Raw genomic sequence first — 110,533 nt, 5'->3', positions numbered from 1 at the left:
AGTCCCAGCAGAGTGGTGGCTGCCAAGGCGACGCCAACGCCGGGCTTGAGAATGAAACGGGCCATGATTTTCCCCTTGGAAGTGTCGGATGCAATGGTTGTCGCAGCAACTATCCGGCAGCGAAATAGCCGGGTCAAAAGGTTCTGAAACCAAGGGAGACACGGAGTAACGGCGGTTAATCCTGCGTCTGCAGGCGTCATATCCCCTGTCCGGCCGGCAGCAACCGCGTCTAGTCTCGAACTATGAACAATCACTTCACGGACGAACGGGACAGTTACGGCCGGCTCCTGGTTGACAGGGAAGTGTGGCGGCAGGCAACCACGCTGGCCGCCGCCGGGGAGCTGACCGCACGATGGCTGGAAGGCAAGAGCGAATACCAGGCGGGAACGCTTGCCCCGGACTTTGATGACGAAACGCGGCCCATCGCCGGGCAACTGGCCGAGATCAACCGCAGCGGGCTCTTCACGAAGGAGTCCCAGCCGGGACTTGCCGCGGACGCCAGCCATGCGCAGCGGGAGTACGTCACGGGTTTCTGCTCCACGGAGTCGGCCCGGCGCCTCCTGCAGCTTTCCACGCAAACGGAATTTGTTGCCATCGCCCATGCCCCGGGCGAGATGAGCCGCGCGTCCATTCCCGTGACGCTCGACGGCGAGGACGTAGCCACCGTCCTGGGGACCAGCGAGAGCCCCATCGAGGCGGAGCAGATCCGGGACTGGGCGGAGGAGAGCAACGAAACGCTCGCCCTCGTCCTGGCGGATTCCTGGTACGTCGAACTGCTCGATCCGGTATGGGGACGGAACCAGCGCCTCCTGCCTGCGGTCCTGGAGACGCTGAGGTCTGCGCCGGAGGATTTTTAACGGTTTACGACCTCCCGTGAACGTCCGCGACCTCCGGTGAATCCCTGCTACGGCGGCCATTGTGGGCGGGTTGAGGCTCTACGTAATCTCAGTCCAACACCCCCCAACAAACCCCCGAAGGAACACCATGTCGACGTCAAAGGACAATCCGGGGTCCACCCGGATCGCCGCGGGAGAGACCCGCCCCAATCGCCCCCGCCGGCTCAAAATAGGCATCGCCGTTGGCCTGCTGGCCGTCCTCGGCGCAGGCGCCGCAGTGGCCGCCAGCTCGATCCGCAACACTGACACCGCAGCCGCAAACACCGCTGTCACCTCCAGTCCCGCTACGGAACTGAAGCTGGGTTACTTCGGCAATGTCACGCACGCCGCGGCCCTGGTGGGCGTCAATCAGGGCTTTATCAAGGACAACCTGGGCAGCACCAAGCTCTCCACGCAGGTGTTCAACGCCGGCCCGGCGGCCATCGAGGCGCTCAACGCCGGGGCCATCGACGCGACCTACATCGGCCCGAACCCGGCCATCAACTCGTTCGTCAAGAGCAAGGGCGAATCCATCAGCATCATCGCCGGGGCAGCCTCCGGCGGCGCSCAGCTGGTGGTCAAGCCCGGGATTAAGACGCCGGCTGACCTGAARGGMAAGRCGCTGGCATCGCCGCAGCTGGGCGGCACCCAGGACGTGGCGCTGCGCGCCTGGCTGGGCAAGCAGGGTTTCAAGACCAACACCGACGGCGGCGGGGACGTCRMAATCAATCCCACCGAGAACGCCCAGACGCTGAAGCTGTTCCAGGACGGAAAGCTCGACGGCGCGTGGCTGCCGGAGCCGTGGGCCTCCCGCCTGGTGCTCCAGGCCGGCGCGAAGGTCCTGGTCGATGAGAAGGACCTGTGGGACGGGTCGCTGACGGGCAAGCCGGGCGAGTTCCCCACCACCATCCTGATCGTAAACAAAAAGTTCGCCGCCGAGCACCCGCAGACCGTCGAAGGGCTGCTGAAGGGCCACGCCGAAGCGGTCAAGTGGCTCAACGACACTCCCGCCGCGGAAAAGGCCGCCAAGGTCAACGCGGCCCTGAAGGAGGCGGCCGGCAAGGCGCTCCCGCAGGACGTCATCGACCGGTCCCTGAAGAACATCGTGTTCACCGTTGACCCGCTGGCCGGAGCCTTCAACAAGCTGCTGCAGGACGGCGTGGACGCCGGCACCACCAAACAGGCCGACCTCAACGGCATCTTCGACCTCACCACGCTGAACGGCGTCACCGGGCAAAAGACCTCCGCGGCCGGACTCGGCAAGGACTGACCCTCAGGCCAGACCGGCAGTTCCAGTTCAATACAATCCAGTTCAATACAAAGAGGAGATCCGGCGGGAACATTCCCGCCGGATCTCCTCGCTGTTTGTGCTGCACCAGGGGTGAACCAGTCCGCCTGCTGTTCTGAATTCTGCGCCTACAGCGCGCCCTGAAGTTCGTCGAGGACGTAGGACGCCTCGTGGGCCTTCAGCAGATAATGGAAGACAATCGCCGCGGGCGCCGCCTGACTGCCGGTGTATTCCGCCGCCGTCCACGGTCCCCCGGCCACAGCCCCCGCCCAGGCATGGGCCTCGTCCCAGTGGACACCGGCCGGACCGCGCTCGGAAACAAGACGCAGGGCCACCGAAAATCCCACCTCAGCAGGGCCGCCCGAAGCCTGCCGCTGGGCAAAGCCCACGATGTCCACTGACACACCCGGCGTGGTCAAGGACGGCCGGGGCGCCATGGCCGTGGCGGCGCCGTCCAGGCCGCCGGTACCGATGTCCTGACAGGTCAAGGCACACACCTGGTCGCGGAACACAGTCAGTTCCTCGCTGCACTGTGCGCGGATCCTGCGAGCCAAAGCGGTGATCATCGGGACTCCGTTCTTGTCTGTACTTGTGGACCAAACCAACCACTCGGACGGTTAGTCCACAATGCACAAGGACACGGACGGACTCAGGACGCAACACGGCTTAACGAACGGCAGTATGGCGTAAAGAAACGCAGGGCGCAGGCCACCGGCGCAGGCAGCCGGCGGCCGGGATCTAGAGGCGCATTCGTGCCACGAAGCGGAACCTGTCGCCCCGGAAAACCGACCGGGTCCACTCAACAGGACTGCCCTCCGGGTTGAAGCCGAGCCGGTGCACCAGCAGCATCGGGGCCCCCATTTCGACATCCAGCAGCCGGACCTCATCGGGGCCGGCGAGCTTGGTCTCCACCGTGTCCTCCACTTCAATGATGCGGATTCCGTAGTCCTCGCTTAAGGCGGAATACAGCGATCCCCGGGTCTCCACGTTGTGCGCAAGGTCCGGCAGCGCTCCGGCGAGGAAGGCTGTTTCGTGGGCGAGCGGTTCGCCGTTGACCAGCCTGATGCGCTCGACGCGATGGACATCGGTCCCGGGATCCACTCCCAGTCTCCGGGCGGTGACGGGATCGGCGGCCACCGTGCTCATATCCAGGATTTTGGCCGACGCCGTGAGCCCCTGACTCGCCGCGTCGTCGGAAAACGAGGTGAGCTGGCGGACATGCGTGACTTTCGGCGGCGCGACAAAGGTGCCCCGCCCCTGTGTTCGGTCGAGGCGGCCCTCGGCCACGAGTTCCCCGATCGCCTGGCGGACCGTGGTGCGGGACGTCGAGTACTGCTCGGCCAACGCCCGCTCCGTGGGAATCAAGGTGCCCGGGGCTGCGTCCTCGATGAGCGCGAGGATCTGCTCCTTGAGCACGTAGTACTTGGGCAGCGCAGCGGCGTGGGTCTCCATGACTGCGATATTACCTATTGACAGGAAAATTGGTCTACGCCAAAATGGAGAAAATTGGTTTATACCAATTCAGGCACTCGCTTAATGAGAACCCAAACCCCTCCCCTAGGCAGACAAGGACCCAAAGATGTCGTTCCTGCAAGACCTTCGCCAGACGCCCCGTCTGGGCCTCCTGGTCGGCGGCACCGCCGCCACCATCGGGATCATTTACGGCTACGATCTTTCAAATATCGCCGGCGCCCTGCTCTTCATCACCAAGGAATTCCAGCTCTCCACGAGCCAGCAGGAACTGGTGACCACCGCCGTCGTCGTCGGTGAAGTCCTCGGCGCTGTACTGGGCGGCTGGCTCGCCAACCTCTTTGGCCGCAAGGCGTGCATGGTGGGAGTCGCCGGCGCCTATGCCGCCTTCGCCATCCTGAGCGCATTGTCTGCGGACGTCCCCATGCTGCTCATTGCCCGGCTCCTGCTGGGCCTGACGATCGGCATTTCCGTGGTGGTGGTGCCCGTGTTCGTGGCCGAATCCGCGCCCCCGAAGGTCCGGGGCGCCCTGCTCGTCGCCTACCAGGTGGCCACCGTCATCGGCATCATCGTCGGATACCTGGCGGCCTATGCCTTGTCCGCCACCGAAAACTGGCGCCTGATGCTGGGCCTGGCGGCCGTCCCTGCGGCAGCGGTCCTCGCCGTCACGCTCCGGCTCCCTGACACCGCCCGCTGGTACATGATGCGCGGACGCACCGAGGATGCCCGCCGCACACTGTCCTCCATCGAACCGCACACCGACGTGGACGCCGAACTGGCCGACATGCAGCGCGCCATCGGCGACGAACGCGGCGGAGGCCTGCGGGAAATGCTGCGCTCCCCGTACCTCAAGGCCACAGTCTTCGTGGTCGGGCTGGGCTTCTTCATCCAGATCACCGGCATCAACGCCGTGGTCTACTACAGCCCGCGGATCTTCGAAGCGATGGGCTTCACGGGCAACGCCGCCCTGCTTTTGCTCCCTGCCCTGGTCCAGGCCGCCTCGCTGGTTGCCGTCTTCGTGTCGCTGTCCCTGGTGGACAAGGTGGGGCGGCGGCCCATTCTCCTCGGCGGCATCGCGATGATGATCGTCGCCAACATCATTCTCGTTGCCGTCTTCATGGCGGGCCGCGACTTCGGCGGAGCCCTGACCGTCATCGGATTCCTGGGCGTCCTCCTGTTCACCGTCGGCTTTACGTTCGGATTCGGCGCGCTGGTCTGGGTCTACGCCGGGGAATCGTTCCCGGCACGCCTGCGGTCCCTGGGCGCCAGCGCCATGCTGACCTCCGACCTCGTGGCCAACGTCATCGTCGCAGCGTTCTTCCTCACGATGCTGCAGCGCCTGGGCGGAGCCGGGACCTTCGCCGTGTTCGGCGCCCTCGCCGTCGCCGGGTTCATCTTCGTGCACCGCCTCGCACCGGAAACCAAGGGCCGAAACCTCGAAGAAATCCGGCACTACTGGGAAAACGGCGCCCGCTGGCCGGAGCAGACCGGCAGCAAGCCGGCGGCCAAGTAATGCCCCGCGTCCTCGGCCTGGATATCGGGGGCTCTAAGACCCACGCCATCCTGGCGGGCAACGCTGTCAATGACAACGCCGACGACGGCGGGCAGGCTGTCGTCGAGTGCACCGGCGGCAGCGCGAACATCACCTCAGTCGGAGAGCCGGCGGCTTCCGCCGCACTGGACGGCCTCGCCCGCCGGCTCGGCGCCGGAAACCCTGACGGCCACGGAATCCACACCGTCTGCGCCGGCGCTGCCGGGGCAGACACTCCCGAGAGCCGGGACCGGCTCGCGGCCATGCTCTCGCGAAGGTTCCCGGAAGCCCGGATCCAGGTGGTCCACGACACCCGCATCATCCTCGCAGCGGAAAGCCTGGACGCCGGCACGGTCCTGATCTCCGGCACCGGTTCCGCCGCCTGGGCACAGAGCGCGGACGGCCGCGAAGCCAGGGCGGGCGGCTGGGGGTACCTGCTGGGCGACGAAGGAAGCGGCTACGCCGTCACCCGCAGCGCCGTTCGCAACGTACTCACTGAACACGACGCGGGCAAGCCTCCCGGGCCGCTGTCGGTGCGCATCCTGAAACGGACCGGCGCCGCCGAACCCCTGGCGCTGCTGGACCTCTTCTACCGCAACCCGGAACGCCGGTATTGGGCCGGCCTTGCCGGCACAGTGTTCGACGTGGCTGCCATGGGGGACGTGGCCGCCAACGCCATCGCCGAGGACGCCGCCCGGCAACTGGCAGCCTTGGCCGTCGCCGTCAACGAGCGGCTGGGCGGCCTTCCGGGATCCGATGGTCACGGGTCCGGCGCTCCCGGATCAGCAGGTCCACCCGTCCTCCTGGCCGGCGGGATGCTGGTCAACCAGCCGCTCCTGGCCGGCCGTGTCCGGGCGTTTCTGGAAGGACGCGGGCTGACCGACGTCAGGGTCCTGGACCGCGCCCCCGCCTGGGGCGCCGTGAAGCTGGCCCAGGAACTGGCCAACTCCACCGGCGCCGGCATGCCCCACCGTTCGAACCATTCCATCCACTCTCCGGCCTAAAACCATCGCTTCACCATCCATTCGATCAACAGGAGATCCCATGACACCGCCGAACATCACTTTGCCCGCAGCCGGTTCCACCCTTCAGGCGCCGGGGGCGCTGATGGCAGCTGAAATCCTCGAGCAGCCCGACGCCCTCACCCGCCAGCTCGACGTCGGCCGCGCCGACATCCGGCGTCTTGCCGCCACACTTCGCGCCTCAGACGTCCGTTACGTCCTGCTGGCCGCCCGGGGCACGAGCGATCACGCGGCCCTGTACGCGAAGTACCTCATCGAAACGGTGCTGGGGCTGCCCGCCGGGCTGGCCTCGCCGTCGAGCCTCACCGTGTACGGCGCTGAACCGAAGATGAACGGCGTCCTCTGGCTGGCGGTCAGCCAGTCGGGCGGGTCCCCCGACCTGGTGGACTCCACCGCCGCCGCGGCGCGCGGCGGCGCCGTCACCGTGGCCGTGACCAACGCGCCGTCGTCGCCACTGGCGGGTGCCGCCCAGCACCATGTGGACATTCTGGCAGGGCCGGAACGTGCCGTGGCCGCCACCAAGAGCTACACGTCCCAGCTGCTGGCGCTCTGGCTGCTCATCGATGCCTGGGCCGGCGGGGAAGGGGCCGACGCGTCGGTCCTGCCCGGCCACGCCGCCGACGTCCTCGCCGGACCGGAGATACTTGAGGTGGCAGACCGCTACCGGTTCGTCAATCACATCATCACCACGGGGCGCGGTTTCTCCTATCCCACGGCACGAGAGGCGGCGTTGAAACTCATGGAGACGTCCTACCTGGCAGCCCATGCCTTCTCCGGAGCGGACCTCCTGCACGGGCCGTTCGCGATGATTGACGAGGACCGCCCCGTCATCGCCATCGCTTCGCCCGGCGCCGGCGGCCGTGCCCTGCAGCCGGTGCTGGAACGGCTGGCTGAGCGCGGGGCAGACGTCTGCGTTGTCGGCGACCCCGCCGCAGCCCGGCCACTGAACCATCTGGTGCCCCTGCCGGCGGTGCACGAGCAGCTTGCTCCAATCCTTGAAATCCTGCCATTGCAGCGCCTGGCCCACGCCATGGCCGCTGCCCGCCACCGCGACCCCGACGCACCCCGGGGGCTGCGTAAAATCACGGAAACCTGGTGAGTACCACGCTCATTTCCGCAGCCCGTGTCATCGCACCCGGCGCGGTCCTCGAGCCTGGCTGGGTGGAAACCCGGTCCGGCCAGATCAGCGCGGTAGGTGCCGGGTCCCCTCCCCGCGAACCCGACGCAAGCTTTCCGGAAGGGACTGTGGCACCGGGCTTCATTGACGCCCACATTCACGGCGGCGGCGGCTTCAGCTTCAACGATCCGGACCCCGCCGCAGCAGCCGTCAAGATCGCCGCAGTACACCTGGAGCACGGCACCACCACGCTGATGGCAAGTCTCGTCACTGCGCCTTTGGCAGAGCTTAAGACGGCTGTTGCCGCCCTGGCGGGCCTGGTGGAGGATGGCGTGCTGGCCGGAATCCACCTCGAAGGACCCTGGCTCAGCCCCTCCCACCGCGGCGCGCACACCAAAGACCTGCTGCAGTTGCCGGACCCGGCCAGCATCGACCGGCTGATGCTGGCCGGCCGGGGCACGGTACGGATGGTAACGGTGGCACCCGAGCTTGAAGGGGGTCTGGCGGCGATCCGGCAGATCACCGGCCACGGCGCAGTCGCAGCAATCGGCCACACCGGTGCCGGCTATGACCTTGCCCGCCAGGCGATCGCCGCAGGGGCCACAGTGGGGACCCATGTGTTCAACGCCATGCGGCCCTTGCACCACCGTGAACCCGGGCCGGCACTGGCACTGCTGGAAGACCCGAACGTCTTTGCAGAGGTGATTGCGGACGGCGTGCACCTGCACCCGTCGCTGGTCCGCTTCATCTCGGGAAGCCCTGCCCGGGCAGTCTTCGTCACCGATGCGATGGCGGCGGCCTGTGCTTCTGAGGGGACGTACCAGCTTGGCGGGCTTGAAGTCCATGTCGCCAACGGCGAGGCGCGGCTGGCCAGCAACGGCGCCATCGCCGGCAGCGTGCTGACGCTGGACGCCGCCATCCGGCACGCGGTAAACCATGCCGGCCTCCCGCTCGCCGACGCGGTCCGCGCGGCAACCCAGAATCCGGCGGACATGCTGGGGCTCTCCGACGTCGGCCGTCTTGAACCGGGCAGGCGCGCGGACCTGGTGGTGCTCGATGAGGGCCTCAAGGTTGCCGCGACCATGAAGTCCGGCACCTGGTGCCGGCCCGCCGCTCCCGTCAGGCGCCGCCGTTCCGGACGTGCTGGATGAGCGCGTCGAGGATCGGCACCTGGCCTTTTACCAGCTTGGTGCGGGCGTCGGGCTCTGTGGCCCATTTGGCGTCGTCGATCTCCGGGAAGCTGCGGACTGTGCCGGATCCCTTCGGCCATTCCAGCGAAAAGGTGTTGCTCACGATTTCCCCGGGCGCGAAGTCGGACTCGGCTGTAAAGACGGTGACGACCTTGCCCGAGGGTTGCCGGAAGGAGCCCAGCTGGATGTAATCGGCGGAGGGTGGAGGCGCGCCCATCTCCTCGGCGAACTCACGCTTCGCCGCCACCATCGGGTCCTCGTCCTCGAGGTACTCGCCCTTGGGAATTGACCAGGCGTGCGCATCCTTATGGGCCCAGAACGGGCCGCCCATGTGGGCTATCCAGAACTCTAATTCGGATCTGGCCGTCCGCCGGTACAGCAGAATGCCTGCGCTCCAGACCGTCATTGGCTAACCGCGGTCAGTCGTTCTCAGCTCCCTGGTTCAGGACCTGGAAGTCCGGGCCGAGGTTCACTTCGACTTCCGAACCGCTGTTCAGCTGGATCTCCACTTCATAGGCAGAGCCGGGGTCGCCGCCGCCCTCCACGTCGGTAACCGTGCCCGGCCCCACCTTGGCCAGGGCGGCCTGGATCGCCTTGTCGCGGTCGGTCTGGCTCAGCGGGCTCTGGGTGCCTCCGGTCGTGGCCTTGTCATCGTCGAAGGGGTTCCCGGCCGCCGCTGCAACCGTTGCTCCTCCAAGGGCTGCTGCAGCCAGCGCCCCGCCGACAATCCACGCTGTTCTTTTGCGCATGGCAAAGACTCCTCTCACGCTTTTTTCCAGTGTGCGCCCGATCCACGGCATGCACAACGACGGCTTTGTTGCTCAACGGCTGTAGACGCCGGTGATCGTCGCCGAACCGAGCAGGTGTTTCGCCAACTCAGTTCCCAGGCTCGCCGGCCGCGCACCCGCCCGGGTGTCGAGGTCCTCCACACCCAGCGCATAGACCGTGACAATGTAACGGTGCGGGCCGTGCCCGGGCGGCGGCGCGGCACCAAGGTAGCCCCGGAATCCGGCGTCATTCTTCAACTGCACCACGCCGTCCGGAAGCTGCTGTCCGCCCTCGGCCCCTGCCCCCTCCCGCAGCGAGGTGACGTCCGCCGGAAGGTTAAGAACGGCCCAGTGCCAGAACCCGCCGGCACCCGGTGCGTCCGGATCGAACACGGTAACGGCGTAGCTTCTGGTCCCTTCGGGCGCCCCGCTCCAGCTCAGCTGCGGCGATTCATCCTGCCCGCCGGCGTGCATCCTGCCGCTGCGTTGGGCGGGCGGCAGTGTTTCACCGTTCCGGAATGATTCGCTGCTGAGCCCGAACGACGGTACGTCCGGCAGGTCTGAAAATGGACCGGAGGATGTCATGGCTGCCTTTCAGATGGTGGGAACTTCTGCTTCCTCTGCTGCTTCTTCGATGCGGTTGAGTTCCGCCCTGGTGGGCGGGTTGGCGCCGGCACGGGACACCGTTACGGCGGCGGCGCGGCTCGCGTGGGCCAGGAGCGCAGCGAGGCCCTCGGCCGGCAAAGCCCGCAGGTCCGCCCGGTTCTGGGCGCCGTCCAGTCCGCGGTCCACCACCCCGGAGAGCAGCGCCGCCATGAAGGAGTCACCTGCCCCGACGGTGTCCGCCACTTCCACCTTGGGCGCAGCGAACTCAGTTTCACCTGCCGCCGTGATGCCCCACGGTCCGGCCGCACCGCGCGTCACCACCACCATGGCCGGCCCTTCCGAGCCGCCCAGCGACAGCCAGCGGCGGGCGGAATCAAGCACGTCCGCACCAGGGTACAGCCACGCGAGATCCTCGTCGGACGCCTTGACGATGTCTGAGAGGGTCACGAATTTCTCCGCCTGGCGGCGGGCGTAGTCTGCGTCGGTGATGATGCTGGGCCGGCAGTTGGGGTCGAAGCTGATGGTCGCCGCCGGGTGGGAATGTTCGACGGCGGCCAGTACGTCAGCGGCGCCCGGCGCCAGCATGGTGGCAATGGAGCCGGTGTGCAGCAGGGTGGTGCCCTGCAGCATGAAGGGCAGGCGCTCCGCGAGGCCGGGAAGCTCCCAGGCGAGGTCGAACGTGTAGGTGGCCGCGCCGTCGTCGTCCACTAAGGCGGTGGCCACGCTGGTGGGCAGGGAATCCGGGGTCTGCGGGAGCATGACGGAGCTGGCCTTCAGGTGCGCAGCGACGGATTCGCCGTAGGCGTCGCGGCCGTAGCGGCCGACGAACTGCACGGGATGGCCCAGGCGGGCGAGCCCCACGGCGACGTTGAGCGGGCTGCCGCCCACGTGGGCTTCGATTCCGGAGGTGCGCTGGACCACGTCAACGAGGCCCTCGCCTATAACTGTGAGCATGGTCATACTCTGCCAGAGAACGCCGCCCGGCGCTCTGTCCGTCCGGGCACAAACAGCGCGGCGGACTGTTGGGCCCGCCGCGCTGTTGCGGTCACTGGCTGTCTAGGACTTCTTCTTTCCCGGCAGCGCGAGTTTGAAGACCTTGGCCCACGAGGAACCCACCTGCTTGAGCAGCGGTCCCGTGGTGTACGGCAGGCCGTAGCGCTTGCAGATTTCCTGCACCTTCGGGGCAACCTCGCCGTACCGGTTGGACGGCAGGTCCGGGAAAAGGTGGTGCTCGATCTGGTGGGACAGGTTTCCGGTCATGAGGTGCATGAACTTGGAGCCGGAGATGTTGGCCGAGCCGATCATCTGCCGGACGTACCAGTCGCCGCGGGTCTCGCCTTCCACCATTTCCTCGGTGAACGTGTCCGCCCCTTCGGGGAAGTGGCCGCAGAAGATCACCGCATGGGCCCAAACATTGCGGACGGCATTGGCGGTCAGCGTGCCGTAGAGCGCCTGCTTGCCCGAGCCGGTCAGCATGGCGACGGCCGGAGTGGCGGCGTAGTCCTTGGTGAACTGTGTGACTACCTTGCGGCCCAGGGCCTTGAGGTCACGCTGCATGGCCTCCTTGGTCTTCTTGCCCTCCTGGTAGTCCACCAGCTCGAGGTCGTAGATGGCGATTCCCCATTCGAAGATGGGAGCCAGGATGGCGTTGTACAGGGGGTTGCCGAGGTTGTGCGGCTTCCACGGCTGGTCGGCGTCCATGCGCAGGAGGTTGTATCCGACGTCGTTGTCCCTGCCCACCACGTTGGTCCAGCGGTGGTGGAGGTCGTTGTGGGTGTGCTGCCACGAACGGGCCGGGGTCACGAAGTCCCACTCCCAGGTGGTGGAGTGGATGTCGGGATCGCGCATCCAGTCCCACTGTCCGTGCAGGATGTTGTGGCCGATCTCCATATTTTCCAGGATCTTGGCGACGCTCAACAGCGTGGTGCCAGTGATCCAGGCGGCCTTGTTGCGGCCCATCAGGAGGGCTGCCCGGCCGGAGATTTCCAGGCCCCGCTGGACCTTGATAACGCGCCGGATGTAGGCGGCGTCGGACGCACCGCGCTTGGCGAGGACCTCATCCTTGATGGCGTCCAGCTCGCGGCCGAGCTCGGCCACCTGCTCGTCGGTAAGGTGAGCGGCCGCGGGCGGTCGCACGAGCGGGCTCCCCGACGTGGCCAGGGCTCCGGGACGGGGTTTGGCCGTCGGCCCGTTGATCGACGTCGATTCTGCGGCTGTGCGGTCAGATATTGCTGTCATGCTTTGTTGCTCCTCAGATCTCGAGGTTAACGGGCCCGGCGGCTGCCGAGACACACGTCTGGATTAGTTGGCCCGGCTCACCATGGACCTCGCCGGTGCGAAGGTCGCGGACGTGGCCGGCGCGCAGCGGCGTGAGGCAGCTGTGGCAGATGCCCATGCGGCAGCCGCTGGGCATGAGGACGCCGGCGTCTTCGCCCACATCCAGCAGCGGGGTGTTCCCGTCCGCCTCCACTTCGCGGTCGGAGGCTTCAAAGGTGACCAGTCCGCCGTCGTGCCCGGCCCCGCCCAGCAGGCTGGTGTTGAAGCGTTCGATGATCAGGTTGATAGGGTCTGCCGCAAACGGTCCCGGCGCCGCCTCCACGTGGGCGGCCGCTTCGGCGGACCACAGCGCCTCGGCGTCGTCCAGGAAGCCCTCGGGGCCGCACGCATAGGCGGCGCGCTGGCGCCAGTCCGGGCAGAGGTCCTCCAGCTGGGCGGGGGATCCGAAGTCCATGCGGCCGCGTTCGCCGGTGTACCAGTGGGTGACGCGGAAGTTGGGGAACTGGTCCGCGAGTTCGGAGAGCTCCTCATGGAAGATGCTGTCCTGCGGGGTCCGGGCCGAGTGGATAAGCACGACGTCGGCATCCGGGCGGTGCGGCACCAAGGTGCGGATCATGGACATGACGGGGGTGATACCGCTCCCCGCGGTGAGCATCAGCAGCGGCCGCGGGTGCTCCGGCAGGACAAAGTCGCCCTGCGGCGGCGCCAGGAACAGCACATCTCCGGGACGCGTGGTCCGGACCAGGACGCCGGACACCGCGCCCACGTCACTCACGGTGATGGCAGGGTCCTGCCCGGCGGGAGCGCTGAGCGAGTAGGAGCGCCAGTGGCGCACGCCGTCGAGTTCCACGCCGATCCGGGCCCACTGGCCGGCCTTATGGGCCTTCCAGCCGCGCCCGGGACGGAAGTGGATGGTGGCAGAGTCCGCCGTTTCCGGCACAACTTTGGTGACGACGCCGCGCAGCTGGCGGGCCGAAAAGACTGGATTAAAAAGCGCGAGAATATCCTCCGGCGCCAACGGGGTGGTCAAAACAGACGCGGCGCGCGCCAATTTACGGAGCCGAATCATGCTGTCCACCACCTGTTGGATTCACCCATTTGTATCTCCTAGTGAAACCGGTGATCGTAATATACAAAACTACCTCAACCCCCGCTATAAGAGTCCCGCAAGCCGGTGCCACTAGCAACCGGGCCGCCGGAACGTGAAAATTTACCCATCAGACATAAATAGTAAGTGTACTTACCGCGCGACGCTCAAGGCCCAGCAGAACCTATTGGCAGGGCTGGTACGCCGCCTCCAGAGTGCTGCTTTGCGATCTACCCCCTGGCTCTGCAACGAACAGACATCGGCGGAGTTCCCGCTCTCTGTCGGATGACCCTCTGCGCGTCATGGCGAAGCCCGGCCGCCGGGATGCGTTGCGCATCAGGTACCGGGGGCCGGGCTTCTGCCTGGACGTGCGTTGAGTCAGTCCTTTTGGACGGTCCGCGTCCGGACTGTCCGTGTCCGGACCAGGGCCGTCGCGCCCGCACCCAGCCCGAGTGCTCCCGCTGTGAGGCCAAGGATGCCGAAGGTGTTGTCCGGAGCGGGCGTGACCGGCGCGGTTGCGGATGCGGCGGTGGTGTCGACGACGGCCTCTGCCGGGGCATGCTCGTCGGCTGCCGCGGTGGTGACGAAGGAGGGAACGGGATGGTTGGGTTCGGCCTGGCCGGGAGTTTCGGCCTCGTTCCAGTTGACGACGGTCCCGTCGGAGTACGCCTGTGCTACCGGCAGCGACACGGTGGTGCCCGCAGAGGGGAGCCGGCCAACGGAGATGGAGAAGGTCTGGTATTCGTGCTGCCCGAGCTGATGGGCGGCGTCCGCGGTCCAGGTGACAGTGGAGGCGGCCTTGGTGATCGTGGCCCCTTCCACGGTGACGGGTGCGGGGAGCTTCGCTTCGGCAACTTTGGCCGACCAGCCGTCCAGGGGCTTGACCGAAACCGACGTGAAGGGCGTGCCCGTGGGGAGGGTGACGGTGAGTTTGGTGGTCTTGGCCGTCTCGGATTCGTTGGGAACCTTGAAGGTCAGCTGGGAGAATCCGCCGGCGGAGGTGGACTCCGGATCGACGTGGACGTGGGCGGAGGCGGCACCGACGCCCAAGGCCATGAGGCCGGCTGCGGCGGCGAGGACGGTGACGGTTTTCAGGGCGCGCGGGGTTGCGGTGTTCATGACAAAGCCTTTCGGGGGTGCTGCCGCTCTCGGACGGAGGACAGCGCGGTGATGGGTGAAGGGAGTCTGCGTCCCGTGCACCCAGCCCCCGTTTTCGAAAGGTCAGGGCAGAGCGCACGGGGCGGCCGCGGGCGGCCCCCGGAGGCTGTTGGTCCGCAGGTTCCGCCAAGGCGCGGGCACGAAGGGCCGGCCTGCGGCCAGGGTCCGTTGGCGGACGGGAATGACCACCGAGGGTTGGGGCAGCTGCACGAGGGGGCGGAGCCAGGCCAGGAGTAACCAGAGTGCCACCTCGCCCCGGCGCAGCAGCCAGGCGGTCACCAGCAGTGCGAAGACGTGGCAGGCGAGCATGGGCGGCGAGTCGGAACCAATGCCGAGGTGAAGCGGCATGGAAGCCGGCCCGGCGGCAGGGCACCCCATGACCATGGCCTGTCCGTGATGTGACATTTGGCCAGCGAGCGACGGCAGGCAAACCGCCGGGGCTGAAAAGGAGGTGAAGGCGTCGTGGAGCAGCAGTTGCCCGGCTCCCAGCACGCCCAGCAGGGTCAGGAAAGAAAGCTCCCGCGCCGCAAGCCACGCCACAGGTATCAGCAGGAGCGCGGCCAGAACGGCAACGGTCCCGGGAGCGGGAAGCGCGCCGCCGCCGAGGACATGCCCCGCGGCGGCCACGGACATCGTCGCGGCCGTGATGAGGACCGCACGGAAGAGGCGCAGTGAATGACGTAGTTCCATCCGCGTCTCCTCCCCTGGGTCCACAACGGTATGACAAGGCTGACGGTAGGCAGGTCAGCGTGGAAAAACCTTGGACGGCTGATGGCCATTCGTTCCGGTGACCGCCCCGGATTGGTGGTTCGCAAAACTTGTGCGGGCCGTACACTGGGGCGGAAATACTCCCTGATGACAGAGGATGGTGCGCCATGGGTTTCCAGCATTGGAGGAAGCGGGTGCGCGTCCCTGTTGGCGGCCTCGTCCTTGCGGCGCTGGTGGCGCTCCTGTCGTTGGCCCCGCTGACGCCGGCTGCCGCGCACGATGTGATCGAGGCGGCGGAGCCCGCTGACGGATCCGTTGTTGCGGCGGTCCCGGCGGCGGTCCGGCTGACGCTCAACAATCCGCCGATCGCGCTGGGTTCAGAGATCCTGGTCAAGGACGAAAGCGGGACGAGCCAATCCGACGGCCCGGTGGTCATCGTGGACAACCACGTCGACCAGGCGGTGAAGCCCGGCGCGCCGGCTGGCCGGTACACGGTCGTGTGGCGTGTGGTGTCCTCGGATTCACATCCGATCGAGGGACGTTTCAGTTTCACGGCAGGACGCACGAACAGCACCGCGCAGCCCGGAACCGCGGAACTGTCCTCACCCTCCGCCGCTGCCCGGAAACCCGGCGAGGCAACAGGCTTTCCGTGGATCCCGGCCGCGGGGGGAACGGTGCTCGCCGCCGGGCTGCTCGTCACAGGCTTGTACGTGCGTCGTCGCCTGACCGGCAACGACACCGCTGAAGAGCCGTAGGCCCCCGGAGCGGTGCAGCGTCATGATTGCCGTCCGGCGCGGCCCCTGAAACGGGTCTGGCAGTAGAATTTGTGCCACCGCTGCTGTGACCGTTGATCTTCCGGAAAGGACCGCCGATGATGCCCCGTGCCTCGTTCCGGCTTTTCCGCACCGGGCTGATCGGGTCAATCGTCCTAGGTTTCGCGGCCGGTGGGCACCTGGGCGGCGGCGGCCTGCTTCCGCAACCGGCCATCCTGGCGGCTTTGTGTGCCGTGACCATGGTCCCGGTGGCTGCGCTGACCCGATTCCGGCTGTCGTTTCCGGTACTGACCGGCCTCCTCGGCGCCGGACAGCTCTGGCTTCACTGGGCCTTCAACACCCTGTCCGCCGCGTCGCCCCCGGCCGGGGTTCCACAGGCTCTTCTTGCCGGCCACGCCGCTCACCCGGGGACATCCCTGGTCCACGAGACGTTGATGGCCACGCCGATCCATTCGTCCGCGCCCGACGGCTTCATGTTTGCCGTCCACACTGTGGCGACGCTGGGCGCCGCGCTTCTCCTGGCCCGCGGCGAACAGGGCCTCGGGATCCTGGCCTCCTGGCTGCGCCCGTTGCTGCGGCCGCCCGAACCTGCCGCCATCGTTCCGGCCAGGATTCCCGGGCCCTGCACGGTGACCGCCATCCTTCGCCCGGCTCGCCTTGGGCTGCGGCTGCCCACCCGGCGGGGTCCTCCCGTGTTCGCGCCCGCCGCCTAGAGCCAGCCCCTTTCATCCACGGACAGGGGCCGACGGCGGCGCTTCGCCGCTGTCCCGGGCCGCCGCACCGGCCGCCCGTTCCTGATCCGTTTTTACTTGTGAAAGGCACTCCCGCCATGAAGACCTCCGTTCGCCGTACCCTCAAGACTGCTGCCGCCACCACCATGGCCGCAGGACTCCTGGCCGCCAGCGCCGCCGCCGCCACAGCGCACGTCACCGTCGATCCGTCCGCGACCGCCGAGGGCGGATTCACCAAGCTGACCTTCAGCGTCCCGAACGAGTCCCCCACCGCCAAGACCAACCGGCTCGAGGTCAAGCTCCCCACAGATACGCCGCTGACCTCGGTGTCGGTCAAGCCCATGGACGGCTGGAAGGCCCAGGTCATCACCGCCAGCCTGCCCAAACCGGTGAAGGTGGACGGGGCCACCATAACCAAGGCACCCTCAAGCGTCGTCTGGACTGCCGACACTGCACACCAGATCGGGCAGAACGAATTCCAGACCTTCACCCTTTCCGTGGGCAGGCTTCCCGGCGCCGGAACCACCGTGACCTTGCCTGCCGTGCAGGGCTACACCGACGGGACCACCGTCAACTGGTCCGACAAGGCAGAGGCCGCACACGATCACACCGCGACGGCCTCCTCAACGCCGGCGACAGAGGAGCAAGAGTCCCACCCGGCGCCGTCCTTTGTCACGACAGCAGGCGAAACGGCTGAGACGGCACATTCAGCCACCGAGGCCTCGTCAACGACTCCTGCCGCGGCAACATCGTCCAACGGCGGCGACGTCGCCGGCTGGGTCGGACTCGCCGCCGGACTGATCGGCCTCGCCGCCGGCGGGACCGCCCTGGCCCGCACGCGGACTGCCAGGACCAGCTGACCCGCTGACCCGCGCCGGCGCTGCCCGCCGGCAATCGCTTCAACGAAACCGCCGCTGGCCTCGCCGGCGGCGGTTTCGCTTCCAGAAAGCGGTTCACCGCTGCACCTAAAGTCCGAGCAGCTCCTGCACGAGTTCCCGGCATTTCCGGTAGGACGAGGCCTTCGGGTCGATCAGCGCGAAGTGGTCGCCCGGGACTTTCACCACCTGGACCGGTGCCCCCGCGGCTCGGGCCGCCGCGGCATAGGCTTCGGACTGGCTCATCGGAACGGTGTCGTCGTCAAGGCCATGGACCGCGTAGACCGGCACGTCCAGCGGAACCGCGCTCATGGGGTCCGCATATTTGTGGCGCTTGGGATACTTTCCGGCCGAGCCGCCCATCAGGTTGGTCACAGCCCCGTTGCTGAGATCAAGCCAGTCGGCCTGGGCGAGGTTGAGCAGCCCGGACTGGCTGACCACTCCCGTCAGATGCACGGCCTCGCCATTGAGGTTCCGCAGGACCTGCCGGTCAGCGTCCGGGGTGCCAAGTCCTGCCAGCCGGTCCCGGCCGGCGGCCCAGACGGCGAGGTGGCCGCCGGCGGAGTGCCCCAGCGCCACCACGCGGCCAAGGTCAAGTCCGTGCTCGTCCGCGATTCCGCGGAGTTTGTCGATCCCCGCCAGCACGTCCTCGAAGGTGTGGGGCCAGCCGCCGCCGTTGCCTGCCCGGCGGTATTCCAGGTTCCAGGCCGCCATCCCGTGGGCCGCAAGGTCCTTGGCCAGTGGCTCGCCCAGCTCGGCACCGTACTGCGAGCGCCAGTAGCCGCCATGGATGACCACCACCACGCCGCGGAATGCCGGACGCCTGGGGTTCCGGGACGAGGACGGCGGCGGCGTTTCCGGCAGGAAGAGCTCGCCCCATTGGCTGGGGTGGTCACCGTACTGGTACTTCTGCCGCTTCACTGCATCCTCCTTGGGTCCCGGTGGGCAGGAGGCGACCAGCGCCTCCGGCGTCACCACTGCCGCGGTGCCCGGCAGTCCATGGGAAAGCGGGGTCCGACGGCGCACATCAGCCATGTGCCGAGCCTACAGTGACGCCGCTCCCGGCGCGCGGAAGGGTGAGCCGCCCGGCCGTCCGCGCGTTGAAGACCGCCGACAACCTGACCGACGACGGCAGCAGCGGGTGGTGTCACACCTGCGACTGTCGCACGCCCTTGATAGTTTGGGAGCATGGCAAGCAACTGGGATCGCCTGGACGTCAGTCAGCGCGACTCCGTGCAGGAAAACGTGGAACTCTATGAGCGCGTCCGGCCTGCCCTGAAGCTTGTCACCCGCGAGGTCCTGCTGACTCTCCGGACCATGCTTAAGGACACCGAGGTCACGCCGCTGTTCGTCACCGGCCGCACCAAGACCGTGGAGTCCTTCCGGGAAAAAATCTCGCGGACTGAGGAGTCCCTGGAGCCGGATGGCCCGAGGGTGCTGAAGTTCCCCGATCCGTTCCGCACGCTCAATGACATGGTGGGCGTCCGCGTCATCACCAAGCTGCCCACGGAAAACGCCGTGGTGGCCAACCTCATCAAACGGCAGCGCCAGCTGTTCGACTGCCGCGGCGACCGCGAGAAGGACATCGGCTCCATTGAGTCCGGGACCTACGGCTACTCCAGCCGCCACCTGATCCTGCGGACCATCCAGAACGAGGCCGTCAAGGAGTACCAGCACGTCTTAAACTCCGAAGCACAGCCCAACGGCAGCTACTTCTTCGAATGCCAGATCCGCACGGTGTTTGCGCACGCGTGGAGCGAGATCGAGCATGACATCCGCTTCAAGGCCGAGGACCCCCGGGCATGGACTCCGCATTTCGACCGCCAGTTCACGGCCACGGCCGCCATGCTGGAAACCGTCGAGAGCGCCTTCGCGGACCTGCATGAACGCTACGAGGAGGTCCGCGGCTACTGGGATCTGGAGGGTGAGGGCGCGGCGCAGCTCACGCCCAACCGCATCCGCGACGTCTGGCGTACGCTGCTGCCGCACGTAGACCGAAAAGTGGATGACGACTGGGGCTGGGCCGCCGAACTCATGGCAGCCCACGGCCTGAACCAGACGGTCCAGCTCGCCGGCCTCCTCAGCGCCAACCGCATCACTGAGGTCCGCAAGGCCCTGGACCACCGCTACTCCCCCGGCCCGGACCGGCTGCTGGATGACCTCCTCCTCTGGCAGTACGGCACCAAACACATTGACCTCACTGCAGAGGCGCCCGACGCCGTTCCACACCCGCGGCGCGACAGCCTCCTGCGGCGGCTGAAACAGATCGAGCGCTACCGCCAGACCAAGAAGTAGGGACCCATGAAACCCGAACAGCTCCAGTCCGTCCGGGCAACACTCCGCTCCCCGCGCCGCCTCAAAACCGAGGCGCTGGCAGGCCTCGTGGTGGCCCTCGCCCTGATCCCTGAGGCCATCGCCTTCTCGGTGATCGCCGGGGTGGATCCCCGGATCGGCCTGTTCGCCTCCTTCACCATGGCCGTGACCATCTCCTTCGTGGGCGGCCGGCCCGCCATGATCTCGGCAGCCACGGGTGCCGTGGCCCTGGTGATCGCCCCGCTGATGCGAAGCCACGGGCTGGACTACCTGATTTCCGCAGTGATCCTGGCCGGCGTGTTCCAGATCCTGCTGGCTGCCCTCGGCGTCACACGGCTCATGCGCTTCATCCCCCGCTCCGTGATGGTGGGGTTCGTCAACGCGCTGGCCATCCTCGTATTCATGGCCCAGCTGCCTGAACTCATCGGTGTCCCGTGGCTCGTTTATCCGCTGGTGGCAGCGGGGCTTCTGATCGTCGTCGGCCTTCCCCGAATCACGACGGCGGTGCCGTCGCCGCTGGTGGCGATCGTGCTGCTCACCGTCGTCACCGTCCTTACCGGCATCGAAGTCCCCGCCGTCCAGGACAAGGGGCAGCTGCCGGAAAGCCTCCCCTCGGTATTCATCCCCAACGTTCCCCTGACCTGGGAGACGCTCCAGGTGGTCGCGCCCTTTGCACTGTCCATGGCGCTCGTGGGACTGCTGGAATCACTCATGACAGCCAAGTTCGTGGATGACATCACGGACACTCGCTCCAACAAGACCCGTGAATCCTGGGGGCAGGGCGTGGCTAACATCCTCACCGGTTTCCTGGGCGGCATGGGCGGCTGTGCCGTGATCGGCCAGACCATGATCAACGTGAAGAGCTCCGGTGCGCGGAGCCGGATCTCCACCTTCCTGGCCGGCGTCTTCCTGCTGGTGCTGGTGGTGGTGTTGGGCGACGTCGTGGGGCTGATCCCCATGGCCGCCCTGGTGGCCGTCATGATTTTCGTTTCGGCTATCACCTTCGACTGGCACTCGGTGGCTCCGAAGACCCTGAAGCGCATGCCGAGGTCCGAGACCGCTGTCATGGTGATTACCGTGGCCACCGTGGTGGCGACGCACAACCTGGCGATCGGCGTCGGCGTCGGGGTGCTCGCGGCGATGGCCATGTTCGCCCGGCGCGTGGCCCACTTCGCCACCGTTGAACGGACCGAGGTGGAGCTGAACGGCAGGACCGTGGCCACGTACACCGTAGACGGCGAACTGTTCTTCGCCTCCTCCAACGACCTCTACACGCAGTTCGACTACGCCCAGGACGCCGAGCCGCGCATCTCCGGAGTGGTCATCGACCTGCACGCCTCGCACCTCTGGGACGCCTCCACCGTCGCCGTACTGGACGCGGTGACGGAGAAGTACCGGCGCCACGGCCGGGAGGTTGAGCTGATCGGCCTGAACTCTGCCAGCATCCAGATGCGCGAAAGGCTGGCCGGTAAACTCAACGCCGGGCACTAATGCATACAGCCCAAAAATCCCGCACATAACAGCGTGTCGTTACCTTAATGTGACTTTCGGCGTTCGCTCGCGTACCGTTGAAACCGTGCCTTCCTCACCGAGGAGGGCGCTCCCGCGCTGATTGCCTAACTCTGCCGCAGCCCGGGATCCTCTCGAAGACCATGTCCGGCAGAGACGGGGAAACCAATTTTCGGCCTGTTTCTACGGGCCTTGGGGTGAAGCCGCACAGTTCCTGATTCCGTTCAGGCGCGCGGCCGGGTGTCTCCCATCCGAATCCGACAGCTCACCTCGCAGGCATCGGGAGAGGCTCCTTCATGTCGTCACGCACTACCCCTGCCCGCCGCACAGCGGCCAGCCGTTCAAACCGCTTCGCTTCCGTCTCCCGCGCTGTCACGGCCAACGCCGGAGGACTGGGACGCCAGGCCGCCGTCATCCTCGCAGCATCGGGACTTGCCTTCACCGGCAGCATGGCAGCGAACGCCGCCAGCGCCCCGGCCCAGAAGAACGCGGCCCCGGCCGCGGCCCCCGAAGCCGTCAGCCACGTACAAGCGCCGCTGAGCGCGGACGCCAGCGTCAAGATCGACTTCGAGCGCCCCGCCGTGAAGTCCACCCCGGCACCCGTGGTGGAAGCGCCCGTGATTGAAGCACCGGCCCCCGCAACCCCCGCTGCTGCCCCGGCACCTGCTGCCGCTCCGATTGCTGCACCTGTTGCCGCTCCGGCACCGAAAATCGCGCCGGCTCCGAAGATCACCGTCCAGGCCGCCCCGGCCCCCGCAAAGGCTCCTGCTCACGCAGCAGCAGCCGGCAGCGTGAACGCCTCGATGGTCTCGGCGGCCTACGCACAGCTGGGGATCACCCAGGACTGCACCGCGATGGTGGAGAAGGCCCTGGGCGCTTCCGGCATTCCGGTGGGCGACCTCGCTCCGATGCAGTTCATGAACTACGGATCCGTCGTCTCCACCCCCCAGCCCGGAGACATGGTTGTGCAGTCCGGCCACGTGGGAATCTTCGTCGGCGGAGGCAAGGTCCTCAGCGGCGGCATGAACGGTGTCAACGAGACCGTGGTGCACCCGCTGTCCTGGCTGACAGCCACGGGTCCGGTCACCTTCGTGCGAGCCCACGCCTAACAGCCCGCATTCGCTGTGCGCATCACCGCGCACTCCAGCCGCGCGCTGCAACGAGCCGCGCGCTGGAACGAGCCGCGCGCTGGAACGAGCCGCGCGCTGGAACGAGCCGGTGTTCCGCTGCCTTGGGGGCAGCGGTGCACCGGCTCTTTCGTGCTCGGCGGGCCCGCCCCACTTAGCCCTGCACGCTGCGGTTGCGCCCCCGGGACTTTGCCTCGTACAGCGCGGCATCGGCGGCGGCGATCGGCTGGTCCAGGCTTGCCGTTCCGGCTTCGATCAGCGCGATGCCGTAACTGACCGTGGGCATCCTGGGCACATCGGGCAGGGCGCCGTCGGCGAGCCGACGGCTGATCTCCGCCGTGATGGTCTCGGCGCGGTAGGGGCTTGCCCCCGGTACCACCAGGATGAACTCCTCGCCGCCATACCTGCCCACGATGTCAGTTGAGCGGACGGTCGCGCGGCAGGCGTCGGCGAAGGCCCGAAGCGCCAGATCGCCGGCCGCGTGGCCGTAGGTGTCATTGATGGATTTGAAGTGATCAAGGTCCGCCAGGATCAGCGATCCAAAGCTCTCGGTCAGCGGGCTGCGGCGCAACTGCTTGGCTGCTCTGTCCAGGAACGCAGAACGGTTGAGAAGGCCCGTGAGGCCGTCCTGGGTGGCGACGGTTCGCAGCGCCCGCGTCTGCTGTTCGGTACTGAGCCCGGCCATGCTGAACGAAACCACCGCCAGGAGCACCATGGTGACAAGCGTGGTTATGGCGGACCCGAAGTAGGCGACAAACGTTGGGCTGTTCGGGCCCTCGGCGATAAACACGACCAGCCGGCCCAGGTAGAACGCCGACACGCCCGCAGCCACGATGGCCATGGGTATACGGACCCTTGAATAGCCCGGCTCCAAGCGCCACAGTTCGCGTGCCGTGAGGCCGATCATCAGGGACATCGACGCCAGGAAAACGGCGCCGCCGGACCAGATGTTCGAACCGGGGTGATCAACAGCGGAAGCTATTCCCGCGGAGACGGGCACGGCGGTGAGGAGCCAGAAGTTGTATCCCGGCGTTCGCAGCGAACGCGCGCCTGCCCAGGCACTGGACGCACCGGCAACGAGCAGGATATTCCCCAACGTATTGGCCCACCACTGCTGGGGCGTGCCGTTGAGGAGAAAGCAGGCGGAACCCGAGAGAAACAGCAGCAAGGCGAGGCACCACCACCCGCTGTACGGGGAGCGCGTACTGCGGAAAGCCGAGAAGTAAAACAAGAGACCCAGGGCCAGAGCCATCACGGCAAAGGCAACCCGCAGTGTTGCCGTGTCGAGCACCATGCCGCATCTCCCCCGAATCCCCATTCATTGCTGACCCAGTATCGCACCGCTGAAGGCTCAACTATCAGGACGCTTACCAAAATTTTTGTAAGCGCCGACACATTTGTCTGACATCTGTTCACGAATTTCCCCGACGCGCAATTCAGTGTCAGCATTATTGGATGCTTGAGGCAACAACAAAACCCGAAACCGCTCCGCTCGCCGCTCCGCTCGCCGCTGACGCCGCCGTCGAGCCCCTGAACCCGGCGCTGGCCGCGGAGGCGAAGATTGCCCGCGTCGCCGTGACCGTTTTCCCCCTGCTGGTGCTCGCCGCCGGCGTGGCGGGCTTCCTTCTCCCCGGTGCGTTCAAACCGCTTGGCCCCGGCGTTCCTTACCTGCTGGGCATCATCATGTTCTGCATGGGCCTGACGCTCACGCCGCCGGATTTCGCGGCGGTGGCCAAGCGGCCTTGGGCGGTGGTGCTCGGCATCGTTGCCCACTACGTGATCATGCCCGGAGCGGGCTGGCTGATCGCACAGCTGCTTCACTTGGAGCCCGCGCTTGCCGTGGGCCTGATCCTGGTGGGTTGCGCACCCTCCGGCACGGCTTCCAACGTGATGGCGTTCCTGGCCAAGGGCGATGTTGCGCTCTCAGTGGCCGTCGCCAGCGTTTCGACGCTCATCGCCCCGATCGTCACTCCGGTGCTGGTGCTCTTCCTCGCCGGATCGTTCCTGAGCATCGACGCCGGGGGCATGGTTCTCGACATCGTCAAGACGGTTTTGTTGCCGGTCATCGCCGGGCTGCTGGCGCGGCTGTTCCTCAAGAACCTGGTCGCAAAGGCACTGCCGGCACTTCCGTGGGCGTCCGCCGTCGTAATTTCCCTGATTGTGGCAGTGGTAGTGGCTGGCAGCGCCAGCAAGATCGTGGCCGCCGGGGGCATTGTGTTCCTCGCCGTGGTTCTGCATAACGGCTTCGGGCTGGGGCTGGGACACCTCGCCGGGAAGCTGGGGCGCCTGGACGACAAGGCCCGCAGGGCGCTGGCTTTCGAGGTGGGCATGCAGAACTCGGGCCTGGCTGCAACGCTCGCCACCGCTCACTTCAGCCCGCTGGCGGCGCTGCCGTCGGCCGTCTTCTCGCTGTGGCACAACATCTCCGGTGCGATCGTGGCCGCGTGGCTCGCCCGGAAGCCGCTGCGCGATTCCTAGAGGCGAAACGGACGCTTAAGCAGACGCCGCCAAGTGCGGACGGTTCCCGGGATCCGCGGCGGGTTTGCGAAGCGCCTTCAGCGCCCCTGCCCAGGCGACCACCTGGCCGAAAAGCCTTTCCAGGTTCTTTTCCGCCATCTCCGAGGGCGTGAAGGTCCGGTAGTTCTCAAATTCCGTGGCCAGCGGCAGCGCTACCTGGGCGCGGACGTCGGCCATCTGGAGTTCAGCAGCCACGCCCCGCAGGTGCTCCACGGCGCGGATTCCACCCGCGCTGCCGTAGCTGACGAAGCCGGCCGCCTTGTTGTTCCATTCCTCGTAGACGTAGTCCAGGGCGTTCTTGAGCGCACCGGGAATCGAGTGGTTGTATTCGCCGGTCACGAAGATGTAGCCGTCAAACCGGGTCACTGCGTCTGCCCACGCTTTGGTGTGCTCCTGGTCGTGGTGGCCCAGGGACGGCGGGAGCGGTTCGTCGAGCAGCGGGAGGTCGTAGTCGGCCACGTCAAGGAGTTCGAACCGGGCGTCAGTGCGTTTGGCGGCGCGCGCCATGACCCAGTCCGCCACCGGCTTTCCCAGCCGGCCCGGCCGGGTGCTTCCAAGAACGATCGCGATCCTTGTCATGGCAGGTCTCCCCTCCGGAACTGTTTGCTTGCCACATTGACTAAACAAATGGCCGGGGGCGGTTCTTCCCGGGGCTTCCTCCCGACGCTGGGCAGCGCGGTGACCTCCGGGGATATTGACGTCCGCGGACGGCGCTGGCAACGTCGTTACCACCGGCCACGGGGAAGCGGCCGGTTTCGTAGAGGCGGTCGGTCCTGGGGAGGCGGTGCAATACAGATGACCGATGGGGCGGATGCGGGAATCCGGGTGGTGCCCGCCAATGAAACGCCTTGGGATGACCTTCAGGCGGTCATGGGCCAACGCGGCGAGGCCTCCAGATGCCAATGCCAGTGGTTCAAAATCCGGGACAAGGACTGGCGCTCAGTTCCCGTCGAGGAACGCTCCCGGCGGCTCCGCGCGCAGACCGGCTGCGGAAGTCCAGAGAAACTTGCCACGACCGGGCTCGTCGCCTACCTCGGCGGCGAACCCGCCGGCTGGTGCGCGGTGGAGCCCCGCCCGGCATATGTGCGCCTGCTCCGGATGCGCGTCCCGTGGGCAGACCGGACCGAAGACAAAAACGACGACGCCGTCTGGGCCGTGACCTGCTTCGTCACCCGCACCGGCTTCCGGCGCCGCGGCATCAGCCGCGCACTGGCGAATGCCGCCGTCGACTTCGCCCGCGAGCGCGGCGCCCGTGCGATCGAAGGCTATCCGATGATCACCCAGCCGGGGCAGGAGTTCAGCTGGGGCGAGCTCTACGTCGGCAGCCGAAGCATCTTCGCCGAGGCCGGATTCACCGAGGTCAGCAGGCCCACCCCCCCGGCGGGTAGTGATGCGGATCGACTTCTAGCTTTCCGGCTGGTGCCCGCCGGCGTAGGCTTCGCCTTCGGCCCCCCGGTCAAGTAAGGCGAAGCCCATGCCCGGAAGCACCAATAGCTAGACGTAGCTCGGCTGCTCCAGGCTCCGGAACTCAGAGCCTTGGAAGACCAGCGGATCGCCGCTGTTGTCCCGGACCGATGTTCCGTGGACGCGAAGCAGGACAACCGAGTGGTCGCCGGCCGGGACTTCGCTTTCCACCGAGCAGTCGAGCCAGAGCCCGGCGTCGTTCAGGAATACTGCCCCCGGCCCGGTGGTGGTGATGTCGACGCCGGCGAAGCGCTCCGCCGATTTCGACGCAATCTGGCGGCAGACGTCGCGCTGGGAGGCAGCGAGCACCGAGACTCCGATCCGTCCGCCTGCCCGGACAAGCGGCCAGGTGCGGGAGCTGTTCTGCACGGCAAACATCACCAGCGGCGGGTCCAATGACACGCCCACGGTGAAGGTCGACGCCACAATTCCCTGCGGAGCCCCGTCCACGAGGGTGCACAACGCCGCTACGGCTGACGGGACGTGGCCGAAGGCTTCGCGCAGCGAGGACGGGTCCAGATCACGCTTCAAAGGCTCACGGTTCAAGGGCTCACGATTCAGAAACAAGGAGTTCTCTTCCCGTCAGTTCGGATAGGTCAACGGCTTCCGCGAAGGTGTTCGCCGGCCGGGCCAGCCCGTAGTGTTCACGGAGCGTGCGCCCGGTGTACTTGCGCCGGAACAGCCCGCGTGCGCGCAGGATGGGGATGACGTGGTCCACGAAGGCGTCCAGCCCGGAGGGAAGCACCGGCGGCATGATGTTGAACCCGTCCGCCGCGCCCTTCTCGAACCATTCCTGGATCGCGTCGGCCACCTGCTCCGGCGTGCCGGAGAACGTGCGGTGGCCGCGGCCGCCGCCAAGCCTCCCAATGAGCTGGCGGACGGTCAGCCGCTCCCGCCGCGCAAGCTCCACGATCAGCGTGTACCGGCTCTTGGCCCCCTCGATCTCATCCTCCGAGGGGAGGTCTTCCGGCAGCTGGGCGTCCAGCGGGAGGGACTCCGGAGAAACCCTCAGGACGCCTGCCAGCTGCTTCCGCGCGTGCTCGGGGTGGATGAGCTCGTCGAGCTGGCGTTCCAGCCGTCGTGCTTCCTGCTCGGTGGAGCCGATGATGGGGACGATGCCCGGCAGGATCTTGATCGTCTCCGGGTCCCTTCCCACGGCGGCGGTCTTCCTTTTCAGGTCCGCATAGAACCGCTGGGCTTCCGCCAGCGTCTGCTGCGCTGTGAAGACTGCCTCGGCGTAGCGGGCCGCGAAGTCCTTTCCGTCCTCTGAGGAACCGGCCTGGACGATCAGCGGATGGCCCTGCGGCGGACGGGGCGCGTCCAGCGGTCCCTGGATCCGGAAGTACCGGCCGGTATGGTTCACGGCATGGACACGGTAGCTGTCCGCCCAGACGCCGGCTGCCTTGTCCCCTACCGGCGCCTCGTCCTCCCAGCTGTCCCAGAGCTTCCGCGCAACGTCCAGGAATTCGGCCGCCCTCTCGTAGCGTCGCCAGTGCGCCGGCTGGTCTTCCAGCGAGAAGTTCCGCGCGGCGGCCTCGCCGGCTGTGGTCACCACGTTCCAGCCGGCCCGGCCGCCGCTGATGTGGTCCAGTGAGGCAAATCGCCGGGCCAGGTTGTAAGGATCGTTGTAGGTGGTGGAGGCGGTGGCGATCAGCCCGATCCGGTCCGTGACGGCCGCGATGGCGCTGAGCAGCAGCGTGGGCTCGAGCGTGCCGTAGGGTCGCTGGCCAACATCACCATGGAGCACCGGCGAATCGGCGAAGAAGATTGAATCGAACGTTCCGCGCTCGGCAGTCCGGGCCAGCTGCTGGAAGTGCGCCACCTGCGTGCCCGCGAAGCTGTCGCTTTCCGGGAGCCGCCACGATGCCTCGTGGTGTCCGGTGCTCATGAGGAACGCGTTCAGGTGCAGCTGGCGTCCGCCGTCGGCGTCGCGCTTGGATGGTTTTGTCATGGCTTGGTTCCTTTTCGAAGAGTCTGACGCCGCTCAGGCGGCCTGGGATCCGACGGCGGTGCGCCAGCGGGAAAAATGACGTTCGACGGCGACCAGCAGGTAGTTGACCAGCAGGCCGAGCAGCGAAACGGTCAGGATCCCCGCATACATGTCCGGGATGAGGAAGCTCATCTGCGAATTCACGATCAGGTAGCCCAGGCCGGCCTTGGCACCCACCATTTCGGCCGCGATGAGCACCAGGATGGAGGATGTCCCGGCCATCCGGATGCCCGTGAAGATGGTGGGCACGGCAGAGGGCAGGATGACCTTCTGGAAGAGCTGGAAGTTGGACAGCCCGAGGGACCGGGCGGCGCGGATGAGCAGCGGATCCACGGTCCGCACGCCGGCGATGGTGTTCAGCAGCACCGGGAAGAATGCGGCGTAGGCCACGATGCTGATCTTTGATATTTCCCCGATCCCCAGGAGCAGTGTGAAGACCGGCAGCAGCGCCAGCGCGGCCGTGTTCCGGAAGACTTCCAGCAGGGGATTCAGAAACTGGTCCAGCGACCGGTACCAGGCGACCAGCAGGCCAAGGGCCACGGCTGCCACCACGGCGATGCCGAAGCCGCTGGCCGAGCGGGTGAGGCTCGCTGCCAGGTGGTTCTGCAGCTGTCCGTTCTCGACGAGGCGGGCCAGGGCCTGAAGCACCACATGCAGCGGCGGAAGGAATACGCGTGTCGAGGCGGGCGCCAGGTAGATGGGGCCAAGTTCCCAGAGCAGCAGGAACAGGATGATGGCGCCGGAGCCCCAGATGCCCCGGCCAGCGCGTCTGGCACCTGAGCGGAACCGGGCTGCGCCGGTATTCGGAGCCCAGGAACGCGGCTTGATTCCCCGTCTTTTGGTCGCCGGGGACGGGGCCGGCGCGGCAAGGGTGTTTGGATCTTTTGTCAGTGTCGGAGTGCTCATCATGCTGCCTTTCCGGTGGAGACGTTCCTTGCTTCGTCCGGCGCTGAGCCGTCCGGCTGGATCTTGGCGTGCCCGGCTTCCTGTGCCCGCCGGACTTCGTCGTGAAGCAGCGACCAGACCTTGTGCCGGTGCTCAACGAACGCTGCGTTGGAGCGGACATCCTCATCTCCGGACCGGTCTCCGACGTCGATGTCAACGATCTGCTTGAGCCGGCCAGGCCGGGAACTGAGCACCGCCACGCGTTGTCCCAGGTAAACGGCTTCGTCAATGCCATGGGTGATGAAAATGATGGTCTTGCCGGTGGTGGCCCAGATGCGCAGCAGTTCCGTCTGAAGCTGCTCGCGCGTCTGTGCGTCCAGTGCCGCGAACGGCTCGTCCATGAGCAGGACGTCCGGCTCATAGGCCAGGCTGCGTGCGATGGCCACCCGCTGTTTCATCCCGCCGGAGAGCTCATGGGGGTACCGGTCCTCAAAACCACCCAGGCCTACGAGGTCCAGATATTCGCGGGCCTTTTCTGCACGCTCCTTGCGGCTGTAGCGCTTGCCGTCGCTGCCCGTTCCTTCAAGCCCGAAGGATACATTCGCTGCCGCCGTGCGCCACGGGAAGAGTGCGTACTGCTGGAAGACGACGGCGCGGTCCCGGCCCGGTCCCGTGACTTCCCTGCCGTCCACGAGGACTCTGCCGGTGTCCGGTTTGGTCAGGCCGGCAAGGAGGTCAAGGAGTGTGGTTTTGCCGGAGCCGCTCGGGCCTACGAGGGTAATGAATTCGCCGGCGGACACGTCCAGGGAGATTCCGTCGAGTGCCGTCAGGACGGACCCCTCGGGGTTCTCCTTGGTCGGCCGGACAGTGAATTTCTTGGTGATGTTCTCGAGGCTTATTTTCGGTGGGGGGCCGGTACCGGAGGTCATGTCGGGGGTTCCCTTCAGCAGGTCGTCTGAGATTCGTGATGGTGCCGGTGGTTGGCTTCTGTCCACCATCAGAACAGAGATGAATGCGCGCCTGAAGGGCCTGTTCACGCGGGGAAACCGGGCGTAATGCGCTTCCGCCCGGAGCCGTCCGGGCGGTCACGGGCCGGGGCGGACACACAGGGCAACAGTCCGTAAGAAGGGCGACGCGCAGCGACTTCTGAGCCGCTGAGTTCGGGCGCTCCGGCCCGCCAAGGGGCCATTGTGACGCCGGGACTAAGTACCGCTACGGCATGTGACAGGAGCCGTCGTAAAACGCGCCACCCCGGGGCTGGCTGGGCAAGGGAGGCGCCCAACGTTGATTGTTACGCGGCAGCGTCGAGGCACAGCGTCAGCTTGAGCGCGGACGAACACTTGAGGCCCCGTTCGCGCCTAGGTGCGGGCGATCCGGGAGGAGAAGGCGTCGACGGCGGACGGAACCGCACGGTAAACGTCCAGTGAGGTGCCGCGCAGCGTCAGCCGTCGCGGTGCTGCGACACGGACGCCGTCGGGCGGTGCGTTCCCCACCAACCGGTCCACGAGCATGGCGACGGCCCGTTCGGGAATCGATTCCGAACCCGCGGCGGATGACGCCTGCTGGGCAGCGCCGGGAACCAGAACATCAAAACCGGCCGGCTGCATTGCCGTCGAAATGACGACTTGCGCGACTCCTCGCCTGGCCAACTCCGTGACGGTGCCGTCCTCACGGGCGTCCCGCGGCAGGCCCGCCACAATGATCCCGTCCGCGCAGCCCGCGAGCATGAACTGCCGCCACGCCTCGCCGAGCATGATGACCGACTGGTAACCGTGCTTCGGGAGGATGGCCGAGGCAGCCGTGGCCAGCGCACGGTCCGGAGGCCATTCCAGGTCACCGACGGCAATGGCGATCACGTCGGTCCGGCCCAGCCGCATCCCGCGGGCCGCTTTGTTGGCCACGTAGCCCAGGCCGGCTGCGGCGGCGAGTACACGGTCCTGGGTTGGTTGGCTGATCCTGGTGGTGCCGCCGTGTCTTCCGGACAGCACGTAGGACACAGTGGTCAGGGAAACCCCGGCCTTGTTGGCAACGTCGCGGATAGTGGGGTTCGATCCAAGCTTCATTTTGCGGCCGTCATTTGTGCGGGTGGTCGGTAATGGGTGCGAGCTGTTCCGGATCCCACTCCGGCTCGATGGCCATGTCCACACCGGTTCCCGTCGTGGACCTCGGGCCCACTGTAACGGTGGACGCCGCCGCGTGGGCCGGCCGTGCGATGCCGGTACGGACACTTTGGACGATTTCATCGCCCAGGAGCGGTCCCGTGTAGCTGATGCTGAGCTGTCCGTCCTTAATGGCGGTGTCATAGTTCCCCAGCGCGTCGGAGACGATTCCCTCCCTGTCCACGGCCGCCGACAATGCCGTGGGGTTGGCGGAGCCCACGCTGAACCGGAGGTCGTGGACCAGGGCCGGGAGGACGAAGAAGTTGTTGACGCCAAGTTTCCCGGTGCCCTCTTGGGTGGCGCGGTTCACGATCGCGCGGCCGTCGTCGAGCGTGGCTGTGGCGGGGAGTGCCACGATGACTTCGGGCACCACCTGCTGGAGCACCGCGGGCTCGAGCACGTCCGGGGAGATGTTGGAAAGCTTGGTGTTCCCCGCGGCCGCTTCCAGCTTCTTGCGGATGCCCGCGACGTCGGCGTCCAGCTCTGAGTGGACGGCGATCACCACGCGGCGGCGCACCATCAGCCCGTCATTGCTGACCACCGGCCGGCCGTTGCCCAGGTCCTGCCCCTCCTCCGCCTGGGCCAGCACCTGGTCTGCTGCGGCGGCCGCAGACGAAGAGGCGGCTGGGGCCGGGGTGGCTGAGGGGCTGGACTGGACCCCGCCGGTGCAACCGCTGAGCGAGAGGGACAGCAGCACTGCCGGGGCGATGAGGAGAATTCGGTTCATGTCACGTTCCTGCCGGGTAGGCGGCCTTGTACTTTGATGCGTAGGACCCTTCGGGCTTCGTTTCCCAGACGGGCTTGTCGGCGTTGATGGGGTCGTTGTTCCTGAGGTCTCCGACCGCGAACTGGACCATCATGTCGTGGTCCTCGTGGACCAGGTTGTGGCAGTGGACCATGTAGCGGCCGCCCAGGTGTTTGCCGGTGTCGAACTGCATCAGCACGGTGACCGATTCGTTCTCGCCCGCATAGAACACGTCCTTGGGACCGCCTTCCCAGGCGAACGGCTTGCCGCCGTTCGTGTTCCGGCCGATGATCTTTCCGTCGATCAGGTGGATGTGGACCGGGTGGAACCAGCCGCCTGATTCGTTGACGATGGTCCACTGCTCCACCTGCATGCGCTGTGGGTTCGCGAAACAGCGGGTGAAGTTGGACTTCTCCACGGTGTCCCACGTTTCGCCGTTGATGGTCCACTCTCCGCCCTTGCGCTGAACCCGCAGGATTCTCTTGGCCACGGCCATGTCGGGGGTCAGTGCCATGGTTTCGATCCCGCCCGCGGCCTTTGTGGGGTGTGCGCCGATGTCCAGCGTCGAGGGGATGGCGCTGATGCTCCTGGATCCTGCCGGGGAAGGGGAGTTGGCCACGACCTGGAACTTCATCACCTTGCCGGTGTTGGCGAAGTTCACGTTGTTCTTGTTGCTCAGGTTCCGCAGCTCCACGGTCTGCCCGGGCTTGTACTTCCGGAAGTCGATGAGCACCTCGTACCGCTCGGCAGTGCCCTGCCGCCACGACGGAACCGCCTGGACCTTCGGCGTCATCCCGGCGTCGGTGCCCACCACGTAGAACGGATCACCGGTGGACAGGGCGAACCGGTAGGACCGGGTGATCGAGCCTACCAGGAAGCGGAAGCGATAGATCCTGGGCTTGACCTTCATGGTGGGCCACGGCACGCCGTTGACCGTGATGATGTCGCCCCACAGCCCGGCATGGCCGTTGTCGTTGTAGCCGAGGGAACCGTCCGCGTTCAGCATCACGTCAGAGACCAGGATCGGCACGTCGAACTCGCCCTGCGGCAGCTGCGCCTGCTCATATTTGTCCGACAGGGCGTAGATGGCCGCGATGCCGGAGTACACACCCTGCGCGGTGAGCATGTGGTTGTGATCGTGGTACCAGAGCGTCCGGGCAGCCTGCCAGTTCGGGTAGTGGTAGTTCTTCACCTTGCCCGGAGCCGTGCGGTCATTGGCATACCCGTCATACTGCGGCAGCGAGGCCGAGCCATGGAGGTGGGTGACGGTGTTGAACGGCTCCGTGTACAGCAGGCCTTGCGCCGGCAGGCGGTTGCTGATCCGCACCTCGGTCCGGGTGCCCTGAGGAACGCGGATCGTCGGGCCTGGAAACGTCCCGTTATAGCCGGCAATCGTGGTGGAGAGTCCCGGGGCTATCTGGGCCTTGCCCAGCTTTTGCGACAGGGAATACTTCGCGAAGAGCTGGCCGCTGGGGTCCCTGCCGGTCGAGTAGGGGAGCAACTCGGGAGGCCGGCGGAACGTTGCAGTGTACGGAACCGGCGTGTTGCTCGCCGAGAGCCTGCTGGGAGTGGTGATCGGCGTCGATCCCGCATCGTCCGCGCCGCCCTTTGCCGGCACACCGGCCAGGGCGGCGCCGCCGTTGGTCCCGGTGAGGGCAACAGCGCCGCCAAGCATGCTCAGTTTCAGCACGTCTCTCCGTGTTGCCATGACTTCCTCCAAGAATTGTGCGGTGTTCGAAGGAACACCGGCCGCGAGTTTCCTGCACAACTGCCTGTGGTGTGGAACACAGCCATCGTGCGCCAACGGACTTCTGAAAACCTTGGGGGAGGAATTCGGTGTGCAGGCGTGCCCACCCGAATTGGTGGTTTAGATTGGGGACATCCGCTGGCGCGGACAAAGCCGTGCGGCAATGCCGCGCATTTATTTGGGGGATTAATTGACGCTTTTTCCATCGCACCGGGCTCCGTCACGCCGCGCTCCGTCGCACCGGGCGCGGCGGCTGGCCACTTTCATCGCTGCCGCCGTGGTCACCATCCTGGCGGCGGCCAACGTTCCCGCCGCCCAGTCCGCTACGGTCCCCGCGGCCCAGGTATACGCAGCCCAGGTTTACAACGCCTGCTCCCGGCTCACCGCAGGGCAGGTGCAGTTCAACACGTACGGCGCCCCGCGTGTCACGTTTGCCACCGCCACGGACCGGAACCGCACCCAGGTGGCGATTACCAGCTGCGTGAAAACAGCATCCGGGTACAGCACTGAATGGCAAACCACAGGATTCGCAGGCATCAACGGCTTTTCCGCACCTGGAAAGGCGTGGGAAGACACCAACCGCTCACCCACAGGGTCCTTTACCGTCACCGAGGCCCTGGGACGGCGGAATCCGGGCACGGCTTTGAGGTACCGCACCATCAAACCGTCCTCGCGCTGGGGCGGCGAGCGCGGGAGTACTTACAACCAGTATTTTGAAGGCGCCGGCGGGCCGGCCGACGAAAACCTGTGGACCTTCATGAACCAGGGCTACTACGAGCAGGCCGCGGTGATTAATTACAACCGCCTTCCCGATGCCTCCACCATCCAGGGAGCCTCGTACGCCATCTTCTTCCACGCCGGCAACGTTCCGTCGGCTGGCTGTATCTCCACCACCCTCTCCACCGTGACCCGTCTCCTCCGGACCAGCCGGCCCGGGGACCGAATCGTCATGGGCGCGGTGGGCGACGTTTTCCGTTCCGCGTCAAGGACAGGGCCCTCGGACACTGCCGGCAAGTCGCTTGCCTCTATCCACAGCAGCTCCGATGTTCTGGCCGTGGCATCGGATGGAACCTTGTGGAACTACCCCGCCCTGGGCAATGGCGGCCTCGGCCAGCGCGCGGCCATCGGCAAAGGGTGGGGATCCGCGCGCTCCGTCTCAAAGATTGACTGGAACCGTGACGGCACCCTGGACCTGCTGGCGCAGTGGCCCAACGGAACGCTGACCGTTTACCCCGGCCGGCCGGCTGGCGGTTTCGGCGCCGCGTTTACCGCCGGGGCCGGCGGGTGGCAGCAGCTGACCATCACGGCCGGGACCTGGGACACCTCACGAAGGTATCCGGGTGTTCTGGCGCGCGACGTCGCGGGCAAGCTGTGGCTATACGACAACCCCGCAGGCCGCGGGCTTGGCACCCGGCGCCTGGTAGGCAGCGGATGGGGCAACGTTTCCAACTTCACCATCGCGGACTGGGACAACAACGGCCGCCCGGATCTGCTGGCCTCCGGCCGGGACGGGATTCTCCGCCTCTACCGCCAGGACGGGAGGGGCAACTTCCTGAGCGAAGCCCGCCCGCAAATCGGCACCGGCTGGAGCGCCCGCAGCATCACCGCCAATTACAGTTTTCAGGGAGCCGGCACCCGCGGCCTGACCGTTTTGTTCCACGACGGCGCGCTGCGCTACTACCCGCTGGGCCAGGGCCGGTGGGGAGCACCGGGCACCATCGGGACAGGCTGGGGCGGCATCCGCACGCTCGTCCGCTGATGCGTGCGGCTACCCGATCATTGCCAGCACCGCTCCCGCGGTGACCACCCCGCCCGCTTCGGCACGGATGCCGGTCACCGTTCCGTCGCGGTGCGCCGCGATCCGGGTTTCCATCTTCATCGCTTCAAGAACGACGACGGCGTCCCCCGCCGAAACTTCGTCGCCCGGCTCTACGAGCCACTTCACCACGGTCCCGGCCATGTCGGCGCGCAGCTCCCCAGGGTCGGCGGCATCCGTGCCCGAACGGTCAGCACCGCCGCCGGACCCCGAACCAATCGAAACCCCGGCCGGAAGCGCCCCACCGGACAGTGCCCCACCGGACAGTGTCCGGGCAGAAAGTGCCCAGCCGTCCAACAAATCCGCCGGCAGGCCCACCGCCATGCGGCGGCCGTCCACCTCCACGGTGATGGTGCGGCGTTCGCCGTCGGGCGCTGTGGTGCTGTAGCCCGGATCGGCCGGGATCCGGTCCGCGAAGTCGGTCTCTATCCAGCGGGTATGAATGCCCAGGCCGGTTTCGGAGGTGAAGTCCGGGGACTCGAGGACCGCCCGGTGGAACGGCAGCACGGTGGACACGCCGGTGATGCGGATTTCCGCGAGAGCGCGGCGGGCCCGGCGCAGCGCCTGCTGGCGGTCCGCGCCCGTGACGATCAGCTTGGCCAGCAGGGAGTCGAACTGCGGCGCGACGAACGAGCCGGAGCGGACGCCGGTGTCCAGGCGGATGCCCGGACCGGTGGGACCGGAGAACTCGGCAATGGTTCCGGGTGACGGCAGGAAGCCGCGGCCCACATCCTCGGCGTTGAGCCGGAACTCAAAGGAATGGCCGCGCGGTGCCGGGTCCTCGGAGTAACGCAGGCGTTCTCCCGCCGCGATCCGGAACTGCTCCTGGACCAGGTCGATCCCGGTAGTTTCCTCGGTGATCGGATGCTCCACCTGCAGGCGGGTGTTGACTTCGAGGAACGCCACGGTGCCGTCCGTGGCCACGAGGAATTCCACTGTCCCGGCGCCGGAATAGCCGGCTTCCCGGCAGACTGCCTTGGCGGCGTCGTAAATCTGCTTCCGCTGGTCACCGCTGAGGAACGGCGCAGGGGCCTCCTCTACCAGCTTCTGGTGCCGCCGCTGGAGGGAGCAGTCGCGGGTTCCTACGACGACCACGTTGCCGTGGGTATCCGCCAGGACCTGCGCCTCGACGTGGCGGGGACGGTCCAGGTAGCGCTCCACGAAGCATTCACCCCGACCGAACGCGGCGACGGCTTCCCGGACCGCAGAGTCGAAGGCTTCCTCCACTTCGTCCAGGGCGCGGACCACCTTCATGCCGCGCCCTCCGCCGCCGAAGGCTGCCTTGATGGCGATCGGCAGGCCGTGTTCTTCGGCAAAGGCGCGCGCTTCCGCGGCCGAGTCCACCGGACCGTCGCTGCCGGCCACGAGCGGCGCACCGGCGCGGACGGCCGTCTCCCGGGCGGTGATCTTGTTGCCAAGCAGCAAGATGGCCTCCGGCGTCGGGCCGATCCACGTCAGTCCGGCATCCAGGACTGCCTGGGCGAAGTCGGCGTTCTCAGAGAGGAAGCCGTAGCCGGGATGGATGGCGTCCGCGCCGGACTGGGCGGCAGCGGCGAGCAGCTTGGGGATGTTCAGGTAAGTGTCCGCGGGCGAGTTCCCGCCCAAGGCGTACGCCTCGTCCGCGGCGGCGACGTGCACTGCGTCAGCGTCGACGTCCGCGTAGACGGCGACGGAGCCCAGTTGGGCGTCGTCGCAGGCCCGGGCAATCCGGACGGCGATTTCTCCGCGGTTGGCGATCAGGACCTTGCGCATCAGTTACTCGCTTTTCGTTCGGAAGTGGTTTCTGGGGCCGCTGCGGCGGCTGGGATCTCGGCGGAAGGGGAAACGCGGGCTGGAACGTCTTTAGCAGGAGCCCAGCGGAAGCGGATCTTGCCGCCAATCGGGATCTGGGCTGCGATGTCGAGCTGGTGATCCACCACGACGGCGATCACCGGGTAGCCGCCGGTGATTGGATGGTCGGCGAGGAAGAGTACGGGCAGGCCCTCCGGCGGGACCTGAAGGGCTCCGGCAACGGTGCCCTCACTGGGGAGTTCGCCTGCGCGGCTGCGCTGCAGCGGCGTGCCGTTCAGGCGCATGCCCACCCGGTTGGACTGCGGCTTCACCTCCCACTCCTGGCCGGCAAAAGACGCCAGCGCCTCCTGATCGAACCAGTCGGCGCGCGGTCCGGGGACGACGTCGAGCACGGTCACCCCGGTGCCCGGGAACTCCGGCTGCAGCTCGGGGGTCCCGACGACGCCGGATTCGGTCTCGCCACCGGCGGCAAGGACCTGGCCGGCGGCAAGCGGCGCCGGGCCGATGCCGGACATGGTGTCGGTGGAACGGCTGCCCAGCACGGGCGCTACGTCCACTCCTCCGCGGACGGCGAGGTAGCTGCGGAAACCACTCTCCGGCGCGCCGATGGTCAGGGTCTCGCCGTCGAGCAAGGCGAAGGGGGTGGCTACCGGAACCGAGCGCCGGACGGTCCCGGAATCCTCGTCTGAAGCAGAGTCGTCCGAAGCAGAGTCAACGGTCAGTTCCGACGGCGCGCCGGCGACGGCGAGGACCTGGTCCCCGACGGCCGTCACCGTGAGTCCGCCGGCGACAGTCTCAACGGCAGCGGCCGACGGCGCGTTCCCCACGAGGCGGTTGGCCCGCCGCAGCGAGGCCCGGTCCAGCGCTCCGGCGGCGGAAACCCCCAGTGCGGAGTGGCCGTAGCGGCCGAGATCCTGGATCAGGCTGTAAAGTCCCGGAGAAACGATCTGCAGGCCGGATGGAACGTCCTGCGGCTCCGCCGCGGCAACGGTAACGGCTTCATCAGCCAGTGTTACTGCGTCCCGGACGGCACGGAACTGCACCCGGTGGCCGGGGCTCGCCAGCGCGGGCTGTTCACGGTCCAGGTCCCACATTTTCGCGCCGGTGCGGCCGATGAGCTGCCAGCCGCCCGGGGACCGGCGCGGGTACACGGCGGAGTAGTTGCCGGCCAGGGCCACCGAGCCGGCGGGAACGGCGGTGCGCGGTGAGCTGCGGCGGGGCACTTCGAGGACCTGGTTCTCCCCCACCATGTAGCCGAAGCCAGGGGCGAAGCCGGCGAAGGCCACAGTCCAGATCTGCCCGGTGTGAGCGGCTATCACGCCGTCCGCTCCGAGGCCGGTCAGCTCCCCCACTTCGGTGAGGTCTTCGCCGTCGTACACAGTGTCAATGACCACCAGGTCGCCGTCCCGCTGGGGCGGCGCGGTGAGGTCGAGTTGCAGCAGCAGCGCGGCGATGCGTCGTGCAGCTGCCGGCGAATCCGCCGTCAGCAGGACCGTCTCGGCCGCGGCCAGAACGTCCTGCTGGCCCGGCAGCGGGTTCTCCAGAAGCAGTGCCTGCAGGGCGAGGACGTCCCGGGTGCCGGAGAGTTCGGCGAGCACCGCCCGGGTCCCCACCGCACGCACGGACCTGACCTTCTGAACGGCCGCCTTTTGTGCTGCCACTGTTTCCATAGCCGCTTCCATCGTTGCCGGTGCCGTGAATGGGATCTGAGCCACTTAGGCGCGCGATTCCTGCAGCAGCCGTTCTTCCTCGGCCGTCTGCGGGTTCCGGCCGAGCGCCAGGCCGATGACGGTGACCACGGACGCCACCAGCAGGTACACCGCGATCAGTAGCCAGTCGCCGGACGCTGCGTAGAGGGCGGTGAAGATCAACGGTGCCACGGCGCCGCCGATCACTCCGGCCAGCGTGTAGGCCAGCGAGCTGCCGGCGTAGCGCAGCCGGGCCGGGAACTGCTCGGTGATGTACGCCGCCTGCGGGCCGTACATGAACGCGTGGAAGGCCAGGCCGATCACGACGCCGAAGGTGAGCATCAGGACGGACCTGCCCTGGATCATCAGGAAGAACAGCGGGGTGTAAGCAGCGGTTCCGACTGCGGCAATTCCGTAGACGAGGCGGCGGTTGAAGCGGTCCGTGAGGGCCCCGGCTGCGGGAATAAGTACCAGCTGGAAGGCGGAACCGATCAGGATGGCGCCGAGGACATTGCCGGTGGTCATGCCCAGTTCCTTGGTGGCGTAGACCGCCACGAAGACGGTGAAGAGGGCGTAGAGAACATCGGGGCAGACCCGGGACAGGGCGGCCGCGACCAGGGCACGCGGTTCCTTGGTGAAGACCTCCTTGATGGGGGCCTTGGGCTGTTCACCGTGGGCAAGGATGGCCTTGAAGACCGGGGTTTCCTCGAGCTTGAGCCTGATGAGCAGGCCGAAGACCACGAGGAGTGCGGAGGCCAGGAAGGCGACGCGCCAGCCCCAGGAAAGGAAGGCCTCGTTGCTGAGGGTCGCTGCCAGCACGGCCAGGACTCCGTTGGCCATCAGGTTGCCGGCCGGCGGGCCGATCTGCGCGGCCGAAGACCAGAAGCCGCGCTTGTGGGCATCGCCGAACTCGCTGGAGAGCAGGACGGCTCCGCCCCATTCGCCGCCGACGCCGATGCCCTGGGCCAGTCGCAGCAGCACCAGGATGACAGGGGCGGCGACGCCGATGACCGAGTAGTCAGGCAGCGCACCGATCAGCACCGTGGCTGCGCCGATCAGCATGAGGGTAACTACCAGGACTTGCTTGCGGCCGATCTTGTCGCCGAGCCTGCCGAAGATCACACCGCCGATGGGGCGGGCGAGGTAGCCGACGGCGAACGCCGAGAAGGAAAGGAGCAGCCCGACGAACTCGTCATTGCCGGGGAAGAAGATCTTGGGGAAGACGAGGGCGGAAGCCACCGAATAGATGGCGAAGTCGTAGTACTCAAGGGACGTGCCGGTGAGGCTGGCGACGTAGGCCTTGAGTGCTCCGGGCGGCATCCTCTTGGTTTGCGGCTTCTTTGCCGGGGACGGCGTTCCGGGTGTGGACCCGGCCGGTGATGGGTTTGAGGCGGTCATTAGATACTCCGGGGTTGGGGTGTTGGAGTGCTTGGAAGGGTTATTCGGCCATGCTGCGGCAGGCAGGCCGGGCGGTCAGGCAAAGGCGGCGACGGTGACGCCTGCTGCGGTCAGGGCTGACTTCACGGCTGTGGCCATGGCAACGGCTCCGGGGGAATCGCCGTGCACACAGATGCTTTCTGCGCGGATTTTCAGGACGGAACCGTCCACGGTGCGGACGGCGGAATCAGTGGCCATCTGTAGGACATGTTCCGCCACTTCTGCGGGATCATCAAGGACAGATCCTGGCAGGGAGCGGGACACGAGCGTGCCGTCCGGGTTGTATGCCCGGTCGGCGAAGGCTTCCGGGACGGCACGCAGGCCGGTGGCTTCCGCCAGGCGGAGCACCTCCGAGCCGGGAAGCCCCAGAATGGGCAGCTGGGCGTCCACCGATTTCACAGCGTCGACCACGGCCTGTGCCTGCGCCGTGTGGTGGACGATCGCGTTGTAGAGCCCGCCGTGCGGTTTAACGTACTGGACGCGCGTGCCCTCCGCCGCGGCCAGCGCCTGCAGCGCGCCGATCTGGTAGACGACGTCGTCCGCGAGCTCGTTGGGCGCTATGTCCAGAAAGCGGCGGCCAAAACCGGCAAGATCGCGGTAGCCCACATGTGCGCCGATGACGACGCCGGCGGCGGCCGCCTGCCGGCAGGTCTTCCGAATAACGCTGGGATCACCGGCGTGGAAGCCGCAGGCCACGTTGGCGCTCGTGACGGAGCGGAACATCGCCTGGTCATCGCCCAGGGTCCACCGCCCGAATGATTCTCCGACGTCGCTGTTCAGGTCGATCTTCGTCATTGTGATCCTCGTCTCATAGAAGCCTGAGTTCTAGGATGCACCACTTTGAGGAATTGTTCAACAATCCAACGATTAAACGATGTGGCAATCGTGTAAATTCAAGGCATGACGAGCCCAGCCCGCAACGCCCGGAGTGCCTCCGCCCCAGCCGCTGCAGGCAACGGCGCATCGCTTGCCGGGGCACGCCTTCGGGTAGCCGTGCCCTCGGTGGCGGAGCGGGTTGCCCAGGAGCTGCGGCACCAACTTGCCGAAGGGCTGCTGCTGCCTGGCGCCAGGCTCACGGAAGCCGCGCTGGCCGAGGATCTAGGCGTTTCACGCAACACTGTCCGTGAGGCCTTCGCCGAGCTGGCCAGCGAGCGGCTCCTGGTCCGGCATCCCAACCGCGGTGTGTTCGTGGCGAGTCTTGGCGCCGGTGACATCCACGACGTCTACACCGTCCGCCGCGCCATCGAGGTAAGCACCATCCGGAACGGGGGCACCACGGAGCAGATTGCGGCCGTGCGCGCCGCTGTGGAAGAGGGCAAGAAAGCCGCGGCCGCGAATGACAATGAGGGGCTCGGCAGCGCCAACCAGCATTTCCACCGCGCCATTGTGGCCATGGCCGGAAGCCGGCGCCTGGACACAATCATGTCCCAGGTGCTCGCCGAGATGCGCCTGTTCTTCCACAAGGCCACGGTGGACGCCGAGTTCTACAGCGGATACCTGAAGGACAACGAGCAGATCTGCGCCGCGTTGGAAGCCGGGGACGGTGAGCGCGCGTCAGAGCTGATGCTGGCGTACCTTGACCGGTCCGAGGCCCAGCAGGTCGCCATTCACGGCGTCTGAGAGCGCTGAGAGCGCAGGTGCTTGGCTAGCGCTTGCCCTTTTTCCGCGAGCCGCGGCCGCGGCCCTTGTCCGGGTTGGGGGCGTAGCGCTGGGCCACCTTGGGCTTCTTGGCGCCGGTGCCGCGGCGGTCCGGCTTGGGTTCCTTCTTCGGCTTCTCCTGCTGGGCGGACGGCTGCCGGGAGCTCTGGGCTGTGCGCCCGCGGACAATGCCGATGAACTCCTCAATCACCTCGTCCGTGGCATCGCTGGGCCACGCCAAGGCAATTTCGGTGCCGGGCGCCCCTGTGAGCCGGCGGGCCACGGTGTCCTTGACGTTGAAGTGCCTGGCCACGGACATGGGCAGGATGAGCAGGCCCGCCCCCGACGCCACCACCTGCAGGGCAGCTTCCGGCCCGCCGAGCCCGTCGGCGTCGAGGAAGGTCTCCTCCGCGAGGTCCTCCAGTGCCACTTCCTCGAACACCGAGATCTCATGGCCCTTGGGTGCCACCACCACCGGCTGTTCTTCATACAGCGGAATGACATTCAGGCCCTCGCGGTCCACGGGCAGCCGCACAAAACTGAGGTCGGCAGAACCGTCGCGCAGCACGGAAAGCTGCGTGCCGCCGTCGGACATGAAGCCGCGCAACGGAACATGCGGCATCCGCTCTTCCCAGCGGCGGATCCACTTTCCCGGCGTGACGCCGGCGACGTACGCGAAGCGAAGCTCCCGCTGGCCGGGTTCTGGCGGGGCGGGGGCTAATGTGGATTCATCTTCAGCGGGCACACGTTCACAGTACCGCCCGCGCTCAGTACCGCCAGTGCAGTACCGCCGGAGCTCAGTACCGCCAGTGCCCCGCGCGGTGCCCGCTCTCGGTTCACCGTTGGTCCCCTTCCGGTACGCAGCCAGATACCCTTGAAGCATGACCTCTGCTAACTCCCAGTCCATGAAGCCGGCCACCGTTGCCAAGAAGCTTGGCATCTACCTGCCCGCAACACCCCAGGAGTTCCAGGATTCAACCATCACGCGCGCCGATTTCGCAGAACTCCAGGCGAACCCGCCGGAGTGGCTGGCCGAGCTGCGCCGCAACGGCCCGCACCCCCGCCCGGTGGTGGCGCAGAAGCTGAATGTCTCGATCAGCGGACTGGCCCGCGGCGGCGTCGAAGAGGCCCTGACGACGGCGGAAATCACCGCGCTGCTGCAGGCTCCCCCCGCGTGGCTGGTCGCCGAGCGCTCCACCCACGCCGCGGTGCGCGCCGAGGCTCAGCGCGTCAAAGACGAGGCTTCCAAGAAAGACGCCAAGAAGGCGCGCCAGGCCTAGCTGGAGCTTCCGGCAGCACGAAAGCTGCCGTAACCCTTGCGATAACCCGGACTCCTGATCCCCCATCCCGAGGGGACGCGAGCGCGGCTGGGGGGCCTTGCCCCCCAGCCGGCCTGCCGCCCACAGAAGCCAGACGGGGCGCGGCCAAACCATCTGCCGCCGCGACGAACGGCCCCGCTCATCCGGTCCGCTCCCCCACCATTTGGGGGCCCAAGGGGGCCGCAGAAATGGCGGGGGGAGACGCTCGAAATGCCCGCGAAGAACAGCGTTTCCCCAAGGCGGCCTATTGATTCTGTGATTGTGCGTGAAGGTATCGCGCACCTCGGATCGATGAGGTCATCATGAAATCAGCACAACACGAGCCGGAAGCGCGCACTTCACGCCTTCCCGGTACCCGCAGGGCCGGAATCATTGCAACCGTTTCGGCCGTGGTCTGCGCAACGTCCATGTTCACCATCCCGGCCGCCAGCGCGGCCGTGCCGACCTTCCCCGACAACCTCCTGGTCTTTCCCAACCGCGACTTCGTTACTGTCGAGGGTTACCAGAGCCACAAGGGCGAGACAGCAACCGTGGAGGTCACCCGCGCAGGAGTCGGCGTCATTGGTTCGGCGAAGGGCGTGGTCTCTGGCGGAGACGTTGCCTTTGAAGTCAACCACCCCGGCGGGTACTGCTGGGGGGCCGGTACGGGGCTGAACGTTACCCCCGATATCCAGCCGGGCGATACCGTCTCCCTCAAGTTCGGCGCCACGGCCGCCGGCGACACTCGCGTCCTGGACACCTATGTCACCGCCGACTCGATCCTCAGCGGCAGCACTGTTACGGTCAAAGGACACGTAGGCACCGGCGTCAACCGGGCTCAAATGGAACAGCGCATCATTGAGCCGGCCCTGACCGCCACCACGATCGCCCGCCGCGATATTCGCGCCGTCCCCGGCCTCCTCACCGCGGCCCCCAAGGGCGGCTACTCCTCCAGCCTTGAATTCGATGTCGACGGTCCCAACACCTTCACCGCAACCTACGTTTTCGATGACCCCGCCAACGCCGAGATCGCCGCGAACGCCGGACTCGGTGAGCGCGCCATGGCTTGGGAACTGGAGGACGCCGCGGCCAACCGACAGGGCGTGACCATCGCCGAGTTCGGCGAACCCGGCGGCCCGGGCATGGGCGGGTGCCCCAACGGTCCCCTCCAGTCCGGCCCTCCAGGGCCAACCAGCGTCTCTGCCGCGAAAGTGTCCGGCGGACTCAAACTGACCTGGACCCCCGCTGTAGCTATCCCGGGCACACCGGCCATCACTGGCTACCGGGCAACCGCGGTCGCCCAGACCGTGACCGCCAACGAACAAGTAGAAATTGGCAAGCGCATCACCGGCCAGGCAGCCTCCGGCACCACCATCACCGGACTGGCTGCCGGAGAGAACTACGACGTCTACGTCGTGGCCGAAAGCAGCACCGGAGACACCTTCCCCGGGGTCCACGCCATCCCGCAAACTGACACCACCGCCCCGACAGTGACGGCCACGCCCAGCGGAGGCACTTTCTCCACGGCCCAGAACGTCACCCTGACCGCCAGCGAGGCCGGAAGCAGCATCTTCTTCACCACCAACGGAACAGAACCCGTCCTCCCCGGCGGCGTCACTTCCGATGCCGCAACCCTTTACACCGGCCCGGTTAACATCGCCCAGACCGGCACACTCAAGTTCGCCGCCATCGACCCCTCGGGCAACGTGTCCCAGGCCGGCACACTGAACTTCTCCATCACCAACGACCCCGTACCGGCCGCCCCGGCCTTCTCAGGAGCACCCGTCGTGGGCCAGGGTACGGCAAGCCTGACCTGGACCGCACCGGACGCGGGCGCGCCCGGCCTGACCATCACCGGGTACACGATCCAGGCCTACACAGCTGACGGCACCGCGTTCGGCGCCCCCAAGACGGCTCCCGGCACGGCCACGTCCCTGGTCTATGACGGACTCGCCGGCGACACCGCCTACCAGTTCACCATCAGGGCCAGCAACATCAACGGCACCAGTCCCGAATCGGCCAAGACCGCGTCCGCGACCGCCCAAGGCGCCGTCGTGGCCATCGCCGGCCCGGACCAGAGCGTCGCCCGCCGCACCACAGCCACCACCGTGGCACTGGACGGCACCGGATCCACCACAACGGGCGCCAAGTACGAATGGGAACAGGTACTTTCCGGGGCAACTGATCCGAACCAGGTGACGATTACCGGCGGCACCACGCTGAAGCCGACGTTCAGTCTGCCGGTCTTCAAATCACCGATGACGAACAGTCCGCTCACTTTCAGGCTGACGGTCACGGTTGGCACCACGGTCCGGACAGACGAGGTCACCGTGACACCGGTAGCGGACACGGTAACGATCGGTATCGCACAGTGGAGGGCAGGCGATCTCAGGATCAGCGGCACCAGCAGTGTGGTCGGCGGCGTCATTACCATCCACTCCGGAAGCCCAACCGGCCCCGTGCTGGGCCAGGTAGCCGTCACTGCGGCGGCCGCACCGGCGACCGGTGGCGACTACAACCTCCGGCTACGCAACGCCGCAGCCGGAGCCAGCAACCCCGGCAGAGTCTGGATTGAGTCCACCGTAGGTGGAACGGCCGGGCCAGCCACCGTCGTGAACCGCTAGGCCACGTCGGACATCACCAACAATCGCGGAGAGGCTGCAGAGTTTCAGGCAGCTCCGCCACCCAGTCCGGTGGCTGCCGGCAATGCGCCGGTAGCCACCGGACTTTTGTGCGCTCCGTAAGTTGTACTTCAGGCGCCGGCTCTCCCCGGGAATACTTGGCAGGGCAGTAGAGTTGATGCCTGCGAATGGGCGCCAATCCGGCCCCCATGCGAAGGAGTGAAACCACCATGGCAACCGACTACGACGCACCGCGCGTCAATCAAGAGGATCAGCCGGGGACCGAATCGATCGAAGCGATGCAGTCCCAGCGCGGCGGATCCCAGACAGCCCTGCTGGACGTCGAGGAAGCCGACACCGCAGAAGGCATCGACCTTCCCGGGGCCGACCTCTCCCACGAAGAGCTGCTCATCCAGGTCATCCCGGTGCAGGAGGACGAGTTCACGTGCATGTCCTGCTTCCTGGTCCATCACCGCAGCCAGCTCGCGCGGGAAAAAGACGGAAAAAAGTACTGCTCGGAGTGCGAAGGGTAGGACGCCCGTTGTTCACCCGGTCCTGATCGTTGGGCCCGGAACCCTCAGGAAATCTGCAGCCCTCCGTTGATGTCATACGTCGCTGCCGTGATGTAGCCGGCGTCCTCGCCCATCAGGAACACCAAGAGCGCGGCGATGTCCCGCACGGTGCCAACCCGGCCCATCAGAATGTCGGCGGACATGGCGGCCTTGCGTTCATCCGTCAGCGTTCCGCCCATGATGTCCGTGTCCACCGGCCCCGGAGCGACGCAGTTGACGGTGATGCCGTGCTGGCCCATTTCCCGGGCCAGGGCTCGGGTGAAGCCGATGATGGCCGCCTTCGAGGCGCTGTACGCCACCTTGGAGTAGGTGCCTCCACCACGCTGGGCCGAAATGGAGGAGACGCTGACAACTCTGCCGAGCTTGCGCTCGATCATGCCCCTGAGCACACGCTGGGTAACCAGGAACGTGCCGGTCATGTTGATCTTGAACACGCGCTCCCACGCCTCGAGCGTCTCATCCATGAATTCCGTGGGCGAACTGATGCCGGCAAGGTTGGCCAGGCCAACGATCGGCGGCATGCTGGACTCGATCTCGTCGATGGCGGCGTTGACGGCCGCCGGGTCGGAGACGTCCGCGCCCGCCCCCGTGGCCTTGACGCCGTAGACGGCGGTGATTTCCTCTGCCGCCAGCCGCGCCGCGTCGCCGTCGATATCCAGGATCGCCACCGACCACCCCTGGCTGGCAAGCATTTCCGCCGTCGCCCGTCCGATGCCGCGCGGAGACGCGGCGCCGGTCAGCACCGCGGTTCGCTCGGCCGGCAACGTTTCGTGATGCGTCATGTCCCTTAGCCTCTCGTCGCCTGTTGTCAGTACTTGGTGTCGTCGAACTCGTCGGCAGCAACCGCTTCCTCACCGACGGCTGCACGGGTACCGGGCTTCACATGACCTTCCGGCCGCCTGCGTCCGTAGAGATAGGTGGCAACTGCCGTGATGGCCAGGACCGCCGACAGGAACACGAGGCCTGAGCGGTTGTCGCCCGTGGCGTCGTTGAACAGCCCCACCGCGTAGGGAGCCACGAAACCGCCCAGGTTCCCCAGTGAATTCACCATGGCAAGACCGGCGGCGGCCGCGGCTCCCACCAAGGCCGTGGAAGGCATCGCCAGGAACGGGGCAATGGCCGAGTAGATGCCCATGGCCGCCAGGGTCAGCGCCATCAGGGCGAGAATAGCGTTCACCTGCACCAGGAAGCCGGCAGCCAGGAGACCTACGGCAGCGAGGACCATGCTGATGCTGGCGTGCAGCACGCGGTTACCCGTCCGGTCGGAGCGCCTGCCCCAGAAGTACACAAAAACCGCCGCAATCGTGTACGGGATCGCCACGATGAAACCGACCTGGGTGGTGCTGAACTTGCCCAGGGCGGCAACGATGGTGGGCATCCACAGACCGAGGCCGTAGATTCCGCAGACCAGGCCGAAGTACAGCGCGGAGTACGCAATCGTCCGGGGGTCCTTGAGGCCGGCCAGGAAGTGGTGCGGCTGGCCCTTCTGCTTGTGGGCGAGCTCCTCGTCCATGGTCTTGGTCAGCCATTCGCGCTCCTCCGCCGGCAGCCACTTCGCATGGCCCGGGCGGTCCGTCATGAGGATCGGGGTGAGCAGGCCGAGCAGGATGGCCGGAATGCCTTCAATGATGTAGAGCCACTGCCAGCCGTGCAGGCCCGCAATGCCTTCCATCTGGAGGAGCAGGCCCGACACAGGGGCGCCCAGGGCGTTGGAGACCGGCTGCGCCAGGATGAAGATACCCAGGACCGTGACGCGCTGGGCGGCCGGGAACCACAGGGTCAGGTAGAAGAGGATGGCCGGGAAGAATCCGGCCTCGGCCGCGCCCAGCAGGAAGCGGACGACGTAGAACGTGGTTTCCCCGTTCACCAGGGCCATGGCGGTGGCAAAGACGCCCCAGGAGATCAGGATCCGGGCTATCCACTTTCGGGCGCCGAATCTGTACATGCCGCCGTTGCTGGGAATTTCCAGCAACGCATAGCCGAGGAAGAAGATGCCTGCACCGAGCCCGTACGCTGAAGCACTCAGCCCGATGTCCTCGCTCATGGTCAGCTTGGCGAAGCCCACGTTGTTCCGGTCCAGGTAAGCCACGAAATAGAGCAGGACGATGAGCGGCATGATGCGCCCGCGTACCCTGCGCAGTGTTCTGTGGCCCAGTTCGTCGAGATGATTGGCAGGATTCATGGAAGTCATGGTGCACCTCGCAGTGAGAACGGGCCCGCCGGGGTTCCTCAGCGGAACAATTAAGGTTTACCACTCTGCAACGTAATAGTCACCACGCTTAGTTGGTGCCGCGGTGATGGAATGCGACCACGTGGCCAGATGTCTTATGTCCCCGATTTCAGCCACTCCAGCAGCCGCTCCAGCGGCCACGTGGTGATGATCCGGTCCGCCGGCACCCCGTTCAGTTCCGCCCGCTCGGCTCCGTACTGCAGAAAGTCCAGCTGGCCGGGCGCGTGCGCATCGCTGTCGATGCTGAAGAGGCACCCCGCATCGAGGGCCAGCTGCATGAGGTTGTCGGGCGGATCCTGGCGCTCGGGCCGGGCATTGATTTCGACGGCGACGCCGGCTTCCGCGCACGCCGCAAACACGCGTTCGGCGTCGAATTCCGACTCCGGACGGGTGCCGCGCGAGCCCTGCAGCAGGCGCCCGGTACAGTGCCCCAGCACGTTGGTGTGCGGGTCCCCGATGCCGCCGAGCATCCTGTCCGTCATGGTGCTCCGGTCCGCGCGGAGCTTTGAGTGCACGCTGGCCACCACCACATCGAGCCGGTCCAGCATCTCCGGAGACTGGTCCAGCTCGCCGTTTTCGAGGATGTCCACCTCGATTCCAGCCAGCAGCCTGAACCCGCCGGGCCCCGGACCGGCGTGGACCTTGTTAACGGCGGCCACAACCTCGAGCTGTTCGCTGAGCCGCTCGGCACTCAACCCGTTCGCAATCTTCAGGGTCGGCGAGTGGTCCGTCAGGGCAAGGTACTCGCGGCCGAGGGTGCGGGCGGCATCCGCCATGAGGCCAATGGGCGATCCGCCGTCGGACCAGTCGCTGTGGCTGTGCAGGTCTCCCCGCAGCAGAGGTCGCAGCCCCTTGCCGCCGGCGGCGAGAGGTTCCGCGCCGCTCTGCCTCAGCTTTTCCAGGTAATCCGGCACTCCACCGTCGACCGCCTGCCGGATTACCTGGAACGTCGTGTCCCCGATCCCCTTGGTCCGCTTCAGCCGGCCGTCCTGTGCCCGCTCCGTCAGCTCCTCAGGGGCGATGTCGCCAATGATGCCGGCGGCTTTCCGGAAGGCCTGGACCTTAAACGTTGGCGCGGCGCTGCGTTCCAGCCAGAACGCGATCTCATTCAAGGCGTCAACGGCGTCCATTCAGGTCTCCCACCTTTTAAGCCAGCGGTCTTGTTAAGCCAGCGGTCTTGCGGCGAACGGCCTTCAGTCCTGGTGGAGCTGGACGAAGTTGCCACAGCCGTCGTCGAACACGGCCGAGATCCCGAAGGGGTCTTCCGACGGTTCGCCTTGGAACCGGACGCCCGCGGCGGTGAGCCGCCCATGCTCGGCCTTCACGTCGGGGACGCCGAAGACGATCGCCGGGATCCCGGCGTCGTGAAGTCCGGTCATGTAAGCGGCCGCGATTGGATTATCGCTCGGCTCCAGCAGCAGCCCCGCGCCGCCCGCGGCACCCGGATCCTTAACGATGAACAGGTTGTGTTCCGGCATGGCCATGAGGGTCTCGAAGCCGAGGGTCTCGGTATAAAACGAGTGGGCCGCTGCCGGATCCTGGACGTGGATGCTGCACATTTTGAGTCGCATGCCGCCAAGGCTACGCCGAGCGCCGCCCGCTGCAAACCGTTTGCCACGGCCAGTCGCTGGCGCGGCCCGGCGACCCATTGACCACCGGGGCCGCAGGGGATGCAATTGTAGTGGAGCCCGAATTACCGGGCCCCGTTGCTTGGAGGTGGTGGAGTGCCCGCCGTAACGGAAGCCGTCCTGATTGGGGCGCTGCAGCTTGTCTTCTGGGGTGCGGTGCTGGTGGCCGCCGCTTCCTGCACCGTCTTCGCCGTACGGCACCATGCCGGAAGGCCCGACGGCGACAGTTCAGACCCGCTGTTCTGGGACCTTTTCTGCGGGGCAGCCGTGATAATTCCGGCCCTTCTGATCCCGGCGGTGACATCACCGCTCGCTGGACTGGCGTTGGCCGCCGTCACCGGCGCCAGCGGCGTTGCCGCGTACCGCAGCAGCCCGCAGATTCTGGGCTGGTATGCCTCCCGGCGCCGCCAGCGGGAGGATTTGCCTGCCCGCCGGGCCGCCGTAGATCTCCACGATGCTGTCCTGAAGCGCTGGCAGCGGTACGAACTGGATCCGGCGCTGGCCATCGACTTCCCTGACATGGCGGACGTGGCACGGCCGGAAACCGCCGCATTCATCAAGGCGATGCGGGAAACGGAGCTGCTGCGGACGCTGGCTGGCCCTGGCTACGCGCCCGCCGTGGCACGGCTGGAGGACGCGCTGCGCTGTGCTGAAATTGCAGCAGGGGCAGAAATCGCGGCAGGCGCACACATCGCAGCAGGCGCCGAAGTAGCGGCGGGAACCACAAAGTTACTGGCGGCGGGCATTCACAGGCCTGGCACAGCGGCCGCGAAGTAGGGACACAAGCCTGAATCAGAGTATTTTCCCAGGCCGCAGAGGCGGCCGGCCCGTTCGCCCGGGTCCGGAGAATAGGAGATTCACATGTCCAAGATCAACAAGGTGACGGCCGGCATCATCCTGGCCGCGGCAGCCGGAGGCGGTGCGATCGGCGCCGCCGCACTCCCGGCAATGGCCGACAGCGGCACGTCGTCGGCGGCGTCGTCCACAACGCAGGGCTACGGCGCTGCCGGGACAGACGGCGGGACCCGCGGGCCGCATCAGGCCAACGGCAAGACCGAGGAAGTCCTGACTGGCGACGCCGCCGCCAAGGTCGAGGCCGCCGTCAAGGCTGCCCAGCCCGACGCGACCATCGAGCGAATGGAAACCGACGCCGACGGCGCCACGTACGAAGCCCACATCACCAAGGCGGACGGCACCCGGGCCACCGTCTTGCTGGACGCCAGCTTCAAGGTGACGGGCACCGAGGAGGGCATGGGCGGCCCGGGCGGTGGTGGCCGGGGCAACGGCACCCAGCAGGGCTACGACGACGCGGCCGCCAACAGCTAGCCCATGCTGCAGCGCGGGGTCACTCCGGCCCAATCCGGGCCGTTTATTGCGCGGCATGTGGCCCCGCGTTGCTGTCAGTGAGGGTCGGTGTCCGCATCCTTTGTCTCGGCAAGGCTCCCACACGGTGGCGTGCTGGGAACCGCCGGGCCAGACCTTCCTCCCGATGCCCCGAACCCGGCCTTAGGATGGGGCCATGTCAACCTATACGGTCACACGCAGCGCCCTCATTCCCGCCCCTGCCAAGGACGTTTTCCCGCTGGTCAACAGTTTCCGCGAATGGACCAAATGGTCCCCGTGGGAATCCGTGGACCCCACCATGAGCCGCACCTACTCGGGCCCGGAAGCCGGTGTCGGCGCAAAGTACGCCTGGAGCGGCAACCGCAAGGCGGGCTCCGGCACCATGGAGATCGTCGGCGCCCAGGAACTGGACAGCATCAACATCCGGCTGGAATTCACCAAGCCGTTCGCCGCCGTCAACCCCACCAACTTCACGTTCGTCCCCGAAGGCAACGGCACGCGCGTCACCTGGACCATGAACGGCGAGAACAAGGGCATCGGCAAGGTTTTTGCGTTGTTCATGAACATGGACAAGATGGTGGGCGGCGACTTCGAAAAGGGACTGGCCTCGCTGTCCTCCGCCGCGGCGTCGCACAACGCCTGAGACGGCGCGACACCCGGGCCCCAAAATCTGAGCCAGCGTGCCGGAGCCGGGCAGGGGCGCTTACTCCCCTGCCCGGCTGTCCGGCCTGTCCGGATCAGGCTAGCGCCCGGCGGATCCTGCCGGCTGGCGGCTCTGCGCCTCAAGGTAGCCGAACAGCTGCCGCAGGCCGAACGTCCATTCCGGCAGGTCCTCGGAAGCACCTACACAGTTAATCAGGGCACCGAGGTGGCGGCTGCGGATAGTCACCACATCGCCGTGCTTGTGCGTGAAGCCCTGCCCCGGTTGATCCCGGTCCTGAGTGGGCGCGAACAGCGTGCCGGTGAACAGGGCGAAGCCGTCCGGGTACTGGTGGTGCCTTCCGTGGGTAGCCGCCACGAGCTCCTCGAAGGGCCGGCTGATCCTCGCCACTGTGTTGCGGCCCTCCAGCCGGTAGCCGTCCGGGCCATCGACGCGCAGCAGGATCTCTTCCTCCCTCAAAGTGTTCAGTGTGAAGCTGTCGTCGAACAGCCGGATCAGCGGTCCCAGGGCACTGGAGGCGTTGTTGTCCTTCGCCTTGCCCAGCAGCAGGGCGCTGCGGCCTTCCACGTCGCGGAGGTTGACGTCGTTGCCGAGCGTCGCGCCCACCACTTTGCCTTGTGACATGGCAATCAGGACCAGCTCCGGCTCCGGGTTGTTCCACGAGGAGAACGCCGGGATGCCGATGCCCGCGCCGAGCCCCACCGAGGACAGCACCGGCGCCTTGGTGAAGACCTCCGGGTCCGGACCGATGCCCACTTCCAGGTACTGGGACCAGAGTCCCTCGGCGATCAGGACCCGCTTGGCCTCGGCCGCCTCCGGGGAGCCGGGACGGACCGCACCGATGCTGCCGCCGAGGGCCTTGCCAACGAGCTCCCGCATTTCGTCCGCCCGCCCGGCGTCGCCGGCGCAGCGCTCCTCGATCACCCGCTCGATCATGCTGTCCACGAACGTTACGCCGCAGGCCTTGATGACCTGCAGGTCAACCGGCGCCAGCAGGTGCGGCCGGCTGGTGTCCCCTGCCAGAGTGGCCCTCAGGACGTCTGACGTCGCCCACCGCGGTTGGCTCCGTTCCGGGTCCAGCATGGCGGCGCGCACCGTGGCGGCCGGGTCCGGCAGCTCGAGAAGTTCCGAAACCGTGCAGGCAACGTCCTGCAGGTCGAACACCGACTCACCACTGACCGCCGCCACGCGCGGGCCGCCCGTTTCGACGTCCCAGACACGGCCGATGAGCAGGGCCTGCTCCGCGTCCTCGGGCAGGACTGACGCTGACGCGTCGAGCGGCAGGGCGCTCACAGCCGACCCGCCTCTGGTGAACGGCCGGCCGCAGTCGGATGGTGCCACACGCCGTCCACCCTTTGCGGAACGCCACAGGGGTTGCTGTCCTGCAGCGGTTCCGGCAGGCGCGCGGCGGGGAACGACTGGTACGCCACCGGCCGCAGGAAGCGGCGGATGGCCGCCGTTCCCACGGAGGTGGTGGAAGACGTCGCGGCCGGGTACGGCCCGCCGTGGTGCTGGGCGTAACTGACTGTGACGCCGGTGGGCCAGCCGTTCCAGAGGACGCGGCCGCTGATGTCGCTCAGCCGGGCTGCGAGCTCTGTGACGTCGTCGTCCTCTTCGGCCTGCAGCGTGGTGGTCAGCTGGCCCTCCAACAGTTCAGCCAGCCCGGCCAGTTGCGACTCGTCACCGTATTCGACCACCAGGCTTGCCGGGCCGAACATCTCCTGGCGCAGGATGTCCGGCTCCTTGCGCACTGCGTCGGCGGTGGTGTGCAGGACGGTGGGGGCGGGCGCCTCGGCGAAGTCGCCTTCGACGAGGACATCCACGCCCTCCGCCTCCCGGAGCGCCCGGACCGCGTCGACGTAACCGCCGTGCAGCCGCTGACTGAGCAGCTGCGACGGCGCGAACTCCGCGAGAGCCTTCCGGAGTTCGGCACCGGCGTCCGCCGCGTGCCCGGCGGGGACGAACAGGAGCCCGGGCTTTGTGCAGAACTGGCCCATTCCCAGGGTGAAGGAGCCGGCAAAGCCGGTGAGGATTTCCTGTCGGCGCGCTGCCCAGGCGCTGCGGGTGACGAAAACGGCGTTGATGCCGCCCAGCTCCCCGAAGAAGGGGATGGGTTGGGGCCGCGCTGCGGCCCGGTTGAACAGCGCCCGGCCGCCCGCCGTCGAGCCCGTGAAGCCGATGGCCTTCACCAGCGGGTGGTCCACGAGTGCTTCGCCGGCCTGCCGTCCGGTCACGACTGCGAAAAGGCCTGGCGGCGCCCCGGCGGCGTCCAGCGCTGCAGCCACTGTTTCGGCGGTGCGGGAAGCAAGTTCCCGGTGCGCGTCATGCGCCTTGTGCACGACGGCGCAGCCGGCTGCCAGCGCCGACGCACTGTCGCCGCCCATGACACTGAAGGCGAAGGGGAAATTCGAGGCGCCGAAGACTCCGACGACGCCGAGCGGAACGTTGTAGCGGCGCAGGTCCGGCCGCGGACCCATGCCCCAGGCCGGATCCGCGTGGTCGATCGTGGCGTCAAAGTGATCGCCCCGGCGGATTTCGTCCGCGAAGAGCCGCAGCTGGAAGACAGTGCGTTTCAGCTCGCCCTCCAGCCGCGGTCCGCCCAGATGCGTTTCCCGGCGGGCGATGTCCACGAGCTCCGTCGCGTCCCGCTCCAGGCCGGCCGCGACGGCCTCGAGCCATCCGGAGCGCGTGGCGGGATCCGCCGTGCGGCCTTTTTCAAAGGCGGCCTGCGCCGCCTCGACGGCTGTGTTGAGCCGGTCGACGTCGGTGGCCTCGCCCGAGGCAGCCGGTTCAACGGCGGTAGTCGGTTCGACGGCGGTAGCCGCCGCGGCCGTCATCGGCCAGCTCCGGCAGGGGCCAGGGATGCGCCCGTGACCGCGGCGCGGTTGCCCACTTCCTGCCAGCCCGCGCCGGCCGGGAATTCCCAGCGGACGCGGGAGGCGGCAAACATTTCGGCTCCCGTGCCCGGCAGCTTCGGCGCGGCGTAGCGGCCGTTGACGATCCGGACGGGCTCGGCGAAGTGTTCGTGAAGGTGGTCGACGTATTCGATCATGCGGCCCTCCTGGCTGCCGCTGACAGCGGCGTAATCGAAGAAGGAGAAGTGCTGGACCAACTCGCAGAGGCCCACGCCGCCGGCGTGCGGGCAGACGGGGACGCCGAACTTGGCCGCGAGCAGGAGGTTGGCAATGTTTTCGTTGACGCCGCCCACACGGGTGGAATCGAGCTGCAGGACGTCGATGGCGCCGGCCTGCAGGAGCTGCTTGAACACGATGCGGCTCGCCACGGCCTCGCCGGTGGCAACGCGGACCGGGGAAACGCCCTTTCGAATTTCGGCGTGGCCCAGGATGTCGTCCGTGCTGGTCGGTTCTTCGATCCAGTACGGGTTGAATTCCGCGAGCTGGTTGACCCATTCGACGGCCTCGAACACTTCCCACCGCTGGTTGGCGTCGATGGCTATCGGGAGGTCGCCCACTGCCTGGCGGGCCAGGGCCATGCGTCGGCGGTCATCGTTGATGTCGCCGCCCACCTTGAGCTTGATCATTGAGAAGCCGTCGGCAGCCGCTTCCTTGCTCAGACGCACCAGCTTCTCGTCGCTGTAGCCCAGCCAGCCCGGCGAGGTGGTGTAGGCCGGGAACCCGTCAGCCATGAGCGCCGCAATGCGGGCGGCCTTTCCGTCCTGGCCAGCGCGCAGGATGTCCAGCGCCTGCTGGGGGTTGAGGGCGTCCCGGATGTGGGTGAAGTCCACCACGTCCACGAGCTCTTCGGGGGCCATCTCGCTCAGCAGGAGCCAGAGCGGCTTGTTCTCGCGGCGGGCGCGGATGTCCCACAAGGCGCTCACCAGGGCGCCGCACGCCATCTGTGTCACGCCCTTCTCAGGCCCAAGCCAGCGGAGCTGGGAGTCATGGACGAGCCGCTTGGACGCGCCGCCGAGGTCATAGATCAGTTCATCGATGTCCCGGCCTACCAGCAGGCGGGCGTAGGCGTCGATCGCGGCCGTCAGTATCTCGTTGCCGCGGCCGCAGCTGAACACGAAGCCGTGGCCTTCATCGCCCGCGTCGGTGCGGATGACCACGTACGCGGCGGAGTAGTCCGGGTCAACGTTGACCGCGTCGGAGCCGTCGAGTTCCAGGGACGTCGGAAACCGCACGTCTTGGGTCTTGATGGAGGTAATGGAAGGCATGGATCTCTTCTCTCGGGGCAGTTCTGGAGGGGCGGTCATGATTTCCTATATGAATTTCGATAATCATATAGGAATCCTGTTCCCGATCAAGCCCCCGGGTTCGGCGCCGGACGGATTTCGTGCGCGGGATGGTGGTTTTCGGGCGCGAAAAAGCCCCGGCCCTGCGGGCTGGGGCTTTTTTGAACTGGTGATCCGCTTACCTGATGATCCTCTTACGGGGCGGGCCACTGTCCTCCAGCGGCGACAGTTCGGCATGCCCCTGAAAGGCCTGCGCAAACCTTTCGAAGGAATTGCGAATATGGCTGGCCATTGCAGCCTCGGCGCGCTCGGGTTCGCAAGCCTCGATAGCCTCCCTGACGGCCGAGTGTTCGGCCACCGTGATGGCACCGTCGACGTCGGCCGGGTAGAGCCGGAAGGTGTGGAGGTGGCAGTGGGTCTGCGCAAACGCGTGGCGCACCACGGGGTTTCCCGAGGCCGCCAGGATGGTGTCGTGGAAGCGCGTGTCATGGGCCACCAGATCCTGGCGCAGGTCCATGCTGCTCTTCATGGTGTTCCGGAAGCCCGCGAGCTCCTGCTCAAGGGCAGCGGCAGGGTTGGCCAGCCGGTCCACGGCGGCCGAGCGCGCCGCCCACGGCTCCACCAGCAGCCGGAACTCAAACAGTGAACGCAGCTCCGCCAGCTCAAGCAGTGGCGTAGTGCTGTACCCGCGGCCGGGGCTGTAAACCACGAGATTGTCACCCTCGAGGCGCTGCAGGACCTCGCGGACCGGCGTCTGGGACACCCCAAGGCTGCGCGCCACGGCATCGATATTAATCCGCGTTCCCGGCGCAATTTCACCCTCCAGGATCGAGGCGCGCATGGACGAATAGACGTCGGTGACGGCTGCCTTGCTTCGGGAAACATCGGACGGTTGACGTGGGGGCACGCGTTTACCTCTTGGTTCAGAACTGGCGGAAGTCGCTTCGGGAATCATAAGCCACAGCCGGCCGCCGAGGACTCCAGAAGCTTTTTTCTGAAACGGGACTTGATCCGGATCACATTATCTATATGATTAACCAGATTCCTATATGATTTTGGCGCCGACATCTTCGGCGTCTTCCCTCCCGCCGGTGCCTCAGGCACCCGAAGCCATGTTCACGTCGAAGGAGACCGCATGACTGCGCTCGGAAGCAAGACCGCCACCAAATCATCCCCCACACCGCCGCGCCTGATGACCCGAAAACGCTGGGTCATCATCTGGCTCGCCTTCATCGGGCTCAGCATCAACTACCTTGACCGCTCAAGCCTGAGCGTCGCCCTGCCGTTCATGGGCAAGGACTTCGAGCTCACGGCCACGCAGCAGGGACTCATCTTTGCCGCCTTCTTCTGGGCCTACGACTTCTGCCAGCTCGCAGCCGGCTGGTACGTGGACAAGGTGGGACCGCGCCGCTCATTCTCGCTGGCCGCCGTATGGTGGTCCGTTTTCACCATGGTGACCGCGGCCGCGACGAGCTTCTGGTCGCTTTTCGCCGCCAGGTTCCTCCTCGGCGTCGGCGAAAGCCCGGCTCCCAGCACCGCCGCCAAGGTGGTGGCCACCTGGTTCCCGGTCCGGGAGCGGGCCTTCGCCACGAGCATCTGGGACTCCGGATCGCGGGTTGGCGCCGTCATCGCGCTGCCAATCGTCACCCTGATCGTGGCCCTCACCTCCTGGCACGCGGTCTTCATCATCATCGGAGTCGCCGGACTCATCTGGGCCGCCATCTGGTGGAAGGTGTACCGCAGCCCGCAGGAGCACCCGGGAGCCAATGCCGCCGAAGTCAGCTACATCGAAGAAGGCGGCGCCCGGAGCGAAGCCAGTGATGACGCCGGCGCCGCCAAGCTGCCGTGGCGTTCACTCTTCAAGTACCGCACCATCCTCAGCATGATGTTCGGCTTCTTCTGCCTGAACAGCGCCATCTACTTCTTCATCACCTTCTTCCCGAGCTACCTCGTGAAGGAGCGCGGCTTCGACCTCCTGAAGCTCGGCTTCTTCGGAGCCATCCCCGGTATCTGCGCCGTGCTGTGCGGCTGGCTCGGCGGCTACCTGGCCGACCGCGCAGTCCGGAATGGCGTATCCGTGACCAAGGTGCGCAAAACCGCCGTCTCCGGCGGCCTGGCGGGCGGCTCGGTCATCATGTTCGCTGCACTGGTTCCCGAAGCCTGGATGGCCCTGGCCCTCCTGTCGGTGGCGTACTCGAGCCTCACCGTGGCGGCCACGGGAATCTGGTCGCTGCCGGCCGACGTCGCCCCCAGCTCGCGGCACGTCGGCTCCATCGGCGGACTGCAGAACTTCGCCTCCAACCTGGCCGGCATCTTCACCCCGATCCTGATCGGCGTGCTCGTCGACCAGACCGGCTCATTCGTGGCGCCGCTGGCCGTGATCGGCGGGGTCTCCCTTGTCGGTGCCGCCAACTACCTGTTCGTGATGGGCAAGATCGAGCCACTCAAGGTCAAGGCTCCGGCGCCCGTCGCCTAGCTGCAATAAACAGCAACGCGGGGTCACTTGCCGCCCGATCCAGACCTCCGGATGGGCGGTAAGTGACCCCGCGTTGCTGCTATCTGGAGGAGCTACAGCTCCACAGTCCCGCTTTCGCCCACGCTCATGCGGCTGTGGGTCACCTTGGACTTGACCCACTGCAGGACGGTGGCCGCGGTGCCTCCCGGGCTGGTCCAGTACTCAGCCGAGTCAGAGTCGACGCGCAGCAGGACCACCTCAGGGGTGTCCGGCCCGTCGGGGAACCACGCTTCAACCGTCTGGTTCCACATCTCGCGGATCGTCGCCCGGTCCCTGACCACTTCCGCCGTTCCGGCCACGGACACCCATTCGGTGTTCTTGCCGAAGGACACGTTGACCCGCGGGTCCGCACCGATGTGGGCCACCTGGGAGGTTCCCTCCCCGGTGAAGAACCACATGTCGCCGTCGCTCTTGACGTCCTGGACGGCCAGCGGCCGGCTGACCAGAGTGCCTTCTTCGTTGACGGTGGTGAACATTCCGATGTGGGAATCGTTGATGATGTCCGTGACTTTGCTGATGTTTTCATTTTCCGGCATGCTGTCACCTCGTTCTGTTCAGTCTGGGAAATCTTCCCCTCGGACCAGCGTATTGGTAAGCGTGCTTACTTTCCACCCGTGAGGACACCCGGGAAGGTTACCGTCCGCGCGCCAGCACCTGGCCGCGGAAGAACTCCGGCCGGATCCTGGCCATCACCAGCATGACCACCACACCGAGCAGGATCACGCCCATGCCGAGGATGAACACCATGCCCACTCCGCCCACGGAGGAGCCGGAACCGTACTCGGGATCCATGGAGTCGTAGGCGGTCTTGAAGAACATGACCAGCAGGATGACGCCGCCCAGGAGAGGAGCGAGGAATTTGAAGAAGAATGCGCGGGCGTTGCTGAACGCCACGGCCCGGAAGAACCAGACGCAGGCCAGCGCCGTGATGCCGTAGTAGAAACAGATCATCATGCCCAGCGCCGTGATGGTGTCCCAGAGGGCGTTCTCCGAAGTGGTCCGGGTGATGACGTAGAAGGCTGCCGCAGCGATGGCCGCGGCAATCGTGGCGTAGCTCGGCGACTTGAACGCCGGGCTGACCTTGCCGAACGTCGCCGGCAGTGCCTTGTAGTGCCCCATGGCCAGCAGTGTCCGCGCCGGTGAAACGAACGTGGACTGCAGCGATGCCGCCGAGCTGCTGAGAATGGCCAGGGACATCAGGATGGCGAACGGCCCCATCACCGGCCCGGAGAGGACGGCAAAAATACTGGACTGGTTCTCCGGGTTGCCCGTGCCCAGCCCGGTTTCACCCACGCCGGCGAAAGACAGAGTGGCGAGGGCGGCAGTCATGTAGATGGCCATGATCACCACGACGGTGACCGTTGCCGCGCGCCCGGGAGTCTTTTCGGGGTTCCGGGTCTCCTCGTTCATCGTGAGCGTCACGTCCCACCCCCAGTAGATGAAGATGGAGAGCGATACGCCGGCGGCGAAGGACGAGAACGAGTCCACCGCAAACGGGTTGAACCAGTCCGGCGAGATGGCCGTGGCGTCGAAGGCCGAGCCGTTGGCCACGTGCAGGAAGGCCGACGTCGCGAACCAGCCGAGCACCAGCAGCTGGAAGCCCACCAGGACGTACTGGACGCCCTTGGTGGTTTCCATGCCCCGGTAGGAGATCCAGCAGGCCAGTGCGATGAACACCAGAGTGGTGGCGATGTTCAGCGGCAGGTTGGCGGTCAGCTCCGCGAGGCCGGGGTTGCCCAGGAGCTGCGACAGCATGAGGTAGAAGAAGTCGACCGCCACCGCCGCGAGGTTGGACAGCACGATGATGGTAGCGGCGATGAGCCCCCAGCCGCCCATCCAGCCGATCCACGGGCCAAAGGCCCGCGTTGCCCAGGTGAAGGAGGTTCCGGCGTCGGGCATTGCGTTGTTGAGTTCGCGGTACCCGAGCGCCACCAGCAGCATGGGGATGAATCCCACCAGGAAGATGGCCGGCAGGTGCACGCCCACCTCGGAGACGGTGGGCCCGAGGGCCGCCGTCAGCGTGTACGCCGGGGCGATGCAGGACACCCCGATCACCACCGCGCCGATCAGCCCCACAGACCCGGCCTTCAGGCCCTTGTCACTCAGTTTCTTGTGCGAGTCCTGGGCGGCCGTGGCCTTAGTAGTACTCATGGGATTGCCTCTCCGGAAAATTCATTCGTCTTTGAATGGAGGTGGGGGCGGCCAGGTCAGCCGACGGCGGCCGGGGCCCCGGTCAGCGCGGCCTCACCGGATTCTTGGGTACGGGCTGCGGTACGGGCCGCTGCGGTTGCGCCGGCTGCGCCCGCTGCTGCGGCGATGCGGGCCGCGGTGGACTGGCCCATGCGCACGGCGCCGTCCACGTGCTGGTAGCCCTCGGCGGCAAGGTCGGAGGAGGACCAGTAGATCGGGCCCACCGGTGCGTGCTGGTCCTTGCCGTAGCGGTGCAGGCCGCCAAGGTCGTAGCTGGACGCGTAGGCGCCGCGTGTCCATTCCTCCGAGCCCCAGTCGGACTCGAAGTACACCTCCGGTTCCAGCGCCTGCTCCCCCAGGAAACCGGCGATTGATTCCAGGACGGCCCGCTTGCGGTCTGCGGCACTCAACTCGAAGACGGCGTCCGCCTTTTCGTCGGAGATGAATCCCACCAGAGTGCCGCGGGTGTCGCCGTGGTTGGTGTTGTCGTATACCTCCTGGACGAGCGATCCGGCGCCGAAACCGGTGCCAGAGAGTCCGGCTTCCCGCCAGAACGGCGTGCTGTACACGGCGTGCACCTTGATCACGAGGCCGAGCGACTGATGCTGGTGCATCTGGTGCTGGCGGCGCGGCAGCGGCGGGTTGAAGGAAACGCGCGAGTAGAGGTTGGGCGGCACGGCCATGATCACGAAGCGTGCCTTCACGGTGGCCCGCTCGGAAACGGCGGTGACGCGGTGGCCGCCGTCCGCGTCTTCCTCCCAGTTGATGGTGCGCACAGGGCTATTGAGGACGACGTCGCCCCCCAGTTCCGCTGCCTGCAGCAGGGAGACCTGCTGCATCCCGCCGACAACCCGCTTGTCCAGGATGAAGTCCTCATCGGTGAGGTGGGTGAAGGATCCGGCCGAGGCGGCCATGAGTACAGCCTGCAGCGCCGAGAAGGCGTGGGCGGGCTTGGTGAGCATGCCGCCGGCGATGAAGAGGCCGATGTTGTTGCAGGCTTCCTCGTCCGGGGAGTGCTGGCGGAGCCAGTGGTGGAAGGAGATGGTGTCCAGCTCGCGGGCCTTCGGGTGCGCCCACGGTTCGGTCGGCCCGATCTCGGCGGCCAGGGCGTCAAGCAGCCCGATGAGCTTGTCCATTTCGGCTCCGGTGGTAGCGCTGACCGGGAAGGAATCACCGGTGTAGCGGACGGGGGTTCCGTCGGTGCCGATGTAGACGGACTCGCCGTCGCGGTAGCGGGAATACGTGGTCAGGCCGAGCTGGTCGAGCAGCGCCAGCAGGGCGGTCTGGTCCGGCGAGACCCACTGCCCGCCGATTTCCAGCACCGCGCCGTCAACGGTGTCGGTCCAGGTGCGCCCGCCCACGCGGTCGCGGGCCTCGAGCACTGCGACACTGAAGCCGGCCTTCTTCAGTTCACGGGCTGCGGTGAGCCCGGAAGGGCCCGCACCCACGATCACGACGTCGCGGTCAAAATTCAGCATGATGTCCTCTCTCTGTGGCCGCCCGGGTGATGCGAACCACTAAATGAATGGTATTCATTTACGAGAACTATAGCTGTTCTGCCGGAGTACCGGAAGAGGCTGATGGAATAGTGTTTGAGAGACCGCCCGCAGAAAGGCCAGCCATGCCGGCACCACCCGCCGCCCCAGGACACACCTCCCTGGGAGACCCCGCCGAGCCGGAGGCGAAAACCGAGAACGGACGGCGTCGCGCCGGCCGGCCCGTGGGCGCGGTCCTGGACAAGGCCGGCATCACTGCCGCGGCTCTGCAGCTCATTGAAAAGAAGGGCTACGACGGCCTCACCATGGCCGCGCTGGCCCGCTCCCTGAACGTGGCGCCGTCGGCGCTGTACAACCACGTGAGTTCCAAGGGCGACGTGCTACTCCTCGTGGAGGACCACCTTGCCGCGCTGGTGGACGTGTCAGCATTCGGTGCGGAGCCGTGGGAGGATGCGGTGCGGAAGTGGGCATGGAGCTACCGCGACGTGTTTTCGCAGCACACGCCACTGATTCCGGTCATTGCCGTTCTGCCCGTCACCGATGCCCCGCAGACATTGGCGATGTACGAGACCGTGAGCGCGGGCTTCCGCGATGCAGATTTCCCGGAGGAGCGGATTGTCTCCTCCATCGTGGCGCTGGAGTCGTTCATCTTCGGCTCGGCCTACGACGTCACCGCGCCCGCGGACATCTTCGACGCCGGCAGCATGGCCGAAGCGACACCGAGCTTCACAGGGGCCGTACGCAGCCTGGCGGCGCAGGGCCATGAGCGGCCGGCCGACGTCGCCTTCAGCCTGGGCCTCGAGGCGCTGATCTCGGGGCTGGGTGCGCTGCGGCAGTAACGGGACAGACGTTGGCGCTGTGAGCCAAGGCAGAACAGCCAAGTAAGGCAGACGGTGTCAGACCATCTGCCTTACTTGATGTTCTTCTGGCCTAGTCTTCAGCTACGTTTTCCGGCGGAGCGGCGGCGCGCCGGCGATGCCGCGATGAGCAGGGCAGCTATGGCCACGGCCGCGCTCAGGATGAGGCCGGGGCGGTATTGCTCCAGCATTGCGGCCGCATTTACGCCGGCGCCGCCGGTGGATTCGTCGCCATGACCGCTGACCATCGCCGTGGTGACGGCCAGCACCAGGGCGGCCCCCACCTGCGTACTGGTCTGGATCAGGCCGGCCGCCAGGCCCTGCTCGGAATTCCGGATGCCCGCCGTGGCCTGGACGTTGATGGACGGGAATGCCAGGGCGAAGCCGACGCCCAGCAGCAGGACCGACGGCAGGATATCCGTCACGTAGTTGGGTGTGGTGCCCACGCGCAGGAACAGCACGTAGCCAAGCGCCAGCGACGCCAGTCCGGTCAGGATCAGCCGCGGAGCCCCAAACCTGTCGATGAGCCGGTCCGCGAAGGGTGCGCTGGAGGCCACGAGAAGCCCGGTCGGCAGTAGTGCCAGCGCCATGCCCAGAGGGCTCCAGCCCAGCACGGACTGCAGGTAAAGCGTGAGGATGAACTGGAAACTCAAATACGAGCCGAACAGCCCCACGGCACTGAGGTTGGCCCGGGCCACCCAGCCTTCCTTGAGGATGCTGAACCGGATCAGGGGGTGTTTGACGCGGTTTTCGATCACGGCGAACGCTCCCAGCACCGCTGCGGAGGCCACGAATCCGGCGATAGTTGCCACAGATCCCCAGCCATTCCCGGGTGCCGATACCAGCGTGTAGACCAGTCCCAGCATGCCGGCCGCGAGTGTCACGGCGCCCCAGACGTCGTGCCCGCTGTCCTGCTCTGTGCCTTCGCCCTTGCCGGCGGCAGCGTCCCGGGGGATGTACTTCAGGCCAAGAATCACGACGGCGACCGCCACCGGCACCGAGACCAGGAAGGTCCAGCGCCAGCTCATGGCAGTCATGAGGCCTCCGACGACCAGTCCCAGCGAGAAGCCGCTTGCACCAAAGGTGGTGAAGATGGAGACGGCGCGGTTCCGTTCCCGGCCTTCGGCGAAATTGGTGGTGATGATGGAGAAACCGGCAGGAGCCGTGAACGCCGCGGCCAGTCCCTTGACGAAGCGGGTGGCAATCAGCAGGGCAGGGTCATCCACCAGGCCGCCGAGCAGGGAAGCGGCGGCGAAGACACTGAGCGCAATGAGGAAGATGCGACGCCGGCCGAGAAGGTCCGCCATCCGGCCGCCCAGCAGGAGCAGACTTCCGTAGCCGAGCACGTAGGCGGAGACGATCCATTGGAGGGATTCGGTTCCCAGGTGGAGCTCGGTGCCGATCGAGGGCAGTGCCACGCCGACCATGGAGACGTCCAGCGCGTCAAGGGCCAGAACGGTGCACAGCACCAGCAGCAGCATCCACTGCGTGCGGGTCCACTGGACTGGTGTGAGCCGTTCTCCGGCGGTTCTTTGGAGGGTGGAAGGTGAAGTCATGACATCAATTTATATGACACGTCATTGAATGACAAGGAATATTATGACGTGGACTTTTAATCCGTCATGAATTAGAATCTCTGCATGGCAACACCGCAGGACCGTCAGCTGGTTGAGCAATGGCGCAGCATCCAGAGCACTTATTTCCGCACCGCAGGGGCGATCGACCGCGCGCTGGAGTCGAGGTTCAGCATCGGCCTGACCGAGTTTGAAATCCTGGACCTTGTGGCCGAAACCGCAGAGGCGGCATGCAGGATGAAGCAGCTCGGTGAGCGCACGCCGATGACCCAAAGTGCGATGTCCAAAGTGGTGGACAGACTCGAAAAAGCCGGACTCATCTCACGCCACTCCTGCGAAGATGACCGGCGCTCCTTGTTTCTGGAACTTACCGACGCCGGCCGTGAACTCCACCAGCAAGCCGCCGTCGAACACCGCGCACTGCTCAAGGAAAACCTGGCCTAAGACCCCAATCCGGCGAGAGGCAGGGGCCAGACCCCGAGGTCCGGGCCCCTGCCTCTCGTGTAGTCGGCTAGGAGAAGCGCCCGGGGCGGAAGGTTGCCAGCATCGGATGCCGGTTTCCGGTGAGGATTTCGCCTGCGAGGAGTTCGCCTGCGATGAGACCGAGCGTGGCGCCGGAGTGCGTGAACGCCACGAAGCAGCCCGGTACCTGGCCGAGTTCGCCGAAGACGGGTTCGCCGTCGCCGGGGATCGGCTTGTAACCGATCTTCCAGGACGCCGGCTTGAGTTCGGGGTTGCCGGCGATGAGCTTGGATGCTTCGTCGGCGAGTTCCTGGACCACGTCTTCGGGGATGCTGAACGAGCCGTCCGGGTGCTCGGTAATGTGCCCTTCGTACCAGTCGTGATCCAGGGCAAAGGTGCTTCCGGGGTTGGGGCGGACGGCGGCCCGGGGGGTGTTCATCACGACCTTCACGTCGTGGTCTACCGGCTTGGTGACCACCAGCATGGACACCGGGGAACCGTTCGGGATCTCGACGCCGAGCGGAGCGACGACAGCGGGCGTTCCGGCACCGCAGGCCACCAGCACCAGATCAGCTTCGTAGGTCACCCCGGCTGCCGTCTGGACGCCGGTGGCGCGGCCGCCGTCGACCGTGACGGACGCCTTTCCGGCGTTGAGCACCAGCTCGCCGCCCCGGGCGTGGAATTCCTGCATCAGAAAATCCACCAGGTCCGGCAGGCTGACCCAGCCCTCGCCGGGATTAAAGATGGCGTTTTCCGGCACCGCACTGGAGTCGATGCCGGGCGTGGTTGCCGCGATCCCTTCCGGGGCCAGCAGCCTGGAGTCATAGCCCACAGACTTCTCGTACGCGTGGCGGGCCTCCGTGACGGCGTGCTGGCCGGCGGCGTTCCACATGAGGCCACCGCCGAACTGCAGCCACTCACGGTCCGGGTCGGCGGCGAAGAGCGTGCGGTAGCGGTCAACGCCGGCGAGGCGCAGCTGGTGGTAGGGCGTTGACCGCTCCCCGGCGGAATTCAGCCAGGAGAGCGAGCGGCCGGTGGCCTCACTGGCAAGGCCGCGTTCGGTCAGCAGGACCACGGACGCACCTTCCCGGAGCAGATGCACCGCGGTGGAGACTCCGAGGATGCCGCCGCCGATGACGGCGACGCGTTTGGTTGAGGCTGTGGAGGACATGCGTCTCCCTTTCTAATGGTGTGTGGGATGCCTTGGCCGCACGGTTTGCCGTGCTGCAGCTGAGCGGGGTTTGGTGTTGCGCCTACGCGAAGGCGTGAATTTTTTCGATGACTTTGAGGACTTCGAGCGACTCGGCGGGGTCGACCGGCAGCGGCCCCTCGCCTCGGAGGGCTGCGGCGAGCTGCGCGTAGAACCGCGGGTAGGAGCCCTTCTCGGCGGGCACGGGTACGGTGGCCCCATCAACCCCGAGGACCCCCCATGAGTCCTGGGAGTCAGCGCCATAGGCGGGATCCGACGGCGTCATGCCGGCCGCGAGGGCGGGTTCCTGGCTGTCCAGGCCCCACTTGGTGTAGCCGGCCTCGGAACCCAGGACGTGAAACCGCGGACCCACCTGGGCGGCCGCGCCGTTCATCCACAACCTGGACCGGACCCCGGATTCATGAAGCAGGGACACGAACGCTTCTGTGTCGGCGCCGTCGGGATGTCCGTGGTTGGCGGTCTCCCCGTAGCTTTCCGCGACGGGCCCGAACAGCTGGATGGCCTGATCAATTAGGTGCGCCCCGAGGTCGTGCAGAATGCCCCCGCCTTCGGTCAGGGCGGCGGTGTCGCGCCAGTTCCCGAAGCCTTCCGGCCGCCACCACTCAAAGCGCGACTCGAAGGTTCGGATTTCACCCAGGGCACCCTCCCGGATGAGCTTCTGGAGCGTGAGGAAGTCGGCGTCCCACCGGCGGTTCTGGAAGACCGTTAGCTGAACACCGCCGTCGGACGCCCTGGTGATGAGCTCTTCACCGTGAGCAGATGTGGTGACGAACGGCTTGTCCACCACCACCTGAAGGCCGAGGGCGATTGCCGTTCCGGCAAGGTCGAGGTGGGTCACCGGAGGCGTTCCGAGAATGACGAGGTCAAGGTCCGCGGCCAGGGCGAACAGCGCCTCCGGCGTCGGGACGATCCGGGCCCGCGGATGGAGCCTCGCCGCTTCCGCGGCGCGCTCCGGATCGGCCGTCACGATGACGTCCAGCGAGTAGTCAGGATCCGCCTCGATCAGCGGGGCGTGGAAGACCCTGCCGGAGATCCCGAAACCGACGACGCCGGTCCGAATGGGTGCCGCTGCCGTGTTGCCCATCAGAGCACCTCCGAGAGGAAGCGCTGGAGGCGTTCGCTGCGGGGGTTGTCGAAGATTTCGGCGGGGGTGCCGGATTCGACGACTTCGCCTTCGTCCATGAAGACGACCTGGTCGGCGACTTTGCGGGCGAAGCCCATTTCGTGGGTGACGACGAGCATGGTCATGCCGCGTTTGCCGAGGCCCGCCATCAGGTTCAGCACGCCCTTGACCAGCTCGGGATCCAGTGCGCTGGTGGCTTCGTCGAAGAGCATGACTTCGGGTTCCATGGCCAGGGCCCGGGCGATGGCGACGCGCTGCTGCTGTCCGCCGGAGAGGTCCCGTGGCCGGTGGTCGGCCCGTTCCGCGAGGCCCACTTCGGCGAGGCGGCGGCCGGCGCGTTCCCGTGCCTCGGCCTTGGACATTCCCTTGACGCTCCAGAGCGCCAGGGCCACGTTTTCCAGGGCGGTGTGGTCCGGGAAGAGGTTGAAGTGCTGGAAGACCATGCCGATGCGGGCCCGCAGGATGTCGGGTTTGACCGTCAGGGCGCTTTCACCGGCGAGGAGCACGTCTCCGCTCTTGGGTTCGTGCAGGCGGTTGACGCCGCGAAGCAGCGTGGATTTGCCCGAGCCGGAGGGCCCGATGATGCAGGTGGTGGTTCCGGGGGCCACGGTGAGGCTGACGTTGCGGAGGACCTCGATGTCGCCGTAGGCCATGGTCAGGTTCTGGAGTTCCAGGCTGGAGCCGTGGAAGGTCTCGATGTCTGCGGCGGTGTTGCTGGTGTTGCTGGTGCTGGTGCTCATGTGTTGCTCCCGGTGATCAGCGGCGAGGCCGCGTCGAGTTCTGTGACTTCCTTCAGTCCGCTGCTCGGTGCGGCGGGGCGGCGCCGGCCGGTCCGGAAGCGGTTGTCGAAGTAGTTGACCAGGTGGGTCAGGGGCACCGTGATGACCAGGTAGAAGATCCCTGCCATGACCAGCGGAGAGAGGTTTCCGGAGAGTACGGCGGCGTCCTGGCCGACGCGGAAGAGTTCACGTTCGCTGACCAGCAGGCCCAGGAAGTACACCAGGGAGGAGTCCTTGACGATGGCGATGAACTGGTTCACCAGGGCCGGCAGGACCCGGCGGATGCCCTGCGGGATGACCACCAGGGCCATGGACTTGGCGTAGCTCATGCCCAGCGCGCGGCAGGCTTCGCCCTGGCCCTTGTCCACGCTTTGGATGCCGGCGCGGAAGATTTCACCGATGTAGGCGCTGGCGATCAGGCTCAGCGCGATGATCCCCAGCGGGTACGGCGAGGGCCCGAAGATCGACTGGCTGAGCCGGGCGAAGCCCTGGCCGATCAGCAGGATGGTCAGGATAGCCGGAAGGCCGCGGAAGAGATCGGTGTAGATCCGGGCCGGGACACGCAGCCACCTGGACGGTGAAATGCCCATGACCGCGACCACCATGCCCAGCACTACGCCCAGGATGGTCGCCGCGATGGAAATGATCAGCGTGTTCAGGAGCCCCACTGCGAGGAGTTGGGGCATGACTTCGGCCATTGCGCCGAAGTCGAAAAAGGTACGGATGATGGTGTTGAGCCAGTCCATGGTTGCTCTCAGACGTAGTTAGCTGGTGTGTCCCGGGCGGACCGCGTACCGCGGTCCGCCCGGTCATTTTGCAGCCGGGCCCATTGCCCGGCGTAGATGGCGGGCCGCCTACTTGCTCGGGGTCGGGGTGGCTTTCTGCTCGGCCTTGGGCAAGTACTGCTCGGGCATCGGGGAGCCCGGGAACCACTTCTGGTAGAGCTTCTTCCAGGTGCCGTCATCCATCGCTGCGGCCAGTCCCTTGTTCAGGGCATCCTTGAAGGCCGTCTTGCCCTTCGCCAGGGCGAACCCGGCCGGGGCGTCGAAGGACGGGATGTCCGCGGCGCTGACGAGGCCGTGCTGCTTCTCGTAGGCCTTGGCGGCCTCGTAGTCCAGGAAGTGGGCGTCCACGGTGCCGCTGTTCACGGCGGCAATCGCGGTGTTGTTATCCGGGAAGCGGACCAGGTTGGCGGAGGTGAAGTTCTTGACCGCGTAGGCTTCCTGGAGCGTTCCCTGGACCACGCCCAGGCGCTTGCCGGACAGGCCGTTGACGTCCTTGATGCCCGAGGTCTTGGTGGTGATGACTGTCAGGTACCCGGCGAGGTATCCCTCGGAGAAATCAACGGTTTCCTTGCGCTTGTCCGTGATGCCGATGGCGGCCACCCCGACGTCGAACTGGCCGTTAGCCACGGCCGCAAGCAGACCGGAGAAGTCCTGCCCGGTGAAGACAACATTGTCCACCCCGGCCCGGTGGGCCACGTCCTTGAAGAGCTCAACGTCGAAGCCCGTGAAGTTACCCTGGGCGTCAGCGAACGTGTAGGGCTTCGAATCCCCCAGGCTGGCCACCCGGATCGTGCCCGGCTGAATCAGGCCATAGGGGTTTTCCTGCGAGCCGGTGGAGGAGGCAGGGGTCGATCCGCCGCAGGCGGAAAGCGCGAGGACCGCTGCCAGGGCTGCCGCGGCCACTGCGGCCGGGCGGAAGTTCAGTTTGATCACAGCGTTGTCCAATCGTTGGAGGGAAAGCGGTGCTGTCAGGGCCGCCAAAGGGTTTCTCGATGAACCTCTTGCTGAGTCCGGTCTCAGTCTCTAGGATTGAGACCGGACTCACATCGATTGATTGAAATGTAGCCCACGCCACAATCGGCGTCAATAGCCCACCGGAAAGGTGAACATGAGCAGTGACGGTTCCAGACGGCGCGACGTAACGGTTGCCGACGTCGCAAAAGCTGCCCAGGTGTCCAAAGCCCAGGCCGCACGGGCACTGGGAAATTACGGGGCGGTGAGCGAGGACGTGCGGGAGCGCGTTTTGGCGGCAGCGGAGGAGCTTTCCTACCGCCCCAACGAGCTCGCCCGCAGCATGAACACGGGCAAATCGAACACGATAGGCGTGGTGGTGGGGGACATCGAGAACCCTCACTTCGGCCTGGCCACCAGGGGGATCACGGACACCGCCAAGAAGAGCGGCTTCAATGTCATCCTGGTCAACACCGATGAGAATACGGCGGCGGAAGTGGAGGCCGTCCGGGTGCTGCTGGACAAGCGCGTGGACGGCCTCATCGTGGCCCCCGCGTCATCGGTGGAAACAGAACATTTACAGCGCGTTCACGATTCCGGCCGTCCCCTGGTCCTTCTAGACCGGACGGCCGGCGGTCTCGACGTCGAGACGATCGCCGTGGACATGGCCCGGATCTCGTATGAGTCCACCCTTTACCTCCTCGAAGCAGGGCACCGGCGGATCGCGTTCATCTCCACGCTGAAGGCGGAGGCCCCGTACGGCGAGGGGATCCAGTTGGATTCCTCGCAGATCTCGGACCGCCTGGACGGCATGCGGCGCGCGTTTGCGGAATCCGGGCTGGCATTTGCCGAGGACCTCGTGCGGCTCAACGCCGGCGACGCCGAATCGGTTCGGCGCATCACGCGCGAGGTTCTGCTCATGCGGGACCCGGCCACCGCCGTCGTCGCTTCCGACGGACTCATCGCGCTTAGCGTCGTGGAGGCCATCCAGGAACTGGGCCTGTCAGTCCCGGCGGAAGTCTCGTTCCTCATGTACGACGATTTCGCGTGGACGCGCCTGACCACACCACCGCTGACCGTGATCGCGCAGCCGGTGTATGACATGGGCGTAGCCGCCGCGGAAGCCCTGATCCGCCAGATTGAGGGCCGCCCGCCCCTGGCCCCGGCACCGGAGTTCAGCGCGACGCTGGTTCGCCGCGGGTCGGTGGGTGCGGTGCCGGTTGCGGCTGACCCGCCGGGCGAGCCCGTGGCGGTGCAGGCAATGTAGGCGTTCGGTAAGTCGTGGCGGCTGTGTGGGGACGGACTGTGTGGGGACGGACTGTGTGGGGACGGGCCGTGCGGCGCAGGCGGTTTAGGCTGCCCCGGTCCACCGGGGCGCCGGGGCGAAGCGCCGAAGTGTCTTCGCGGGGACGCGGAAGCCGCCGGCCGGTTTTGTGCGGTGGTGCCAGGCGGGCAGAAGGCCGGCCTGGGGCGCCGCCGTCGGCGATTCCTGCACTTGCCCCTGAGGCACCGCGCCGGCATGGACCGCGCCAGTGGGGCAAAGATCGGTGATCAGCCCCATCCCGGCGCACTCACGCACAGCGGCGATCCCGGCAACCGCCGCTGCCTTGCTGTCGAAGGCTCCGGACACGGCCATCTCAGTTCCGTCCTTTGCCTTGAGGCGGAATCGGAAATGGGTCTCGGCGTCAACAAACACTTCAAACGTGCCAGCCATGATGGGCCTCCCGGTCTTAGGTGTCCTGCCCGCAGCGTTATCATCGCAGTGCGGGCCGGAATGCATCACTGCATTCGTCTGGTCTGGTCCGAACGATCGCGGTTGACCGTTCATCGAGTGGTTTCGAGTCTTCCGCAGGGCCGCAGGGGCTAACAAGACCGGTCCTGTAAACCGTAGGTAAACTCCGTGCGACGCGTGGTGTGACCGGGAGGGTAGTAGTGGGTTGACGGGGCGGTGGGCGCGGCCTACCCGGCTCATCTGCGTCGCTATGAGGTGGCCCGCTTGACTACGACGTCATCGATGTAGCTCTCACCCATCTGGCGGGGGTGCTCGGCTCCAAATTGCACTTTGCTCAAGCTGGTGGCCCCAAGACTTACGCTGCGTGACAATACCGATGCGCCGTCAAACCACACCTGGACAGTCGAGGTGCTGCCATTCGCCCTGACCTGCATCTGGACTCGGTGCCACGTGCTCAACGAAACGCTCGATGGCCTCAGCTTCAGGTACGAAAACGTCCCGTTCGGATTCGTGATTCGCAGCCAGAGCTGGCCATTGCTGTTGTTGCGGAATACATCCACGATCCGGGTGCTGCCGGAGAAGAACCGCACGAAGGGCACGTTGTTCCCCGCGAGTCCGGGAGTCCTGATGTTTACCCATGCGTCAGCGTTGGCCCGCTTGGTTCCTGAGGCCAGCGACACGCTCATCCTTGCCACAGATCCGGGATCCGCCGTGGCAATCAGCCTGGCCGAGCACGTTCCGGAGTGGGCCGTCGGGCTGGTAACGGCCGCCGTTCCATTCCCCGACGTGCTGGCAACGAACGGAGAGAGCGTGTTCCGCTCGAAATTCGTAGCGGCCACCACCGTGCCCGTCAGTGTGCTCGTTGGGGTTGCCACGCCGGTGCGGCAGGTCGCCGCCATGGCGGCGTTCGCGGAACCGAAGAGGAGGGTGCTCGACACCAGCAACCCGAGGCTTCCGATCGTACCCAGTTTCCTTAAATTGCTCATGGCATAACCTCACTGTCTTTTCCGGGTCTTGCTTCGCTGCATTCGAAGTCCCGCCGATGCGCGGAGAGCGGGCGTGAATAGCCAGGAACGACGCGCGAAAGTTTCAGCGCCTCATTTGAAGGTGTGATCATCGTGCCGGCAGACGGCAACCGAACAGGGGCGGCAGCTTCGGGCCTTAGCCTCAACAAAACGTCTGCAACGGTCATTGTCCTCACACCACACGCGGAGTCGTATCTCTGCCCCACTGCAGCCTTCCCGGCTATTCGCCCGGAAGCAGACCATTGAGCCCGTTTGTGCCCTGGAGCAATCTTGGTAGCACTCCCCGCGCTAATGCTTGACCCACAAACTTGGAAAAACCTTGGAGTTTCTTGAAGGGCACTTGGGTGCCTGCTGCAAGCGTTGGTTGAGCCGCAGGATTGCTGCGGGCCTGCCGGGGGCGCGCAGCTATCAGCGTGGTTTGGGTATTTCACCGTTCCCGACCTCATCGATCCAGTCGACCGCCTCGTCTGAGAAGTAGAAGCCCGAGGGGCCGCTCTCACCAACCCACCAGGCACCGGAAGAGACCACTCCGCCAGCCTTCGTAATCTCGAGGACCACCTCCGCCGGCACCGCGTCGCCATTGTTCTCAATCAGCCATTCCCGCGTGGAAGGCTTCAGCTTCGGCCACCATTGCTCCATGCTCATGGCCGAAGTCTGCCACCTCGGCCACGGTTAGCCGAGCCCATTGCCCGGGTACCTCCCGGAAGCAGTGCGTGTGATAGGCGTAGGCTATCTATGCTTCGGCGCGACGCGCTCGATCCCTTGGGACCGGCATTTTGACCGCCGTGGAAGCCGACAGGCCGCAGCGGCGAAGGAGCAGACGTGGACACCCGAAAGCTGAAGTATTTTCTGGCCGTAGTTGACCATGACGGGTTCAACCGGGCCGCCGAGCACCTGCTCATCGCGCAGCCCTCACTCTCCCAGACAATTGCCGGGCTGGAGAAGGAACTGGGCGTACCGCTCTTCCACCGTATCGGCCGGAGGGCTGTCCTCAGCGAGGCCGGCAAGGAGCTCGTGGGACCCGCCCGGCTCGTGATGCGGGACCTCGATGCCGCCCAGTCAGCGGTCCAGGCACTCCGGGGTGTGCGCAGCGGCAGGCTCGACATCACCACCATGCCCTCCCCTGGGATCGAGCCGCTGACGTCGATGATCGCCGGCTTCACCCAGCAGCACCCCTCGGTGCGGCTCAACGTCAGCGCCGCCTTCACGCCCGAGGAAGTCATCGAGTCCGTCCGCACCGGCAGCACGGAGATTGGCCTGGCAGGATCACCCACGCCGATCCGGGTGCCGGGCGTCCAGGTTCTGGAGCTGGAGCGCCAGCCGCTGATCCTCATAGTCAATCCCCACGCAGACACCTTCAGCCCTGGGACGACCATCCAACGGGAAGACCTGGGCGGCCACCGGCTGATCGCCAGTCAGCGGGGATCGCTGATGCGCTGGCTCGTCGACGATGCGTTGGCGCATGGCGTCAAGACCGAAATCGTCGTCGAGGTCGCGCACAGGACCTCGATTTTGCCTTTGGTGCTGGCCGGCGTCGGGCACGCCGTCATGCCGTCCTCGTGGGCGCCGCTGGCGCACAGGTCAGGGCTGCGGACTTTGCTTATTGAACCGGTGTCCCACCTGGATGTGGCCATTCTGAGCCGGAAGGAAGACCTGACTCCGGCGGCGCGGGCGTTCCTGAAGGTCGCGGAACTGCACGTGGCTCCCCCGATCTGACCGGGGGCGCCGCAGGTCGATCAATAGGCTGAACCTATTTACCGTATCGAATCTTGGTCTTGGACGCCCCGTGGGAACAGGCCCTCTACTTGAAGAGGAAGGGCAGTGTGACGCTGCTAACAGACTCAATGAGGAGGTAGGCACATGAGCGCCACCCAGAAATTCAGCATCGCTTCAATCCCCGCAGACGGTGTCGGCAAGGAAGTCGTCTCCGCAGGCCGCCGCGTCCTGGACGCCCTGGCAGAAAACTCCGGCGGCAAGTTCGCCTTCGAGTGGACCGAGTTCCCTTGGGGTTGCGGCTACTACGAAAAGACCGGCCAGATGATGGACCCCAAGGGACTTGAGACCCTGAAGGACTTCGATGCCATCTACTTCGGCGCCGTCGGCTGGGAAAACGTCCCGGACCACATCAGCCTCTGGGGCCTGCGCCTGAACATCACCCAGAACTTTGACCAGTGGGCCAACATCCGCCCGGTGAAGTTCCTCCCCGGCATCGAGTCGCCGCTGCGCAAGGCCGACAACACCGAACTCGATTGGATCGTTGTCCGCGAAAACAGCGAAGGCGAGTACGCCGGCCTCGGCGGGCGCAACCTCAGCGGCCGCGGCCCCGGCAACGAGGTCGCACTGCAGACGGCACTGTTCACCGAAAAGGGCTGTGAGCGCATCATGCGCTTCGCCTTCGATCTGGCCCGGACCCGCACGGTGAAAAAAGTCTCCTCCGTGACCAAGTCCAACGCCCAGCAGTACGGCATGGTCCTTTGGGACGAAACCTTCCAGCGCGTGGCTCTCGACTACCCGGATGTCCAGACCGAAAGCGTCCTCGTTGACGCGATGAGCGCCAAGTTCATCCTCAAGCCTGAGGACCTCTCCGTCGTCGTCGCCTCGAACCTGAACGCTGACATCCTCTCGGACCTGGGGTCAGCACTGGCCGGAAGCCTCGGCCTGGCAGCCAGCGCGAACCTGAATCCGGAGCGCCGTTTCCCGTCCATGTTTGAACCGGTCCACGGCTCCGCTCCGGACATCGCCGGCAAGGGCATCAGCAACCCGATCGGCGCGATCGCCAGCGCCGCCCTGATGCTTGACCACTTCGGCCTGCACGAAGAAGCCCGCCTGGTCGAGGCCGCCATCGAGCAGACCACCGCCGCCGGGTACTTGACCCGCGACGTCGGCGGCGAAGCCAACACCGACGACGTCACCGACGCCATCATCAAGGCCCTCAGTCACACCCTTGCCGCCGTCTAACCAGACCGCTTTCTGAAGCGGCCGACGGCGGCCGACCCGCCGCCGTCGGCCGCTTGCGCGGAAGCCCCTCCCCAACACTCGAAAGCTCGTGTCGGGGCCCTCGGGACGCCGCTTACCCTTCAAGCTTCACTCCAGCGACTTTCCACAACGAGGTAGGAATCATGGATCACATCACCACCGCCGGGCCGGCAACGCCGGCCCCCAAGACACGTTGGTACAAGCAGCTGTACTTCTGGGTACTGACCGCCATTCTCATAGGCATCCTGGTCGGCTGGCTCGCACCGGCCGTGGGCATTGCCATGGAACCTATCGGCACCACCTTCGTCAACTCAATGAAGATGCTCATCGGCCCGATTGTGTTCCTGACCATCGTTGGCGGCATCGCCAGTGTTGCGGACCTGAAAAAGGTCGGCATGACGGGGCTGAAGGCCCTGACCTACTTCCAGATCGGCACGATCTTCGCCATGATCTTCGGCCTGGTCGCCATCAACATCTTCCGCCTCGGTGACGGCGTCAACGCCGATGCCGGCTCCATCAAGACCTCCGACTCCGCAGCCAAGCTCATCGACGCCGGCCAGCACCAGGAATGGTGGCAGTTCCTCACCCACATCATTCCCAACAGCATCGTTGGGCCCTTCGTTGAGGGCGACATCCTTCAGATCATCTTCATCGCCGTCGTCTTCGGCATCGCCCTGAACGCCATGGGCAAGGTCGGTGCGCCCGTTCTGGACGGCGTGCAGCGCCTGACAGGTGTCATGTTCAAGATCCTGAGCTTCATCATGAAGGCCGCCCCCATCGGCGCCTTCGGTGCCATGGCCTTCGCCGTCGGCAAGTACGGCGTCTCCTCCCTCACCAGCATGGGCGGACTGATCGCCCTCTTCTACGCAACCTCGATCCTGTTCGTCGTCGTGGTCCTCGGATCTGTCATGGCCTTCCTGAAGCTGAACATCTTCACGATGATCCGGCACCTCAAAGAGGAATACATGCTCATCCTGGGCACCTCGACCGCCGAACCGGCTCTGCCCGGCCTGATGCGCAAGCTTGAGCACGCAGGCGTGAAGAAGGAAACCGTCGGCCTCGTCGTTCCCACGGGCTACAGCTTCAACCTCGACGGTGCCGCAATTTACCTGTCTTTGGCCGCCCTGTACATCGCCCAGGCCACCAACACGGACCTGACCATCGGCCAGCAACTGGGCCTGCTGGCCGTCATGCTACTCACCTCCAAGGGCGCAGCAGGCGTTGCAGGCGGCGGCTTCATCGCGCTGACCGCCACCCTGACCACCATCGGCACGATCCCTGCCGCCGGCATCATGCTCATCTTCGGCATCGATAAGTTCATGTCCGAATGCCGGGCGCTGGTGAACTTCACTGGCAACGCCGTCGCCACCCTGTTCATCGCCTGGTGGGACCGCACGCTGGATGCCGATCGCGTCCGCCGCGTTTTCGCCGGTGAAACCGTTGAGCCTATGCCGGCGGAGGACCCTATCCACCTCGACGAGGTCACCGACATCGACGATGACCTCACCGAATACGGTCACCACGCGCCCAAGGAAACCGGTGCCAGGCACGCAGGAGCCCTTGGCGACGCCGCTCCCTCCGCCGACGTCCGCCGTCACGCCTACTCGGAAACCGTCTGACATGCACCGCGCAACCGCCCCGAAATCCGTGCGGACCCTCAAGACATCGGTACAAGCATCCTGTAGCTGACCTGCTGCAGGAACAGATTCGTCCGCCCGGGGGTAGCCCGGGCGGACGTTTTCGTTCGCACCCAACTCTCAGAGGTATCGGCCAACACCCGCCTAATCCGCAGGGCATTCTCTATTGAGGCCGTCTGGACTACCTTTTTCCTATAGTTCCGGGGCGGTTGCACCATCGGTGGCCGATGTGACCGGTGGCGAACCGTCGATCGTCGATAGAAGGTCTACTCGGAAGGGGCGGCAAACGTTATGAACTCAAAAACCAAAATGCTCGGCGGCGTCATTGTCCTACTGCTGATTGTCGCCGGCGGAGCATTATTGCTCGTGAACAACTTGCAACATCAGGCCAGTGACTACAATCCACAGATCAAGCCGGCGGATTTCACTGCGAAAATTACCAACAAGTATTTCGCCCTTCCCGTAGGCAAGAAAATGACCTATGAGGGTACGGCCCAAGGCGGAGCCACAGAGCGAGTCGAGATTGAGATCCTCGCTGAACGGAAGATCATTGAGGGCGTCGAGACGGCCATCTATCTAGACAGGGAGTATAAAAACGGACAGCTGGTCGAGGAAACCAGAGATTACCTGGCGCAACACAAAAATGGAGACGTCTGGTACTTTGGCGAGGACGTGAACAACTTTCTAAATGGAGTATTGCTCAGTCATTCGGGCAGCTTCATTCATGGGCAAGACGGTGCACGAGCTGGCATTTGGATGAAGGCCGAGCAGCGGGTGAACGACTCCTACAGGCAGGAATATTACGTAGGAAAGGCCGAAGATATGCGGGACACCGTTGCCACGGGCCTGACCGTGGCAACGAAGCTTGGGACATACTCCGACTGCGTTAAGGTCTACGACTGGACGCCGCTTGAGAAAAAGTCGAGAGAGCACAAGTACTACTGCCCCAAGGTCAGTTCGCTGGTTCTTACTGAGGACTTGGAAACCGGCAGTCGATCAGAACTTACAAACATTGTCGTGCCATAAGCATTTCACTTGTGAAAAGTCGTCCAGGCGCTGTTCCACAGCAGACCTTCCCCTGCTCCTTGCCAATGTTCTTTGGTTTCACGACCATTGACTCCCCTCGAGTATTTCAAGGAGTTTTGCCGGCGCCCCACGCGCCGGCAGCCGTTCCCGCAGGGCGTTCTGTGGTTCTTAGTGGATGTGGCTGCCGCCGTTGATGTCAATGGTGGTGCCCGTGAGATATGCCGAATCCTCTGAGGAGAGAAAGGTGATGACGGCGGCGATCTCCTCGGTGGTGGCGTTGCGGCCCAGCGGGATACCTGCGTTGATGGCGGCTTCCTGTTCCTCGGTGCTCCCCACCCGGATGTCCGTATCCACGGCGCCGGGGGTGATGGCGTTGACAGTCACGCCGGTGGCGCCTATTTCGCGGGCCAAGGCCTTAGTGAAGCCCAAGATGGCAGCCTTCGCTGCGGAGTAGGGGACCTTGCCGAACACGCCGCCGCCGCGCTGGGCGGAGACGGAGGACATGTTGACGATCCTGCCCCAGCCGTTGGCGATCATATCCGGCAGGAACGCCTTGGTGACCAGGTAGGTGCCCGTGGAGTTCACGGCCATGACCTTGTTCCACAGTTCCAGCGTGGTCTCCAAAAACGGCACCGGCGAGGTGATGCCGGCGATGTTGGCGAGGGCGCCGACTGCGGGAAGGTTGCCGGCGCTGATCTCCGCGGCCACCGCCTTGTAGGCGGCGTTGACGGAAACCTCTCTGGCGACGTCAATCTCATGGCCGAAGGCGGCGACGTTGAACTCGTTGCCGATTTCCGTTGCGACCTTGGCGGATTTCTCGCCGTCGAGGTCCAGGATCACCACAGCCCAGCCCTGGCTGGCGTAGCGGCGTGCGGTGGTGATGCCGATGCCCCGGTCCGAGGTTGCCCCGGTGAGGACGGCGGTGCGCTGGATGGTGGTGGTCATGATGCTCCTTGGGTTTGCTTGGTGTGTCGGTTGAGTGGAATCGAGTGCTCCGTAAACGCCGTTTTGAGGGCTGATAAGGGCCGTTACGGAGCAATCGACGGTCAGATGAGGTCGCTGATGTAGCTGGCTGCTTTGGCCGCGGCGGCCGGGCGCTCGTCGTGGGTGACGTCCCGGGTTTCCAGTTCCAGTGAGAAGTGGCCGGTGTAGCCGTGGGACGCCAGTGAACCCAGTCCGGCGGAGAAGTCTGCCTGCCCGTTGCCGATGCTGAGGTTGATGTTGCCCGGGACGGCGTCCCTGAGATGCACGTGCGCGATCCGGCCGGCATGGTGTTCGACGTATTCCAGCGGGTCCTCGCCGGCGGCGACGATGTGGCTGAAATCCATGACGATCCCCACGCCGGAACCTGCCAGCCGCGCGGCCAGCTGTTCCGCGCGCTCCAGGTTCCAGCAGAACCTCAGGAAGTGCAGGGATTCGGTCCAGAGTTCGACGCCGAACTCCGCCGCGCGCTGCCCCGCGTGGATCAGTTGGGCGGTTATTTCGTCCAGGTCCTCGTCGACACTCCGGACCGGCTCGTGGCTCGGGGCCCCGCAGGGAAGGACCAGCGCCCTGGCGCCTGTGTCCGCGGTGAGGGTGAGCAGCGCGTCAAGGTGCCGGTCCCGCGCCGCCTGCCGGCCGCCGTCGAGCACTGCGTTGAGATCCCCGATGTCACCGTTAATCGAACGGACCCGCAAACCGGATGCTGTAACCTCCGCGGTGACGGCCGTGACGGCGTCCGCATCAAGTTCATACGGGACGTGGTCGCAGACGCCGGGCAGGGCACCCAGGTCGATTTCCTCAAACCCCAGTCCGCTGATGGTCTGCAGTGCCGTGCCCAGGTCCTGGTGGCGAAAGCTGATGGACGAGCAGCCGAGTCGGGAGTTGAACATCTTCGTTGATCCTCATTGCTTACGTAGAAGTGACGAGCACCACGCTACGGCGAATACTGTTGACAGTCAACCTCTGACGTTGGCAGTTGACAGACCGGCATGATGCAGATCACACTGGATCATCCGTTGTTAACAGTCGACCGTGACCTCCGCCGCGGCGGCGGTTGCTTTTCGAAAGGGAATCACCAATGAGCAAAGAAGCTCTGGCCATGCGCGGCCCGGTTCACGGCACCAAGGACGCCAGGCGGGTCGCCATCGGCTCCGGCGTCGGCGCAGTCATCGAAACCTATGACTTCATCGGTTTCGGCACCGCCGCGGCTCTTTACTTTGGAACGGCCTTCTTCCCCACCGGCGATCCGGTCACCGGCACCCTTGCCGCTTTCGCCACTCTTGGCGTCGGCTTTGCCGCCCGCCCGATTGGCGGCATCATCGGCGGCCACCTCGGTGACAAGCTGGGCCGCAAGCCGGTCCTCGTGGCTTCGCTGATTCTTATGGGTATTGCGACCTTCATGATCGGCCTCCTTCCGACCTACAGCCAGGTAGGACTGTTGGCGCCTGCCCTTCTGGTCTTTGTCCGCGTTGTCCAGGGCCTGGCCTTCGGCGCTGAATGGGGCGGAGCCATCCTGATGAGCTACGAACACGCACCCTGGAAGGCCAAGGGCAAGTACACCGGAATCGTCCAGGCCGGCTTCCCCGTCGGCCTCCTGCTCGCAAACCTTGTGTTTCTGGTCAGCGTCCAGCTCGGCGGCGAACTCACCTGGCGCATTCCCTTCCTCGCCAGCATCGTCCTCGTCATCGTCGGCCTGGTCATCCGCTCAAAGGTCCCCGAGTCCCCCGTCTTTGACGAGGTCAAGGACAGCGGCGACATCGTGAAGTCCCCCATCGTCGAGGTCATCAAGACCGACTGGCGCAACATCGTCAAGGGCATCGGCCTCCGCATCGCCGAGACCGCCGGCTACGCCGTCTCCATCACCTACATGATTTCCTACCTCAACAGCCAGCACCTGGCCGACAAGACGCAGACTCTCGTCGCCCTTTGCATCGCCTCCGCGATCGGCATCTTTGCCACCCAGGTCTGGGCGCGGCTGACCGACAGGATCGGCCGGCGGCCCGTGTACATCTGGTCCTGCGCCTTCGCCGCGCTGTTCGCCATCCCTATGTTCCTGCTCGTCAACACCGGGCTGTTCATCTTCATCATCGCGACGATCGTCATCTCCTACGCCGTGTGCCAGAACTCCCTCGCCGGAGCCCAGGGTGCCTGGTTCCCCGAGCTCTTCCAGGCCAAAACCCGCGCCTCCGGTGCATCGCTTGCCTACCAGATCTCCGCCATGGTCTCCGGCTTCACACCGTTCATCACCACGCTGCTCTTCGTCAGCTTCGGCTGGATAGGCCCGGCGTTGCTCTTCGGCCTCTACGCCGCCATCGGCCTCTGGGCAGCCATTGCCACCCGCGAGACCTGGGGCAAGCGGGAGCGCCGGCTTGCCGACGAGGCTACGAAAAGCACCCCCGCACACGTGAGCGCATAGGACACACGCGACACGCGCCGAATTGGACGCCATCGACGGCATCCCTCAGAACGCATCCACCACTTTCGAAAGGCAGAACTGTGGTTCTCACGCAGGAAACAACATCCCTGAGCAAGTCACCCGAAGGAAGCGGAGAACGCCTCGGGCGGGTAGCCGCCGCGGCCTACAGGATCCGGCACCACGCCCTCAACATGGGCGAGGTGCAGGGCCAAGGCTACGTGGGCCAGGCACTCGGCGCGGCGGACATGCTGGCCGCGGTGTACGCGGACCAGCTCCGCTTCCGCGCCGACGATCCTCACTGGGTCGAGCGGGACAGGTTCCTGCTGTCCACCGGGCACTACGCCATCGGCCACTACGCTGCGCTGGCTGAGGCCGGCGTTATCCCCGTCCAGGAGCTCGAAACCTACGGATCCGATGATTCACGGCTTCCCATGTCCGGCATGTCCACCTACACGCCCGGCATGGAAATTTCCGGCGGCTCCCTCGGCCACGGCCTCACCATCGCCGTCGGCATGGCCCTGGGCCTGCGCCACCAGGGCTCCACGGCCAGGGTCTACAACTTCCTCTCCGACGGCGAACTGGACGAGGGCTCCACGTGGGAGGCTGCCATGGGCGCACACCACCACCAGTTGGGCAACCTCACCGCCATGGTCGACATCAACGCACTGCAGGCCGACGGCAAGACGGACACGGTGCTGCGCACCGAACCCGTGACGGAAAAGTGGGAAGCCTTCGGCTGGTACACCCAGCGCGTGGACGGCAACAACATGGCCGACGTCCTGCACGCCTTCGACAACGCAGCAGCCCAGGCCGCCGCCGTCGGACGTCCTTCCGTGATCCTCTGCGACACGAAAGTGGGCCGCGGCGTGCCGCTGCTCGAGGACCGCGAGAAGGCGCACTTCATGCGCATCGAAGAACACGAATGGCAGCTCTGCCGAGAGCAACTGACCGCAGGATACGAAGGAAAGGCCACCCGATGAGCACCGCCGCAGTCAAGACCACCGCAGTGAAGGCCACCGCACCGAAGCTGAAGACCTCGGCCATGATCGCGTCCTTCGCCGATCCCGGCCAAAAGACCGCTTCCGCCCCGTTCGGACACGCGCTGGTCAAGGCCGCACAGGAAAACGATCGGATCGTCGGCCTCACCGCGGACCTGGGCAAGTACACGGACATGCACATCTTCGCCCAGGCCTTCCCGGAACGGTTCTTCCAGATGGGAATGGCCGAACAGCTGCTCTTCGGCGCCGCCGCCGGATTTGCGGAGACCGGCCTGGTGCCGTTCGCCTCCACCTACTCCGTTTTCGCTGCCCGCCGCGCCTACGACTTCCTCTGCCTGGACAGCGCCGAACCAAACCTCAACGTGAACATCGTGGGCGGCCTCCCCGGCCTGACCACCGGCTATGGCCCCAGCCACCAGGCCACCGAGGACATGGCCATCTTCCGCGGCATGCCCAACCTGACCATCGTGGACCCTTGCGACTCAATCGACATAGAACAGGCGGTCCCCCAACTGGCGGCCAGTGAAGGCCCCACCTACCTGCGGCTGCTTCGCGGCAATGTCCCCACCGTCCTGGACGAATACGGCTACACGTTCGAACTCGGCAAAGCCAAAGTCCTGCGCGGCGGCAATGACGTCGTCTTCATCTCCAGCGGGCTGATGACCATGCGAGCACTTCAGGCTGCCAAGGCCCTGGCAGCACACAACGTCGATGTCGCCGTCGTCCATGCACCCACCATCAAGCCGTTCGACGCCGCTACGGTCCTGGCCGAACTGAACACGGACCGGCTGGCAGTGACGCTGGAAAACCACAGCGTCATAGGCGGGCTGTTCGAAACAGTCGCCTCCGCGGTCGTCACGGCCGGACTCGGCAAGCGCGTAGTGCCTGTGGCGCTGCCGGACGAGTTCCTCGACGCCGGCGCCCTGCCCACACTGCACGAGCGCTACGGGCTGTCCGTGCAGCGCATCGTGGCCAAGGTCCTCGCCGAACTCGGCTAGGACTGAAAGCCGCAGCAGCGCGGGGCGGGCCCCATACCCGCCCCGCGCTGCTGCCGTAAGATCAAAACACACGACTGTAAACAGTCGACCCCTGACATTGAGGAACGATGATGGCCGCCGGAGCACCCGCAACCCTGCTGGGACTGCAAAAGAAAAGCCTCCGCGAGCAGGCGCTTTCCGCGCTGCGCACCGCCATCACCAGCGGCGAGCTGGAACCGGGCAAGCACTTGGTGGAAACGGAACTGTCCGACATGCTGCAGATCAGCCGCGGTACCCTCCGCGAGGCCCTGCGCCAGTTGGAGCAGGAAGGTTTGCTGTCCGCCGGCCCGCGGGGACGCCTGTCGGTCCGCCACCTGGATGCCAAGGAAATCCGCGACATCTTCTCCGTACGTGCCGCCCTCGAATCCTTGGCCGCCCGCACGCTGTGCGAACTGCCGGACCGCCAGCACGTCATCGCATCACTGCGTACCGCCATCGAAGTAATGGCGGCCGCGACAAAGGGCACCCTCGAAGAGCGCATCGAAACCGACATGGACTTCCACCGCACCCTGTGCCGCCTCACCGGCAACGAGACCCTGCTCCACTCCTGGGAAGCCTTGGAGGGGTCTATCCGGATGTCCATCATGTTCGCCGGCCTGGAAAAGGGTGTTTCGAACATGAGCGTGGACCGGCACCACGACATCGTGGCCGCCATTGAAACCGGCGACGCCTCCCTGGCACGCAAGACCATCCGCGAACACATGGACACCGCGGCCGACAACCTGGTCGCCTAGGGGCGCCGCCCACTGCGGGGAGGCGAGTGGATTCGGCTGCCGCCAGCGTCTAGCGTGAGTTCTATGTCCACGTCCGATGCTCTTACGAAGTCCAGCAGCAACCCATTGCTTGTTCTCGGAAAAATATCCTCCATCCTGGATGCTTTCTCCCTGTCCAAGCCGGTCTTGTCGCTGAGTGACATCCGCGAGCACACGGGGATGCCGACCTCCACTGTCCAGCGGCTTGTCACGAATCTGATGTCCCAGGGATTCCTTGACCGGGAGGACGATGCCTACCGCATCGGAATGCGCATGGCCTTCTGGGCGGCTCCGGCAACTCGCGGAATGGAAGTCATAGACATCCTGAGTCCGCTGCTCAAGACGCTGCGTGACACCACGGGTGAGACTGCGTGTTTCTTCAAGGCAGAGCAGCATTACCGCGTTTGCGTGGCCATGGCAGACACGCGCCATGCGCTTCGGCGCGAGATGCACCTTGGCAAGGTTCTTCCACTGCACGCGGGCTCCGCCGGACGCGTACTTTTGGCGTGGGATCAGGATCTGATGGACGCCGTCCTGCGGGACCCTTTGGAGTCCATCACGGAATCCACAATCACCAGCTCCGAGGATTTGGAAGCCGCGGTTAAGAAGACGCGGGTGGACGGGTTTGCCATAACCGTGGGTGAGCGCGAAGACGGAGCCTCGGGTCTTTCGGCTCCCGTATTCGATTCGGCAGCCGGACTGGTGGGGGCAGTAACCATCAGCGGGCCCACCCTGCGGATGCCGCTGGAGACCTGTGAATCCTGGCTGGAGCCCCTGCTTGCCACAGCAGAGCACATGACGAGACTAATTGGTGGCCGGTTTCCTGGCGAGACCTAACGCTCGCAAGGAAACGCGGGCCCGTCATGCGCTGGCGAGGTAGTTGACCGCATGGGGCGGGGTGCGTCCTTCGGCGATGGCCACCGCATTCAGCGCGCTGAGGCGGGCCATTTCGCTACGGACGGGAACTGTGGCGCTGCCGACATGCGGGAGGAGGACCGTGTTCGGCAGCTCAGCCAGGCCGGGAGCCAGCTTCGGTTCGTCCTCGAATACGTCCAGTCCGGCGCCGGCGATGACGCCGCTGCGGAGGGCATCCACGAGGGCCGCCTCGTCTACGATCGGCCGCGGGCGGTGTTGATCAGGATGGCATCGGGCTTCATGCGCTCCAGCACGTCTGCGTCCACCAGATGCCGGGTCTGATCGCTGAGTGGGACGTGCAGGGAGAGGAAGTCGCTGCGCTCCACCAGCTCGTCCCACGGCGCCTGCCGGACGTTGCCCGCAAACTCGCCGAGTTCCGCCGCGCTGACGGGACGGTCACCCGGAGGCCGGGGCGAGAAGAGCACCTGCATGCCGAACCCCAGCGCGCGCCGGGCCGTGGCGCGGGCAATCCGTCCGAAGCCGGCCAGACCCAGCACCGCGCCGGAGACGTCGCGGCCCAGCAGGAGCTCCGGTTCCCAGCCCAGGAACTTTCCGTCGCGGACCAGCCGGTCGGCCTCGACCACGCGGCGCGCCGTGCCCAGGATGAGCAGCATGGCGATGTCGGCCGTCGCGTCCGTCAGCACGCCGGGGGTGTTGCCGACCAGGATGCCGTGCCGGGTGGCGGCCTCAACGTCGATGTTGTTGTACCCGACGGCGAAGTTGGACACGCCCCGCAGGCGGGCGCCGGCCAGCAGCGGCGCGTCGATGACATCGCGCAGCTGGGTGAGGACGACGTCGAAATCGCCTGAGGCGCACAGCGTCGCCAAGGCATCGTAGTCAGGCGGGTCGGGTAGAACGGTAACCCGGCCGGCGTCGGACAGCAGTTGGAGTCCGGGTTCCGGAATGGCGGTGGTGACCAGGAAACTGTTGCCCACGCTTAGTTGCCTCCTGAGGTGCAGGGTGTGGGAGTTGTGCTGTCTGACGGGAGGACCCAGTCGAAGGCTGGGGCGTTGGACCGGGCGCCTTGGGCAGCTTTGGAGCGGTTGGGCTCGCCCAGTTCGGCAAGCAGCTTCTCGGAAAGGACCACCAGTTCCCCGAAAATTTCCGTGGTCAGCCATCCGGGCCGGGTGGCGAAGAGGATGTCCTCGCTCGACGTGTTGCCACTGGCGCCCGGGGCAAAGGGGCAGCCGCCCAGGCCGCCGAGCGCGCCATCCACCATGGCGGCGCCGGCCTGGATGGCGGCAAGGGTGTTGGCCACGCCCAGGCCCCAGGTGTCGTGGCCGTGGTAGACGATCCGCCGGGCCGGGGATTCTTCCCGGACCCGGGCGATCAGCCCCAACACCTGGGCCGGGACGGCCTGCCCGAGGGTGTCGCAGAGAACGATGTCCGTGGTGCCCTCGGCGTGGGGGTCGTTGGCGATGGCCAGGACTCGTTCCTCGGGCACCATTCCCTCGAACGGGCAGGTGAATGACGTGGCGATGCAGAGCTGGATCTGCCCGCCAACGGCCTTGGCGTACGCGACCGCCTCAGGCAGGGCAGCGAGGCTTTCCTCCGTGGTGCGGCCGATGTTCGCCTTGTTGTGCGAGTCCGACGCCGACAGGCAGTACTGGAAATTCCTCGCCCCGGCGGCGGCGGCCTTGGCTACATGGCCTGGGGTGGCTACCCAGATCCAGCACTTTTCCAGTTCCCCGGGCGTGAGGGCCTGGACGACTTCCAGCGTGTTGGCCATGGTGGGGACGAGGTCCGGGCGGGCCATGGATCCAAGTTCAATGGCGGGCACGCCCAGGCGCAGCAGTTCCCGGACCGTGTCGACTTTGCGTTCGGTGGGGAGAACTTTTCCGGTGAGCTGGAGCCCGTCCCGCAGGGTCACGTCCCTGAGGATGGTGTTGCCCAGCGTTGCAGCAAGGCTGGTTTCGTGGCGGTTCATGGCTGGAGGGCCTCCTCGCGGCCGGAGGCCGCACTGATTTCTGCGGGGTCCATGTTGAGGAGCCCGCTGAGAATTTCTTCGGTGTTTTCGCCCAGGTCAGGGCCGAGGTTCCGGATGGGGAGAGACTGTTCTCCGATGACGGGGACAATGCCGGGGAACCCGACGCCGGGCAGGATTTCGTCCCCGGTGGAAACGTCGAATTTCTGGATCATGTTGCGGGCTGCGTACTGGCTGTCGGTGCTGATATCGGCCGCCGTGTAGATGGGGCCGGCAGGCACGCCGGCGGCATCGAGCGCTGCGAGTGCGTCGGCAGCGTCCAGCTCCCCCGCCCATGTCCCGATGGCCTGGTCCAGTTCTTCGCGCCGCCCCCAGCGGYCGGCGTTGGTCTGCAACGACGGATCCGTGGCCAGATCAGGACGTCCGATGGTGTGCATGTACCGCTGGTAAATCGAGTCTCCGTTGCCGGCCACGACGATGCTTGCGCCGTCCCCGCAGAGGTACGCGTTGGAAGGGGCTATCCCTTCCATCCGGCCGCCGACCCGCTGCCGGTCCACGCCGTACGCCTGGTAGTCCGGAATGAGCGATTCCATCATGGAGAACATGGCTTCGTTGAGCGCGACGTCGATGACGCGCTCGGTGAGCGGCGCAGCGCCGGCCGCGTCCCGGCGTCGTGCTTCCCTTTGGTACAGGCTCATCATGGAGCCGAAGGCTGCGTAAAGTCCCGCGATTGAGTCTCCGATGGAGACGCCCACCCGGACCGGTGCGCGGTCCGGGTCGCCCACCAGGTTGCGGAAGCCTCCGTACGCTTCGGCGACGGCGGCAAAGCCGGGCCGCGCGGACAGCGGGCCCGTCTGCCCGAAGGCCGAGATGCGGGTGATGATCAGGTCCGGGTTGGCTTCGTTGAGGACTTCGGGGCCAAGGCCCCACTTCTCGAGCGTGCCTGGCCGGAAGTTTTCCAGCAGGATGTCCGACTTTGCAACGAGCGCCAGTACTGCCTGTTGGCCTGCTTCGGTTCGGAGGTCCAGCACCACGGACTTCTTGTTCCGGTTGATCGTCCGATACAGCATGGAAGTGTCACCCTTGTGCAGGCGCCAGTTGCGCAGCTCGTCGCCGGTTCCGGGCCGCTCGACCTTGATCACTTCGGCACCGAAGTCGGCAAGGAGCCTGCCTGCAGTGGGCGCTGCTATGTAGTTGCCGAGCTCAAGAACCCGGACTCCCTCCAGGGGTGCGATGCGTGTCTGTGTCATGTCGTTCTTCTTTCGTGCAGGTTCTTACCGGGGACGTGCGCCCGGTCAGAAGAGCAGGCTCATGGACATGATCAGCAGGATGGCGACGACGGAGGCCACCGACACCCCGACGGTCACCGACTTCAGCGCACCCCGCACGCTCTGCCCCAGCAGTGACTGCAGGAGCCAGAAGGTGTTGCTGGTGACGTGGACCATGAACAGAGATCCAGCGCCGGCCGACAGGGCGAGGAGGACAGGATCCAGTCCGATGGCAGGAGCAATCGGAGCCAGCAACCCGGCTGCGGTGATGGCGGACAACGTGACGGAGCCGACGGCGATGTGCAGCACCGCCGCGATGGCCCAGACGACGAGGAGCGGGGCGACGGTGCTCGCCGAGAAGAAGCCGCCCAGGATGTGACCGAGGCCGGCAGCGGCGACTGTTGCAGCCAGTGACCCTCCTACGCCGGTGAGGATCAGGATCTGTCCGCTTTCCTTAAAGCCGACAGTGATGGCCTGCTCGACGCGTTGCTGGCCGATGGCAGAACGGGTGACGAGGCAGGTGCCGATCACGCCGATAAGCAGGGCAATGACCGGCTCGCCGAGGAGCTGAAGCCAGGGCAGGTCGAGCTTGAGAATCTGCAGAATAGCGCCGGCTCCGATGAGGAGCAGTGAGGTCAGGAGCGGCGCGAAAAGCAGGATGAGCGGCGCCTGCTTTTCTTCGCGTCCGCCACGGCAACGGCCGCGCCGGCCAGTCGGGCACCAGGACCGTCGGAGCCGGGGGTGCGTCCGCCAGGTGACGCTGAAGCGGAAGCCTTGGTGCCGCCGTCGTACGCTTCCTCTTCACCTTCCTGGTCGTCCTCCTCCACGAAGGTGTGGTCCTCATCCTTCGCTTCGTTCCAGAAACCGCGGCGGAAGAGGAACGTCATGATGGCAATGGAAATGATGATGGTCGGGATGACCAGGAGCAGGCCGAAGAACAGCATTTTTCCGAGCGGCACATTGAGCAGGCCGGCAAGGGCCAGGGAGGCGACGCCGGGAACCGTGAAGACGATGCCGCATTCGAGGGCGATGGCCATGGCGGTTGCCATCCGGGCGGTGCCGAGTTTGCCGATCTTCGGTGCCAGCTTGCGTGCCAAGGGAGCGGAGATGACGAGGAGCACGTCCAGGAAAATGGATTGCAGGACCGTTCCGATCGCGAGGCCCATGGTGTAGGGCAGGCGCTTGGGGCCGAACGTATTCAGCAAGTGCTCCACGAGGCGCCGGATCGCGCCGCTCCGGTTGAGGATGGAGCCCATCAGCACACCGAAGGCGATGAGCAAGCCCACATCCACCATGATGTCACCGAAACCGGAGGTGATGGTCTTGACTGTTTTCTCGACGCCGAGGCCGGCGGCGAGGCCCAGGTACACCGAGCCGATGACCAGGGCGATGACGGGATTGACTCTGAAACGGACGATCAGCACGACGGCGGCTAAAACCGCCACTGCCGTATTGATCAGTACAGCTATGTCTGACATGGGGAATCCGATCGTGAGGCCTTCCACATTGAAGGCTTGGGAGCAGATGGGCGCCGTGAGGAGGGCCACATCGCTCAACCCATATTATGGGATTAAACTCATATTGCAAGACGTTCCGGAAGGAGGCTTCGTCTGTGACGTTCGGTTGGCGACCCCTCGAGCCCGCTCGGTCCGGCCGCCTACTACCCGACGGCGGCGTCGGCGGGCAATTGTGTAGAGGGCTTCTGCTTCTGGACTATGCCCTCGCTGATCAGCTGGTTGGCTCCGCTTTTCTACTAGGCTGAACCTCACACGTGACGGACAGGAGGCTGAAATGGCCGAGACTGCGATGGCCGAGGTGATGGCCGAGTTGGCCGCGCTCGAGGACCCGAGGGCCCGCGAGGTGAACGAGAGACACGGTGACGATCACGGTGTGAACCTCAGCAAACTGCGCACGCTCGCGAAGCGGCTGAAGACGCAGCAGGATCTAGCGCGCCAGCTCTGGGAGACGGGTGACACTTCAGCGAAACTGCTGGCGATCCTGATCTGCCGGCCGAAGGCGTTCGAGCGTGACGAGTTGGACCTCATGTTGCGCGAGGCACGCACTCCCAAGGTGCACGACTGGCTCGTGAACTACGTGGTGAAGAAGAACCCGCACTCAGAAGAGCTGCGCCTGGCCTGGTTCGCCGATGTGGATCCAGTGGCCGCGAGTGCCGGCTGGGCGCTGACCGCCGAACGCGTGGCGAAAATGCCCGATGGCCTCGACCTCGCTGGACTGCTCGATGTCATCGAGGCGGAGATGAGAGACGCGCCGGCTCGCCTGCAGTGGGCGATGAACCACTGCCTGGCTCAGATCGGGATCGGGCACGCCGAGTACCGAGCCCGTGCAATCGACATCGGTGAGCGCCTGGAGGTGCTCAAGGATTACCCGACTCCCCCGGGCTGCACGTCCCCGTTCGCGCCCATCTGGATCACCGAGATGGTGCGACGACTGCACGTTCGGTAGGAAGGTTCGCGCTCACGCTTGGGCCGCTGCCGGCCTTGGCGCAGCGGAAAAATCAAGGGTTCCAGTGGCTGCCTGACGGCCAAGGACATGACCCCTTGAAACGCCCGCGTGCTCGGGCACTGCACGACACTAAGGCTGTTTAAATTCGATCTGGCCCAGGTCGTTGGTGAGCACGAGGGCCCGCTCCGTGAGGGAGTACGTCAGGGGCGACTTCAGGAAGCTGACCGTCCACCGCCGGATGTCCCCCGTGGTGCCGGAGCACCCATTGGCTGTTTCAGCCAGCCGTTCCGGGTCAGTAGTGAGCGTGCGGGCAGTGACTGCCGAGGGTACGTTCAGCGTGCCGCAAGGCATCCGGACCGTCATGGTCAGCGTCCCGTTCACTCGGCTGAAGCTCATGCGAAGAGGATTCGTGGCGAGCCAGGTCAGGTTGTGGCGGTAGTCGGTGCCTGCCGTCGAAGTAAAGTTCTTGCACTCGAAAGGATCACGGTTCACGCTCTCGCGGTACTTGGCTTCGCTGCAATCAAAGGGGCTCGCCGTCGAGGTAACGGGACCGGGACCGGCCTGACGCGCAGCAAGACCACTGCATCCCGTGAGCGCCAAAACACCGATCAATACAAAGGACGGCAGCGGCCGGCGCTTCATGGCAACCCCTTCGACGCTTTCCAACTAGGATTCACGACCTGCCCCGCCCACTACGGATCGTCCGGGCTACAGGCCTGGGAAATTCGAGCGAAGGAGTGCCGGTGCCAAAGCCCCGGGTTCAGAAGGCTTCAGTTCGTCTTCGTCGCCGGCCCCGTCATACGCCGAACGCAGTGCGAGCGGAAAATGGCGAAGCAGCCGCTGAGCCCCCGCGGCGGGGCAAGCAAGGCTGCTTCGGCTTTAAGTCAACACTTGTCGTCCGGACTAGGCACCAGTGGCGAATACCTGTCTTTGTGAGTGCCTGGCTACTTATCTGCGCAAATGACATCTCCCACGGATGGGCAAGGCGCCTGACCAGTGGCCGCCGCCGCTTACGCATATTACCGGGCATGAGCCTGCAAGTCGGGGCGCCGCTGTCAGCGGGTCAGCGCGTTTTTCTGGCGGGAGTTGATCGTTGACATCTGTCCGCAGTTCGAGCAGGTGATGCGGTAGGACCTGGACGTGGTGAAGAGGGGTATGAAGAACAGCGTGAATTTGGTGGCGCGTTCTTCGAGGTGGTGGTGGACGGAGAGCCCGCAGGACTGGCAGGTGGCAACCCGGCCCGGCAAGGAGCGCAGGACGGTTTTGAGACCAAAGAGCAGAAGCATTGTTTGTACCTTTCAAAAACGTCATAGTGACCGCTCATGCGGTGGTTGGTTCTCCCGGYGTCGGGAGGTGCGCTGTCAGGCCGGAGAGCAGGATGCTGAGGCCCTGGTCCAGTTCGGCTGCCCCGTCGTAGTCCGTGAGCACCGGTCCCAGGGCGCGGAGGCGGGGGAATTCCTTCGCCGGCAGGCGGTGCAGGCCGAGGCGCAGGAGCGCTTCGTTTTCGTCCGGATCGACGATGAATTCCTGCAGTTCATTGAGGATGTGGCCGTACAGGAACCCGTAGTAGGCCCGGTAGACGTGCAGCGCGTCGGCAGGGGCGAACCCGGCGTCGATCAGCAACGAGAGGATCTGCTCCAGCGGGCGCAGCGTCCCCAGCGGGCGCAGGCCCAAGGGCGTGGACAGCGGCCGGGTCACGAGCAACGGCACGACGTTCGGATGCCGCAGCGCCAGGAGGCGCAGGTCATGGGCGATCTGCCGGAGCTGCGCCTGCCAGTCCGGGCGGTCCGGGCGGTCCGGGAAGATGGAGAGCTCCTTCAGGACAAGCTCTGTCACCCCGTCCAGCAGCGCGGCACGATTGGCGGCGTAGCGGTACAGGCTCATCGGGTCCCGGCCAAGGTCCTGCCCCAGCCGGCGCATGGTGAGCGCGTCGAGTCCTTCCGCGTCCACCAGTGCCAGTGCGGTGGAGAGCACGAGGTCCCGGCTCAGCCTGGGCTTCTCCCCGGCAGGCTTCCCGGCGGCTTTCCCGCCGGCAGGTGAACCGTCGATCGGAGTGTTTGAGGGCGGCACGGGTTTCCATCCTGATCTGATCGGATAATCGCTGGTTTCCACGAGGCAAGGAAGCTTGCTTCCTGCCTAGTCTACGGGTAAAGTCTACATCGTAGACAAGGTCTAATACAGGTCCTACGAAGCGGACTCCAGCGCACGGCCCACCGGCCGTTCACTCCGCCTCAGATGCCCGTGACTGCGCACCACGCACAGCCCGTCCGTACCGCAGAGTTCCAAAGAACCGGGCGACCGCCTCAGTGCCGTGTGCACGCACCGAGGCTCAGCTGCTATAGCCACATGGCGGCACACAGCGCACCCCGCGAAAAGGGCCACCCCCATGGCAAATACGCAGTTCGACCAATTCCTTGCAGAAGCCACCATCACCACCGACGACCGCTCCGAGGCCGCCCTCGGACGGGACTGCCTCTACGGCCTGTACACCAGCTGGTGTTTCCTCAACCAGTGCGTGCCGCGGCCGGAGAGCGAGTTCTGGGCCGCGATGCGCAAGAGGCGCGTCCGCCCCGGCCACAGCGGCCTCCGCATGAGGGGCCCGGCCGCCGCCGACTACATCCTGGCCAGCTACCCCGGCCTGGTCTGAGCCCTTGAGCACCACCGCCAACACCTACCTCCCCCGGGACGCCCACCAGCCCCGCGGGAGCCGCCCCTGGTGCGCCACCTGCGACACCGACCTGCACCTCGCCGTGGACTCCATCACCGTCATGGACCGCCGCAGGGAAACCCTCGCCGTCGCCTTCAACTGCGCCAACTGCGGCGGCTCCCGCGTCCTGTCCACCACCGCACACTTCGTCGCCGCAATCCTGACCCGGTCAACCAACACCGATGACGTCGTGCACCTGGGCGCCCAGTACATCCACTGCGGGGAACCCATGTCCCCCACCGATCCGGACCTGAGAAATTCCCACACACCACTCTCCACCCAGCCGCGGCCAGCAGACTTCCTCCGGGCCTACCTCCGGACCCGGGTACTGCGGTGCCGGTGCGGCTTCCAAATGGAAATACCGCACTAACCCCAGCCACCCGGACCCCAGCGACGCCGCCTGCGCAAACCGTTCTTCCGGTCTCTGCGAGACAACATACAGGAGCGAGTGGGGCCCAAAGCCTTGTGTATTAGTAAGTATGCTGACTAACCTTGGGTATCGGGAATTGCACGGCATTGTTCACATCGAAAGGACACGACGTCATGGGAATTCTAGGATTTCTTCTGCTGGGCCTCATCGCAGGAGCAATAGCCAAAGCCATCCTGCCCGGCAGACAGGGCGGCGGATGGATACTCACCCTCATTCTGGGAGTTGTCGGGGCAATACTCGGCGGATGGATCGGTTCCCTGATCTTCGGCGGCGGTCTGGCCGACTTCTTCGACCTCAGGACCTGGCTGCTGTCAATACTCGGAGCCGTCATCGTGCTGCTCATCTACGGAGCCGTTGCCGGCCGGAGAAGCCGCGTCTGAAGCACGACCGGCCAACGTGGCCGGTTCGGACCGGAAAAACGTCCAGCCCCTTCCGCGGACTGTAAGGAAGCTGATGGATTCCATGGTCCACCGGCCTCAGACTGGGTGCATGGACGACACGGAAAAGCACGACACGATCGCAAAAGTCACTGACCGGCTTGCCGCACGCTATCCGGACGCGCCCCGGCCCCTGGTCACCCAGCTCGTCACGGAAGAATACGAAACACTGGATGCCGGCAGGATCCGGACCTACATCCCGACCCTGGTCGAGCGCGGTGCCAGAAACAAACTCGACCGCGAGTTCTCCGCTCAGGCCACGGAAATCTGAGATCTCAGCGAGACCAGGACCTGAGACCCTTCGGCACGAAACCTCCTGCATGGCCGCGCCGGGCAAAGCGCTTTGTCACAGCGACCCAGTCGGGCACAGCAAGTTCCGTCCCCCCTCCGCCCCCATCCCGGCACCGCTAAAGAAGGACACCGCAGCAATCGGGCCCGTCTGCGTGCCGGCGCGGCTCATCACCGAACGTTGCAGGGGCGGTTCGCTTGCACCAGCGCCACTGACCAGGCCAGAGATGACACTGCAGGAGTCCGGCCCGTCGATCTCCCCAAGGTTTACTGGCTATCTCTAGGGTCCTCGCAGCAGACTCTCAGTATCTGGTCGGGAGGCGCACCCCATGAACTGACCGACCAAGCCGCCGGACCCTGTCCCCATCAATCAATGTTGGGCCCGGCGGCACCATCTCGCTGTAGCTCGCGGGTGAGGCTTCTGGCGGCTGGCGCTACTTCGTAGCCGGAGCGTTCAAGGTCCGGCTACTTGACCTGCGGCAAGAGCGGCTAGTCAGTCCGCTTCTACGTGTTTTGTGAGTTTGGGTGGCAAACGAAAGCGGTGCCCGCGCCATCCCGGTGCAGCCCCTGAGGCAGACCAAGTCGCGGATCAGGCGTTAGCCTTCCGCTTCACCCAGCCCCACACGCCCGTAGCGACAAACAAGATGAGGGCGATGATGGCCAGCCAAATCAGGCCCTTCACAGCAAAGCCAACGATTGAAAGAACAAGCCAGATGACCAGAAGTGCAATTATTAGTCCCATACCGGCATCCTACGCCCCCGGCAAATGCGGCCCAGGAGCTTGCACTGATTGGCACCAGAAGCGCCGCTCTGCTCCCCGCTGGACCCCCGTGGATCTGGACATTGTTGTGGCCTGTAGGCTCAAGGGGCGCACCGGATATCTTGCCGGTCAAGCGTGTATTGGGGGAAAGAGTCGTGAAATTTGTCAAGGTGTCGGCGGCCGCTGCGGTCGGCGCTCTCCTACTGCTCGGTGCTGCGCCGGTCGGGGCCGATGAAGGCTCGGTCATTGATGTCGGTGGCGTTCCCCTAGGTGTTGCCACGGACTCCGCTGGCACGGTTTATGTATCGAACTACGGACTTCCTGGCGGCATCCAGGTACTTCGGCAAGGTGCACGGGAACCATCGCGGACTATTAGCACTGGCCGTTATCCGTCCTCGCTTGCGGCAGCTCCGGACGGAACCCTCTATGTCTTGCAGGGCGGCCCGGGCGGAATGGAGATCGGCGTCATAGCCAAGGACGCGGATGCCGTAACGAAGACCATCCCCGTTTCGCCCGGAGAGCATCGGTTGACTGTCGGGCCGGACGGTTCGCTCTATGTCGTAAACCCGTCGGAGCGCACCTTGTCCGTAATCCTCCCGCGGGGCACTTCAGTGGACCGGAACATCCCTGTTGGCTCCGGCGCCAGCCAGGTGGCCGTGGCGGAGGACGGGACGGCGTTCGTCACGAACCAGTACGCGGGCACCGTTTCTGTCATCCCGCCCGGCGCGGTACGCGCCGCCCGCACTATCGACGTCGGCGCTACCGCTAACCCGCATGGAATAGCCACCGGGCCGGACGGCACTCTCTACGTCGTGATCATCAAGCGCGACGAAGTCGCGGTGATCGAACCAGGCGCCACAACAGTGGCCCGCAGTGTCTGGGTAGGCCACGGGCCACAGGAGGTCGCCGTCGCTCCTGACGGCACCGCATACGTCACGAACAGTGCGGACCAGACCCTGTCGATCATTCCACCTGGAGCTGCAGAAGCAACGCGTACTGTCGCGACGGGCAAGGATCCAGGACGCCTAGCGGTGACGCCGGACGGGACCGTCATCGTCGCGAACCGGGCCAGTGCCGCCCTGACGGTCCTGGCGCCGGCCGCCACCGGGTCTGACGCGGCGTCACCAACCGCCGTTCCTTCACCACCAGCCTCCGCTCAGGCCGCCGGCGCTCCCGAGGGCCAGGGTCCTCCATGGCTGGCTGCTGCGTTCGGCGCTGCCGGGTTGGTCCTGGCCGGTACCCTGGCTACTTTTTGGCGCCGCCACCGGTCCTGACACTTTCGGGACCCGTTTTGGCGCGATCCGCGACGCTTCCCCACCCCATAAATGTCATCCTGCGGACACTGTGCAGAAACCTTCGCAGCGCAGACTGGCGGGTAGGGAGGGCCTTGGAGAGGATGCAGTCATGACAACCAACGGAGAACGCGTTGCCTGCGTATGCGAACAGTTGACTCCCCGCGTGGCAATTGACGACGTGAATCCCGGCGACACAATCGAAGCGGGACGAGACGGACACGTGCGTCATCGGGGAACCGTAACGGACGTCGCACCGCACCTCGGGCTCCTGTGGATCATGGACTTCCTGACGGGCGGGCGCCGGCTAGTGGACACCGCCGAACTGACCATCAGCCACGCACCGTCAACGACTCTTGCAGAGAGCACGGACACGGAGGCGCCCGCGGCCTGAGGTCATGAGGCGGCCTGACGGCATGGGTATCGATGCAACTTTCCGCTATTACGCCCCGTATTGGCGGCTACCTGTTCCCGCTCGGCAGGCGCGGACGATGAGCGTAAACCTCGCTCGAAGGGATGTTCAACATGTCGGACATTCAAAAGCCAGATGCAGCAGATCGGCCGCAGGAAGACCGGACGGCATCCTCCGAAAAGGGCCCGCGCCAACATGGGATCCCCAATAGCGCGACGACGCCGGAAATTGAGTCAACAACATCCTTCCTCATGGAGCAGCTCGCCGCGCTGCTGGCCCATGACCCGGGTGTGCGTTCAGGAACGCAGGAAGCTGCCCGCAAAATGAGGGCGGCTGCCCGTTGCTCCCGGTCCATCCTGGAAATCCACCGCAAATGCTTCCGCAAGTCTGCCGTCAAGCGTCTCCGGGCCGAGCTAAAGTGGCTAGCCAAGTCCGTGGGTCCGCTGCGGCACGCCACTGTCGGCGACGAGCAGGCCCGCGTGCCTGCCCAACAACTGCCCATGCTGAACATGCTGAACATGCTCGGCTTAGGTTTTGCATCGGTCGAAAACGAACCGGGAAACGCATACGAGAACGCCTACAAGAGTGCACTCGCTGCCCTCGAATCCGACCGCTACTTCCACTTGATTTCGGAACTTCAGTCGTTCTGCGCCGATCCGCCTGCAAAAGTGAATCCAGCCGCGCACCACCGCGTGAACGACTGATCCATCCTTCGCCAAGGTACAGACTTGTAAAAGCTACAGCAGGCCAAACTCAGAACGCGGCCGGGCACCTCAGGCCCGGTAGAAGCCAGGCCGCCGCACCCCGCCGTCGGCCTTCCGGAACACCGTTAATCCGTCATCGTGACAAAACATTGTCCGGCCCATTCCGTCGTTCTGGATGATCCAGAAGACGCTGCCGTCCAGGGCGGTCATGTCGATGCGGCCCGAGGCTAATCTTTCGGCACCGCGGTGGATGGCCACCTCGTCTCCCCGGGAAAGCCTGTTCCAGTTTGGGACGGGCTCCAGCGCAAGGGGCGCGGTGTGGATCGGGGCCGCGGCGCGGCTGGATTTGTGCGAGTACAACAGAGTGGACATGGGTTTCCTCAGATAAGAGACACGGGTACAGCTGAGGCGGGCCGAAACCCCGCTTGGGTGACGGCCCGCCTCGTGGTGAAGCTAGAACTGCGCCCCGTCCGCCTTAACGGCGAGGACCGGACGGTCCGCCTGCATGAGGATCCGCTGGGCGTGGCTGCCCAGGATGAACTTGCCAACCTGGGTCCTGTGCCGCAGCCCGATGACAATCAGCGACGCATTGGCCTCCCGCGCCACATCGAGGAACTCGTCCGCGAGGTCGTGCTGATACGGCGGCTGGATGACGGAGGCGCTGACGCCGGCATCCGTTGCGCGGCGGGCTGCGCGTTCCAGGACGTCCGACGGCGCCACGGACTTATCGACCAAGGCCCCCTCGCGTGCGGAGTTCACAATGACCAGATCCTGCTTCCGGAGCTGCGCTTCCGCGATACCTGCGGTCAGTGCCGCCTCACCGGCGGGCGTGGGAACGAATCCGACGATGATGCTCATACCTTCTCCTTGAGTTGTACTGGGGCGGTCTCTTCGAGAGAAGAACCCTTGCGTTTGGCCAGCATGCTCCGGATTCCCGGAAGCACGGCTACCAGGACAAACACGATGAGCAGCGTTGCCGAGATCGGTCGGCTGAAGAAGCCCAGGGGATCGCCGTTGAACACCAGCAGCGAACGGCGCAGGGAGCTTTCCAGCAGCGATCCGAGGACGAAGGCCAGCACCAGAGGGCCCGGCTCAAAGCCGAACTTCTTCATGACGTAGCCGACGATGCCGAAGACCACCACGAGGGTGACGTCGAACATGCTGTTGTTGATCGTGTAGGCACCCAGCAGGGTGATCAGCGCAGTGACAGGGGCAAGGATGGCGGCCCGGACGCGGAGGATCTTCACGAAGATGCCTACGAGGGGAAGGCTCATGATCAGCAACAGGATGTTGCCGATATACATTGAGTTCACCACGCCCCAGAAGAGGTCCGGGTTTTCATCCACGAGCTGGGGACCGGGGGTGACTCCCTGGATAAGGAGTGCGCCGAACATCAGCGCCATGGTGGCGTTGGCGGGAATTCCGAGCGTGAGCAGCGGAATAAAGGAGGAGGTGGCGGCCGCGTTGTTTGCGGTCTCGGGTCCGGCAACGCCTTCGGGCGCGCCTTTTCCGAAGCGCTCCGGCTGCTTGGCCCTCTTCTTTTCCATGGCGTAGGAGGCCATGGACGCTATCGTTGCTCCGCCGCCGGGGAGGATGCCCAGGAAGAAGCCCAGCACAGAGCCGCGTCCGATCGCTCCTGAGGCCTGCTTCAGGTCGCCGCGCGACGGCCAGACGTTGGAGACCGTGGAGGGTGCCTTGGCGGCACGATGGCGCTCCTCAAGGTTGTAGAGGATTTCGCCGAGGCCAAAGATGCCCATGGCAATCGGCACGAAGTCGATGCCGTCGGCCAGTTCCAGGCTGCCGAAGGTAAAGCGGCTTTCGCCGGTGAAGACGTCACGGCCGACGGTGGCCAGCAGCAATCCGATGGCCGCAGCGATGAGTGCCTTGGTTTTGGATCCGCTGCTGATTGTGGCGACGAGCAGGATGCCGAGCAGGGCCAGGGCAGAGTATTCGGCCGGGCCGAAGTCCAGGGCGAAGCTGGCGACGAGGGGCGCGAGGAAGGTCAGGCCGATGATGGAGGCGGTGCCGCCGATGAACGAGCCGATGGCGGCCAGGCCCAGTGCGGTGCCTGCCTTGCCCTGTTTGGCCATCTGGTAGCCGTCAAAGACTGTGACTACCGAGGAAGCCTCGCCCGGGAGCTTCAGGAGCACCGAGGTGATGGTGCCGCCGTACTGGGCGCCGTAGAAGATGCCGGCCAGCATGATGATGGCGGTCACGGGCTCCACGTTGTAGGTCAGCGGAAGGAGGATGGCGATGGTGGCAGCGGGACCCAGGCCCGGCAGCACACCGATCAGCATGCCGATGACGACGCCGATCAGGCAGTACAGGAGATTCATCGGCTCCAGGACAACCGCAAATCCGTTGATCACGGGATTTAGAAAATCCACGGGGGTCTCCTAGAAGAGGTGGGGAATGGAGGCGTTGAGCGCCAGGACAAAGATGCCGTAGAACGACGCAACCACGATGGCGCTGACAAGGAGGGTGGACCGCCACGTTTCGCCGCCCAGGAACCGCATCCAGACAATGCACAGCGCCAGCGCCGGCAGTTCGAATCCGATGGCCGGCATCAGTGCCACCATGAGGGCCAGGGTTACCAGGCCCGTCAGCGGGGCCATCGACATGCGGGTGAACTTTTCGGCGTCGCGGTTGTGCCGGCCGATGATCAGCTGGAACAGTCCCAGGGCCACCATCACGCAACTGATGATGAACGGCCACAGGCCAGGCTGCGGCGCTGCCGGGGTACCCAGGCCCATCGCGACGGACAGGACGAGGGATCCGATGCCGAGGCCAAGAACCACAAGGGAGGAGGCCATGTTGGCCAGCGCCCCGGCAGCCGGCGGCTTTTCCTCTTCCCACTGCGCGGCGAGCTGTTCGGGCGTAAGTTCGTCGAGGTCGCCGTCGGGAAGCGGGCCGGAGGCGTCCCCGCCGGAAGGCGCAACCGCATGGCTGCCCCCTCCGGCGGGCACTGGTGGTGTTACGTTCACAGGGATCACTTCGTTCCGCTGAGGCTGATGCTGTACTTCTCGATCAGTCCCTTGTACTTCGCGGCGTATTCCTTCCACTGCGTGACAACTTCCTCGCCGGAGATTTCCTTAGGCGTCAGCATGTTCTTTTCGTTGAATTGCTTGTAGGCGTCCGACTTGAAGGTCTCCTGGAAGGCCGCGAGCAGCTTATCCTTCACTTCCTTGGGGGTTCCCTTGGGAGCAGCGACGGCCCGGTACTGCGCTACCGGGACGTCATAGCCGGATTCCTTGGCAGTGGGCGTGTCCGGCAGGAAGGTATTGCGGTCCTCGGAGAAGACCAGCAGAGGGGCCACCTTGCCGGCCTTGATCTGCGGCATCGCTTCGCCGAGCTGGATGGTTGCCAGTTCCACCTGGTTGCCCAGTACCGCAGTCAATGCCGGCTTGCCGCTGTCGAAGGGGACGTCGGTGCCCTTCACGTTCGCCTGCTTGAAGAGCACTGTCTGCGCCAACTGGCTGCCGGTGCCGACGCCCGTGGTGCCGAAAGTGATGTTTCGCCCCGCCGCGGTCACGTCCTTGATCGACTTGAACCCGGACTTCTCGCTGGCCACCAGAACGTAGTCGTCCTGGGAAAGGCCCGCGATGATATCAAGGTCATCGATGTTCACTGCCTCGTCGGCAGATACCGCCAGCGGCGTAATGGTGATCAGCGAAGCGTTGATAAGGAGCAGATTCTGCCCGTCGGCAGGCTTTCCCGCCACCTCCTTGGTGGCCAGGGCGCCGTTGGCACCGGGCTTGTTCACCACGGGCATTGGAGTGCCGAGCGTCTTGGATGCGCCTTCGGAGATGGCGCGCGCGATGAGGTCGGTGCTGCCTCCGGGCGCCTGACCCACGGTCAGGTTTACGGGACCGCTGGGGTACTTGGATGAGTCGGCGCTGCCGCCGGCAACGTTGCCACAGGCGGTCAGGGCCAAAAGCGCGACGGCGGATGCCGTTCCGATGATGGTGCGGCGTGATGGGAAGTGCGTCATTGAAACTCCTCGTTGGCACTGCAGGGCCTGAGCCCTTGAAGTGGTTGTGAACCGGGTCACTGCCGGTTCGCTTTTTCGAGTGTAGGGAGCCGCTATGATGCATGTCTAAGCCCAAATGTGCATCGGGTGATACCAGGAAGGCATCATGTTCACTTTCGACCAGCTGGCCGGTTTCGTCGCCGTCGCGGAAGAACTTCATTTCGGACGCGCAGCGGAACGGCTCAACATGACACAGCCGCCCCTGAGCCGGCAGATCCAGAAACTCGAGAAGACCGTAGGCGCCGAACTGCTGGAACGCGACAACCGCAAAGTGGAGCTGACTCCAGCCGGCCGTGCTTTTCTGGACGAGGCCCGCCGTCTGATGGCGCTGGCAGAGCGGGCGCCCGTTACGGCCAGGCGGATTGCGTCCGGCCGCTCGGGCCTCCTCCGCATTGGATTTACCGCGGCCAGCGGCTTCAGCATCCTTGGCCCGCTGCTGGAGGAGATCGCCGAGATCCTGCCCGACGTCGACATAGACCTCCAGGAACTCGTCACGGGCGAGCAGATCATGGGGCTCCAGACCGGCGAACTGGACCTCGGTCTTGCCAGGCCCCCCTTCGACAACAAAATCTTCGACTCGCACCTCTTGTATCGCGAAGCCATGGTGCTGGCCGTTCCGTCGGGCCACCGGCTGGCCGGGCTCGACCGCGAAATCACCAACGAGGATCTCAAGGATGAGCCCCTCATCATGCACTCACCCACCCAGGCCCGGTACTTTTACGACCTTGTGGTTCGGATGATCCCGATTCAGCACGCAAACGTGGTCCACACCGTCAGCCAGATCCTCACGATGGTTTCCCTTGTTGCCGCGAAACGGGGCGTCGCTTTCGTCCCGCACTCAGCCACGCTGCTGGGTATCCAGTCGGTGCACTTCCTTCCTCTACAGAGCAGCGTCAACGACCCCGTTGAACTGCATGCCATCTGGAACCGGACCATCAGGAATCCCGCCCTCGCCAGGGTCCTGAAGTCGCTGGAGTTCCGGGAGCACTGAAGCGTCCCCAGCCACGGCAGTGATGCTGAAAGCGCATCAATGCATACAAAAATGAACTTAGACAGGCATCGAATGCCTCCCTAGGGTGGAAGGGAAGCACTCACACGCCGCAGCGACGCGGCGCCGACATGGAGGACCATACCGTGGCCAAATACTCACCCCAGGAACTTGCCAATACCCTCAAGGACGGGCTGCTCTCCTTCCCGGTAACGTCGTTCGACGCGCAGCTGCAGTTCGACGAGGAAAACTACCGCAAGCACCTCGCGTGGCAGGCCAGCTTTCCGGTAGCCGGCCTGTTCGCAGCGGGAGGCACTGGCGAAGGGTTCTCGCTCACGCCGGCGGAGTCCGAGCGCGTGGTGCGTGCCGCCGTCGAAGAAGTGGGCAACGTTGTCCCGGTCCTGGCGTCCGCGGGCGGGTCCACCGCCCAGGCCATCGAAAACGCCAAGGCTGCCGAAGCCGCCGGAGCCGAGGGCATCCTGCTCCTGCCGCCGTACCTCACGGAGGCTGATCAGGGCGGCCTGATCGACCACGTGAGCGCGATCTGCAACGCCACGTCCCTCGGCGTGATCATCTACAACCGCGCCAATGCCATCTACAAGGACACCACTGTCGCCGCCCTGGCGGACCGGCACGAGAACCTCATCGGCTTCAAAGACGGCGTGGGTGACCTTGAGCACGACGCCCGCGTCTACGCGAAACTCGGCGACCGCTTGTTCTACCTCGGCGGTCTCCCCACCGCAGAGACCTTCGCCCTCCCGCTGCTGCAGCTTGGCATGAGCACCTACTCCAGCGCCATGTATAACTTCGTCCCGCAGTTCGCCCTGGACTTCTACCAGGACGTGCGCAACCAGGACCGGGTCGCCGTCAACAAGAAGCTCAACGAGTTCGTGATCCCGTACCTGGACATCCGTGACAGGGTCAAGGGATACTCCGTCTCGATCGTCAAGGGCGGCCTCGACGCAATCGGCCGCTCAGCCGGCGGTGTCCGTCCGCCGCTGCAGAACCTGGCGCCGCAGGATTTCGCAGACCTCAAAGAACTCATCGCCACCGTCTCCTGATCCACCGTCTCCTAGGAGGAAATACCATGACGCTCACCGGACACTCCCTGATCGCAGGGCAGGCCGTCGCAGGCGAAGGCAAGACCACCTTCGGCCTGAACCCCGCCACGAACGAACAGCTCGAACCCGCTTACACGCTGATCACCGAAGACCAGCTCCAGGCCGCCACATCCGCGGCTGCCGAAGCCTACGCCTCCTTCAGCACGCTGGACCCCGAGACCCATGCCGGTTTCCTGGAAGCCATCGCGGATAACATCGAGGCCATCGGCGACGACCTGATCATCCGCGCGGGCCAGGAGACCGGCCTACCCGCAGCCCGGTTGCAGGGCGAGCGGGCCCGCACCACGGGCCAACTCCGTCTGTTCGCGAGCGTGGTCCGCCAAGGCGATTTCCGCGGCGTCCGGATCGATCCGGCCCTTCCGGATCGCGCTCCGCTGCCGCGCGCTGACATCCGCCAGCGCCAGATCCCCTTGGGACCCGTCGCGGTTTTCGGTGCCAGCAACTTCCCGCTGGCATTCTCGACGGCGGGAGGAGACACCGCTTCGGCCCTCGCCGCCGGCTGCCCGGTGGTCTTCAAAGCCCACAATGCGCACCCTGGCACCAGCGAACTCGTTGGCCAGGCCATCGCGAAGGCCGTCTCGGACGCCGGGCTGCACCCCGGGGTCTTCTCCCTCATCTACGGCCCCGGCAGCAGCATTGGCCAGGCCCTGGTCGCGGACCCCGCCATCAAGGCAGTCGGCTTCACCGGCTCACAGTCCGCCGGCATCGCCCTGATGCGCACCGCCGCCGCGCGGTCCGAACCCATCCCCGTCTACGCGGAAATGTCCTCGCTCAACCCCGTTTTCGTCTTCTCCGGCGCCCTCAAGGGTGACGTGGACGCGCTGGCGCAGCAGTACGTCGCAGCCGTCACCGGAAGCTCCGGACAGCTGTGCACATCTCCCGGCCTGCTGTTCGCCCCCGTTGGGGAGGATGGCGACAAACTCGCTGCCGCCGTCGGCCGTGCCGTTTCGGCGTGCGCCGGCCAGACCATGCTGACCGAAGGGATTGCAGCGTCTTGGAACTCAGGGGCCGGGGCGCTCGGCGCCGCCGAGAACGTGGACATCATCGGTGAGGGCACCGTTGGCCCCACCGAAAACGCGCCGGCGCCCACGATCTTTGGCACCGACATCGCCGACTTCGTGGCCAACCCCGTGCTACACGCTGAAATCTTCGGCGCGGCCAGCCTGGTGATCCGCTACTCCTCCGCCGAGGAACTGATTGAAGCGACCAACCGGCTTGAAGGGCAGCTCACCGCGTCGCTGCAGCTCACCGAACAGGACTACCCGACGGCGGCGCGCCTGATTCCGGCGCTGGAACAGAAGGTGGGGCGCATCATCGTCAACGGCTGGCCCACCGGCGTCGAAGTCGGCCACGCCATGGTCCACGGCGGGCCGTTCCCGGCCACGTCCGATACCCGCACCACTTCGGTCGGAACCCTGGCGATCAACCGTTTCCTGCGCCCGGTCGCGTACCAGAGCCTGCCGCAGGAACTGCTGCCCGCGCCGCTGCTGGACGCCAACCCTTGGCAGCTGAACCGCCGGGTCGACGGGATCGTTGCCGAGGCAGCTAACGAGAAGGACGAGGTCAACGCATGACCGCCCAGCCAACCGTTGCCCGAGTGGAAGTCGTACCCGTCGCGGGGCACGACAGCATGCTGATGAACCTCAGCGGCGCCCACGGGCCGTTCTTCACCCGCAACGTGGTCATCGTGACCGACTCTGACGGCCGCACCGGTCTCGGCGAGGTTCCCGGCGGTGAGAAGATCCGCACCACCATCGAGGAGGCCGGAGCCTTCATCACTGGCAAATCCGTGGCCCGCTACCGGTCGCTGCTGCGCGAGATCGCGGCGGAATTCGCCGACCGCGACGCCGGCGGCCGCGGCTTGCAGACCTTCGACCTCCGCACCACCGTCCACGCGGTCACCGCCGTCGAATCCGCGCTGCTGGACCTTCACGGCCAGTTCTTGGGCGTGCCAGCCGCGGAACTCCTGGGCGACGGGCAGCAGCGGGCCTCGGTGCCGATGCTCGGTTACCTCTTTTTCATCGGTGACCGCCGCAGGACGAATCTGCCCTACCTGGTAGAGGATGCGCCCGCTGACCGCTGGGAAAGACTGCGCCGGCAGGAGGCTATGACCCCCGAAGCTGTGGTGGCGCTGGCCGAAGCCGCGCAGGAGCGCTACGGCTTCAGCGACTTCAAGCTCAAGGGCGGCGTGCTGTCCGGCGACGACGAGGTTGACGTGGTCACCGCCCTGGCCAAGCGCTTCCCCGAAGCCCGGGTGACCCTCGATCCCAACGGCGGCTGGCTGCTCGAGGAAGCCATCCGGCTCGGCAAGCGGATGCAGGGCGTTGTGGCCTACGCGGAAGATCCATGCGGTGCGGAAGGCCGGTTCTCCGGGCGCGAAGTCATGGCGGAATTCCGCCGTGCCACCGGGCTCAAGACCGCCACCAACATGATCGCCACGGACTGGCGCGAAATGTCCCATGCCATCCGGAGCAACGCCGTCGATATTCCTTTGGCGGACCCGCACTTCTGGACCATGCACGGGTCTGTCCGGGTGGCGCAGCTGTGCAACGAGTTCGGCCTCACGTGGGGATCCCACTCCAATAACCATTTCGACATCTCTCTGGCCATGTTCACGCACACCGGCGCGGCTGCTCCGGGCGAGATCACGGCACTGGACACGCACTGGATCTGGCAGGACGGACAGGGCCTCACCAAGAACCCTCCGCAGATCAAGGACGGGGCCATCGCCGTTCCGGACGCCCCGGGCCTCGGGATCGAACTGGACCGCGATGCCCTGGACAAGGCGCACCAGCTGTACCTGGAGCACGGCCTCGATGCCCGCGATGACAGCGTCGGCATGCAGTACTACATCGACGGGTGGTCCTTCGACCCGAAGCGGCCGTGCCTGGTGCGGTAGAGTCCGTTCGCTAGGCAAGCAACACAGGCTTCCGCACGGCCGGACCTCCTCCCGCAACAGGAGACGGCCGTGCGGAACCCATACATCTAGATAGGTACATCTAAATAGAAGGGCGCAGAGTGGGCGGCGTTGTTTCCGGAATCCTCATTGTCTCCGCCGTCATCGCCGTGGGCTATTTCGCTGCCAGGCTGCGGATCCTGGGGCCCGAGGTCCAGGGTGCCCTCACCCGCACGGCTTTCTACGTCACCAATCCGGCCCTTCTGTTCACCGTGGTGGCCGGCAGCGACATCCGGGCCGCCCTCGGAACCGACGCCCCGCTGGCGCTGCTGTCCGCAGCGATAGTGGGGCTTCTCTATAGCGTGCTGAGCTTGCTTTTCTTCCGCCGGCCCGTGGCAGAAACCGCCGTCGGCGCCATGGCCAGCAGCTATGCCAACGCCAACAACATTGGTATTCCGGTCTCGCTCTACGCAGTGGGAACGGCCCAGCACGTAGCGCCGGTGCTACTTGTCCAAATCCTTGTCATGGCGCCGTTCTACCTGACGGTGCTGGGACTCGCCTCCGGTTCGAAAATTTCGTGGAAGCGGCTGCTCGTCCAGCCATTCGCCAACCCGATGATCATCGCCTCCGGGCTGGGCGCCGTCGTGGCACTCACAGGCTGGACCGCCCCGGACCTGCTGCAGAAGCCGGTCGACATGCTGGCCGGGGGTGCCGTGCCGATGGTGCTGCTCGCCTTTGGCCTCTCCCTTGCCGGCAGGGCGCCGCTGCAAAAGGACGGCGGCCGCACCGAAACTCTCGTAGCGACCTTCCTGAAAATCGCAGGAATGCCACTGATCGTCTGGACACTGGGCCGATTTGTTTTCGGACTGGAGGGCCAGCACCTCCTGGCCAGCGTGATCATGGCCGCCCTCCCCACAGCCCAGAATGTCTTTCTGTTCGCTTCCCCATACGGCAGGGGCATGACCGTGGCACGGGACGTCATCCTGTGCACCACCGTCCTGAGTGTCGGGGCCCTGCTGGTGGTCGCGTGGGCAGTCGGATAGGTACTTGGCTGACGATCTTTAGGTGAACCCGGTCACCGCCAAGAATGTCGGACCCCTCTGACAGAGTTTTCCTATGGAAGCCATGGGGGAACACGCAGCGGATCACACCGCGGGCCAGGCGGTAACGCCGGGCCTTAGCGCGGCTGCCCTGCTGCGGGGCCGCGCGCTTCGCAGCGTTCCCGCTTCGGCGCCCCTCGTGGATAGCCGGGCGTCCGACGGCGGTGCTGCCGCCGGCGGGTCTGTCACCAGCGGTGCTGTCACCAGCGGGTCTGTCACCGGCGTGACGTTTGCTGGCACCGCGTTCGGTGGCGGGGCGGCTGAGGCCCTGGAGCAGTGTCTGGAGGCGCTGGCATCGGCRGTCGACGCCGCGGACAAYGARCTCGGGCTGGCTTCCTTCCGGGAGGCGGCGGATTTCGCGGACCTGACCGAGGAGCTCTCCCGCCGGGCCGAGCACCTTCAGCTGCTCGCCGCGGCCGCGGTGGAACGGACCCGCACCGAGGCGGTCAACGCCGCCGGACCCGCGGCAAAAGCCACCGGCTGGACCACCGGCTGGAGCACCGACACCGCGGGGGACGTCTCCGGATCCGGAGCGATGTCCGCAGCCGCGGCGCCGGGAACAGCGCCGGGGCCGGCGCGGGTGCGGTCTGTGCCTGCCGATGACGGGTGCCGGAACACCGCCGAATTCCTCCGGGTCCGGCTCCGGATCAGCATCGGCGAAGCCCGCCGCCGGCTCGCCCTCGCCGCGGCCGTGCTGCCCCGCACCGGCCTCAACGCCCACCCCATGCCCCCCGCCTGCGAACAGACCGCCGCGAACCTCGCCGCCGGGACCATCGCCTCCCGCGCCGGAACCATCATCACCACCGCCCTGGACAAGGCCCGCCCCATCACCGACCCCGCCACCCTCCACACCATGGAGGCCGCCCTGAACCGCACCGCCCTGGACAACGACCACGACTTCCTGCTCCGCATCGCCCACCGCTGGACCGACGCCATCGACCAGGACGGCACCGAACCCAGCGAAGAAGAACTCCGCCACCGCCAAGGCGCCTTCACCCGCCGCCCCCGCCGCGGCCTCCACCACCTGGAAATCTTCGCCACCACCGACCAATACGAACACCTCCTCACCGCCATGAACACCGCCACCAACCCCCGCACCCAACCCACCACCACCGCGGACGGAACAGGCTCGGGAACAGGCACCGGCGCCGGCGCGGCCACCGGGGAGAACTGTGCCGGCGGTGACGCGGGCGCGCATACCGGGCCGGGATTCGGCGCCGCGGCCGAAGCCGCGGCCGCGGACGCCCACCTCGAACGCCGCACCCGACCCCAACAACTCCTCGACGGCCTCGTCGGCGCCTGCAAAACAGCCCTCGCCACCAACACCCTGCCAGCCACCGGCGGACTCCGGCCCCAGGTCATGGTCACCATCAGCTACCAGGACCTCCTGAACCGCCTCCACACCACCGCCGCCAACGGCCCC

At 65.9% G+C, this 110,533-nt stretch carries 110 protein-coding genes, 1 pseudogene and 1 riboswitch (1 of these 112 cut by a window edge); of the genes and pseudogenes, 49 read left to right on the top strand and 62 right to left on the bottom strand.

The window, feature by feature from the left end; translation table 11 throughout:
* On the bottom strand, positions 1 to 65 hold the beginning of the coding sequence (locus AC1D14_RS07680) for an ABC transporter substrate-binding protein (protein ID WP_230121240.1). It extends 922 nt beyond the left edge of the window; 65 of the gene's 987 nt are visible here — the first part of the coding sequence; it begins with the start codon at positions 63 to 65; its stop codon lies beyond the left edge, outside the window.
* 177 nt (positions 66 to 242) lie between these two features.
* On the opposite strand from AC1D14_RS07680, the gene AC1D14_RS07675 reads away from it, so the two are divergent.
* Both AC1D14_RS07675 and AC1D14_RS07670 read left to right on the top strand, forming a co-directional pair.
* The gene (locus AC1D14_RS07675) at positions 243 to 857 is read left to right on the top strand and encodes a DUF6919 domain-containing protein (RefSeq protein WP_476968263.1); all 615 of its coding nucleotides are present in this window, start codon (positions 243 to 245) and stop codon (positions 855 to 857) included.
* Between the two features lie 127 nt (positions 858 to 984).
* Entirely contained in the window at positions 985 to 2,145 is a 1,161-nt protein-coding gene (locus AC1D14_RS07670; protein ID WP_476968262.1) for an ABC transporter substrate-binding protein, read from the top strand.
* Positions 2,146 to 2,291: 146 nt separating this feature from the next.
* Here AC1D14_RS07670 and AC1D14_RS07665 read toward each other — a convergent pair whose 3' ends face one another.
* Both AC1D14_RS07665 and AC1D14_RS07660 read right to left on the bottom strand, forming a co-directional pair.
* Positions 2,292 to 2,729 (bottom strand): hypothetical protein, encoded by a 438-nt coding sequence (locus AC1D14_RS07665; RefSeq protein ID WP_230118157.1) that lies wholly within the window; start codon positions 2,727 to 2,729, stop codon positions 2,292 to 2,294.
* A gap of 172 nt (positions 2,730 to 2,901) precedes the next feature.
* A complete protein-coding gene (locus AC1D14_RS07660) occupies positions 2,902 to 3,615 on the bottom strand; it encodes a GntR family transcriptional regulator (RefSeq protein WP_230118158.1) in 714 nt (237 codons plus the stop codon).
* Between the two features lie 127 nt (positions 3,616 to 3,742).
* Between AC1D14_RS07660 and AC1D14_RS07655 the strand changes: the two genes are divergently transcribed.
* Genes AC1D14_RS07655 through nagA form a run of 4 tightly spaced genes read left to right on the top strand, consistent with a single transcriptional unit; the run spans position 3,743 to position 8,454 of the window.
* Positions 3,743 to 5,146: a sugar porter family MFS transporter gene (locus AC1D14_RS07655; RefSeq protein ID WP_230118159.1), complete on the top strand. Its 1,404-nt coding sequence runs from the start codon at positions 3,743 to 3,745 to the stop codon at positions 5,144 to 5,146.
* Complete coding sequence (locus AC1D14_RS07650; RefSeq protein ID WP_230118160.1) at positions 5,146 to 6,168, top strand: N-acetylglucosamine kinase; 1,023 nt, start codon at positions 5,146 to 5,148, stop codon at positions 6,166 to 6,168. Before AC1D14_RS07655 ends, AC1D14_RS07650 begins: the two co-directional genes overlap by 1 nt.
* Positions 6,169 to 6,208: 40 nt before the next feature.
* Positions 6,209 to 7,285 (top strand): SIS domain-containing protein, encoded by a 1,077-nt coding sequence (locus AC1D14_RS07645; RefSeq protein ID WP_476882064.1) that lies wholly within the window; start codon positions 6,209 to 6,211, stop codon positions 7,283 to 7,285.
* Positions 7,282 to 8,454, top strand: a complete 1,173-nt coding sequence (gene nagA / locus AC1D14_RS07640; protein WP_230118162.1) for an N-acetylglucosamine-6-phosphate deacetylase — start codon at positions 7,282 to 7,284, stop codon at positions 8,452 to 8,454. Before AC1D14_RS07645 ends, nagA begins: the two co-directional genes overlap by 4 nt.
* On the opposite strand, the gene AC1D14_RS07635 is transcribed toward nagA, so the two are convergent.
* The 8 genes from AC1D14_RS07635 to AC1D14_RS07600 all read right to left on the bottom strand — a co-directional run bounded on the left by AC1D14_RS07635 (position 8,423) and on the right by AC1D14_RS07600 (position 15,078).
* Positions 8,423 to 8,899 (bottom strand): NUDIX hydrolase, encoded by a 477-nt coding sequence (locus AC1D14_RS07635; RefSeq protein ID WP_476882065.1) that lies wholly within the window; start codon positions 8,897 to 8,899, stop codon positions 8,423 to 8,425. The genes nagA and AC1D14_RS07635 overlap by 32 nt on opposite strands.
* Before the next feature lie 13 nt (positions 8,900 to 8,912).
* Positions 8,913 to 9,242, bottom strand: coding sequence for a PepSY domain-containing protein (locus AC1D14_RS07630; RefSeq protein ID WP_476968261.1), 330 nt, complete (start codon positions 9,240 to 9,242; stop codon positions 8,913 to 8,915).
* Positions 9,243 to 9,314: 72 nt separating this feature from the next.
* Entirely contained in the window at positions 9,315 to 9,845 is a 531-nt protein-coding gene (locus AC1D14_RS07625; RefSeq protein WP_230118165.1) for a YbhB/YbcL family Raf kinase inhibitor-like protein, read from the bottom strand.
* A 9-nt stretch (positions 9,846 to 9,854) separates the two neighbouring features.
* Positions 9,855 to 10,820, bottom strand: a complete 966-nt coding sequence (locus AC1D14_RS07620; protein ID WP_230118166.1) for a carbohydrate kinase family protein — start codon at positions 10,818 to 10,820, stop codon at positions 9,855 to 9,857.
* Between the two features lie 102 nt (positions 10,821 to 10,922).
* Positions 10,923 to 12,104, bottom strand: a complete 1,182-nt coding sequence (locus AC1D14_RS07615) for a fatty acid desaturase family protein (RefSeq protein WP_230118167.1) — start codon at positions 12,102 to 12,104, stop codon at positions 10,923 to 10,925.
* A 13-nt stretch (positions 12,105 to 12,117) separates the two neighbouring features.
* Complete coding sequence (locus AC1D14_RS07610; protein WP_230118240.1) at positions 12,118 to 13,212, bottom strand: ferredoxin reductase; 1,095 nt, start codon at positions 13,210 to 13,212, stop codon at positions 12,118 to 12,120.
* 396 nt (positions 13,213 to 13,608) lie between these two features.
* Positions 13,609 to 14,349, bottom strand: a complete 741-nt coding sequence (locus AC1D14_RS07605) for a YcnI family copper-binding membrane protein (protein WP_476968260.1) — start codon at positions 14,347 to 14,349, stop codon at positions 13,609 to 13,611.
* Between the two features lie 102 nt (positions 14,350 to 14,451).
* Complete coding sequence (locus AC1D14_RS07600) at positions 14,452 to 15,078, bottom strand: hypothetical protein (RefSeq protein ID WP_230118169.1); 627 nt, start codon at positions 15,076 to 15,078, stop codon at positions 14,452 to 14,454.
* 185 nt (positions 15,079 to 15,263) lie between these two features.
* Here AC1D14_RS07600 and AC1D14_RS07595 point away from each other — a divergent pair, with 185 nt between their 5' ends.
* From AC1D14_RS07595 to AC1D14_RS07585, 3 genes are all read left to right on the top strand, one after another.
* Positions 15,264 to 15,851 (top strand): copper resistance CopC family protein, encoded by a 588-nt coding sequence (locus AC1D14_RS07595; RefSeq protein WP_230118170.1) that lies wholly within the window; start codon positions 15,264 to 15,266, stop codon positions 15,849 to 15,851.
* A gap of 116 nt (positions 15,852 to 15,967) precedes the next feature.
* On the top strand, positions 15,968 to 16,582 hold the full coding sequence (locus AC1D14_RS07590; RefSeq protein WP_476968259.1) for a hypothetical protein: 615 nt from the start codon (positions 15,968 to 15,970) through the stop codon (positions 16,580 to 16,582).
* Between the two features lie 116 nt (positions 16,583 to 16,698).
* Positions 16,699 to 17,460: a YcnI family copper-binding membrane protein gene (locus AC1D14_RS07585; protein ID WP_476968258.1), complete on the top strand. Its 762-nt coding sequence runs from the start codon at positions 16,699 to 16,701 to the stop codon at positions 17,458 to 17,460.
* A 105-nt stretch (positions 17,461 to 17,565) separates the two neighbouring features.
* On the opposite strand, the gene AC1D14_RS07580 is transcribed toward AC1D14_RS07585, so the two are convergent.
* Positions 17,566 to 18,396 carry an alpha/beta hydrolase gene (locus AC1D14_RS07580; RefSeq protein ID WP_230118241.1) on the bottom strand — a complete coding sequence of 277 codons (831 nt, stop codon included), beginning with the start codon at positions 18,394 to 18,396 and terminating at the stop codon, positions 17,566 to 17,568.
* 267 nt (positions 18,397 to 18,663) lie between these two features.
* On the opposite strand from AC1D14_RS07580, the gene AC1D14_RS07575 reads away from it, so the two are divergent.
* From AC1D14_RS07575 to AC1D14_RS07565, 3 genes are all read left to right on the top strand, one after another.
* Positions 18,664 to 19,770, top strand: coding sequence for a GTP pyrophosphokinase (locus AC1D14_RS07575; protein WP_230118173.1), 1,107 nt, complete (start codon positions 18,664 to 18,666; stop codon positions 19,768 to 19,770).
* Positions 19,771 to 19,776: 6 nt separating this feature from the next.
* Positions 19,777 to 21,279 carry a SulP family inorganic anion transporter gene (locus AC1D14_RS07570; RefSeq protein ID WP_230118174.1) on the top strand — a complete coding sequence of 501 codons (1,503 nt, stop codon included), beginning with the start codon at positions 19,777 to 19,779 and terminating at the stop codon, positions 21,277 to 21,279.
* A 122-nt stretch (positions 21,280 to 21,401) separates the two neighbouring features.
* Positions 21,402 to 21,590: riboswitch (cyclic di-AMP (ydaO/yuaA leader) on the top strand.
* Positions 21,591 to 21,593: 3 nt separating this feature from the next.
* Positions 21,594 to 22,406: a C40 family peptidase gene (locus tag AC1D14_RS07565; RefSeq protein WP_476968257.1), complete on the top strand. Its 813-nt coding sequence runs from the start codon at positions 21,594 to 21,596 to the stop codon at positions 22,404 to 22,406.
* A gap of 172 nt (positions 22,407 to 22,578) precedes the next feature.
* Here AC1D14_RS07565 and AC1D14_RS07560 read toward each other — a convergent pair whose 3' ends face one another.
* Positions 22,579 to 23,718 (bottom strand): GGDEF domain-containing protein, encoded by a 1,140-nt coding sequence (locus AC1D14_RS07560; RefSeq protein ID WP_230118176.1) that lies wholly within the window; start codon positions 23,716 to 23,718, stop codon positions 22,579 to 22,581.
* A 161-nt stretch (positions 23,719 to 23,879) separates the two neighbouring features.
* Here AC1D14_RS07560 and AC1D14_RS07555 point away from each other — a divergent pair, with 161 nt between their 5' ends.
* The gene (locus AC1D14_RS07555) at positions 23,880 to 24,902 is read left to right on the top strand and encodes a bile acid:sodium symporter family protein (protein ID WP_230118177.1); all 1,023 of its coding nucleotides are present in this window, start codon (positions 23,880 to 23,882) and stop codon (positions 24,900 to 24,902) included.
* Between the two features lie 15 nt (positions 24,903 to 24,917).
* On the opposite strand, the gene AC1D14_RS07550 is transcribed toward AC1D14_RS07555, so the two are convergent.
* Positions 24,918 to 25,520 carry an NADPH-dependent FMN reductase gene (locus AC1D14_RS07550; protein ID WP_230118178.1) on the bottom strand — a complete coding sequence of 201 codons (603 nt, stop codon included), beginning with the start codon at positions 25,518 to 25,520 and terminating at the stop codon, positions 24,918 to 24,920.
* A gap of 216 nt (positions 25,521 to 25,736) precedes the next feature.
* Here AC1D14_RS07550 and AC1D14_RS07545 point away from each other — a divergent pair, with 216 nt between their 5' ends.
* Positions 25,737 to 26,405 (top strand): GNAT family N-acetyltransferase, encoded by a 669-nt coding sequence (locus AC1D14_RS07545; protein ID WP_230118179.1) that lies wholly within the window; start codon positions 25,737 to 25,739, stop codon positions 26,403 to 26,405.
* Between the two features lie 30 nt (positions 26,406 to 26,435).
* Here AC1D14_RS07545 and AC1D14_RS07540 read toward each other — a convergent pair whose 3' ends face one another.
* From AC1D14_RS07540 to AC1D14_RS07510, 7 genes are all read right to left on the bottom strand, one after another.
* Positions 26,436 to 26,936 (bottom strand): flavin reductase family protein, encoded by a 501-nt coding sequence (locus tag AC1D14_RS07540; protein ID WP_230118180.1) that lies wholly within the window; start codon positions 26,934 to 26,936, stop codon positions 26,436 to 26,438.
* Positions 26,937 to 26,955: 19 nt separating this feature from the next.
* The gene (locus AC1D14_RS07535; RefSeq protein ID WP_230118181.1) at positions 26,956 to 28,356 is read right to left on the bottom strand and encodes an LLM class flavin-dependent oxidoreductase; all 1,401 of its coding nucleotides are present in this window, start codon (positions 28,354 to 28,356) and stop codon (positions 26,956 to 26,958) included.
* 33 nt (positions 28,357 to 28,389) lie between these two features.
* Entirely contained in the window at positions 28,390 to 29,301 is a 912-nt protein-coding gene (locus tag AC1D14_RS07530; protein ID WP_230118182.1) for an ABC transporter permease, read from the bottom strand.
* Positions 29,301 to 30,209 carry an ABC transporter ATP-binding protein gene (locus AC1D14_RS07525; RefSeq protein WP_476882069.1) on the bottom strand — a complete coding sequence of 303 codons (909 nt, stop codon included), beginning with the start codon at positions 30,207 to 30,209 and terminating at the stop codon, positions 29,301 to 29,303. Before AC1D14_RS07525 ends, AC1D14_RS07530 begins: the two co-directional genes overlap by 1 nt.
* Positions 30,210 to 30,638: 429 nt before the next feature.
* A complete protein-coding gene (locus tag AC1D14_RS07520; RefSeq protein ID WP_230118184.1) occupies positions 30,639 to 31,343 on the bottom strand; it encodes a LacI family DNA-binding transcriptional regulator in 705 nt (234 codons plus the stop codon).
* Between the two features lie 10 nt (positions 31,344 to 31,353).
* The gene (locus AC1D14_RS07515) at positions 31,354 to 32,166 is read right to left on the bottom strand and encodes a hypothetical protein (RefSeq protein ID WP_230118185.1); all 813 of its coding nucleotides are present in this window, start codon (positions 32,164 to 32,166) and stop codon (positions 31,354 to 31,356) included.
* Position 32,167: 1 nt separating this feature from the next.
* Entirely contained in the window at positions 32,168 to 33,892 is a 1,725-nt protein-coding gene (locus AC1D14_RS07510) for a multicopper oxidase family protein (protein WP_230118186.1), read from the bottom strand.
* A gap of 229 nt (positions 33,893 to 34,121) precedes the next feature.
* On the opposite strand from AC1D14_RS07510, the gene AC1D14_RS07505 reads away from it, so the two are divergent.
* Positions 34,122 to 35,690, top strand: a complete 1,569-nt coding sequence (locus AC1D14_RS07505) for an FG-GAP-like repeat-containing protein (RefSeq protein ID WP_230118187.1) — start codon at positions 34,122 to 34,124, stop codon at positions 35,688 to 35,690.
* A gap of 9 nt (positions 35,691 to 35,699) precedes the next feature.
* Here AC1D14_RS07505 and AC1D14_RS07500 read toward each other — a convergent pair whose 3' ends face one another.
* The 4 genes from AC1D14_RS07500 to AC1D14_RS07485 form a co-directional block, all read right to left on the bottom strand.
* Positions 35,700 to 37,499: an acetyl/propionyl/methylcrotonyl-CoA carboxylase subunit alpha gene (locus tag AC1D14_RS07500; protein ID WP_476882070.1), complete on the bottom strand. Its 1,800-nt coding sequence runs from the start codon at positions 37,497 to 37,499 to the stop codon at positions 35,700 to 35,702.
* A complete protein-coding gene (locus tag AC1D14_RS07495; protein ID WP_230118189.1) occupies positions 37,499 to 39,208 on the bottom strand; it encodes a 5-oxoprolinase subunit B/C family protein in 1,710 nt (569 codons plus the stop codon). The genes AC1D14_RS07500 and AC1D14_RS07495 overlap by 1 nt, the downstream gene beginning before the upstream one ends.
* Positions 39,209 to 39,253: 45 nt before the next feature.
* On the bottom strand, positions 39,254 to 40,546 hold the full coding sequence (locus tag AC1D14_RS07490) for an MFS transporter (protein WP_230118242.1): 1,293 nt from the start codon (positions 40,544 to 40,546) through the stop codon (positions 39,254 to 39,256).
* 153 nt (positions 40,547 to 40,699) lie between these two features.
* A complete protein-coding gene (locus tag AC1D14_RS07485) occupies positions 40,700 to 41,458 on the bottom strand; it encodes a LamB/YcsF family protein (protein WP_476968256.1) in 759 nt (252 codons plus the stop codon).
* 105 nt (positions 41,459 to 41,563) lie between these two features.
* Here AC1D14_RS07485 and AC1D14_RS07480 point away from each other — a divergent pair, with 105 nt between their 5' ends.
* A complete protein-coding gene (locus AC1D14_RS07480) occupies positions 41,564 to 42,283 on the top strand; it encodes a GntR family transcriptional regulator (RefSeq protein WP_230118191.1) in 720 nt (239 codons plus the stop codon).
* 25 nt (positions 42,284 to 42,308) lie between these two features.
* Here the strand turns inward: AC1D14_RS07480 and AC1D14_RS07475 are convergent, their stop codons facing one another.
* A complete protein-coding gene (locus AC1D14_RS07475; RefSeq protein WP_476882071.1) occupies positions 42,309 to 43,046 on the bottom strand; it encodes a LysR family substrate-binding domain-containing protein in 738 nt (245 codons plus the stop codon).
* Positions 43,047 to 43,182: 136 nt separating this feature from the next.
* On the opposite strand from AC1D14_RS07475, the gene AC1D14_RS07470 reads away from it, so the two are divergent.
* From AC1D14_RS07470 to AC1D14_RS07460, 3 genes are all read left to right on the top strand, one after another.
* Positions 43,183 to 43,581: a DUF5997 family protein gene (locus AC1D14_RS07470; protein WP_230118193.1), complete on the top strand. Its 399-nt coding sequence runs from the start codon at positions 43,183 to 43,185 to the stop codon at positions 43,579 to 43,581.
* A gap of 341 nt (positions 43,582 to 43,922) precedes the next feature.
* Positions 43,923 to 46,223: a fibronectin type III domain-containing protein gene (locus AC1D14_RS07465; RefSeq protein ID WP_230118194.1), complete on the top strand. Its 2,301-nt coding sequence runs from the start codon at positions 43,923 to 43,925 to the stop codon at positions 46,221 to 46,223.
* A gap of 227 nt (positions 46,224 to 46,450) precedes the next feature.
* Positions 46,451 to 46,753 carry a DUF4193 domain-containing protein gene (locus AC1D14_RS07460; RefSeq protein WP_230118195.1) on the top strand — a complete coding sequence of 101 codons (303 nt, stop codon included), beginning with the start codon at positions 46,451 to 46,453 and terminating at the stop codon, positions 46,751 to 46,753.
* A 44-nt stretch (positions 46,754 to 46,797) separates the two neighbouring features.
* On the opposite strand, the gene AC1D14_RS07455 is transcribed toward AC1D14_RS07460, so the two are convergent.
* The 4 genes from AC1D14_RS07455 to AC1D14_RS07440 all read right to left on the bottom strand — a co-directional run bounded on the left by AC1D14_RS07455 (position 46,798) and on the right by AC1D14_RS07440 (position 50,593).
* Positions 46,798 to 47,574 carry an SDR family NAD(P)-dependent oxidoreductase gene (locus AC1D14_RS07455; RefSeq protein WP_476968255.1) on the bottom strand — a complete coding sequence of 259 codons (777 nt, stop codon included), beginning with the start codon at positions 47,572 to 47,574 and terminating at the stop codon, positions 46,798 to 46,800.
* 26 nt (positions 47,575 to 47,600) lie between these two features.
* Positions 47,601 to 48,983: an MFS transporter gene (locus tag AC1D14_RS07450; RefSeq protein ID WP_230118197.1), complete on the bottom strand. Its 1,383-nt coding sequence runs from the start codon at positions 48,981 to 48,983 to the stop codon at positions 47,601 to 47,603.
* Between the two features lie 134 nt (positions 48,984 to 49,117).
* Positions 49,118 to 50,152 carry a PHP domain-containing protein gene (locus AC1D14_RS07445; RefSeq protein ID WP_230118198.1) on the bottom strand — a complete coding sequence of 345 codons (1,035 nt, stop codon included), beginning with the start codon at positions 50,150 to 50,152 and terminating at the stop codon, positions 49,118 to 49,120.
* 63 nt (positions 50,153 to 50,215) lie between these two features.
* Entirely contained in the window at positions 50,216 to 50,593 is a 378-nt protein-coding gene (locus tag AC1D14_RS07440) for a VOC family protein (RefSeq protein ID WP_230118199.1), read from the bottom strand.
* A 153-nt stretch (positions 50,594 to 50,746) separates the two neighbouring features.
* On the opposite strand from AC1D14_RS07440, the gene AC1D14_RS07435 reads away from it, so the two are divergent.
* The 3 genes from AC1D14_RS07435 (at position 50,747) to AC1D14_RS07425 (ending at position 52,637) form a co-directional block, all read left to right on the top strand.
* On the top strand, positions 50,747 to 51,427 hold the full coding sequence (locus tag AC1D14_RS07435; RefSeq protein WP_476882072.1) for a hypothetical protein: 681 nt from the start codon (positions 50,747 to 50,749) through the stop codon (positions 51,425 to 51,427).
* A gap of 84 nt (positions 51,428 to 51,511) precedes the next feature.
* Entirely contained in the window at positions 51,512 to 51,976 is a 465-nt protein-coding gene (locus tag AC1D14_RS07430) for a hypothetical protein (RefSeq protein ID WP_476968254.1), read from the top strand.
* 193 nt (positions 51,977 to 52,169) lie between these two features.
* On the top strand, positions 52,170 to 52,637 hold the full coding sequence (locus tag AC1D14_RS07425; RefSeq protein ID WP_476882073.1) for an SRPBCC family protein: 468 nt from the start codon (positions 52,170 to 52,172) through the stop codon (positions 52,635 to 52,637).
* Positions 52,638 to 52,736: 99 nt separating this feature from the next.
* On the opposite strand, the gene AC1D14_RS07420 is transcribed toward AC1D14_RS07425, so the two are convergent.
* From AC1D14_RS07420 to AC1D14_RS07405, 4 genes are all read right to left on the bottom strand, one after another.
* Positions 52,737 to 53,939 (bottom strand): fumarylacetoacetate hydrolase family protein, encoded by a 1,203-nt coding sequence (locus tag AC1D14_RS07420; protein ID WP_476882091.1) that lies wholly within the window; start codon positions 53,937 to 53,939, stop codon positions 52,737 to 52,739.
* Positions 53,940 to 53,944: 5 nt separating this feature from the next.
* Positions 53,945 to 55,492: an aldehyde dehydrogenase (NADP(+)) gene (locus tag AC1D14_RS07415; RefSeq protein ID WP_476968253.1), complete on the bottom strand. Its 1,548-nt coding sequence runs from the start codon at positions 55,490 to 55,492 to the stop codon at positions 53,945 to 53,947.
* Complete coding sequence (locus AC1D14_RS07410) at positions 55,489 to 56,835, bottom strand: L-fuconate dehydratase (RefSeq protein ID WP_476968252.1); 1,347 nt, start codon at positions 56,833 to 56,835, stop codon at positions 55,489 to 55,491. The genes AC1D14_RS07415 and AC1D14_RS07410 overlap by 4 nt, the downstream gene beginning before the upstream one ends.
* A 196-nt stretch (positions 56,836 to 57,031) precedes the next feature.
* Positions 57,032 to 57,760, bottom strand: coding sequence for a GntR family transcriptional regulator (locus tag AC1D14_RS07405; protein ID WP_230118206.1), 729 nt, complete (start codon positions 57,758 to 57,760; stop codon positions 57,032 to 57,034).
* A 228-nt stretch (positions 57,761 to 57,988) separates the two neighbouring features.
* Between AC1D14_RS07405 and AC1D14_RS07400 the strand changes: the two genes are divergently transcribed.
* On the top strand, positions 57,989 to 59,329 hold the full coding sequence (locus AC1D14_RS07400; protein WP_476968251.1) for an MFS transporter: 1,341 nt from the start codon (positions 57,989 to 57,991) through the stop codon (positions 59,327 to 59,329).
* Positions 59,330 to 59,421: 92 nt separating this feature from the next.
* Here AC1D14_RS07400 and AC1D14_RS07395 read toward each other — a convergent pair whose 3' ends face one another.
* The 3 genes from AC1D14_RS07395 to AC1D14_RS07385 all read right to left on the bottom strand — a co-directional run bounded on the left by AC1D14_RS07395 (position 59,422) and on the right by AC1D14_RS07385 (position 63,036).
* On the bottom strand, positions 59,422 to 59,904 hold the full coding sequence (locus AC1D14_RS07395; protein WP_476968250.1) for a pyridoxamine 5'-phosphate oxidase family protein: 483 nt from the start codon (positions 59,902 to 59,904) through the stop codon (positions 59,422 to 59,424).
* Positions 59,905 to 60,001: 97 nt separating this feature from the next.
* Positions 60,002 to 61,519, bottom strand: a complete 1,518-nt coding sequence (locus tag AC1D14_RS07390) for an APC family permease (RefSeq protein WP_230118209.1) — start codon at positions 61,517 to 61,519, stop codon at positions 60,002 to 60,004.
* 56 nt (positions 61,520 to 61,575) lie between these two features.
* Positions 61,576 to 63,036: a flavin monoamine oxidase family protein gene (locus AC1D14_RS07385; protein ID WP_230118210.1), complete on the bottom strand. Its 1,461-nt coding sequence runs from the start codon at positions 63,034 to 63,036 to the stop codon at positions 61,576 to 61,578.
* A 143-nt stretch (positions 63,037 to 63,179) separates the two neighbouring features.
* Between AC1D14_RS07385 and AC1D14_RS07380 the strand changes: the two genes are divergently transcribed.
* Positions 63,180 to 63,893, top strand: a complete 714-nt coding sequence (locus AC1D14_RS07380) for a TetR/AcrR family transcriptional regulator (protein ID WP_230118211.1) — start codon at positions 63,180 to 63,182, stop codon at positions 63,891 to 63,893.
* 98 nt (positions 63,894 to 63,991) lie between these two features.
* On the opposite strand, the gene AC1D14_RS07375 is transcribed toward AC1D14_RS07380, so the two are convergent.
* Entirely contained in the window at positions 63,992 to 65,467 is a 1,476-nt protein-coding gene (locus AC1D14_RS07375) for an MFS transporter (RefSeq protein WP_230118212.1), read from the bottom strand.
* A gap of 84 nt (positions 65,468 to 65,551) precedes the next feature.
* On the opposite strand from AC1D14_RS07375, the gene AC1D14_RS07370 reads away from it, so the two are divergent.
* Positions 65,552 to 65,929: a MarR family winged helix-turn-helix transcriptional regulator gene (locus tag AC1D14_RS07370; protein ID WP_230118213.1), complete on the top strand. Its 378-nt coding sequence runs from the start codon at positions 65,552 to 65,554 to the stop codon at positions 65,927 to 65,929.
* Positions 65,930 to 65,996: 67 nt separating this feature from the next.
* Here AC1D14_RS07370 and AC1D14_RS07365 read toward each other — a convergent pair whose 3' ends face one another.
* From AC1D14_RS07365 to AC1D14_RS07345, 5 genes are all read right to left on the bottom strand, one after another.
* Positions 65,997 to 67,118, bottom strand: a complete 1,122-nt coding sequence (locus tag AC1D14_RS07365; RefSeq protein WP_476968249.1) for an NAD(P)/FAD-dependent oxidoreductase — start codon at positions 67,116 to 67,118, stop codon at positions 65,997 to 65,999.
* An 82-nt stretch (positions 67,119 to 67,200) separates the two neighbouring features.
* Positions 67,201 to 68,241 carry a Gfo/Idh/MocA family protein gene (locus AC1D14_RS07360; protein ID WP_230118215.1) on the bottom strand — a complete coding sequence of 347 codons (1,041 nt, stop codon included), beginning with the start codon at positions 68,239 to 68,241 and terminating at the stop codon, positions 67,201 to 67,203.
* Positions 68,241 to 69,020 (bottom strand): amino acid ABC transporter ATP-binding protein, encoded by a 780-nt coding sequence (locus AC1D14_RS07355; RefSeq protein ID WP_290369737.1) that lies wholly within the window; start codon positions 69,018 to 69,020, stop codon positions 68,241 to 68,243. Before AC1D14_RS07355 ends, AC1D14_RS07360 begins: the two co-directional genes overlap by 1 nt.
* Positions 69,017 to 69,805, bottom strand: a complete 789-nt coding sequence (locus tag AC1D14_RS07350; protein WP_230118216.1) for an amino acid ABC transporter permease — start codon at positions 69,803 to 69,805, stop codon at positions 69,017 to 69,019. Before AC1D14_RS07350 ends, AC1D14_RS07355 begins: the two co-directional genes overlap by 4 nt.
* Positions 69,806 to 69,913: 108 nt before the next feature.
* Complete coding sequence (locus AC1D14_RS07345) at positions 69,914 to 70,777, bottom strand: ABC transporter substrate-binding protein (RefSeq protein ID WP_230118217.1); 864 nt, start codon at positions 70,775 to 70,777, stop codon at positions 69,914 to 69,916.
* 175 nt (positions 70,778 to 70,952) lie between these two features.
* Between AC1D14_RS07345 and AC1D14_RS07340 the strand changes: the two genes are divergently transcribed.
* Positions 70,953 to 72,062, top strand: coding sequence for a LacI family DNA-binding transcriptional regulator (locus AC1D14_RS07340; RefSeq protein WP_230118218.1), 1,110 nt, complete (start codon positions 70,953 to 70,955; stop codon positions 72,060 to 72,062).
* An 84-nt stretch (positions 72,063 to 72,146) separates the two neighbouring features.
* Here the strand turns inward: AC1D14_RS07340 and AC1D14_RS07335 are convergent, their stop codons facing one another.
* The 3 genes from AC1D14_RS07335 to AC1D14_RS07325 all read right to left on the bottom strand — a co-directional run bounded on the left by AC1D14_RS07335 (position 72,147) and on the right by AC1D14_RS07325 (position 74,197).
* Positions 72,147 to 72,509 carry a YegP family protein gene (locus AC1D14_RS07335; RefSeq protein WP_230118219.1) on the bottom strand — a complete coding sequence of 121 codons (363 nt, stop codon included), beginning with the start codon at positions 72,507 to 72,509 and terminating at the stop codon, positions 72,147 to 72,149.
* Positions 72,510 to 72,775: 266 nt separating this feature from the next.
* Entirely contained in the window at positions 72,776 to 73,513 is a 738-nt protein-coding gene (locus AC1D14_RS07330; RefSeq protein ID WP_476968248.1) for a polysaccharide lyase family protein, read from the bottom strand.
* A 447-nt stretch (positions 73,514 to 73,960) separates the two neighbouring features.
* A complete protein-coding gene (locus AC1D14_RS07325; protein ID WP_230118221.1) occupies positions 73,961 to 74,197 on the bottom strand; it encodes a hypothetical protein in 237 nt (78 codons plus the stop codon).
* Between the two features lie 177 nt (positions 74,198 to 74,374).
* Here AC1D14_RS07325 and AC1D14_RS07320 point away from each other — a divergent pair, with 177 nt between their 5' ends.
* From AC1D14_RS07320 to AC1D14_RS07305, 4 genes are all read left to right on the top strand, one after another.
* Positions 74,375 to 75,268, top strand: coding sequence for a LysR family transcriptional regulator (locus AC1D14_RS07320; protein WP_230118222.1), 894 nt, complete (start codon positions 74,375 to 74,377; stop codon positions 75,266 to 75,268).
* 144 nt (positions 75,269 to 75,412) lie between these two features.
* Entirely contained in the window at positions 75,413 to 76,510 is a 1,098-nt protein-coding gene (locus AC1D14_RS07315; RefSeq protein ID WP_230118223.1) for a tartrate dehydrogenase, read from the top strand.
* A gap of 161 nt (positions 76,511 to 76,671) precedes the next feature.
* Positions 76,672 to 78,147, top strand: coding sequence for a C4-dicarboxylate transporter DctA (dctA, locus tag AC1D14_RS07310; protein WP_230118224.1), 1,476 nt, complete (start codon positions 76,672 to 76,674; stop codon positions 78,145 to 78,147).
* Positions 78,148 to 78,456: 309 nt separating this feature from the next.
* The gene (locus AC1D14_RS07305) at positions 78,457 to 79,191 is read left to right on the top strand and encodes a hypothetical protein (protein WP_230118225.1); all 735 of its coding nucleotides are present in this window, start codon (positions 78,457 to 78,459) and stop codon (positions 79,189 to 79,191) included.
* Positions 79,192 to 79,359: 168 nt separating this feature from the next.
* Here AC1D14_RS07305 and AC1D14_RS07300 read toward each other — a convergent pair whose 3' ends face one another.
* Both AC1D14_RS07300 and AC1D14_RS07295 read right to left on the bottom strand, forming a co-directional pair.
* Entirely contained in the window at positions 79,360 to 80,136 is a 777-nt protein-coding gene (locus AC1D14_RS07300; protein WP_476968247.1) for an SDR family NAD(P)-dependent oxidoreductase, read from the bottom strand.
* 101 nt (positions 80,137 to 80,237) lie between these two features.
* Positions 80,238 to 81,062, bottom strand: coding sequence for a sugar phosphate isomerase/epimerase family protein (locus AC1D14_RS07295; RefSeq protein WP_476968246.1), 825 nt, complete (start codon positions 81,060 to 81,062; stop codon positions 80,238 to 80,240).
* Positions 81,063 to 81,250: 188 nt separating this feature from the next.
* Here AC1D14_RS07295 and AC1D14_RS07290 point away from each other — a divergent pair, with 188 nt between their 5' ends.
* The 5 genes from AC1D14_RS07290 to AC1D14_RS07270 all read left to right on the top strand — a co-directional run bounded on the left by AC1D14_RS07290 (position 81,251) and on the right by AC1D14_RS07270 (position 86,212).
* A complete protein-coding gene (locus AC1D14_RS07290; RefSeq protein WP_476968245.1) occupies positions 81,251 to 82,588 on the top strand; it encodes an MFS transporter in 1,338 nt (445 codons plus the stop codon).
* 80 nt (positions 82,589 to 82,668) lie between these two features.
* The gene (locus AC1D14_RS07285) at positions 82,669 to 83,568 is read left to right on the top strand and encodes a transketolase (protein WP_230118229.1); all 900 of its coding nucleotides are present in this window, start codon (positions 82,669 to 82,671) and stop codon (positions 83,566 to 83,568) included.
* Positions 83,565 to 84,584, top strand: coding sequence for a transketolase family protein (locus AC1D14_RS07280; protein WP_230118230.1), 1,020 nt, complete (start codon positions 83,565 to 83,567; stop codon positions 84,582 to 84,584). The genes AC1D14_RS07285 and AC1D14_RS07280 overlap by 4 nt, the downstream gene beginning before the upstream one ends.
* 110 nt (positions 84,585 to 84,694) lie before the next feature.
* Positions 84,695 to 85,357 (top strand): GntR family transcriptional regulator, encoded by a 663-nt coding sequence (locus AC1D14_RS07275; RefSeq protein WP_230118231.1) that lies wholly within the window; start codon positions 84,695 to 84,697, stop codon positions 85,355 to 85,357.
* A gap of 63 nt (positions 85,358 to 85,420) precedes the next feature.
* The gene (locus AC1D14_RS07270) at positions 85,421 to 86,212 is read left to right on the top strand and encodes an IclR family transcriptional regulator (protein ID WP_230118232.1); all 792 of its coding nucleotides are present in this window, start codon (positions 85,421 to 85,423) and stop codon (positions 86,210 to 86,212) included.
* Positions 86,213 to 86,236: 24 nt separating this feature from the next.
* Here the strand turns inward: AC1D14_RS07270 and AC1D14_RS07265 are convergent.
* The 5 genes and pseudogenes from AC1D14_RS07265 to AC1D14_RS07245 all read right to left on the bottom strand — a co-directional run bounded on the left by AC1D14_RS07265 (position 86,237) and on the right by AC1D14_RS07245 (position 90,960).
* Positions 86,237 to 87,225 (bottom strand): annotated as a pseudogene (locus tag AC1D14_RS07265) (2-hydroxyacid dehydrogenase).
* 2 nt (positions 87,226 to 87,227) lie between these two features.
* Positions 87,228 to 88,217, bottom strand: a complete 990-nt coding sequence (locus tag AC1D14_RS07260; RefSeq protein WP_476968244.1) for a beta/alpha barrel domain-containing protein — start codon at positions 88,215 to 88,217, stop codon at positions 87,228 to 87,230.
* Positions 88,214 to 89,464, bottom strand: a complete 1,251-nt coding sequence (locus tag AC1D14_RS07255) for a CaiB/BaiF CoA transferase family protein (protein ID WP_476968243.1) — start codon at positions 89,462 to 89,464, stop codon at positions 88,214 to 88,216. The genes AC1D14_RS07260 and AC1D14_RS07255 overlap by 4 nt, the downstream gene beginning before the upstream one ends.
* 45 nt (positions 89,465 to 89,509) lie before the next feature.
* Positions 89,510 to 90,064, bottom strand: a complete 555-nt coding sequence (locus AC1D14_RS07250) for a GntT/GntP/DsdX family permease (protein ID WP_476968292.1) — start codon at positions 90,062 to 90,064, stop codon at positions 89,510 to 89,512.
* Between the two features lie 53 nt (positions 90,065 to 90,117).
* Positions 90,118 to 90,960 (bottom strand): GntT/GntP/DsdX family permease, encoded by an 843-nt coding sequence (locus tag AC1D14_RS07245; RefSeq protein ID WP_230118236.1) that lies wholly within the window; start codon positions 90,958 to 90,960, stop codon positions 90,118 to 90,120.
* A 313-nt stretch (positions 90,961 to 91,273) separates the two neighbouring features.
* On the opposite strand from AC1D14_RS07245, the gene AC1D14_RS07240 reads away from it, so the two are divergent.
* The gene (locus tag AC1D14_RS07240) at positions 91,274 to 91,945 is read left to right on the top strand and encodes a DNA alkylation repair protein (protein ID WP_476882088.1); all 672 of its coding nucleotides are present in this window, start codon (positions 91,274 to 91,276) and stop codon (positions 91,943 to 91,945) included.
* A gap of 129 nt (positions 91,946 to 92,074) precedes the next feature.
* Here the strand turns inward: AC1D14_RS07240 and AC1D14_RS07235 are convergent, their stop codons facing one another.
* The 3 genes from AC1D14_RS07235 to AC1D14_RS07225 all read right to left on the bottom strand — a co-directional run bounded on the left by AC1D14_RS07235 (position 92,075) and on the right by AC1D14_RS07225 (position 93,934).
* Positions 92,075 to 92,587 (bottom strand): hypothetical protein, encoded by a 513-nt coding sequence (locus AC1D14_RS07235; RefSeq protein WP_476882089.1) that lies wholly within the window; start codon positions 92,585 to 92,587, stop codon positions 92,075 to 92,077.
* A 413-nt stretch (positions 92,588 to 93,000) separates the two neighbouring features.
* Positions 93,001 to 93,231, bottom strand: a complete 231-nt coding sequence (locus tag AC1D14_RS07230) for a zinc-ribbon domain-containing protein (RefSeq protein ID WP_476968242.1) — start codon at positions 93,229 to 93,231, stop codon at positions 93,001 to 93,003.
* Between the two features lie 34 nt (positions 93,232 to 93,265).
* Positions 93,266 to 93,934, bottom strand: a complete 669-nt coding sequence (locus tag AC1D14_RS07225) for a TetR/AcrR family transcriptional regulator C-terminal domain-containing protein (RefSeq protein WP_476968291.1) — start codon at positions 93,932 to 93,934, stop codon at positions 93,266 to 93,268.
* A 397-nt stretch (positions 93,935 to 94,331) separates the two neighbouring features.
* Between AC1D14_RS07225 and AC1D14_RS07220 the strand changes: the two genes are divergently transcribed.
* The 4 genes from AC1D14_RS07220 (at position 94,332) to AC1D14_RS07205 (ending at position 95,790) form a co-directional block, all read left to right on the top strand.
* Positions 94,332 to 94,592, top strand: coding sequence for a hypothetical protein (locus AC1D14_RS07220; RefSeq protein ID WP_230121537.1), 261 nt, complete (start codon positions 94,332 to 94,334; stop codon positions 94,590 to 94,592).
* Between the two features lie 4 nt (positions 94,593 to 94,596).
* Positions 94,597 to 95,022: a hypothetical protein gene (locus AC1D14_RS07215; RefSeq protein ID WP_476968241.1), complete on the top strand. Its 426-nt coding sequence runs from the start codon at positions 94,597 to 94,599 to the stop codon at positions 95,020 to 95,022.
* Positions 95,023 to 95,195: 173 nt separating this feature from the next.
* Positions 95,196 to 95,462 (top strand): GlsB/YeaQ/YmgE family stress response membrane protein, encoded by a 267-nt coding sequence (locus AC1D14_RS07210; protein WP_230121345.1) that lies wholly within the window; start codon positions 95,196 to 95,198, stop codon positions 95,460 to 95,462.
* 109 nt (positions 95,463 to 95,571) lie between these two features.
* The gene (locus AC1D14_RS07205; RefSeq protein ID WP_230121344.1) at positions 95,572 to 95,790 is read left to right on the top strand and encodes a three-helix bundle dimerization domain-containing protein; all 219 of its coding nucleotides are present in this window, start codon (positions 95,572 to 95,574) and stop codon (positions 95,788 to 95,790) included.
* Positions 95,791 to 96,396: 606 nt separating this feature from the next.
* Here AC1D14_RS07205 and AC1D14_RS07200 read toward each other — a convergent pair.
* A complete protein-coding gene (locus tag AC1D14_RS07200; RefSeq protein ID WP_230121343.1) occupies positions 96,397 to 96,549 on the bottom strand; it encodes a hypothetical protein in 153 nt (50 codons plus the stop codon).
* Positions 96,550 to 96,722: 173 nt separating this feature from the next.
* Here AC1D14_RS07200 and AC1D14_RS07195 point away from each other — a divergent pair, with 173 nt between their 5' ends.
* From AC1D14_RS07195 to AC1D14_RS07185, 3 genes are all read left to right on the top strand, one after another.
* Positions 96,723 to 97,841, top strand: coding sequence for a Vgb family protein (locus tag AC1D14_RS07195; RefSeq protein WP_476968240.1), 1,119 nt, complete (start codon positions 96,723 to 96,725; stop codon positions 97,839 to 97,841).
* A gap of 130 nt (positions 97,842 to 97,971) precedes the next feature.
* Positions 97,972 to 98,253: a hypothetical protein gene (locus AC1D14_RS07190; RefSeq protein WP_230121341.1), complete on the top strand. Its 282-nt coding sequence runs from the start codon at positions 97,972 to 97,974 to the stop codon at positions 98,251 to 98,253.
* Positions 98,254 to 98,384: 131 nt separating this feature from the next.
* Entirely contained in the window at positions 98,385 to 98,975 is a 591-nt protein-coding gene (locus AC1D14_RS07185) for a CHAD domain-containing protein (RefSeq protein WP_476968239.1), read from the top strand.
* A gap of 69 nt (positions 98,976 to 99,044) precedes the next feature.
* Here AC1D14_RS07185 and AC1D14_RS07180 read toward each other — a convergent pair whose 3' ends face one another.
* The 5 genes from AC1D14_RS07180 to AC1D14_RS07160 all read right to left on the bottom strand — a co-directional run bounded on the left by AC1D14_RS07180 (position 99,045) and on the right by AC1D14_RS07160 (position 102,966).
* Positions 99,045 to 99,347 (bottom strand): hypothetical protein, encoded by a 303-nt coding sequence (locus tag AC1D14_RS07180; protein ID WP_476968238.1) that lies wholly within the window; start codon positions 99,345 to 99,347, stop codon positions 99,045 to 99,047.
* An 81-nt stretch (positions 99,348 to 99,428) separates the two neighbouring features.
* Positions 99,429 to 99,833, bottom strand: coding sequence for a universal stress protein (locus tag AC1D14_RS07175; RefSeq protein WP_230121338.1), 405 nt, complete (start codon positions 99,831 to 99,833; stop codon positions 99,429 to 99,431).
* The gene (locus AC1D14_RS07170) at positions 99,830 to 101,362 is read right to left on the bottom strand and encodes a tripartite tricarboxylate transporter permease (protein WP_230121337.1); all 1,533 of its coding nucleotides are present in this window, start codon (positions 101,360 to 101,362) and stop codon (positions 99,830 to 99,832) included. Before AC1D14_RS07170 ends, AC1D14_RS07175 begins: the two co-directional genes overlap by 4 nt.
* A gap of 9 nt (positions 101,363 to 101,371) precedes the next feature.
* Positions 101,372 to 101,959 carry a tripartite tricarboxylate transporter TctB family protein gene (locus tag AC1D14_RS07165; RefSeq protein ID WP_230121336.1) on the bottom strand — a complete coding sequence of 196 codons (588 nt, stop codon included), beginning with the start codon at positions 101,957 to 101,959 and terminating at the stop codon, positions 101,372 to 101,374.
* Between the two features lie 5 nt (positions 101,960 to 101,964).
* A complete protein-coding gene (locus AC1D14_RS07160) occupies positions 101,965 to 102,966 on the bottom strand; it encodes a Bug family tripartite tricarboxylate transporter substrate binding protein (protein WP_230121335.1) in 1,002 nt (333 codons plus the stop codon).
* Between the two features lie 145 nt (positions 102,967 to 103,111).
* Between AC1D14_RS07160 and AC1D14_RS07155 the strand changes: the two genes are divergently transcribed.
* The 6 genes from AC1D14_RS07155 to AC1D14_RS07130 all read left to right on the top strand — a co-directional run.
* Entirely contained in the window at positions 103,112 to 103,996 is an 885-nt protein-coding gene (locus AC1D14_RS07155) for a LysR family transcriptional regulator (RefSeq protein WP_230121334.1), read from the top strand.
* Between the two features lie 143 nt (positions 103,997 to 104,139).
* Positions 104,140 to 105,054, top strand: a complete 915-nt coding sequence (kdgD, locus tag AC1D14_RS07150) for a 5-dehydro-4-deoxyglucarate dehydratase (RefSeq protein ID WP_230121346.1) — start codon at positions 104,140 to 104,142, stop codon at positions 105,052 to 105,054.
* 26 nt (positions 105,055 to 105,080) lie between these two features.
* Entirely contained in the window at positions 105,081 to 106,688 is a 1,608-nt protein-coding gene (locus AC1D14_RS07145) for an aldehyde dehydrogenase (NADP(+)) (RefSeq protein ID WP_230121333.1), read from the top strand.
* Complete coding sequence (locus AC1D14_RS07140) at positions 106,685 to 108,013, top strand: enolase C-terminal domain-like protein (protein ID WP_230121332.1); 1,329 nt, start codon at positions 106,685 to 106,687, stop codon at positions 108,011 to 108,013. The genes AC1D14_RS07145 and AC1D14_RS07140 overlap by 4 nt, the downstream gene beginning before the upstream one ends.
* A gap of 119 nt (positions 108,014 to 108,132) precedes the next feature.
* On the top strand, positions 108,133 to 109,053 hold the full coding sequence (locus AC1D14_RS07135) for an AEC family transporter (protein WP_230121331.1): 921 nt from the start codon (positions 108,133 to 108,135) through the stop codon (positions 109,051 to 109,053).
* A 73-nt stretch (positions 109,054 to 109,126) separates the two neighbouring features.
* The coding region (locus AC1D14_RS07130) for a DUF222 domain-containing protein (RefSeq protein WP_476968237.1) at positions 109,127 to 110,533 on the top strand (1,407 nt) is incomplete at its 3' end.

The organism is Arthrobacter sp. P1_B11, from assembly GCF_056406715.1.
This window is presented reverse-complemented; position numbering and strand designations above follow the sequence as displayed.

Bases quoted from the DNA above. Each gene is read 5' to 3' on its own strand.
- AC1D14_RS07675 (WP_476968263.1), top strand. From the start codon at position 243: ATGAACAATCACTTCACGGACGAACGGGACAGTTACGGCCGGCTCCTG.
- AC1D14_RS07665 (WP_230118157.1), bottom strand. From the start codon at position 2,729: ATGATCACCGCTTTGGCTCGCAGGATCCGCGCACAGTGCAGCGAGGAA.
- AC1D14_RS07660 (WP_230118158.1), bottom strand. From the start codon at position 3,615: ATGGAGACCCACGCCGCTGCGCTGCCCAAGTACTACGTGCTCAAGGAG.
- AC1D14_RS07655 (WP_230118159.1), top strand. From the start codon at position 3,743: ATGTCGTTCCTGCAAGACCTTCGCCAGACGCCCCGTCTGGGCCTCCTG.
- AC1D14_RS07650 (WP_230118160.1), top strand. From the start codon at position 5,146: ATGCCCCGCGTCCTCGGCCTGGATATCGGGGGCTCTAAGACCCACGCC.
- AC1D14_RS07645 (WP_476882064.1), top strand. From the start codon at position 6,209: ATGACACCGCCGAACATCACTTTGCCCGCAGCCGGTTCCACCCTTCAG.
- AC1D14_RS07635 (WP_476882065.1), bottom strand. From the start codon at position 8,899: ATGACGGTCTGGAGCGCAGGCATTCTGCTGTACCGGCGGACGGCCAGA.
- AC1D14_RS07630 (WP_476968261.1), bottom strand. From the start codon at position 9,242: ATGCGCAAAAGAACAGCGTGGATTGTCGGCGGGGCGCTGGCTGCAGCA.
- AC1D14_RS07625 (WP_230118165.1), bottom strand. From the start codon at position 9,845: ATGACATCCTCCGGTCCATTTTCAGACCTGCCGGACGTACCGTCGTTC.
- AC1D14_RS07620 (WP_230118166.1), bottom strand. From the start codon at position 10,820: ATGCTCACAGTTATAGGCGAGGGCCTCGTTGACGTGGTCCAGCGCACC.
- AC1D14_RS07615 (WP_230118167.1), bottom strand. From the start codon at position 12,104: ATGACAGCAATATCTGACCGCACAGCCGCAGAATCGACGTCGATCAAC.
- AC1D14_RS07610 (WP_230118240.1), bottom strand. From the start codon at position 13,212: ATGATTCGGCTCCGTAAATTGGCGCGCGCCGCGTCTGTTTTGACCACC.
- AC1D14_RS07605 (WP_476968260.1), bottom strand. From the start codon at position 14,349: ATGAACACCGCAACCCCGCGCGCCCTGAAAACCGTCACCGTCCTCGCC.
- AC1D14_RS07600 (WP_230118169.1), bottom strand. From the start codon at position 15,078: ATGGAACTACGTCATTCACTGCGCCTCTTCCGTGCGGTCCTCATCACG.
- AC1D14_RS07595 (WP_230118170.1), top strand. From the start codon at position 15,264: ATGGGTTTCCAGCATTGGAGGAAGCGGGTGCGCGTCCCTGTTGGCGGC.
- AC1D14_RS07590 (WP_476968259.1), top strand. From the start codon at position 15,968: ATGATGCCCCGTGCCTCGTTCCGGCTTTTCCGCACCGGGCTGATCGGG.
- AC1D14_RS07585 (WP_476968258.1), top strand. From the start codon at position 16,699: ATGAAGACCTCCGTTCGCCGTACCCTCAAGACTGCTGCCGCCACCACC.
- AC1D14_RS07575 (WP_230118173.1), top strand. From the start codon at position 18,664: ATGGCAAGCAACTGGGATCGCCTGGACGTCAGTCAGCGCGACTCCGTG.
- AC1D14_RS07570 (WP_230118174.1), top strand. From the start codon at position 19,777: ATGAAACCCGAACAGCTCCAGTCCGTCCGGGCAACACTCCGCTCCCCG.
- AC1D14_RS07565 (WP_476968257.1), top strand. From the start codon at position 21,594: ATGTCGTCACGCACTACCCCTGCCCGCCGCACAGCGGCCAGCCGTTCA.
- AC1D14_RS07560 (WP_230118176.1), bottom strand. From the start codon at position 23,718: ATGGTGCTCGACACGGCAACACTGCGGGTTGCCTTTGCCGTGATGGCT.
- AC1D14_RS07555 (WP_230118177.1), top strand. From the start codon at position 23,880: ATGCTTGAGGCAACAACAAAACCCGAAACCGCTCCGCTCGCCGCTCCG.
- AC1D14_RS07550 (WP_230118178.1), bottom strand. From the start codon at position 25,520: ATGACAAGGATCGCGATCGTTCTTGGAAGCACCCGGCCGGGCCGGCTG.
- AC1D14_RS07545 (WP_230118179.1), top strand. From the start codon at position 25,737: ATGACCGATGGGGCGGATGCGGGAATCCGGGTGGTGCCCGCCAATGAA.
- AC1D14_RS07535 (WP_230118181.1), bottom strand. From the start codon at position 28,356: ATGACAAAACCATCCAAGCGCGACGCCGACGGCGGACGCCAGCTGCAC.
- AC1D14_RS07530 (WP_230118182.1), bottom strand. From the start codon at position 29,301: ATGAGCACTCCGACACTGACAAAAGATCCAAACACCCTTGCCGCGCCG.
- AC1D14_RS07525 (WP_476882069.1), bottom strand. From the start codon at position 30,209: ATGACCTCCGGTACCGGCCCCCCACCGAAAATAAGCCTCGAGAACATC.
- AC1D14_RS07520 (WP_230118184.1), bottom strand. From the start codon at position 31,343: ATGAAGCTTGGATCGAACCCCACTATCCGCGACGTTGCCAACAAGGCC.
- AC1D14_RS07515 (WP_230118185.1), bottom strand. From the start codon at position 32,166: ATGAACCGAATTCTCCTCATCGCCCCGGCAGTGCTGCTGTCCCTCTCG.
- AC1D14_RS07510 (WP_230118186.1), bottom strand. From the start codon at position 33,892: ATGGCAACACGGAGAGACGTGCTGAAACTGAGCATGCTTGGCGGCGCT.
- AC1D14_RS07500 (WP_476882070.1), bottom strand. From the start codon at position 37,499: ATGCGCAAGGTCCTGATCGCCAACCGCGGAGAAATCGCCGTCCGGATT.
- AC1D14_RS07495 (WP_230118189.1), bottom strand. From the start codon at position 39,208: ATGGAAACAGTGGCAGCACAAAAGGCGGCCGTTCAGAAGGTCAGGTCC.
- AC1D14_RS07490 (WP_230118242.1), bottom strand. From the start codon at position 40,546: ATGCCGCCCGGAGCACTCAAGGCCTACGTCGCCAGCCTCACCGGCACG.
- AC1D14_RS07485 (WP_476968256.1), bottom strand. From the start codon at position 41,458: ATGACGAAGATCGACCTGAACAGCGACGTCGGAGAATCATTCGGGCGG.
- AC1D14_RS07480 (WP_230118191.1), top strand. From the start codon at position 41,564: ATGACGAGCCCAGCCCGCAACGCCCGGAGTGCCTCCGCCCCAGCCGCT.
- AC1D14_RS07470 (WP_230118193.1), top strand. From the start codon at position 43,183: ATGACCTCTGCTAACTCCCAGTCCATGAAGCCGGCCACCGTTGCCAAG.
- AC1D14_RS07465 (WP_230118194.1), top strand. From the start codon at position 43,923: ATGAAATCAGCACAACACGAGCCGGAAGCGCGCACTTCACGCCTTCCC.
- AC1D14_RS07460 (WP_230118195.1), top strand. From the start codon at position 46,451: ATGGCAACCGACTACGACGCACCGCGCGTCAATCAAGAGGATCAGCCG.
- AC1D14_RS07455 (WP_476968255.1), bottom strand. From the start codon at position 47,574: ATGACGCATCACGAAACGTTGCCGGCCGAGCGAACCGCGGTGCTGACC.
- AC1D14_RS07450 (WP_230118197.1), bottom strand. From the start codon at position 48,983: ATGACTTCCATGAATCCTGCCAATCATCTCGACGAACTGGGCCACAGA.
- AC1D14_RS07445 (WP_230118198.1), bottom strand. From the start codon at position 50,152: ATGGACGCCGTTGACGCCTTGAATGAGATCGCGTTCTGGCTGGAACGC.
- AC1D14_RS07440 (WP_230118199.1), bottom strand. From the start codon at position 50,593: ATGCGACTCAAAATGTGCAGCATCCACGTCCAGGATCCGGCAGCGGCC.
- AC1D14_RS07430 (WP_476968254.1), top strand. From the start codon at position 51,512: ATGTCCAAGATCAACAAGGTGACGGCCGGCATCATCCTGGCCGCGGCA.
- AC1D14_RS07425 (WP_476882073.1), top strand. From the start codon at position 52,170: ATGTCAACCTATACGGTCACACGCAGCGCCCTCATTCCCGCCCCTGCC.
- AC1D14_RS07415 (WP_476968253.1), bottom strand. From the start codon at position 55,492: ATGACGGCCGCGGCGGCTACCGCCGTCGAACCGACTACCGCCGTTGAA.
- AC1D14_RS07410 (WP_476968252.1), bottom strand. From the start codon at position 56,835: ATGCCTTCCATTACCTCCATCAAGACCCAAGACGTGCGGTTTCCGACG.
- AC1D14_RS07400 (WP_476968251.1), top strand. From the start codon at position 57,989: ATGACTGCGCTCGGAAGCAAGACCGCCACCAAATCATCCCCCACACCG.
- AC1D14_RS07395 (WP_476968250.1), bottom strand. From the start codon at position 59,904: ATGCCGGAAAATGAAAACATCAGCAAAGTCACGGACATCATCAACGAT.
- AC1D14_RS07390 (WP_230118209.1), bottom strand. From the start codon at position 61,519: ATGAGTACTACTAAGGCCACGGCCGCCCAGGACTCGCACAAGAAACTG.
- AC1D14_RS07385 (WP_230118210.1), bottom strand. From the start codon at position 63,036: ATGCTGAATTTTGACCGCGACGTCGTGATCGTGGGTGCGGGCCCTTCC.
- AC1D14_RS07380 (WP_230118211.1), top strand. From the start codon at position 63,180: ATGCCGGCACCACCCGCCGCCCCAGGACACACCTCCCTGGGAGACCCC.
- AC1D14_RS07375 (WP_230118212.1), bottom strand. From the start codon at position 65,467: ATGACTTCACCTTCCACCCTCCAAAGAACCGCCGGAGAACGGCTCACA.
- AC1D14_RS07370 (WP_230118213.1), top strand. From the start codon at position 65,552: ATGGCAACACCGCAGGACCGTCAGCTGGTTGAGCAATGGCGCAGCATC.
- AC1D14_RS07365 (WP_476968249.1), bottom strand. From the start codon at position 67,118: ATGTCCTCCACAGCCTCAACCAAACGCGTCGCCGTCATCGGCGGCGGC.
- AC1D14_RS07360 (WP_230118215.1), bottom strand. From the start codon at position 68,241: ATGGGCAACACGGCAGCGGCACCCATTCGGACCGGCGTCGTCGGTTTC.
- AC1D14_RS07355 (WP_290369737.1), bottom strand. From the start codon at position 69,020: ATGAGCACCAGCACCAGCAACACCAGCAACACCGCCGCAGACATCGAG.
- AC1D14_RS07350 (WP_230118216.1), bottom strand. From the start codon at position 69,805: ATGGACTGGCTCAACACCATCATCCGTACCTTTTTCGACTTCGGCGCA.
- AC1D14_RS07340 (WP_230118218.1), top strand. From the start codon at position 70,953: ATGAGCAGTGACGGTTCCAGACGGCGCGACGTAACGGTTGCCGACGTC.
- AC1D14_RS07335 (WP_230118219.1), bottom strand. From the start codon at position 72,509: ATGGCTGGCACGTTTGAAGTGTTTGTTGACGCCGAGACCCATTTCCGA.
- AC1D14_RS07330 (WP_476968248.1), bottom strand. From the start codon at position 73,513: ATGAGCAATTTAAGGAAACTGGGTACGATCGGAAGCCTCGGGTTGCTG.
- AC1D14_RS07325 (WP_230118221.1), bottom strand. From the start codon at position 74,197: ATGAGCATGGAGCAATGGTGGCCGAAGCTGAAGCCTTCCACGCGGGAA.
- AC1D14_RS07315 (WP_230118223.1), top strand. From the start codon at position 75,413: ATGAGCGCCACCCAGAAATTCAGCATCGCTTCAATCCCCGCAGACGGT.
- dctA (WP_230118224.1), top strand. From the start codon at position 76,672: ATGGATCACATCACCACCGCCGGGCCGGCAACGCCGGCCCCCAAGACA.
- AC1D14_RS07305 (WP_230118225.1), top strand. From the start codon at position 78,457: ATGAACTCAAAAACCAAAATGCTCGGCGGCGTCATTGTCCTACTGCTG.
- AC1D14_RS07300 (WP_476968247.1), bottom strand. From the start codon at position 80,136: ATGACCACCACCATCCAGCGCACCGCCGTCCTCACCGGGGCAACCTCG.
- AC1D14_RS07295 (WP_476968246.1), bottom strand. From the start codon at position 81,062: ATGTTCAACTCCCGACTCGGCTGCTCGTCCATCAGCTTTCGCCACCAG.
- AC1D14_RS07290 (WP_476968245.1), top strand. From the start codon at position 81,251: ATGAGCAAAGAAGCTCTGGCCATGCGCGGCCCGGTTCACGGCACCAAG.
- AC1D14_RS07280 (WP_230118230.1), top strand. From the start codon at position 83,565: ATGAGCACCGCCGCAGTCAAGACCACCGCAGTGAAGGCCACCGCACCG.
- AC1D14_RS07275 (WP_230118231.1), top strand. From the start codon at position 84,695: ATGGCCGCCGGAGCACCCGCAACCCTGCTGGGACTGCAAAAGAAAAGC.
- AC1D14_RS07270 (WP_230118232.1), top strand. From the start codon at position 85,421: ATGTCCACGTCCGATGCTCTTACGAAGTCCAGCAGCAACCCATTGCTT.
- AC1D14_RS07260 (WP_476968244.1), bottom strand. From the start codon at position 88,217: ATGAACCGCCACGAAACCAGCCTTGCTGCAACGCTGGGCAACACCATC.
- AC1D14_RS07245 (WP_230118236.1), bottom strand. From the start codon at position 90,960: ATGTCAGACATAGCTGTACTGATCAATACGGCAGTGGCGGTTTTAGCC.
- AC1D14_RS07240 (WP_476882088.1), top strand. From the start codon at position 91,274: ATGGCCGAGACTGCGATGGCCGAGGTGATGGCCGAGTTGGCCGCGCTC.
- AC1D14_RS07235 (WP_476882089.1), bottom strand. From the start codon at position 92,587: ATGAAGCGCCGGCCGCTGCCGTCCTTTGTATTGATCGGTGTTTTGGCG.
- AC1D14_RS07230 (WP_476968242.1), bottom strand. From the start codon at position 93,231: ATGCTTCTGCTCTTTGGTCTCAAAACCGTCCTGCGCTCCTTGCCGGGC.
- AC1D14_RS07220 (WP_230121537.1), top strand. From the start codon at position 94,332: ATGGCAAATACGCAGTTCGACCAATTCCTTGCAGAAGCCACCATCACC.
- AC1D14_RS07210 (WP_230121345.1), top strand. From the start codon at position 95,196: ATGGGAATTCTAGGATTTCTTCTGCTGGGCCTCATCGCAGGAGCAATA.
- AC1D14_RS07205 (WP_230121344.1), top strand. From the start codon at position 95,572: ATGGACGACACGGAAAAGCACGACACGATCGCAAAAGTCACTGACCGG.
- AC1D14_RS07200 (WP_230121343.1), bottom strand. From the start codon at position 96,549: ATGGGACTAATAATTGCACTTCTGGTCATCTGGCTTGTTCTTTCAATC.
- AC1D14_RS07190 (WP_230121341.1), top strand. From the start codon at position 97,972: ATGACAACCAACGGAGAACGCGTTGCCTGCGTATGCGAACAGTTGACT.
- AC1D14_RS07185 (WP_476968239.1), top strand. From the start codon at position 98,385: ATGTCGGACATTCAAAAGCCAGATGCAGCAGATCGGCCGCAGGAAGAC.
- AC1D14_RS07180 (WP_476968238.1), bottom strand. From the start codon at position 99,347: ATGTCCACTCTGTTGTACTCGCACAAATCCAGCCGCGCCGCGGCCCCG.
- AC1D14_RS07175 (WP_230121338.1), bottom strand. From the start codon at position 99,833: ATGAGCATCATCGTCGGATTCGTTCCCACGCCCGCCGGTGAGGCGGCA.
- AC1D14_RS07160 (WP_230121335.1), bottom strand. From the start codon at position 102,966: ATGACGCACTTCCCATCACGCCGCACCATCATCGGAACGGCATCCGCC.
- AC1D14_RS07155 (WP_230121334.1), top strand. From the start codon at position 103,112: ATGTTCACTTTCGACCAGCTGGCCGGTTTCGTCGCCGTCGCGGAAGAA.
- AC1D14_RS07145 (WP_230121333.1), top strand. From the start codon at position 105,081: ATGACGCTCACCGGACACTCCCTGATCGCAGGGCAGGCCGTCGCAGGC.
- AC1D14_RS07140 (WP_230121332.1), top strand. From the start codon at position 106,685: ATGACCGCCCAGCCAACCGTTGCCCGAGTGGAAGTCGTACCCGTCGCG.